Below are 113,670 nucleotides of genomic sequence, written 5' to 3'. Positions count from 1 at the left end.
CAACTACGGCAGACGACTGAAAGCCACACCCGGCACCCCTGGGTGAGCCAACCCTACGAATGGCTCGCTCAGCCCGATCAGCAAGGTAGGGACGACTGAATCCGTTCGGGCGCGCTTCGGCTACTCCACGACGGCCAGCTCACGGGCGGTGTTGTTGAGCCGCCGGCCGCCGTCCTCGGTGACGGCCACGATGTCCTCGATCCGGACGCCGAAGCGGCCCGGGAGGTAGATGCCCGGCTCCACGGAGAAGCACATGCCGGGCACCAGCGGCTGCTCCTCGCCCTCGATCATGTAGGGCGGCTCGTGGGTGGTGACACCGATGCCGTGGCCGGTGCGGTGGATGAACCGGTCGGCGTAGCCGAATTCGGTGATCACCGCGCGGGCGGCCCGGTCGATCTCCTGGCAGGCGACGCCCGGCCGGACGGCGGCACAGCCCGCCTGCTGGGCCTCGCGGACGATGTCGTGGACCCGCTGCTCCTCGGCGGTGGGCTCGCCGACGTGGACCGTACGGGAGGTGTCGGAGCCGTAGCCGTGCTTCAGGCCGCCGAAGTCGAGAACGACCATGTCGCCTCGCTCGATGGTCCGTGCCCCCGCCTCGTGGTGCGGGTTGGCCCCGTTGGGGCCGGAGCCGACGACGGTGAAGTCGACCTGGGAGTGCCCGAACTCCTTCAGCAGCGCGGCCAGATCGGTGGCCACGTCGACCTCGCGGCGGCCGGAGAAACGCACCTTGAGGATCTCCTCGTACGTGGCGTCGGCGGCGGCCCCGGCGGCGGCGAGCCGCTCCAGTTCGGCGGTGTCCTTCACCGCGCGGAGCATCGGGAGCGCCTCGGTGAGCGCGGTGTAGGAGGTGCCGGGCAGCTCCCGCTGGAGGCCGAGCAGATGCATCGCCCAGGCGTTGTCGCTGACGCCGAAGCGGCCCTCGGCTTCCAGCAGCGGGGCGGTCACCGCGTACGGGTCCGTGCCGTCGGTCCAGTCCCGCAGGGTGAGGGCCGGCGCCCCGGTCGCGGCAGCCGCGTCGGGGGCCTCCAGGGTCGGGACCACCAGGACCGGGTCCTGGCCGGCCCGGAGCACGAGGAGCGTGAGGCGTTCGGTGCTCACGGGGCGGTAGCCGGTGAGGTGGACGAGGTCGGGGCCCGGCGCGACGATCACCCCGGCGAGCCCGGCCGCGGCGGCGGACTCGGCGGCCCGTGCCATCCGGGTCCGGTAGTCGTCGGCGGTGAAGGGCGGGGGGACGGACTGCTGGGCGGACGGGCTCGGGCTGGACATCAGGGCCTCCTGGCGGTGCGACACGGCACTCAGCATCCTGCCCGCCCGGCGGGGCGTACGCGACCGGCTTCCCGGCCGCGCTTCGGCGGGCCGTCAGCCGTCGGCCGTCGGCAGCCGCACGATCAGGTCGGCCCGGTCCCGGCCCCGCTCCACCAGTCGGGCGTTCGCCTCGTCGGAGCGGGCCACCCACTCCTCGGCGAAAAGCCGGGGCCTGCCGTGGCGCACGTGGCGGTCGACGAGCCGGCGCACCCGGACGTCCGGGTCGAGGTCCAGGAACCACACCTCGTCCAGCAGCCCGCGCACCGGCGCCCAGGGCCCGTCGTCGAGCAGCAGGTAGTTCCCCTCGGTGACGACGAGCGGGACGTCCGGCGGTACCGGCAGCGCCCCGGCGACCGGCTCCTCCAGGGACCGGTCGAAGGCCGGGGCGTAGACCGTGTGCACCGGGTCCGGGTCACGCAGCCGCCGCAGCAGGGCCGCGTACCCGGCCGCGTCGAAGGTGTCGGGGGCGCCCTTGCGGCCGGCTCGGCCCAGGCGGTCCAGCTCGGCGGCGGCGAGATGGAAGCCGTCCATCGGGACGAGGGCGGCGCGTTTGTCCAGGGCCGCGACCAGCCGCTCCGCCAGGGTGGACTTCCCGGCTCCGGGCGGGCCCACGATCCCGAGGACGCGCCGCCTTCCGGTCTCCGCGAGCGCGCGGGCCCGGTCCGTCAGCGCGGCCAGGCCGCCGGCGCTCGCGCCGTCCACGATGTCCATGCGGTGCATTGTGCGGCGGCGGGGAGCCCCGGCGTTAGTGTTACGTATAACTTCATCGATGGGAGGACTCCCCCGCCATGTCCCGTATCGCCCTGGTCACCCTGGTCGTCCGCGACTACGACGAGGCGGTCGCGTTCTACCGCGACGCGCTCGGCTTCGAGCTGGTGGAGGACACCGACCGGGGCGACGGCACCCGCTGGGTGGTGGTGCGCCCGCGCGGCGCGGCTCCCGGCACGGGGCTGCTGCTGGCCCGCGCGAAGGACGAGGTGCAGGCCTCGGCCGTCGGGGCGCAGACGGGCGGGCGGGTCGGCTTCTTCCTGCACACCGAGGACTTCGCGGCGGACCACGAGCGGATGCGCGCGGCCGGGGTGCGGTTCCTGGAGGAGCCCCGGCACGAGCCGTACGGCTCGGTCGCGGTCTTCGAGGACCTGTACGGCAACCACTGGGACCTGCTGCAGCCGGCCGTCTGACCGGCCCCGCTCAGTACCCGCCCCGGCCCTCCAGGTAGGCCAGCACCGCGAGGACGCGGCGGTGGACGGTGCCGTCGTCCGGCTCCAGGCCGAGCTTGGCGAAGATCGAGCCGATGTGCTTGCTCACCGCCCTTTCGGAGACGGTTAGTTCGGCCGCGATGGTGGCGTTCGCCTTGCCCTGCGCCATGTGTTCCAGGACCTCGCGCTCGCGGGCGGTGAGGCTCTGGAGCGGGCCCGCCGAGGACTTGCGGGTGAGGAGCTGGGAGACGACTTCCGGGTCGAGCGCGGTGCCGCCCGCCGCCACCCGGTCCAGCGCCTCCAGGAACTGCTCGACCCGGCCCACCCGGTCCTTGAGGCGGCGACCAGGGTGCTGCGGTCGGCGGTCGTCCTGGCCGACCGGCAGGCCGGCGAGCCGGCGCTGACCCGGCCGTCCGGACGGTCGGGCAGCGGGTTCGGGCGCCCGGCCCTCGCACCGTCCGAACGGGATGATGCTCAGGTCCGGGCCAGACCCGCTTCCCGTGCGGCCACCGCCTCCATCGCGTCCAGCACCGGCCGGATCAGCGGATGGCCCTCGGCGCCCTGCCGTACGGCCGCGAAGACGCGGCGGGTGGGGGCGCTGCCCTCGACCGGGCGGACGACCACCCCGGTCAGCTCCATCCCGCGCAGGGCGGACCGGGGCACCAGGGCCACTCCGGCGTCCGCCCCGGCCAGGGCGACCACGGCCCGGAAGTCGTCCGACGAGTGTTCGAGGCGGGGGGCGAACCCGGCGAACTCGCAGGCCAGGACCACCACGTCATGGCAGGGGTTGCCCGGGTACGGCCCGATCCACGAGTCCTTCGCGAGGTCGGCGACCGCGACCTGATCCTGGTCCGCGAGGCGGTGGTCCACCGGGAGCACCGCGTCGAACGGCTCCGAGTACAGCGGGACGCGGGTGAGGCGGCGGTCGTCCTCGGCGGGCGCGCCGCGGTATTCGACGGCCACCGCCACATCGACCTGGCGGTCCAGCACCATGGGCACGCTCGCGTCGCCCTCCGCGTCCTGGACCTTGACCCGGATGCCGGGCGCGGTGCGGGCCAGTTCGGTGAGGGCGGGGGCGAGGACGAGGCCGATGCCGGTGGCGAACGCGGCGACCGTGACCGTACCGGCGACGCCCGCGCCGTAGTCGGCGAGCTCCGCCTCGGCCCGCTCCAGCTGGGCCAGGACCACGTTGGTGTGGCTGAGCAGGATCTCCCCGGCGGCGGTGAGCCGGGCGCCGCGCGCCCCGCGTTCGACGAGGCGGTGTCCGGTCTCCTGTTCCAGGGCGGCGAGCTGCTGGGAGACCGCGGAGGGCGTCAGGTACAACGCGGCGGCGGCCGCGGTCACGGTGCGGTGGTCGGCCACCGCACGGAGGATTCGCAGCCGCCGCGCATCGATCATGTGCCCATTGTCCCAGGTCGCGACGAGTGCCCGACCCGGTGAGCGGTTACGCCTCCGCGTCCAGGGCGGCCCGCGCGTCGACGAACGCGTCCACGGCGCGGTTCACGTCGGCCGTGGAGTGCGCGGCGGAGAGCTGGACGCGGATCCGGGCCGCGTCCTGCGGGACGACCGGGTAGGAGAAGCCGATCACGTACACCCCGCGCTCCAGGAGCAGCTCCGCCATCCGGGCCGCCTTGCCCGCGTCGCCGATCATGACGGGGGCGATGGCGTGGTCGCCGGGCAGGAGGTCGAAGCCCTCCTCGGTCATCCGGGTGCGGAAGAGCGCGGTGTTGGCGCCGAGCTGCTCGCGCAGGTCTCCGGCGGACTCCAGCAGGTCGATGACCTTGAGGGAGGCGGCGGCGATGACCGGGGCGAGGGAGTTGGAGAAGAGGTACGGGCGCGAGCGCTGGCGCAGCAGGGCGACGATCTCGGCGCGGGCCGCGACGTAACCGCCGGAGGCTCCGCCCAGCGCCTTGCCGAGGGTTCCGGTGATGATGTCGACCCGGTCCATGACGCCGTGCAGTTCGGGCGTGCCGCGTCCGCCGGGGCCGACGAAGCCGACGGCGTGCGAGTCGTCGACCATGACCATGGCGTCGTAGCGGTCGGCCAGGTCGCAGATCTCCTGGAGCGGTGCGACGTAGCCGTCCATGGAGAAGACGCCGTCGGTGACGATGAGGCGGCGGCGGGCCCCGGACGCCTCCTTGAGCTGCGTCTCCAGGTCGGCCATGTCGCGGTTGGCGTAGCGGTGGCGCTTCGCCTTGGAGAGCCGGATGCCGTCGATGATGGAGGCGTGGTTGAGGGCGTCGGAGATGACGGCGTCCTCGGGGCCGAGCAGCGTCTCGAAGACTCCGCCGTTGGCGTCGAAGCAGGAGGAGTAGAGGATCGTGTCCTCCTGGCCGAGGAAGGCCGAGAGCCGCTGCTCCAGCTCCTTGTGGACCTCCTGGGTGCCGCAGATGAAGCGGACCGAGGCGAGCCCGTAGCCCCAGCGGTCCAGCGCCTCGTGGGCGGCGGCGATGACCTCGGGGTGGTCGGCGAGGCCCAGGTAGTTGTTGGCGCAGAAGTTGAGGACCTCGCCGGCGCGCCCGCCGGAGGTGACGGCCACGGTCGCGGACTGCGGGGTACCGATCACCCGCTCGGGCTTGTGCAGCCCGGCGGCGCGGATCTCGTCGAGGGTGGTGCGCAGATCGTCGCGTACGGAGTCGAACATGCGGATTCCTTATGGGATCAAGAGCGAAGGGCGGTCGGGAGGTCAGACGGTCCAGTCGAGGATGACCTTGCCGCCGAGGCCGCTCGCGGCGTCGTCGAAGGCCGCCTCGAAGTCGCGGAAGCCGTACCGGCCGGTGATCACGGGGGCGAGGTCGAGGCCGCCCTCCAGCAGGACGGACATGGCGTACCAGGTCTCGTACATCTCGCGGCCGTAGATCCCCTTGATGGTGATCATCGAGGTGACGATGCGGGACCAGTCGACGGCGAACTCCTCGGCGGGCAGGCCGAGCATCGCGATCCGGCCGCCGTGCGTCATGTTCGCGACCATGTCGCGCATCGCCTCGGGGCGGCCGGACATCTCCAGGCCGATGTCGAAGCCCTCGCGGAGGCCGAGTTCCCGCTGTCCGTCCGCGATGGTGCGGTCCGCGACGTTGAGGGCGAGGCTGACGCCGACCTTGCGGGCGAGGGCGAGACGCGCCTCGCTGACGTCGGTGATGACGACGTTGCGGGCGCCGGCGTGCCGGGCGACGGCGGCGGCCATGATGCCGATCGGGCCGGCGCCGGTGATCAGGACGTCCTCGCCGACCAGCGGGAAGGACAGCGCGGTGTGCACGGCGTTGCCGAACGGGTCGAAGATCGCGGCGATGTCGAGGTCGACGGGGACCCGGTGCACCCACACGTTGGACGCGGGCAGGACCACGTACTCCGCGAACGCCCCGTCCCGGCCGACGCCGAGGCCGACGGTGGAGCGGCAGAGGTGGCGGCGGCCGGCGAGACAGTTGCGGCACTTGCCGCAGACGAGGTGGCCCTCGCCGCTGACCAGGTCGCCGGCGGCGATGTCCACGACGTCGGAGCCGGTCGCGGCGACCTCGCCGACGAACTCGTGGCCGAGGACCAGCGGGGTGGTGACCGCCTGCTGAGCCCAGCCGTCATAGGCGCGGATGTGCAGGTCGGTACCGCAGATACCGGTGCGCAGGACCTTGATCAGGACGTCGTTGGGGCCGTACTCCGGCTCCGGCACGTCCATCAGCCACAGTCCGGGTTCGGCCTTCTGCTTGACGAGTGCCTTCACGGCTGCGGCTCCCTGACGTCGGTACGCGAGTGGATACCCCGGGCCTCGGGGCATGTCGGAGGAACCCTGCGGCCCGGGGTGGATCTTGGGTGTCAGCCCCCGTGGTGGGGGTTCGGCGGGACGGGACGGAGCATCTCGAAAGGCTCCACGCGCCGTCCCCGGCCGTCATGGAGAAGGCTGCCGTACGGCGGGGTCCCGGGTCCATCGAGGATTTCTTAAGCGCCGCCGCAGGAGATCTTCACGCCTGGCCGTGGCATCACCGGCCGCTGCCGCTCGTCGGCCTTGGCTTCCTCGGCTACAGCTCGCCGTAAGGGCCCAGGAAGCGGGGGCGGCCCTTCTCGATCCGGTAGAGGAAGATCCCGTTCTCGATCCGCACCTGGCGGGTCGAGGTGTGGAAGGCGAGGGTGCGCACGATCCCCCGGTGCTCGGTCCGCACGAGCCGCTGGGCGATGCCGCTGCGCACCTCGCCCGAGGCGCTGGTGGTCCCGGTGGCGCGGGCGATCAGGCCGACCGCGTCGTACGCCTCGGCGGCCCAGGTGGCCGGGGGCGCGCCGAAGCGCTTGCGGTGGGCGGCGGTGAACGCCTTGGCCGCCGGGAGGCCGGCGGGGTCGGCGTACGCCTCGGCGAAGACCCAGCCTTCGGCGGCCTCGCCCGCCCCGTCGAGGAAGGCGGGTCCGAGGGCGGGTCCGGCGGCGACCCGGGTGCCGGTGAATCCCTGGTCCGCCAGTGCGGTGGCCAGGCGGGCGGCGCGGGACGGGTCGCCGCCCCCGAGCACCACCGCGTCCGCCCGGCCGGACACGGCCTTACGGGCGACCGCGCCGAAGCCCGCGTTCCCCCGGGCGAGGGGGTGTTCGAGGAGGGCGGCGCCGGTGAGCGCGGCCTCGCGGAACGTGCCCCCGACCTCCCCCGCGAACCGGGGATCGGCGGCATCCTCGACGAGCAGGATGCGGGTCGCGGGGCGGGTGCGGGTCAGGTAGCTGATGAGGCCGGGCGGGAGCATGCGGTCGAAGGGGCGGATCACGCAGAGGTGGAGGGCGGTGCCGGACTCGGCGGTGCTGGAGCCCGCCGCGACGACGACGGTGGCCAGCCGTGCCGTGCCGTACCGCTGGACGAGGTCCTCGCGCAGCACCTCTCCGGTGGGTCCGAGAACCGCGATGACCGAGGGGTCCGCCGCCAGCCGGCCGGCCGCCCGCAGCGCCGCCGCCGGGTCCCCCGCGTCGTCCTCGGTGCGCAGGGCGAACCGGAACGCCTTGTCGGCGCGGGAGTTGTGGTCGGCGACGGCGAGCTGGGCGCCGCGCTGGTGGGCCAGCCCGGTGGCCCGGCCGGGTCCGCCGAGGTCGGCGTGGAGCCCGATCGTGTACGTGGGCGGCTCCCCCGGTCCCGCCGAGGGTCCGCCCGCCCCCTCGCCGCTCCCCCGCAGGGCGATCCAGGCCGCGGTGGAGCCGCCGGCGAGGACGACGGCCCCGGCCGCCCCCGCGGTCAGCAGCCGCCGGCGGGTGGGACCCGTCGCGCTTCCGCCCTCGGCGGGAGCGAGCGTGACGGGCAGCGGTTCGGGGTCCGGGAGCGCGAGGGCGGCGGCGGACCGCTCGGCGATCAGCGCGGGGAGCCCGGCGGGCATCCGCCAAGGGCCGGGGGTGGTGTCGGGGGCTGCATCAGGAGGGGCACGGAGAGTCTCGCGGGGGTCCGCGAACTCGCGCGGGTCCCTCGCCCGGTCCGGGCCCCGCTCCCCGTCCATCGCCAGGACGTCGCGGACCCGGCTCGCGGTAGGCCGGGCGGCCGGGTCCTTGGTGAGGCAGGCGGTGATCAGGGGCACCAGGCCGGGCGGAACACCGGTCAGGTCCGCCTCCTCGTGGATCGTGCGGTACAGGGCGCCCGCCCCGCTGCCCTCGCCGAACGGCCGCCGGCCGGTCGCCGCGTACACGAGGACGCAGCCGAGCGAGAACACGTCGCACGCCGGACCCAGCGGCCCGGCCGACGCCTGTTCGGGGGCCAGGTAGCCGGGCGTCCCGATCACCGCCCCCGTGGTGGTCAGCGCGGTGGCGCCCTCGTGGCGGGCGATCCCGAAGTCGATGAGGCGGGGGCCGTCGAGGGCGAGGAGCACGTTGCCGGGTTTGACGTCACGGTGGATCAGCCCGGCCTCGTGGACCGCGACGAGGGCCTCGGCGAGCCGGCTCCCGAGCGCCCGGACGGTGGTGGTGGGCAGCGCGCCGCCCGCGCCGACCACCTCGGCCAGCGAGGGCCCGGGGACGAACGCGGTCGCCAGCCACGGCTCGGGGGCCTCGGTGTCCGCGCCGAGCACCGGGACCACCCAGGGGCCCGTGATCAGGGCGGCGGCCTCCGCCTCGCGCCGGAAGCGGGCCCGGAAGCCGGGGTCGGCGGCGTGCTCGGCCCGGATCACCTTGACGGCGGCGAGCGCCCCGCCCGCCGAGCGCGCCAGGTAGACCACGCCCATGCCGCCCGCGCCGAGCCGGACGAGGGTGCGGTACGGGCCGACGGCGCGGGGGTCCTCGGAGGTGAGGGGCCGCACGTCAGCTCTTCGGCTTCGGGGCCGGGCCGAGGTACCGGTGGCGGCCCTCCTCCACCCGGTACAGGTGGGCGTCCTGGCCGACGAGTTGCTGGCGCTTCTCGTCGAACGCGTACGTGCGGGAGACCCCCTCGTACCGGGCGGCGGCGATCGCGGCGGTCAGCCCGGACCGGGTGGGCCGGGTGGACCGGCCGTCGCCGGAGGGTGAGGCGCTCGCCGATGCCCCCTTGGCGGCGGCGACGGCGAGGGTGGCCAGTTCGCGGGCGACGAGCCCCGCCACGTCGTACGCCTCGGCCGACCAGGCGGCGGGCGCGACGCCGAAGCGTTTGCGGTGGGCTGCGGCGAACGTCGCGGCGGCCGGGGCGCTCGCGTCGGTGAACGGGGCGACGAACTCCCAGCCGTCGGCCGCCGCGCCCGCCTGTTCCAGGAACTCCGGCCCCATGACGGTGTGCTGCGCCATGAGCGGTCCGGCGAAGGAGAGGTCGGCCAGGATGCGGGCGACCTGGGAGGCGCCGGCCGCGTCACCGGCGTAGAAGAGGGCATCGCTCCGGTTGGACAGGAGGTCGGTGACGACCGGGTCGAAGACGCGCGTCCCGGCGGGCACCACTCGGGGGTGGGTGGTGCCGGTCGTGAGGTCGGGGGTCAGCAGGTTGGTCGCGTAGCCCGCCTGGTAGGCCGCCTGTCCGCCGGACCGGTCGACCAGGATGCCCAGCCGCTCGACATCGGGGCGCAGCAGGAGGCGGTTGACGATGGGGACGGCGAGCGAGGCGTAGGAGGGGGCGGCCTGGAAGAAGGAGCCGTTGGCCCGTTTCGGGAAGGCGATCTGGAGGGCCGACACCGTCAGGACCGGCAGCACGGCCTCGTCGTACGCGGACAGGGCCGCCCCGGCCGCCTCGTCGCCGGTGGGGCCGATGACCGCGATGACCTCCGGGTCATGGGCGAACTCCTCGGCGACCCGGGCGGAGCGACCGGCGTCGCCCTGGTCGTCGAGGACCTTCACGGCGAGCCGGAAGGGCTGGTCGTCGAGGGAGTTGAAGCGGTCGACGGCGAGCCGGACACCGCGTTCCTGGGCGCGTCCGGCGGCGCTCAGGGGTCCGGTGAGGTCGGCGTGCACACCGATGATCCAGCGGCGTCCGCCGGGCGCTCCGTCCCCGCCGTCGGCGGGTTCGTCGCGGGTGAGGCGTACGGCGGCGAAGGCGCCGGCGCCGAGCGCCACCGCGCCACCGGCCGCGAGCAGCAGGAACCGCCGTCGGCCGGGGGCGGGTTCCGGCGGGCCGGGCTCCTCGGTGACGGTGGCGTCGATACCGGGCAGGGCCAGCAGCGCGGCGGACCGGTCGGCGATGATCCGGACGACGTCCTCGGGCAGCCAGTCTGCGGTGGCCCCGGCCGGTACGTCCTCGGCGATCAGGGTGTCGAGGCCGGCGGCGGCCGGACGCTCACCGGGGTCCTTGGCGAGGCACCGGTCCAGCAGCGCGCGCAGGGGGGCGTCGTCGATGCCGTCGAGGTCGGGGGCGTCGTGCACGGTGCGGTAGAGGACGGCGTCGACCGCGCCGCTACCGAAGGGCGGCCGGCCGGTGGCCGCGTAGGCCAGGAGGCAGCCGAGCGAGAAGACGTCCCCGGCGGGCCCCGCGGTGTTCCCGGACGCCTGCTCGGGCGGGAGGAAGCCGGGGGTGCCGACGACGAGTCCGGTGGCGGTCAGGGCGGTGGCGTCGGCGGCGCGGGCGATCCCGAAGTCGATCAGCCGGGGGCCGCCGGCCGTCAGCAGCACGTTGCCCGGTTTGACGTCGCGGTGCACGAGTCCGGCGGCGTGCACGGCGGCCAGCGCGCGGGCGAGCAGCCGGCCGAGGACGGTGACGCTGCGCACGGGCAGCGGCCCGCGCCGGGCGACGACGTCGAAAAGCGTCGGCCCGGGAACGAACTCCGTTGCCAGCCAAGGACGTTCGGCCTCGGTGTCGGCGCCGGTGACGGGCACGGCCCAGGGGCTGTCGACCCGGCGGGCGGCCTCGGCCTCGCGCCGGAAGCGGGTCCGGAAGTCCTCGTCCCCGGCGTACTCGGGCAGGATCACCTTGATCGCGGCGAGCGCTCCGGCGTCGGTGCGTCCGAGGTAGACGACGCCCATGCCGCCCGCGCCGAGGCGGCCGAGGAGCCGGTGCCCGCCGATCCGGGCGGGGTCGGTGGGTCGCAGGTCGTCCATCGCCCGGCCTCAGCTCTGCTTCTCGACGGCGGATTCCAGCCGGACCAGCATGGCGCTCTGCGCCTGGACGACGAGGTCGTCGATCTCCCGCTCGGTGCGCCCCTTCGCCCCCTTGCCGGTCACGGCGACGGTGAACTGCAGGGTCTGCGCCTGCTGCCAGGAGTAGTGGTGCGGTCCGCCGAGCTCGGAGCTCTGGTACTGCCCCATCTCACTGAGGGAGTCCTCGGAGTCGGTCTGCGTGGCCTCGCCGCCGAGGAGCGCGGCGGCGACCAGGGAGCCGATCAGTTCGCCCTCGCGCAGTTGCTGGGTGGGGCAGCGCATGGACTCCTCGATCGACTCCGCCATCTCCCAGGCGGCGTCCTCGCGGGTGCGGTGCACGGTGACGACGGCGCCGAGGCGCACCGGCCCCTTGCCCTTCTCCGCGGGCACCTCGAACGAGCGGGTGAGGGTGGCCAGGACGCTGTACGCGGGCTTTTGCTGCTGCCAGACGCAGTCCTCGCCGAGCACGGGCCAGGTCGCGGGGTCGCTCTCGTACGGGTTCCGCTTCACCACCCCGGGGCCGAAGCTGTCCGGGCCGGCGATGACGCGGCCGATGAGGTCACGTGCCTCGGCCCGGGTCTTCGGAAGCCGGGCGGGGCCGGGTACGAGTGATTCCTCGGCCGACGTCCCGGCACCGGTGCTGCCGCCGCCGGGTCCCGGGCTCGCGCTTGCCGAAGCGTCCCGCTTCTCCACTTTCCCCGGGTCGTCCGCCGCGCCGGAACAGCCGGCGAGCAGCACGGTCACCAGGGCCAGGGGCAGCGCGTACCGGACCCCTCTTAACGGCACGTAACAGGTCACAGCGTTTCCCCGTTCCTCCTCGACGCCGCGTCGATCATAAGTTCGCCCGGTGTGGCAGGCGGGTGCCGATGAGGGACTGTTACCTCGTCGGGACATGCGCGGCAACGCCTCGCGGGGACGTCGGTCAGGACGGGTCAGGCCGTCTCCGACCGGAACGCGGCGAGGCGTTCGACGAGGGGGAAAGCGATTCCGGGGCCAGCACCTGACGCAGCGTAGGGATGACGTCCCCGTCCTTGATAACGTCGCCCCCGCGGCTGCGTACTTCTCCCCCGACCCAGCCGTACGGGGTGGGCACGGGGACCGGGCGCGGCAGGACGAAGAGGGCCGACAGATGAGCCTTGCACAGGTGCACTACACCTCCGCCGCGCCGGGGGACGAGGGAGCGGCGGGCCGGTTCACGGCGGTCGGTCCCGGGGTGTCGGGGGCCCTGCTGGCGGAGATCGAACCCTTGGTGCGCTACGAGCTTCCCGGGGGCGTTCCCGACCGGCCGACCGACGGCGAACTGCGGTCACTTCCGCAGGCGTTCGGGTACTTCGTGCTGTCCGACGGCAGTCGGCTGGTGGCGCGTTCGGCCCCGGTACGGGACACGGGCGGCGCGGGTTCGGGCGGCGCGGGTTCGGGTGTCCGGTTCCACGCGCACGCGGTACACCTGCCGCCGGGGGTTCCGCTGCCGGGTGACCGGCTGCCGGTCGAGGCGTGGCGCTCGCCGCTCTGGGTGTCGGTGACGCCCGGTGGGGCGATACCGGACCCGCTGACACCGCCGGCGGGCCCGGCGGCGGTGTCCGAGGGCCTGGACGACTTCGCCGTCTCGCGCGGCCCCTGGCTCGCGGCGGTACTGGCGGATCTGCGCCGGGCGAGCGATGCGGAGACGGCCGGCGGGCGGCCGGTGGTGCTGGTGGAGCGGCAGTGCGCGGACGTGGCCCGGTGGCTGGGGCTGGCGTCCGTCACGCTGCCGAGGGAGAGCGCGGAGAGGCTGACGTTCACCACGTACACCCGGCGGCCGGGGAGTTCGGCGTCGCGGGTGGTGGGGGTGCTGCCCGAGGACGCGGCGGCGGCACGAGCGGCGGGCCTGCGGGTGCACGAGTGCGCGGGGCGGGCCCCGGCGGGCGGTACGGAAGACGTATGGGCGACGACGGCCGCCAGGGTCTGGCGGAGCCGGTCGCCGGAGCTGTTCCGGGAGGCGCGCGAACTGCCCGGGGCGCCTTTCGCGGCCGGGCCGTTGGCCGTGGTGGCCCTGTGTGCGGGGATCGCGCTGGGGCCGGACGGGCGTGCGGCGGGTGCCGGCTGGGCCGCCGACCGCCCCTACGCTCTGGACGCGAAGCGCACGGGCCAGCTGGTCGAGGCCCTCACGTCCCCCGGTATCGACGACCGTACGGGCCCCGAATTCGACGCGGCAGGGCGGCTGTTCGGTGCGCTGGAGGGCCGCAGCCCGGCATCGGTGACCGCTCCGCTCGCGGCGATGCTGGTCACGGAGGCGGTACGGGGCGGCAACGGCTCGCTGGAACTGCCGCGCCGGGACGCGTTCGCCGGTCCGGAGGGGGCGGAGGTCGCCGAGCGGCTGGGCCCGGAAATCCTGACCGAACTGGCCGACACGGCCGGATCGCGCTCGGTGTCACGGACCGTGCAACTGCTGCGGGTGGCAAGGCTGCTGGGCGTGAACGGCACGGAGTCGCTGCCGGGGGTCGTGGACCGCCTGGCGCCCGCGCTGCTGGCGGAGGCGGCGGCGCACGAAGGCCCCCCGGGCTTCGCACCGGCCCTGCTGGAGCTGCTGGACGAGCAGTTCGAGGTGCGGACGGCGCTGCTCGGCGCGCTGGACCGGATCGCGCCCGAGGACCCCGGGGCGGTGGCCCGGTTCCTGGAGCGGGTCACACTGCCGTTCACGGGCACGCAGGCGCTGCCGCACCTGCGGATGTGCGCGGAGGTGCCGGAGGCGATGGCGACCCTGGGCGGTGACCGGGCGGCGGTGTGGCACCGGGTGCTGCGGGCGGCCGGCCTGTCCCCCTTCGCCGAGCCGCTGGTGCTGCGGACGGCGGTCGGCCTGGTGTGGGAGGACCGGGCCCCGACGGTCGAGGAGGCCCGCCTCCTGCTGGACGCGGCCACCTCGGACTCGCACCGCGTGGCCGGCACCTGGGCGCGCCTGGTCGACGCGGCGCTCGGAGCGTCCGCCGCCGGCACGTCCGCCACCGGCCCGGACGAGGCGGCCGGACTCGCGCACGACCTCCTGCGCGGCTTCCCCGAGGAGATCGGCGGCCGCGAACGGGCGGGCCTCCTCCTGCTGGACCTCGCCCGCGAACTGCGCACCGGAGCACCGGAGCCCGGCTGGGCGGAGCGGGTCCGCACGCTGTGCGCGCAGGCGGAGCCGGTCGAACCGGCGCTCCGGGAGCGGGCGTACGCAGCCCTGGTCGAACGCCTGCTGGCCCCCGACCGCCCGGGGGCGGAACTGTACGACTTCGTCCACGGCGGCGACGCCGAGCTGATCGCCGCGTACGACCGCGCGGCCCGCACCGCATCGGTGCGGACCCGGCTGCGCACCCAGCCCGCCTACGCGGCGGACTGCTTCACCGTCTGGACAGCCCACCCGCACGCGGGCACGGCCTGGCCCCCGGTGGCCGCCGCCCTCCTCGACGACGTCCTGCGCCCCGCCGTGCGCGGCATGACGGCCGAAGCCGTGGCGGAGGTCGAGGCGACGGTGGGCCGCACGGGCAGCAGCGGCCGGGCGGACGCCTTCCGGGACTGGAACCGGGTCAGCGCCCTGGGCCGGCTGGGCCGCCGGATCGCGGGGCGGGTGCGGCGGGGGTGAGCGGGCGGGGCCGGTCTCAGCCCGGCCCCGCGTGTGTCTCCCCGCAGGAAGCCCGCCCGGTCCGTGCGCCGGTGCCGGGCGGGTAACGTAAAGAGGTACTGATCTGACTCATGGGCCTCCTGGCGGGCTGCGTGAACCCCAGGAGGAACCGCATGACGACCAACCGTGGACGCAAGGACGTCATCCGCGACCGGATGGCCGCGACCGGCGAGTCGTACAACGTCGCCGCCCGCAATCTCAAGGCCATGAAGGACATGGGCGCCACCCGCGAGGCCGTCCTCGTGCAGCGTTGGACGCCCGCCGACTCACTCGACGTGCCGTGTCCGTGCGGCGGGACCTGCGAGCCGGGCGAGACCTGTGACCACTGCCACGCCCGCCACCGCCATGTGAAGCGCTACCCGGGCTCCACCACCGAGGTCGAGACCTGGGCCGACCGCTACGAGTGCACCGGCTGCTCCTCCTCGTACACCCTGACCATTCACCTGGCCGGACGGCCCTGGGGCGTCGCGGAGACCGTCGTCCAGGGCGGGTCGGCCGAGGAGGTCGTGCGGGCCCGGGTCTTCCCCGGCGTGATCCACCCGCTGCTGCGCTCCGAGGCCGCCGAAGGCCCCGACCAGGACTGAGCACGGCGGCGCCGTCGGCGAGGTGGATCACCGACCTGGGCATCCCAGGCCCCGACCGCGGTGCCCTCGGTCGTCGCTTCTCTACGTAACCGAGCTGAGGCTTGTCCCGCGAACTGCCTGGCCATCGAGGAGCCCCTTCCGGGGTGCAGTCCGGGCTGCATGCCGGGATGACGGTGTGGGGCGCGAACACCCCCGAAGCGGTGAAGGGCGTGCATCATCACTTCGGCAGCCCGCACGAAGCGGTCCGCGACGTCCTCACCTTCGTCTCCGGACCTCTCCCTCACCGCCTGGAGGGAAAGGCCTCAGCGCAGTGATCCTGCTATGGCCGGTGTGATCACGGCGTCGGAGCCGTCCTGGACAGTCCCGTCCACCGGGCCCGAAGCCCGCGCTGAATGTTGTCCGGCGCCGGGCGGCCGGGCCGCGAGCGCCGTCCGGATCCGTGAGAGCGCAGCGGTGTAGTCGGCATACATCTGCCTTCGCACATCGAGGTCCTGGCCGGCACGGTCCCTGCGCCACTTGGCCCAATCAGCGAGCAAGGTGGATCCAACCCCGATTGCGGCACCAAGTGCTGTACTGGCCAGCGATATCCACTCCATGACAGGAGAGGCTAGAGCCTTCGCCTGTTCGCCGCTCGGCGATTGCGACGCACGGCTGAAGCCCGTGCAGTTGGCGAGTTGGGGTGCCATGCGTCGTATCTCAGCCGTCGCCCCGCGTCGATGTCCTCGGGGCCACGCGGGTTGACGAACTCGAAGCCGAGCCGCCCGTCCGGCAGGGGCTCGAAGTCCACGGTGAACGAGGCGAACCCGCCCATGCAGCTAGGGCCTGTTGCGAAAGTGGATCTTGGTCGTGGATGATCACGCCCTGTGGGGCGTGGTGATCTGACAAATGGACAGTGGGCCCGGCTTGAGCCGTTGTTGCCGCAGGGCATCAAGCCGAGCCGTCCGCCGGTGTGGACGCGACGGCAGCGGCATGTCGTCGAGTGCGGGATCAACCGCCTCAAGCGCCACCGGGCCGTGGCCACGAGATACGACAAGCTCGCCGTCCGCTACGAGGCGACCGTGTTGGTCGCAGTCCTCAACGAGTGGCTGTGACCAGCACCTTTCCAACAAACCCTAGTCGACCCTGACCACGTACTTGCCCTGCACCCCGCCCGCCTCCAGCGCCCGGTGTGCGGCCGCTGTCTCTTCCAGCGGGAAGACCGTGTCCACCGCCGGCCGCAGCTTCCCCTCTGTCACCTGGCGGGCGAGGTCGTCGAAGAGCGCACGTTCGGGGTTGCCGCTGAAGAAGCGCACCCGGCCGCGTCCGTGGACGGCGCTGGCCGCGATGTAGCCCAGCGAGGCGGCGGGCCGCGTCAGGTCGAAGGCGATGGTGACCATGCGTCCGCCCGGCTTCAGCATCCGCCGTACGGTACGCAGGTCGGTGCCCGCCGTGTCGAGGACCACGTCGAACAGTCCCAGTTCCGCAGGGGACACGGTCCGATGGTCGACGGCGTGGTGGGCACCGAGCGTACGGACGAAGTCGAGGTTGGCAGCGCGGGCCAGGGCCGTGACCTCGGCACCGTACGCCTGTCCCAGCTGGACGGCGGCGTTGCCGACGCCGCCCGCCGCGCCCCGTACAAGCAGCCGTTCGCCGGGGCGCAGTGCGGCCTTGTCGCGGAGGGCCGTGACGGCCGTGGTGGCCACCGGCAGCGCGGCAGCGGCCACGAGGTCCAGTCCGTCCGGGACCCGGCCGAGCCGCTCGGGCCGTACCGTCACGTACTCGGCGGCGCTGCCGAATCCGGAGCTGCGGCCCAGGACGCCCCACACCTGGTCGCCGACCGCTACGCCGGTCGCGCCGGTGCCGAGTGCGGCGATCTCGCCAGTGAAGTCCAGCCCGATGCGCTGCGGGAACTTCCGGCCGGTGATGAGGCGGGCCCGACCGGAACGGGCCGCCAGTTCGCCGCCGTTCACGCTGAACGCGCGCACGCGCACGAGGACCTCGCCGGGTGCCGGTCCGGGACGTGGCACCCGGCCCACATACAGCACCTCGGGGCCGCCGAAGCGGTCGAACAGTACGGCTTTCATCGTGCGGTCGTCCATCGTTGCGTTCTCACCTTCGCCACCAGTGGCCGTGCGGGGGATCGTGGCGCCGAGCGTAGGCTGGCAAGCGGACGAGATCGTCCATTTGACCGGAGGTGAGAGACAGCGGTGGGGGAATCCTCTCGGATCGCGGGGCAGGACAGTCTGCGGGCGGACGCCCGGCGCAACCGGCGGCGCATCCTTTCGGCTGCCCGCGTGGTCTTCGCCGAGCACGGCATCGACGCGCCCATGGCGACCGTGGCCCGGCGGGCTGGGGTCGGCGTGGCGACGCTGTACCGGCGTTTCCCGACGCGGGACGCCCTGGTGCGGGCCGCGTTCGCGCACCAGATGGACACCTGCGCTCGGGCGCTCACCGAGGCGCTGGCCGACCCCGATCCGTGGCAGGGCTTCCAGCGACTGGTCGAGACGGTCTGCGAACTACAACGGGAGGAACGGGGCTTCCCGGCCGCGTTCGTCGCGGCCTTTCCGGACAGCACGCGAGAACACGCGCGGGTACGGGAACAGGCCGAGCGGGACTTCATGACCCTGGTCCGCAGGGCTCAGGCGGCGGGCGTGCTGCGGGCCGACTTCCACCCCTCCGACTTTGCCGTGGCCCTGTTGTCCCACTGCGGTCTGGTCACCGCATTGCCGGATGACCGTGCCGCGTCCCGGCGTCTGGTGGCGTACTTGCTCCAGTCGTTCCGCGCCGAGGCGGCCCACGGAGCGCTGCCAGCGCCGAGCGCACTGTCGCTGCGCAGTCTTCCGCTCGCGGCCCACGGCTCCCAGGGACAGCGGTCCTCCGGAGCCTGATACGAAGCGGCGCCTGCCGCGTGGCCGCCCTTCGGGTGACCGCGCCACTTTCGCAACAGGCCCTAGAGCCGCACGGCGGAGTCGGGGGCGACTGTGGGCACTCGGCGCTGACAGGTTTCTCGGGCTGCGGCCCCGGTGCCGAGGCGGCCTTGAGTCCGGCGGTGGCGGCGAGGCCGGCCACGCACAGTACCGCCCACGCGGCCACCCACGTGCGGCGACCCATCCGTATCGGCCTCGGCATCCAGGCATCCTACGAGCGCCGGGTCGGGCGTGGCGACGGATCGTCACGGAAAGCCGAAGACGCGGGAGGGATCACCTGCCGTGCGACGACCAGCCGTGAGGCGGCAGTACGGCAATGGCCGGGCGGGGCCACCGCGCTGGGCCTGAACGGCTCACGGCGTGCGGAGAACGAGAAGATGCCCGCACAGATCTCCCTGTGCGGGCATCGGTCGGCCCACAGCCGATCGAGGTCAGCTCTCGTCCGGCGCCAGGGTCAGCGAGATCGAGTTGATGCAGTAGCGCTGGTCCGTCGGGGTCGGGTAGCCCTCGCCCTCGAAGACATGGCCCAGGTGCGAGCCGCAGCGGGAGCAGCGCACCTCGGTGCGGACCATCCCGTGGGCGCGGTCCTCGACCAGTTCGACCGCGTCGGTGTCCTTCGGGTCGTAGAAGGACGGCCAGCCGCAGTGGGACTCGAACTTGGTGTCGGAGCGGAACAGCTCCGCCCCGCAGGCCCGGCAGGAGTAGACGCCCGCCGTCCTGGTGTCGGTGTACTCACCTCGGAAGGCGGGTTCGGTGCCGGCCTGGCGCAGCACCGCGTACTCGGCGGGGGACAGCTCCGCCCGCCACTGCTCGTCCGGCTTCTCGACGTCGTACGACACGTCCCGCTCCTCAGCTCGACAGGTGGTCCAGGATGCGCGGGCCGAGGTCGGTGACATCGCCCGCTCCCATGGTGAGAACGAGATCGCCGGGCTTGGCCATTCCCGCGACGGCGGCGGGGACGTCGGCCTGGTCGTGGACGGCGGTGACCTCGGTGCCGGCCTCCTTCGCCGCGTCGATGATCAGGGCGCTGGTGATGCCGGGGATCGGGTCCTCGCGGGCCGGGTAGATGTCCAGGACCACGGAGGCGTCGGCCAGTGCGAGGGCCTGGCCCATCTCGGTGCCCAGCTCCTGCGTACGGGAGAACAGGTGCGGCTGGAAGACGACCAGGATGCGGGCGTCGGCGGCGGCGCCGCGCATGGCCTCCAGGTCGGCGGTCATCTCGGTGGGGTGGTGCGCGTACGAGTCGATGACCTGCACGCCCGCCGCCTCGCCCTTGAGCTGGAGGCGGCGCTTGACCCCGGTGTAGCTGCCGATCGCGGAGGCCAGGTTGTGCGCCGGGATGCCGAGGGCGACCCCGGCGGCGAGGGCGGCGACCGCGTTGTGGGCGTAGTGGCTGCCGGGGACCGAGACGGTGAACGTGAGGAACTTCCCGTTGAGCAGGACCGTGACCTCGCTGGTCAGGCCGCGCGGGGTGACCTTGTGGACGCGTACGTCGGCGTTCTCGGCGGAGCCGTACGTGACGACCTTGAGGTCGGAGAGGTCGCGGACCCGGCGGGTCAGCTCCACCGCGCCGGGCTGGTCGGCGGAGATGACCAGGGTGCCGCCGGGGACGACCTTGCCGACGAACGTCTCGAAGGAGTCGTAGATCTCGTCCATCGAAGCGTAGTTCGCGTGGTGGTCCAGCTCGACGTTGAGGACGATCGCGACCTCGGGGTCGTACTTCTGGAAGCTGCGGTCGCTCTCGTCCGCCTCCGCGACGAAGATGGACCCTTCGCCGTGCGTGGCGTTGGTGCCGGGGCCCTCCAGGTCGCCGCCGATGGCGTACGAGGGGGCGAGACTCAGCGAGGAGAGGGCGACGGCCAGCATCGACGTCGTGGTCGTCTTGCCGTGGGTGCCGGCGACCGCGATGGCGCGCAAACCGTTCATCAGGGAGGCCAGTGCGTCCGAGCGGTGCACCACGGGGATGGACAGCTCGTTCGCCCGGAGCAGCTCCGGGTTGTCGGCGCGGATGGCGCTGGAGACGACCACGCAGGACGCGTCGTCGGCCAGGTGGCCCGCCGCGTGCCCGATGTGCACGGTCGCCCCCAGCGCCCGCAGGGACTCGGCGGTGGCGGACTCCTTCGCGTCGCTGCCCGCCACCTTCGCCCCGCGCTGGGCGAGGATCTTCGCGATGCCCGACATTCCGGCGCCGCCGATGCCGATGAAGTGGGGTCGTTCCATGGCGGCGGGAATGCCGGGTGCCATCTGTGCTCCTGCGTGGTCGCTGCGGTTCGGACGGCGGCCGGGGGCCGACCCGGACCGCGGGGCCAGCCTATTCGCTGTGCGCGAAGAGCTTGAGCACCGGGACGCCCACCTTGTGCCGGGCCCGGGAGGCCCAGTCGCGGTGGAAGAACTCCTCCACGTAGTGCGGGGCGGTCAGGACGATGACCTCGTCCGCGCCCGCCTCCTCGACGACGGCCGTCAGTTTGTCCAGGGGGTGATCTTCGATCACCTGTCCGACCGCTTCGGAGCCCGCCTCGCGCAGGGCCCGGAGGGAGTACTCCAGGCCGATCTGGGCGGTCTCGCGGGCCTCGTCGCCCTCCGGCTCCTCCCCCTCGCGGACCGCTTCCTTCAGTTCCCCCATCGCCACGTCGTCGATCGCGCGCAGCAGGACATCGGCCTGGTCACCGCGCGGCTGCAACAGAACGACGAACGAGATCCGCTCCTCGCCGTGGAGGGTGGTGACGAAGTCCACGTCCTCGGGGGTGAGCGGCTTCTCGATCATCAAAACGCTTGTGAACACGACAGGCGCCCTTCCGCTTCTTCGTCTCGTCGACGACCGGCTCGACCGTCGACGGTCGTTTGCTGAAACCATCCTTCCCCGCGCTTCCACGGGGACTGCAGGGGTAAGTCTGCCCAGCCGGAGCTAAGCGGAACGATAAATTCCGCTAACTGTCGGTCCGACGGTACCGAGTGAAGAGGAACCCGGCCTCTTCCAGCAGGGACGTCAGGGAAAAACGTTCCGGCACGGCGAGCCCGGGGCCGCCCGCGATCCGCTGGGCGTCCCCGGCGGTCAGCATCGGGGACACCGTCAGGCACAGCTCGTCCAGCACATCCGCCGCCACGAACTGGCCGAGCAGCCGGGGCCCGCCCTCGGTGAGCTGCCGCCTCAGCCCTCGGGCGGCCAGCTCGCGCACGGCCCGGGCCGGGTCCACCCGGGTGCCCTCGCCCGCGATCACCACCTCGGCGCCCGCCTGCCGGGCCGCCGTGATCCGGTCCGCGGGGGCCCCGGCGCCGGTCACCACGAGCGTCGGGACGAGCGGCTCGGTGAACAGCGGCAGCGAGAAGTCCAGGTGCATCGAGCCGGTCACCACCGCGACGGCGGGCGCGGGGCCCTGCCCGGCGGCCGCCCGCCGCGCGGCGAACGCCTCCCGGGCGCGGGCCGGACGGTACCCCTCCAGGCGTACGGTCTCGGCCCCGGCGATCACCACGTCGGCCAGGCCCCGCAGGGTGCCGAAGATCCGCATGTCCGCCGCGCAGGAGATGCCCTGCGAACGGCCGTCGTGCTGGGCGGCCCCGTCGAGGGTGGAGACCATGTTGGCTCGCAGCCAGGCGGCCCCGGGCCTCCGGGCCTTCCCGGCGGGGAGGTCCGCGGGGTAGGCGTAGGCCTCCGCCAGCTCGTCGAGGCTCCACTCGCGGTCGGTGAGCGGGCCCGACGGGTCCTCGCCCCCCACAGCGCTCTTTGTCAGGTCCGTCACAGGGAACAGGCTTCGCATGGGTTGCAGTCTGGCACGGGCCTTAGGGTGGAGAGTTGTGTCGTCATCCACCGCGTTTCCGGGGCAGAGCCCCCTTGCCGAAACGGCCCCGCTGTCCCTGTGCGCCCGTGAGCCGCACGTCCCCGCAGACCGTCTGGTCGCCGAGATGGTGCCGCCGCCGCGCTTCGACTCGGTGCGCTTCGACACGTACGTCCCCGATCCGAACCAGCCCAGCCAGAGCGAGGCGGTCACGGTTCTGGCGGGCTTCGCCGCCGGGCTCGGCGGCGCGCACGCGACGGGTCCCGGGCGGCGCAAGTGGTTCAGCAAGAAGCCGGCCGCACCGGCCGGGCCGCGCGGGGTCTATCTGGACGGCGGCTACGGCGTCGGCAAGACCCACCTGCTGGCGTCGCTCTGGCACGCCACGCCCGCCGAGCCGTCGCTGAAGGCGTTCGGCACGTTCGTGGAGCTGACGAACCTCGTCGGCGCGCTGGGCTTCCAGCAGACCGTGCAGACCCTGAGCGGGCACCGGCTGCTGTGCATCGACGAGTTCGAGCTGGACGACCCGGGCGACACCGTGCTCGTCTCCTCGCTGCTCCGTCGGCTCGTGGAGAACGGGGTGGCGCTGGCCGCGACCTCGAACACGCTGCCGGGCAAGCTCGGCGAGGGCCGGTTCGCCGCCGTCGACTTCCTGCGCGAGATCCAGGGCCTGTCCGCGCACTTCCGCCCGCTGCGCATCGACGGCGAGGACTACCGGCACCGCGGTCTGCCCGAGGCCCCGCCGCCGTACGACGACGAGCAGGTCACCCGGGCCGCGTACGCCACGCCGAGCGCGTCCCTCGACGACTTCCCAGGGCTGCTGGAGCACCTGGCCCGGGTCCACCCGAGCCGGTACGGCGCGCTGACCGACGACATCGGCGCGGTCTGCCTGACCGGGGTGACGGCGGTGCCCGACCAGTCGACCGCGCTGCGCCTGGTGGTGCTGGCCGACCGGCTGTACGACCGGGAGGTTCCGGTGCTCGCCTCTGGGCTGCCCTTCGACCGGCTGTTCAGCGACGAGATGCTGAACGGCGGGTACCGGAAGAAGTACTTCCGGGCGATCTCCCGGCTGACGGCGCTGGCGCGTGACGCGAAGGGGCTGGTGGCGCAGTAGGTTCGGGGGCGTAACGCGACGGGGCACGGCGCACGACGGCGCGCCCCGCATATCCCGCACGACCGCATATCCCGTACAACCGCACACCGTTCGAAGGGATTCAGCATGGCTACCACGCGTCAGGCGCACACGAACTGGGAAGGCAACCTGATCGAGGGCAAGGGGGTCGTCACCTTCGACTCCTCCGGCATCGGCGACTACCCCGTCTCCTGGCCCGCCCGCTCGGAGCAGGCGAACGGGAAGACGAGCCCCGAGGAGCTCATCGCCGCCGCCCACTCCAGCTGCTTCTCGATGGCGCTCTCCCACGGCCTCGCGGGCGCCGGCACCCCGCCCACCAAGCTGGAGACGAAGGCCGAGGTCACCTTCCAGCCCGGCACCGGCATCACCGGCATCCACCTCACGGTCGAGGGCACGGTCCCCGGTCTCGACGAGGACACCTTCGTGAAGGCCGCCGAGGACGCCAAGGCGAACTGCCCGGTCAGCCAGGCGCTGACGGGCACGACGATCACCCTGTCGGCCTCGCTGGCCTGAGGTCGCGCGGACGGCTGCTCCCATCGGGGCCGTCCCGGCAGCAACACGGGGCGCGGGGGTACGCATGGTTCCCCCGCGCCTCTGTGCGTGCTACACACGTGCGGGTCACTTCACCTGTCCGCCAGCAGGGAGTCACCTCATGTCAACCGCACCCCGTCCCACCGCCACCCGACGCCAGGTCCTGGCAGGCGGCGGCGCAGCCGCCGCGGTCGCCTTCACGGGAGCCTTCTCCGAACTCTTCGCGGGCACGGCGGCCGCCCGCGGCCACAGCGGCTACGGTCCGCTCGTCCCCGACCCGGACGGTCTGCTCGACCTGCCGAAAGGTTTCCGCTACCGGGTGCTGTCCCGGGAGGGCGAACCGCTGCGCTCCGGCGAGGGGCCGGTCCCCGGCAACCACGACGGGATGGCCGCCCTGCGCGGCCGCAACGGGCGGGTCCACCTCGTCCGCAACCACGAGAACCGGCACACCGCCGAGATCGGCGTACCGACCGTCGAGGGGCTGACCTACGACCCGGCGGCCAAGGGCGGCGTGACGTCCCTGGAGCTGGACGGCCGGAACAAGGTGCTCGGCGAGCGCGTCGCCATCGCAGGTACGGCGGTGAACTGCGCGGGCGGGCCCACCCCGTGGCGCACCTGGCTCACCTGCGAGGAGAACGAGGACAAGGCCGGGACCAACGGCTACACCAAGGACCACGGCTTCATCTTCGAGGTGGACGGCGCCGATCCGCACCGCACCGGGGCCGTCCCGCTGACCGCGATGGGCCGCTTCCAGCACGAGGCGATCGCCGTCGACCCGAAGTCCGGGATCGTGTACGAGACCGAGGACGCGTTCGACAAGCCGTTCGGGCTCTTCTACCGCTTCCTTCCCGAGAAGCCGCTCGGCGGCACCGGTTCGCTCCGGGCGGGCGGCGAGCTGGAGGCGATGCGGGTGCCGGGCGTGCCCGACCTCTCCGCCGTCCGGGAGACCGGCACGAGCTTCGACCGGATCGAGTGGGTCCCCGTACCGGATCCGCTGGCCGCCGAGACCGCGATCCGCTTCCAGGACTTCGGCCCGAAGGGCATCACGCACGCGCAGAAGCTGGAGGGCTGCTACTGGGGCGACTCCTCGGTCTACTTCGTCTCCAGCTTCGCCCGCAGCGACGAGGGCTCGGCGGCCGACCACCACGGCCAGGTGTGGCGCTACGAGCCGAGGAAGCGCCGCCTCACCCTGGTCGTGCTCTTCGGCCCGGACACCGACGTCCAGCTGCCCGGCGAGTCCCCCGACAACATCTGCCTGGCGGCCGACGGCGGGCTGATGGTCTGCGAGGACGGCGGCGGCGCGCAGCACGTGCTCGGGGTGACGCGGCGGGGCGAGGTGTACCCGATGGCGCGCGGGCGGCAGAACATCGGGACGCCCGAGGAGCCGGAGTGGGGCGAGTTCGCCGGGGTCACCTTCTCGCCAGAAGGCTCGACGATGTACGTGAACTGCTACACGCCGGGTACAACGTTCGCCGTGACGGGGCCTTGGTGCTGAAGGGCTGAGCCGGTTGCCCGTGCTCGGGGTGCCGCAAGGCTGAACGGGTGTCCGTATCCCTGGTGGGCGGCCGGGGGGCGGGCACCCGTGCTGCCGGCGGCTCGGGCTTCGGCTTCGGCCTTGAATTCGGCTTCGGCCTGACTTCGACGGAGAGGACGTGCAGTGGCCATCAGTGCGGACAAGGCGCCGACCGGTGCCGGTGCCATCCCGAGGAGCATTCAGCTCCCGGGGATCGTGCTCGGGGTGGGCCTCGGCGGATTCCTGGACGGAATCCTCCTGCACCAGCTCCTCCAGTGGCACCACATGCTGACCAGCACCGACGACGACCGGATCGGGGTGAAGTACTACTCGCCGAACACGGTTTCCGGCCTGGAGATGAACACGGTGTGGGACGGCATCTTCCACACGGTCTGCTGGGTGGCGGTGCTGGTGGGCCTGGGCATCCTCTACTCGCGCGTGACCCATGGCCGACGCCGGGTGTGGACCTCCCGGGTGCTGTGGGGCTGGATCCTGGTGGGCTGGGGCCTGTTCAACCTGGTCGAAGGCGTCCTGGACCACCACGTCCTCGGCATCCACCATGTCCACGGCGGCCCTCACCAGCTCTGGTGGGACCTCGGCTTCCTGCTCCTGGGGCTCCTTTTGGTGATCGGCGGCTACCTTCTGCAGCGCAGCGGCAGTCCGTTCGATCCCAGGAATCCGGAGGCTCCGGACACCGGTGACGCTCCCGGCGTCCCCGACGTTCCCGGGACCGCCGATCGGGGCGGACGTCCGTCCTGATGGGCGGCGGCACACACCACCCGCACGGCGGGGACGCGGGAGGCGGCGGCGTATGGGAGGTGCTGCTGCCCGCCACGGCGGTCGCCCTGCTCGCAGGCGGCTACCTCCTGCTCGCCCACCGGGCCCGCGCCCGCCGCCCCGCCCTGGGGTGGGGCCGGTGGCGGACGGTGAGCTTCCTCGCCGGATGCGCGGTCCTGGCCGCGGCGCTGCTGCCGCCCGTCGCGCCGTTCGCCCATGAGGACTTCCGGGGGCACATGACCCAGCACATGCTCATCGGCATGTACGCGCCGCTCGGCCTGGTGCTGGGCGCCCCCGTCACCCTCCTGCTGCGCACCCTGCCCGTCCCGCGGGCCAGACGCCTGACCGGGCTGTTGCACAGCCGCCCCGTACGTGCGGTGGCCCACCCGGTCCCGGCCCTGGTGCTGAGCACCGGCACGCTGGCGGTGCTGTACTTCACGCCATTGTTCGACGCCACGATGGACCGGCCGTTCCTGCACTGGTTCATGCACGCCCACTTCCTGCTCTCCGGCTGCCTGTTCGCCTGGGTGATCGCGGGCCCGGACCCGGCGCCGTCCCGCCCCGGGGTGCCCGCCCGCCTGGTGGTCCTGGGCGTCGCGGTGGCCGCGCACGCCACGATCTCCCAGTTGATGTACGGCGGTTTCCTCATCGACGTACACGCTCCGATCGCTCAGGTCCGGGGTGGCGCGGAGATCATGTACTACGGCGGGGACATCGCCGAACTGCTGCTGGCTGCGGCCCTCGTCGCGTCCTGGCGGCCGGGGCGCCACCGCCGGCGAGCGGCCGTTCGGCCCGCACCGGTCTCCTGATCAGGAAGCGGAGCGGGGTCGGAGCCTGAGCCGGGCCGGGGCCACCGGGGTGTCCCTCGGAGCGCCGCGGGGAGCCTCCGGTGGTGGAGTCCGATATTTTCCGTTAATGATCAGATCATCACAAGAAATGACCGCTTCAGCCGTTCTGGGAGCCCTGGTGCTCGGCGGCGCCCTGGCCGGGTGCGCAACCCCGGCCCCCTCCCTCAGCGCCACCGCCCCCTCCGCCGCTGCCTCCGCCTCCGCCGGCCCGAAGAAGCCGCCCACCATGGCCCCCGGCCCGGCGGGGCGCACCCCGGTCTTCGAACGGCGGACGACGGGCGGGGGCACGGCAGGCGGCGGCGCGGCGGAGAAGGTCGTCGCGCTCACCTTCGACGCCGACATGACAGCCGATCAGGGCCCCCGGGCGAAGGCGGGCGAGCGCTTCGACAACCAGGAGCTGATCGCGCTGCTGCGGCGGCTGAAGGTGCCCTCGACCGTCTTCATGACCGGCCGCTGGGCGGAGGAGTACCCGGCCCAGGCGAAGGGCATCGGCGCGGACGGCCTGTTCGAGGTCGCCAACCACTCCTACAGCCACTACGCCTTCACCGCCGACTGCTACGGCCTGCCGGTGGTCGCGAAGGACTCCATGGCCCGCGACGTGGAGCGGGCCTTCTCGGCGTTCCGGGCGGCCGGGGTACGGAATGTGGTGCCGTACTTCCGCTTCCCCGGCGGCTGCTACGACGACGCCGCCCTGCGCGCGCTGGCCCCGGCCAACGTGACGGCGGTGCAGTGGGACGTGGTGAGCGGTGACGCGTTCGCGACGGACGCGGGGGCGGTGGCCGAGCAGGTGCTGGACGGGGTGCGGCCGGGATCGCTGGTGGTCATGCACTGCACGAGCAGTGCGGCGCCGGTCACCGGGGAGGCGGTCCGCAGAATCGTTCCGGAGCTGCGCGAGCGCGGCTACCGCTTCGTGAAGGTCTCGGAGCTGATGGAGGGCTGATCGGCGTGGCGCGGGGCCCGGGCGTTCTCCTGCTCCCTGCGGAGCCGCGCGGCCCGGTGGCGGTACCCCAGCACACCGTCCGCCACGGCGTGGGCAAGGCCGACGACATGACGACAACGGCCGGAAGCACAGCGACATCGATGGCCGGCATTACCCATGCCCTCCCCCGATCACCGACGTCCGTTCCTCACGCGGACGGAGTGACGCCGTGCCGAAGTTGCCGGGAGTCGGTGCTGTCCGGCGCCGTCCTGGCCGGATGCGAGGACCCCGGCGGCCCCGGTCACGGTCGGAGCGCCGGGAGGTCGGCCCCGCGCAGCACCCAGGCGCCGCGGAGGCCGTACCGTGACCCACACCCCTGAGGTCCAGGCTCAGTTGGAGGTCTTGTCGGGCCTGGCCTCGCTCGGCCGCACGATGACGAAACCCTCGCCCTGGAGCATCAGCTGGACGGCCTCGCCGGATCCGCCGCGCACCATCGAGCCGACGCTCTGCGAGCGGTTCAGGCTGGTGGTGAGCTGCTGGCTCCAGCCGACGACCGCGTCCGTGTCCACGTACACCGGCTGGGCGGCCGTCACGGGGATCACGATCGGGGTGCCCTCACACATCAGGCCGAGCTTGCCGTAGCCCGTGAAGACGCTGTTGAAGAGGCCGCCGCCGACCATTCCGGCGCCCTTCACGGTCTTGATCTCGTAGGAGAGCGTGGGGTCGAAACAGAGGACGTTGCGGCCGTTGATGGTGATGGAGTCGCCCTGGTCCAGCTCCACGATGAAACAGTTCGCCGCCTCGTGCGCGAACCACGCCTCGCCCTGGCCGCGGACGGCCATCAGCGCGAGGCCCTCGCCGGTGACCGCACGCTTGAGCATCCCGCCGAGGCCCTGGCCCTTGCGCTCGAACTGGAGGTTGCCGCGGAAGGCGATCATCGAGCCCTGCCGGGCGTGCATCTCCCCGTTGACGGCGTACTTGATCGACTTGGAGTTCTGCAGGGTCATGCCGGGGGCGGTGGCCGGCTGGGCCATGTGCTCGCTGGAAAAAAGATCGCTCTTCATGCGGAGCATCCTCACCCGGACCATGTCGTTCCGCCAAGAAGGTGACACGACCGGCCTGGCAGACTGGGACGGTGACCAGCAACGACACCCCGGCCCCCGAGAGCCCGTTCCACCACGGTCCGACCGACCGCGACCAGGCGCAGCAGTTCGTGCTGCCGCTGGTGCTCCACCTGGAGAAGACGGACCCGCCCGCCCGCACCGACGCGCTGCGGACCGCCGCCCGCGCGGTGCTGACGATCCTCTCCGACGAGCGGTCCCTCGGCGACGGCGAGTGGGCCGCGGCGATGCGGGACTGGCAGGACGCCCGGATCCGCAAGGTCGTACGCCGGGCGCGCGGTGCGGAGTGGCGCAAGGCCACGGCGCTGGACGGCATCACGGTCACGGGCGAGGACGGCGCGGAGGTGCGGGTGTTCCCTCCGGTCCCGCTGGACGGCTGGCCCAAGGAGCTGGCCAAGCTCCAGGTGTCGGGCACCGACCTGGAGGACCCCGAGCCGCCCGCCTCCCCCGATCTCTCGGGCCCGGTGCTGTGGCTGAATCCCGAGGTGGACATGTCGGCGGGCAAGACGATGGCCCAGGTCGGCCACGGTGCCCAGCTCGCCTGGTGGGAGCTGTCCGACACCGAGCGCAAGGCCTGGCGCGAGGCCGGGTTCCCGCTCTCCGTCGCCACCCCCGGCGCGGAGCGCTGGCGGGAGCTGACGGTGAGCGGGCTGCCGGTGGTGCGCGACGCGGGGTTCACCGAGATCGCCCCGGGGTCCTGCACGGTGGTCGCCGACCACCCGGCGCTGCGCCGCTGACCGACGGAAACGGAATCTCCAGCGCGGAAGCACGGAAGCAGTGGGAGCACCGCCGAGCAGCTGACCGGAAGCAGCGGAAGCACGGCCGAGCGGCTGACCGGAAGCGTGCCCGAGCGGCATGGCTGAGCATTTCTGCGTCCGACTGCGTATCTCCCGGTACTGCCGTATCGGCATTACCGCCAAGTAGCCTGCACGGCGAGCCGGTTGGCGGTTGATTGACGCCTGTTCGACGCTGTCACGCTTCTGCCCGGGAGACACCTTGTTGCGACGCATCAACGGAACGGCCCTCATCATCGCGGCACTGGTCGCCACGCTCGGCGCGCTCGCGTTCCCCGTCTGGTCCTACGCGGACCGCTCAGGCACCGGCGAGGCGAACCTCAACGCCTCCAGCGTCGCCACCCAGTGGGGGCCGCTCTCCGCGACCGACCGGGACTTCCTGGTCAAGGTGCGGCTCGCCGGACTGTGGGAGCTGCCCGCCGGGCAGCAGGCGATCGAACGGGCGCCCAGCGAGGCGACGAAGGCCGCCGGGGACCACCTGGTCGTCGGGCACGCGGACCTGGACCGGCGGGCCCGGGACGTGGCGGCGAAGCTCGGGGTGGAGCTGCCCAACCAGCCGACCGCCCAGCAGCAGGGGTGGCTGCGGGAGCTGACGGCGGCGAGCGGCGACGATTACGAGCGCAAGTTCGCCAATATCCTGCGGGCCGCCCACGGCAAGGTCTTCGGCCTGATCGCCCAGGTCCGCCACACCACCCGGAACACGCTGATCCGGCAGCTCGCGAGCGACGCGAACCAGACGGTGCTGGACCACATCACCATGCTGGAGGCCACCGGGTTCGTCGACTTCGACGCCCTGGCGCGCGAGGCGGCAAGCGGGTCGACGGCCAGCCCCTCGGGCCCGTCGATGCCCCAGGACGGGCAGGCCCCCCTGGCTCCGGTGCCGGCGACACCGACCGGCGACCAGTCCTTCACCTCGCGCCCGGTGCCGCCCACGATGATGCCGATGCCCTGACGAGGACCACGGTCCCGGAACCTCAGATCCAGCTCTGAACGTCCCCCATGTCGGGTTCATCGCCGCTCGACGGGGCCATGACCCCTGAACACAACGAGGTGAGGGGGACACCATGGAACTGGGCATCGGCATCGGCTGGCGGCCGGAGATCGCGGACGAGGTGGAGGCGCTGGCGGGGATCGACTGGGTCGAGGCGGTCGCGGAGAACCTCTGCGCCGACCACCTCCCGGACTCCCTGGTACGGCTCCGGGAGCGCGGTGTGCGGATCGTGCCGCACGGGGTGGCCCTCGGCCTGGGTGGCGCCGAGCGGCCGGACCCCGTGCGCCTCGCCGCCCTCGCGGCGCGCGCCGAGCTGCTGGGGACGCCGCTGGTGACCGAGCACATCGCGTTCGTACGGGCCGGGGGGCCGCTGACCGCGTCGCCGAGGCTGGAGGCGGGGCACCTGCTGCCGGTGGAGCGCACCTGGGACGCGCTGGACGTGCTGTGCGAGAACGTGCGGATCGCGCAGGACTCGTTGCCGGTTCCGCTCGCCCTGGAGAACATCGCGGCGCTGGTCTCCTGGCCGGGCGAGGAGCTGACCGAGGGGCAGTTCCTGGCGGAGCTGGTCGAGCGGACCGGCGTACGGCTGCTGATCGACGTGGCCAACCTGCACACCAATCACGTCAACCTCGGCCAGGACCCGGCGAAGGCGCTGGACGAGCTGCCGGTGGAGGCCATCGCGTACGTCCATGTGGCGGGCGGGGTCGAGAGGAACGGCGTCTGGCACGACACGCACGCCCACCCGGTGACCGCCCCCGTCCTGGAGGTGCTGGCCGAGCTGCGCTCCCGGGTCGACCCTCCGGGTGTGCTGCTGGAGCGGGACGACGCGTTCCCGCCGGCCGAGGAGCTGGCGGGCGAACTCGACGCGATCCGGGCGACGCTGCGGCGGGCGGCTCCCCCGGCGGACCCGCGTCCCACGGCCCGGGGCGCGGCACACGACGGGGAGGGCGCCGGAGCCCGTGCGCCCGCCGCCCCCGTGCCGGCCGGGATCCGTGACCGTACCGCCGTCGCGCAGACCTCGCTGCTCTCCGCACTGGTGGCGGGGACCCCGGCCCCCGAGGGCTTCGACCCCCGGCGGCTGCGGGTGCAGAGCCGGGCGCTGGCCGCCAAGCGCGCGGACGTCGTCGCCAAGGTCGCGCCGGAGCTGCCGGAGATCCTCGGCGACGGCTACCGTGCCGGGTTCCTCGCGTACGCCGGGGGCCGTCCGATGTCCGGCGGCTACCGGCGCGACGCCCTGGACTTCGCGGAGCACGTGCTCATCGCGGGCGGTCCCGCCGACCCGGCGGCGCGGCGCCGGCTGACGTACTGGTGGCAGGACCGGTCGGGCGCCCGGCCCCCGCGCCGTGCCACCCGGCTGGTCCGGGCGGCCCGTGCCGCCCTCGTGGGAAGGTGATCCGCCATGTACATGTTGGCTCTGCTGGCGACCCTCGTGGTCGCGGTCTCCTCGGTGGCACTCCTCGTCAAGGCCGTGAACGGCCGGGCCCGCCGCCCCCGGCCGGCCCCCGGTCTCGCCCTCCACGACCTGTACGAGGCCGCGTTCCTGAACGGCGGCCCGGCCAGGGTCGTGGACACCGCGCTGGCCGCCCTGCACACGGACGGGCGGCTGGTCGTCGGCGGCCCCGGCATCGTCGCCGTACAGCGGGCGCAGGCGAACGACCCGGTGGAACGCGCGGTGCTCCAGGAGCTGGCCGCCGCGCCGAGCGGCGCCCTGCACGTCCTGCGGGAGGCGGCGATGCGGCACCCGGCGGTCCAGGAGACCGGCGACGGGCTCGCCGCGCGCGGGCTGATCGTGTCTCCCCTGGAGAGCAGGCCGCTGAGGCGGTGGGCGACGATCCAGGGGCTGGCGTGCGTCGCCGCCCTGCCGCTGAGCGTGGTGCTGACCTTCGTCCAGTTCGCCACCGAGGACGGCCCGTTCCCGTTCGTCCTGATGATGCTGCCCCCGATCCTGATCGGCGGATTCAGCGGGCTGATCGTCGCGGCGACCTCCTCCACCCGCATCACGAAGGCGGGCCGCCAGGCCGCCCTGGCGTTCCGGAACACCTACGCGTACGTGGTGACCCCCGCCCATCTGGTCGCCACGCTCGGGCTCCGCGCCCTGCCCGACCCGGTGCTCCAGGCCCAACTGGCCGCCGCGGCACGGCTGAGCCGTCCGCGCGGGCGGTCGTCGGCCCAGGTCACCGGGGGTACGGCGGCGGGAGTCACCGCCGTCGCCGCGACGACTCTCTGGTGCGCCGCCTCCAGCCCCGACGGCTCCAGCTGCGGAGGGTCCAGCGGCGGCTCCGGGTCGGGCTGCGGCGGCGGGTCCGGCTGTTCCTCCGGTTCCGGGTGCGGGGGCGGCAGCGGATCGAGCTGCGGAAGCTCGGGGGGCTCCAGCTGCGGAAGCTCCGGCGGGTCCAGCTGCGGCGGGGGCGGCTCCTGAACTCCCCTCCACAGCAGCCTTCCTGACCGCCCATCGGGGTCAATCCCGGGGACACGCGGGGGCGGTGCTGGACATCACCGCCCGTCCGCCCGACCATCCCTCTCCGCATCCGCAGAGAGGCACCGCGCGTGAGAACAGCTGCGCTGTACACATCGATCGGCTCCCTGGTCCTGTCCGCCCTGGCCGCCGCTCCGGCGGGGGCCTGGGAGCGCCCGGGCTCCGCCGAGGCCCGGGGCACCGCGATCGCCGCCGCCCGTGCCACGGCCGCCGGGATCGACTTCGTCTCCTGTCCAAAGGAGGAGATGCTCCCGGACTCGCTGAAGTGCGGCACGGTGAAGGTGCCCCTCGACTACGCCGAGCCGGACGGGCGGCAGCTCGAACTGACCGTCAGCCGCGCCGGGGCCACCGGTCCGGCCGAGGAGCGACAGGGCGCGTTCGTCTACAACCCGGGCGGCCCCGGCGCGTCCAGCATCACCTTCCCGCTGGCCGGGGAGATGCCGGAGTGGAAGGAGGTCGCCGAGGCGTACGACCTGGTCGGCTACGCCCCGCGCGGGGTGAACGGCTCCTCCGCCCCGCTGACCTGCCAGGACCCCGCCGCGTACACGAAGGGCCCGACGGACGCGCCGACCCACCCGACGCAGGAGTACAAGGAGCGGCGCGTCGCCCGCGCGAAGGCGTACGCGCAGGGGTGCGCGAAGCACGCGGGCGAGACGCTGCGGCACTACACCTCACTGAACAACGCCCGTGACCTGGACGTCCTGCGGGCCGCGCTCGGCGAGCAGCGGCTGACGTTCATGGGGGCCTCCTACGGGACGTACTTCGGCGCGCTGTACGCGACGCTGTTCCCCTCCCACGTACGGCGCATGGTGTTCGACTCGGTGGTCGACCCGGACCCGGAGCAGATCTGGTACCGCTCCAACATGGGCCAGTCGCTGGCGTTCGAGGCGCGCTGGGAGGACTTCCGCCGCTGGGTCGCCCGGCACGACGACGTCTACCGCCTGGGGACCACGCCCGAGTCGGTGCAGCGGCACTACGACGAGGTGCGCGCCGCGCTGGCGGTGGAGCCCGCGGGCGGCACGGTGGGGCCGGGGCAGTTGCACTCGGCGTTCCTGGGGGCCGGCTACTACGACGACTACTGGGCGATGCGGGCGACGGCGCTCTCCGAGTACGTCCGGGGCAACCCGGAGCCGCTGGTCGCGCAGGCCTCGCCGCGCGCGGTGGCCGCCAAGGACAACGAGAACGCCCAGGCGGTGTACACGGCCGTCGAGTGCAACGACGCACCCTGGCCCGAGGACTTCGAGGTCTGGGACCGCGACCACACGGACCTGGCGCGCGTCGCGCCCTTCGAGACCTGGGACAACGCCTTCACGAACCTGCCGTGCGCGTTCTGGCCCGCGCCCCGGCAGCGGCCACTGGAGGTCGGGACGCTGTGGGGCGAGCTGCCGCCGGTGCTGATCCTGGCGGCGGAGCGGGACGCGGCGACCCCGTACGAGGGGGCGCTGGAGCTGCGGAGGCGGCTGCCCGGCTCGTCGCTGGTGACCGAGCGGGACGCCGGTACGCACGGGATCGGCGGGGCCGGGAACACCTGCGTCGATGACCATCTGCGCCGGTACCTGCTGACCGGTGAGGTGCCGGGGCGGGGTGCGGACTGCGCCGCGCACCCGGAGCCGAACCCGGTGTCGCTGGACTGACCGGGTCGGCCGGGATCACGGAGCGGGGGCCGCCGCACCATGACGGTGCGACGGCCCCCGAAGCCGAACCCGGTGTCGCTGGAACGGCGGACGGCACGATCGGTGCCCGGTGCCCGCCCTTCTGATCTTCCGGGTTGGGGTGGTGCGGGACTCGCTGGCTATGCGAGCCCGGCCACCAGGTCTGCGACGCTCTTCCTGCGGCCCGTGTAGAAGGGGACCTCCTCGCGCACGTGGAGACGTGCCTCGGAGGCGCGCAGGTGACGCATCAGGTCGACGATGCGGTACAGCTCGTCCGCCTCGAAGGCGAGGACCCACTCGTAGTCGCCCAGGGAGAACGAGGCGACGGTGTTGGCGCGGACGTCCGGGTAGCCCCGGGCCATCTTGCCGTGGTCCGCGAGCATGCGGCGGCGGTCCTCGTCGGGCAGCAGGTACCAGTCGTAGGACCGGACGAAGGGGTAGACGCTGATGTAGTCGCGCGGCGTCTCGTCGGCGAGGAACGCCGGGACGTGCGACTTGTTGAACTCGGCCGGCCGGTGCAGCGCCATGTTCGACCAGACCGGGTCCAGCGCGCGGCCGAGCTTGGTGCGCCTGAAGAGGTTGTACGCCTCCTGGAGCTCGTCCGAGGTCTCGGCGTGCCACCAGATCATGAGATCGGCGTCGGCCCGCAGACCGGACACGTCGTAGGTGCCGCGGACGGTGATGTCCTTGGCCGCGAGCTGGTCGAACAGCTCCTGGACCTCGTCGGCGTACCCCGCACGGTCCGGCGGGAGAACGTCGCGCAGTTTGAAGACCGACCACAGGGTGTAGCGGATGACCTCGTTGAGGTCCTTGGCCTTCTTGCCGGCGTTCGGACTCTTGCTTGATGTCACAGTCTCAGGGGCACTCATACGGCTATTGTCCCGCCTCGCTCCCCGTGCCCCGAACCAGGGTCGGCGTGGCGATGATCTCTCTCGTGATCTCGTCGGCCGCCCGCTGGGCGCTCGCGATGCAGGCGGGGATGCCGACGCCGTCGTAGGCCGCGCCGCAGACCCGCAGGGCGGGGAGCCCCGCGATCTCGTCGCGGATCCGGGCGACCCGGGTGTGGTGGCCGACCGGGTACTGCGGCAGGCCGCCGATCCAGCGGGTGACCTCGGTGTCGACCGGCCGGGCGGTGAGTCCGGTGGCCGCGGCGAGGTCGCGCAGGGAGACGGCGACGAGTTCCTCGTCCTCGCGGTGCAGATGGTCCTCCTCGCCGTACCGCCCCACGGAGGTGCGCAGGACGAACAGGTCGGGGGCGCTTTCGGCGACCCACTGCCACTTGTTGCTGGAGAACGTGGACGCCTTGATCGTGTGCCCGTCGACCGGTGGTACGAGGAAGCCGGAGCGGCCGCGCAGGGCCTCGTACCGCTCGATGTCGGCCCGCCGGAAGGCCAGGGTGACCAGGGCCATCGAGGCGTACTCGACGCCGGACAGCTCCGCGGAGGCGGCCGGGGACTCGGCGGCCAGCAGGGTGGCGGCGGACCAGGCGGGGGTGGCCAGGACGATGCCGTCGGCGGTGATGGTCCGGGGGTCCGTGCGGACGGCCCAGCCCGTTTCCGTACGGGTCAGGCCCAGGACGGGGGTCTCGGTGAGGATCTCGCCGCCGGCGGCCCGTACGGCGTCGCCGACGGCGTCCGGGAGGGTGCCGACGCCGCCCTCGATGCCCTGGAAGACGGGTCCGGTCTGCTGCCGGGCGGCGGCGCGCTCCTGGATGCGGCGTACGGCCTCCAGCAGCGGGCCGCCCTCCCGCACCGCTTCGAAGAGCTGGGGTACGGCGGCGCGCATCGAGATCCGGTAGGCGTCGCCGGCGTAGACCCCGCCGAGGAGGGGCTCCACCAGCCGGTCGACGACCTCGCGGCCGAGCCGGTCGGCGATGTAAGCGCCGACGGCGACGTCGTCGCCGACGGGGGTCGGGGTGAGGTCGCGCTCCTCGGCGATCCGGGCCAGCCCCTCGGGGGACAGCACCTCGCCGAGCACCGCCGGGTCGCCGGGGATGCCCATGACGTGCCCCTTGGGCATGGGGCGCAGCGCGTCGCGCGTCCACAGCGAGGCGGTGGCGGTGGCGGGCGGCTGAAGGCGGTCGGCGAGGCCGGCCTCGCGGGCCAGGGCGACCGCCTCGGGGCGCCGGGCGAGCATCGACTCAGCTCCCAGGTCGACCTGGACGCCCGCGACCTCGCCGGTCATGAGCTTGCCGCCGAGCCGGTCCGTCGCCTCCAGGAGGGTGACCCGCAGTCCGGTGGCGACCAGGCGGTGGGCGGCCGCCAGGCCGGCGATGCCTCCGCCGATGACGACGACGTGGCCCGGGGGCGTTTCCGCACGCTGTTGAGAGAGCTGCATGGGTCCACTCTCTCAAACCCGTACCGCGTCATGACCGTGACCACTTCGAAACCGCCCCCCGGCAACCGGTCCCGGGGCGGCCGCGTCGAACCGGCACCATCAACCGACGCCCTGGGGGGACCCGTTATGGATACGGACAGCGGAACCGATCGAACCTTCGCCCGCACACGGGCGGCGCTCGTGGCCGGGACGCTCGGCCTCCTGCTCGCCGTCGGCGGCTGCGGGGCGTCGGGCGACGCCTCGGACAGCGGCGCGAAGGCGGCGGACGGGAAGGCCGCCCCGCGTGAGGGGTTCACGGAGGAGGACGCACCCGCGGCCGCCTCCGCCGAGCCGCAGGCGGACGGGAAGGCCTCCGGGAAGAAGGCGCCGCCCGCGCCCGGGACCGCTCATGTCATCCGCACGGCCACCCTGTCCGTCGAGGTGAAGAGCGTGCCGAAGGCCGTCGCCGCCGCGCGCGCCGCCGCCGAGGGCGCGGGCGGCCTGGTGGCGACGGAGAACACCGAGCGGCTCGACGACACCTACGAGACCTCGCACCTGGTGCTGCGGGTGCCGCAGGCCCGGTTCCAGGAGGTGCTGGGGGAACTCTCCGGTTCCGGGAAGCTGCTCTCGCGCACCTCGGACGCGAAGGACGTCACCGACCAGGTGGTCGACGTGGACAGCCGGATCGCCACGCAGCGCGCGAGCGTGACGCGGGTGCGGGAGCTGATGGACAAGGCGGAGAAGATCAGCGATGTGGTCGCCCTGGAGGGCGAGCTGAGCAGCCGTCAGTCCGACCTGGAGTCGCTGCTCGCCCAGCAGGCGAGCCTGAAGGACCGGACCTCGCTGTCGACGATCACCCTGGACCTGACGCCGCCGGACGCCCCGGCCGACGACGGGGAGAAGGAGGACACCGGGTTCCTGGACGCGCTGAGCGGCGGCTGGGACGCGTTCGTGACGATGCTGCGGTGGATCGCGGTGGCGTTCGGAGCCACGTTCCCGTTCCTGCTCACCGTGGCCCTGGCGCTGCTGGTGTGGCGGGTGCTGCGCGCCCGGCGGGCGGCCCGCGAGGTCCCGGCGGCGCCCCGGCCGGAGGCGGAGGGGACTCCGGCGCCCTGAGGTCGCTCCAGCGCCGTAGCGTGGGGCCCTCACTCGGCGAAAGGGGACCCGGCATGGCAGCGGAGCGACTGGTGGTCATCGGCGGTGACGCGGCGGGCATGTCCGCCGCGTCACAGGCGCGCAGGCTGAAGGGGCCGGACGCGCTGGAGATCGTCGCCTTCGAGCGTGGCCACTTCTCCTCGTACTCCGCCTGCGGCATCCCGTACTGGGTGAGCGGCGACGTCGAGGCGCGCGACGACCTGATCGCCCGGACCCCCGAGGAGCACCGGGCGCGGGACATCGATCTGCGGATGCGGACCGAGGTGACCGAGCTCGACGTGGCCGGGCGGCGGGTGAAGGCGCTGGACCGGGAGAGCGGGCAGACGTACTGGACGGGCTTCGACAAGCTGGTGATCGCCACCGGGGCCCGTCCGGTGCGCCCGGCACTGCCCGGGATGGGCGCGGCCGGGGTGCACGGGGTGCAGACCCTGGACGACGGGCAGGCGCTCCTGGACTCGCTGGACGCCCTGGGCTCCGAGGAGACCCGCCGGGCGGTCGTGGTGGGCGCGGGGTACATCGGCGTCGAGATGGCCGAGGCGATGCTCGCGCGGGGCTTCGAGGTGACCGTCCTGAACCGGGGCGAGCAGCCGATGGCGACGCTCGACCCGGACATGGGGCGGCTCGTCCACGACGCGATGGACGGGCTGGGCATCACGACGGTCAACCGGGCCGCCGTCACCAAGATCCTCACCGGTCCGGACGGCCGGGTGAGCGAGGTGGCGACGGACGCGGGGACGTATCCGGCGGACGTGGTGGTCCTCGGCATCGGCGTGGAGCCGGAGACGGCGCTGGCGCGCGAAGCCGGGCTGCCGGTCGGGCCGCACGGCGGGCTGCTGACGGACCTGGCGATGCGGGTCGTCGGCCACGACGACATCTGGGCGGGCGGCGACTGCGTGGAGGTCCTGGACCTGGTGGCGGGCCGCACCCGGCACATCGCGCTGGGCACCCACGCCAACAAGCACGGCCAGGTGATCGGTTCCAACGTCGGGGGCGGTTACGGCACGTTCCCGGGCGTGGTCGGTACGGCGGTGAGCAAGGTCTGCGACCTGGAGATCGCCCGGACCGGGCTGCGGGAGAAGGACGCCCGTGCGGTCGGGCTGCGCTACGTCACGGCGACCATCGAGTCGACGCAGCGGGCGGGTTACTACCCGGGGGCGAAGCCGATGACGGTGAAGATGATCGCGGAGTACCGCACGGGCCGGCTGCTCGGCGTGCAGATCGTCGGCCGCGAGGGGGCGGCGAAGCGGGTGGACGTGGCGGCGGTGGCGCTGACGGCCGGGATGACGGTGGAGCAGATGACGGCGCTCGACCTGGGTTACGCCCCGCCGTTCTCGCCGGTCTGGGACCCGGTGCTGGTCGCCGCGCGCAGGACGGCGGCGGCGGTACGGAACGCGGGGAGCTGACGTCGGGGGCCGGGGCGCTTGTTCGCCCCGGCCGTCCGGTCGCTCAGCGCGCTGTCCGCGTGTGGACGTACTCCACGAGCCGGGTGAGGGCGTCCGGGTCCATGGTCGGCATGACTCCGTGGCCCAGGTTGAAGATGTGGCCCTCGAGCCCTGCGGCGGCGTCCAGCACCTCGCGGGTCTTCTCCTCGACGGCCGGGGTCGGCGCGTACAGCACCGCCGGGTCGAGGTTGCCCTGGAGCGCCTTGCCGGGGCCGACCCGGCGGGCGGCCTCGTCCAGCGGGACGCGCCAGTCGACGCCGACGACGTCCGCGCCTGCCTCGCCCATCAGGCCGAGGAGTTCGCCGGTGCCGACTCCGAAGTGGATGCGGGGGACGCCGTACGGGGCGACGGCGTCGAAGACCTTCGCGGAGGCGGGCAGCACCGCGCGGCGGTAGTCGGCGGGAGCCAGGGCGCCGACCCAGGAGTCGAAGAGCTGGACGGCGGAGGCGCCGGCCTCGATCTGCACCTTGAGGAAGGCGCCGGTGATCTCGGCGAGCCGGTCGACGAGGTCGGCCCAGAGCTGCGGGTCGCCGTACATCATCGCCTTGGTGCGCTCGTGGTTGCGCGAAGGGCCGCCCTCGACGAGGTAGCTGGCCAGGGTGAAGGGGGCCCCGGCGAAGCCGATGAGCGGGGTGGCGCCGAGCTCGGCGGTGAGCATCCCGATGGCCTCGGTGACGTACGGGACGTCCTCGGGCGTGAGGTCGCGCAGCCGGGCCAGGTCGGCGCGGGTGCGGATCGGCTCGGCGATGACCGGGCCGACGCCGGGCTTGATGTCGAGGTCGATGCCGATGGCCTTCAGGGGCACGACGATGTCGCTGAAGTAGATCGCGGCGTCGACCTTGTGGCGGCGTACGGGCTGCAGGGTGATCTCGGCGACCAGCTCCGGCATCATGCAGGAGTCGAGCATCGCGATGCCCTCGCGGACCTTCAGGTACTCGGGCAGCGAGCGTCCCGCCTGGCGCATGAACCAGACCGGCGTGTGGGAGACGGGTTCGCGGCGGCAGGCCCTGAGGAACGCCGAGTCGTGGGTGGCGTGGCGGACCGCGTCGAGGCTGGCGGAGGTCGTCGTCTGCTGGCCCGAAGGGCTGTCGTTGGCACTCACGCACAGAATCTTCGCACGCGGGCCGAAGGAGCCCGGCCCCGCACGGGTGTCTCTCCCTGCGCGAGGCCCGCCTTCCGCCTACTCTTCCCCGCATGGCTCCGGCTCAGGGACAGTTTTCCGATCATTCCGATGGCGTTGAGAGCAAGGACCGTGCGGAGGGTCCTTCCGTGCCGCCCGCGTTCCTGGCGGCGGTCGAAGCGCTGCGCTCCGCGCGCCTCCGCCCGGAGCTGGAGGTGGAGGTGACCCGGCCGCCCCAGCGCCTCGCGCCGCACGCGTACGCCCTGGAGGCGGCGGTGGTGGACGGCGAGGACGATCTCGCGGACGGCAGGCTGGTCCTGCTGCACGATCCGGCGGGGCACGACGCCTGGCAGGGCGCGTTCCGGCTGGTGACGCTGGTGCGGGCGGAGCTGGAGCCGGAGATGGCGGCGGACCCGCTGCTCCCGGAGGTGTGCTGGTCCTGGCTGACGGGTGCGCTGGACGCACGGGGCCTGTCGTACGGAGAGGCCGGCGGAACGGTGACACGCGCCGGATCGCACTACTTCGGTGCGCTGTCCGCGCGCCGTCCGGCGACGCAGATCGAGATCCGCGCCTCGTGGACGCCGCGCGAGGGGCGGGGCGGGTTTCCGGACGCGGCGTCACACCTGATGGCCTGGGGCGATCTGCTGTGCCAGATCGCGGGACTGCCGCCGTCGGATCCGGCGGACGCGGCGGTGGTGACGCTGCCGCAGCGGCGCGGACCGCAGGTTTCATAACATTCCGTCACCCGTATCGCACAAGCACCGGCTCTCTTTTCGTACAATCGATCGCGCGTCCTATTTGCCCGAATTGTTACTCACCAAATCGTGATCTTCTCCTAAAGGAGGACGGCTCCGCTGCCGAAGAGGTCAATGACCCTTCAAGCACGGTTCGCCCCCGGCTTCACCCCCGAGCCGGCCCGTCCCGCCACTCCCCCCAGGAGGCCTGGTGTCCGTTCTCCTTGAGCAGCCCGCAAGCCTGGTCGCCTACCGCCCGAACAAGCCGACGGCCATGGTCGTCGTGGCCGACCCGCGCGTCCGTTCCACCGTCACCCGCCATCTGTGGGCCCTCGGAGTACGTGACGTCATCGAAGCGTCGTCCATCGCGGAGGCACGCCCCCGCGTCGGCAACCCGCGCGACATCTGCATTGCCGACGTCCACCTGCCCGACGGTTCCGGGCTGACCCTGCTGTCCGAGACCCGAGCCGCAGGCTGGCCCAACGGTCTCGCCCTCTCCGCCGCCGACGACATCGGCGCCGTTCGCAACGCCCTCGCGGGCGGCGTGAAGGGCTACGTCGTCACCGGCACCCGAACCAACATCGGTCACCCCACGCGCCCCGGCGTCGCCCCCATCGGCGCCAACGCCGCCCGTATGCACCGCAGGCCTCCCGGTTCCCCGAGCCACCCGGGCGGCTACCGCGAACTGTCCGGACGTGAGGTGGAGGTGCTCCGCCTGGTCGCCGAAGGCCAGTCCAACAAGGCCATCGGCGTCTCGATGGGCCTCTCCGCCCTGACCGTCAAATCCCACCTCGCCCGCATCGCCCGCAAGCTCGGGACCGGAGACCGTGCCGGCATGGTCGCGGTCGCCCTGCGGACGGGCATCATCCACTGACCGCACCCCGCCGGGACGTGCACCGATGCGTCTCCGGCTGGAATACGTGCACGGAGCCCGTCGACGGAACGTTCCGTCGACGGGCTCCGTGCATACACAGATACCCTTGACACGTGACCGACGCCCAAGAGACCGCAGCAGACACTTCACTGCGAACCACCGGGGGCGCTCCCCCGGACGACGTCGCCCCGGCGCCGATCCCCTTGCTCGAACCGCGCGAGGGCATTCCCCCGGTGGTGACGTCCGACGACGCCCTCGCCCGGGTGATCGCGGCCTTCGCCGCGGGCACCGGCCCGGTGGCCGTCGACGCCGAGCGCGCCTCGGGGTATCGCTACGGCCAGCGCGCCTACCTCGTACAGCTGCGCCGCGAGGGCGCGGGCAGCGCCCTGGTCGACCCGGTCGGCTGCCCCGACCTCTCGAGCCTCGGCTCCGCGCTGAGCGGCACCGAGTGGATCCTGCACGCGGCGACCCAGGACCTGCCGTGCCTGCGGGACATAGGCATGACCCCCACCTCGCTGTTCGACACCGAGCTGGCCGGACGCCTCGCGGGCTTCCCGCGTGTCGGCCTCGGCGCGATGGTGGGGAACGTCCTCGGATACGCCCTGGAGAAGGGCCACTCCGCGGTCGACTGGTCCACCCGCCCACTGCCCGAGCCCTGGCTGCGCTACGCCGCGCTCGACGTGGAGCTCCTGATCGACCTGCGCGACGCGCTGGAGGAGGAGCTGGAGCGGCAGGGCAAGCTGGAATGGGCCCGCGAGGAGTTCGACGCCATCGCCTCCGCGCCGCCCGCACCGCCCCGCAAGGACCCCTGGCGGCGCACCTCGGGCATGCACAAGGTGCGCCGCCGCCGTCAGATGGCCGTCGTCCGGGAGCTGTGGACCACCCGTGACCAGGTCGCCCAGCGCCGCGACGTCTCGCCGGGCAAGGTGCTCGGCGACGCCGCGATCGTCGAGGCCGCGCTCGCGCTGCCGGTCGATGTGCAGGCCCTGACCGCGCTGCCGGGATTCGGCCACCGCATGGGCCGCCGTCAGCTGGAGCAGTGGCAGGCGGCGGTGGACCGGGCCAGGGCGCTGCCCGAGTCGGAGCTGCCGCAGCCCGGTCAGCAGCCGGCCGGACCGCCTCCGCCACGCTCCTGGGCCGACAAGGACCCGGCCGCCGCCGCCCGGCTCTCGGCCGCCCGCACCGCCGTCTCCGAGCTGGCAGAACGCCTCCACATGCCCCAGGAGAACCTGATCACCCCGGACACCGTGCGCCGGATCTGCTGGGAGCCGCCGACGCGCCCGACCCCGGGCGCCGTCGAGGACACCCTCGCCGGGTACGGGGCACGGAACTGGCAGATCCAGCAGGTCGCCCCGCTCCTGGTCCGGGCGCTGGACGCCGGCGCCTGATCCGCACGCCGCCCACCCGAACCCCCCGGCCGTCGGCCGGGGGGTTCGACTTCCCGGCGGGAATCACGGAAGCCACAGGGGTTACGGGGGACGGACATGGACACCGCGGCGTACGGCGACTGGATTCGCGCGTTCGAGACCGCGCGGCAGGAACGCGCGGAGCGCGGAGATCCGGACTGGCGGACAGGAGTGCCGCCGCACCCGTCGATCCGGCGCAGTGTGCAGCGGTTCCAGGTCGGCGAGGACGGCGACGGTGCCGAGCTGATCACCAAAGCGGAGGCGGCCGGCGACGCAGAGTACGCGTCGGCGGTACGGATGTTCGTCGCGGAGGAGCGAAATCACGCCAGGTTGCTGGCGCTCCTGCTCTCCTCGGGCGGTGCGCCGGTGATCGCCTCGCACTGGAGCGACCGGATCTTCGTGACGCTGCGCCGGGCGCTGGGGCTCCGCCTCGAACTGCTGGTCCTGATGATCGCGGAGACGGTCGCGCTGCGGTACTACCGGGCCCTGCGGGACGGGGGCGAGGACGCGCTGACGCGGGAGGTGGCGGCGCGGATCCTGGCCGACGAGGAACGGCATGTGCCCTTCCACTGCCACCGGCTGCGCCGGGCGCTGCGCCCGTTGCCGTCGCCGGTGCGGGTGCTGGCCACTTCCGGATGGTGTGCGGCCCTGGCCGTGGCCTCGGCGGTGGTGGCCGTGGACCACGGTCCGGCGCTGCGGCGGCTGGGGGTCGGCCGGAGGCGGTTCGTGGCGGAGGTCGTCCGGTCCTCGGGGCCGATCGCGGCGTCCATGCGGTGAGCGGCGGGGCCGGAACGTAACGTTGAGGCGTCCTGGCGGCCGTCGGACCGGTGTGACCTTCGACGCTCCGGCCGCGGGGGGTGGGCAGTCTGGTTACCCGCAAGTAGCATGATGGCAGGCGGTGCGTCCCCGTGGCGTGCCCCGCAGCAGTGCCATCCCGCACCCTGGAGGAGAGCCACCGTGCCTCGTACCATCCGGGACGTCGTCTTCGTCGACGGCGTCCGCACCCCGTTCGGCAAAGCGGGCCCGAAGGGCATCTACCACGAGACCCGCGCCGACGACCTCGTCGTGAAGGCCATCCGGGAGCTGCTGCGCCGCAACCCGGACCTGGACCCCAAGAAGATCGACGAGGTCGCCATCGCCGCGACCACGCAGATCGGGGACCAGGGCCTCACGCTGGGCCGTACCGCCGGAATCCTGGCCGGTCTGCCGCAGTCCGTCCCCGGCTACTCGATCGACCGCATGTGCGCGGGCGCGCTGACCGCCGTCACCTCGACGGCCGGTTCCATCGCCTTCGGCGCCTACGACGTCGTCGTGGCCGGTGGCGTCGAGCACATGGGCCGCCACCCGATGGGCGAGGGCGTCGACCCGAACCCGCGCTTCGTGTCGGAGAAGCTGGTCGACGAGTCCGCCCTGTTCATGGGCATGACGGCGGAGAACCTGCACGACCGCTACCCCACGATCACCAAGGAGCGCGCCGACGCCTACGCGGTGCGTTCGCAGGAGAAGGCCGCCAAGGCGTACGCCAACGGCAAGATCCAGCAGGACCTCGTACCGGTCTCGGTGCGCCGCACCAACCCCGAAGCCGGTGAGACGGGCTGGGGCCTGGTCACCGCCGACGAGCCGATGCGCCCGGGCACCACCATGGAGTCCCTCGCGGGCCTCAAGACCCCCTTCCGCGCCCACGGCCGCGTGACGGCCGGTAACGCCGCGGGGCTCAACGACGGCGCCACCGCCTCGCTGCTCGCCGCCGAGGACGTCGCCAACGAGCTCGGTCTCCCGGTCAGGATGCGCCTCGTCTCCTACGCCTTCGCGGGCGTCGAGCCGGAGGTCATGGGCTACGGTCCGATCCCGGCGACCGAGAAGGCGCTGGCCCAGGCCGGTCTGGGCATCGAGGACATCGGTCTCTTCGAGATCAACGAGGCGTTCGCCGTGCAGGTGCTCGCCTTCCTCGAGCACTACGGCATCGCCGACGACGACGCCCGGGTCAACCAGTACGGCGGCGCGATCGCCTACGGCCACCCGCTGGCCTCCTCCGGTGTCCGGCTCATGACGCAGCTGGCCCGGCAGTTCGAGGAGCAGCCCGAGGTCCGCTACGGCCTGACCACGATGTGCGTCGGCTTCGGCATGGGCGCCACGGTCGTCTGGGAGAACCCGCACTTCAACGCTGACGGAGGCAACAAGTGAGCTCCACCACTGAGCTTCTGAAGGGTGCGGCCGAGCTGTTCCCCGGCGAGGTCGTCACGCAGGCGCACGTACGGCACCTGGATCTGCCTTACGGCGCCGGGCGGTTCGCGCTGATCACGCTGGACAACGGCCTGGACCACACCAAGCCGACCACCTTCGGACCGCAGTCGCTGGCGAACCTGAACGCCGCCATCGACCAGGTCGAGAAGGAGGCCTCCGAGGGCACCATCACCGGTGCCGGCATCACGGGCAAGCCGTTCATCTTCGCGGTCGGCGCCGACCTCAAGGGCGTCGAGCTGCTGAGCCGTCACGAGGACGCGCTGGCCATCGGCAAGGGCGGCCACGACGTCTTCCGCCGCCTGGCCGGTCTCGCGGTCCCCACCTTCGCGTACTACAACGGCGCGGCCATGGGCGGCGGTGTCGAGGTCGGCCTGCACTGCACCTACCGCACCGTCTCCAAGGCGCTCCCGGCGTTCTCGCTGCCCGAGGTCTTCCTCGGCCTGGTCCCCGGCTGGGGCGGCTGCGCGCTGCTCCCGAACCTGATCGGCGCGGACCGCGCGGTCTCGGTGATCATCGAGAACTCGCTGAACCAGAACCGCCAGCTCAAGGGCAAGCAGGTCTTCGAACTCGGCATCGCGGACGCGCTGTTCGAGGGTGCGGACTTCCTGGAGCAGTCGCTGATCTGGACCGCGAACGTGCTCAAGGGCTCGGTCACGGTCGAGCGCGCCGAGGTCGACCGCGGTGAGGCCTGGGACCAGGCCGTCGCGCGTGGCCGGGCCATCGCCGACTCCAAGGTGCACGGTGCGGCCCCTGCCGCGTACCGCGCGCTGGACATCATCGCGGCGGCGAAGGACGGCGACCTGAGCGCCGGCTTCGACGCCGAGGACCGGGCGCTGGCGGACCTGATCATGGGCGGCGAGCTGCGCAGCGGCATCTACGCCTTCAACCTGGTCCAGAAGCGGGCCAAGCGCCCGGCCGGCGCCCCGGACAAGAACCTGGCCCGCCCGGTCACCAAGGTCGGCGTCGTCGGCGCGGGCCTGATGGCCTCGCAGCTGGCGCTGCTGTTCCTGCGCCGCCTGGAGGTCCCGGTCGTCCTCACGGACATCGACCAGGAGCGCGTCGACAAGGGTGTGGGCTACGTCCACGCCGAGATCGAGAAGCTGCTCGGCAAGGGCCGCATCAACCAGGACAAGGCCAACCGCCTCAAGGGCCTGGTCTCCGGTGTCCTGGACAAGGCCGAGGGCTTCGCGGACGCGGACTTCATCATCGAGGCCGTCTTCGAGGAGATCGGCGTCAAGCAGCAGGTGTTCGCGGAGGTCGAGGCGGTCGCCCCGGCGCACGCGATCCTCGCCACCAACACCTCCTCGCTGTCGGTGACCGAGATGGCGTCGAAGCTGAAGAACCCCGAGCGGGTCGTCGGCTTCCACTTCTTCAACCCGGTCGCGATCCTCCCGCTCCTGGAGATCGTCCGCGGCGAGCAGACCGACGACGCCTCGCTGGCGACGGCGTTCGGTGTGGCCCGCAAGCTGAAGAAGACCGCGGTCCTGGTGAAGGACGCCCCGGCGTTCGTCGTCAACCGCATCCTCACCCGCTTCATGGGCGAGATCCAGAACGTCATCGACGAGGGCACCCCGGTCGAGGTCGCGGAGAAGGCCGTCGAGCCGCTCGGCCTGCCGATGTCCCCGCTGGTGCTCCTGGAGCTGGTCGGCCCGGCCATCGGCCTGCACGTCTCCGAGACCCTGAACCGCGCCTTCCCGGAGCGCTTCACCGTCTCCGAGAACCTCGCGGCGGTCGTGAAGGCCGGCAAGCGCGGCTTCTACCTCTACGACTCCGGTGCGCCGGTCCTCGACCCCGAGGTCGCCGCCCTCCTCAAGCAGGGCGACACCGTCCTCACCGAGGAGCAGACCCGCGACCGCGTGCTCGACGCGGTGGCGCAGGAGATCGGCCTGATGCTGGACGAGGGCGTCGTCGCCGAGGCCCAGGACATCGACCTGTGCCTGATCACCGGTGCGGGCTGGCCGTTCCACCTGGGCGGCATCACGCCGTACCTGGACCGTGAGGGCGTCTCCCAGCGGGTGAACGGCAAGCCGTTCCTCGCACAGGGCGTGGCGAGCGTTCCCGCCTGACCGCTCCGCACGGAACAAACGAGCTCGGGCCGTACAGGACATACTCCCTGTACGGCCCGAGCTCGTATCCGGCCGGATTCACCAGCGGGCGGCTAAGGGGAGATGCTCGCAGCTCGTCGCGCTCAAGCAGTTCCTGGTCGGCGGCACGGTGGACGAGACCGCCCGCTTCGCGCTGCCCCGCGAGCTGGAGAGCGTCCGCGCCCTGGACCATCCCCACATCGTGTCGTTCCGCGGCAGGGTCCACCTGGACGAGCAGTTCTGGTTCGCCTGCGAGTACTGCCCTGGCGGCAGCCTGGAGCGGCTGGCCGCCCGGCACGGGGGCCGGATGCCGCCCTGGCCGGCGCTCCCGGTCGCGCACCAGGTGCTGACCGCACTCGCGTACGCGCACGGAGTGCCGCTGCCCGGGCGCCGCCCCGGCGCACGGACTCGCACACCGGGACGTGAACGTCCGCGAACATCCTGTTCGCGGACCCGGGACCGGGACCGGAGGGGCCGCAGGCCCGCCCTCCGCACCGGCGTGCGGCGGCGTCCAGCGGTTGCCGGAGATCCCGGACCCGCCTCCCGGGCCGATCATGAATCCGTATGCCGTGGACGCGCGCCCGTCTCGGCCCCGAGCGGCCATCCGTCCTCGGTGGATCCCTCAGGAGCGTCCACCGGAACACGCACTCCCGCGATCTGTTGTTCTATAGTGCTCGGTCAGTCGAACACTCACGGACCGGTCACACCCCCCACCCGAGTCCCACGCACTCCCCTGCCCTCCTGGGCGATGAGATGGAGGACTCGAGCACGATGAGCAACGACGAAGCGACGCCAGGCCCCCGCGCCTCCCGACGATCGACCGAACCCCGCAAGCGCCGCCGCGGCCTCAAGATCACCCTCGGTGTCCTGCTCGTCCTGCTGCTCGCCACCGGCGGCACCGTCTACTGGCTCTACAGCCGGCTAGACGGGAACATCAAGGGCGTCGACATCGAGAAGGCGCTCGGCGAGGACCGCCCGGAGAAGCTTCCCACCAGCGGGCAGAACCTGCTGGTCCTCGGCTCGGACTCGCGTGCCGGGGCGGAGAACAGGGAGCTGGGCGGCGGCGGGGCCGTCAGCGGCGCCCGCTCCGACACCGCGATGGTGGTGCACATACCCGAGGGCCGGTCGAAGGCCGTCGCCGTCTCCATCCCGCGCGACACCCTGGTGACCCGGCCCGAGTGCGTCGGGGACGACGGTTCCACGGTGTCGGCCAAGGAGCGCGTCATGTTCAACTCCGTCTACGCGCAGGTCGGTCCGGCCTGTGTGGTGAAGACGGTGGAGAAGATGTCCGGTGTCCGCATCGACCACTACCTGGAGATCGACTTCGCCGGGTTCAAGGACCTGGTCGACGCCATCGGCGGGGTCACCGTCGACGTACCGCAGGACATCGACGACAAGGCGTCGGGGCTGCACCTCACCGCCGGCCCGCAGAAGCTGGACGGCGCCGAGTCCCTGGCGTACGTCCGGACCCGGCACGGCATCGGCGACGGCAGCGACCTCGGCCGCATCGGGCTCCAGCAGCAGTTCCTGCTGGCCCTGCTGAGCGAGGTCAAGTCGCAGGACCTGCTGGGCAGTCCGGCGAGCTCCTACAAGATCGCCGACTCGGCCACCAAGGCGCTCACCACCGACTCCGGGCTCGCCTCGCTCACCTCGCTGGCGGAGTTCGCCCGTTCGATGAACGGCGTCGACCCGGCCTCGATGGAGACGATCATGCTGCCGGTGGCGTACGACAGGATCGACCCGAACCGGGTGATCGCGTCCGAACCGCAGTCGGGTCAGCTGTGGAAGGCGATCCGAGAGGACACCACGATCCCCGAGGAAGCGAAGAGGTCCCCCGCGACCGGGGGCTGACGGACCGTCGTACCGCTCTCCCCGTGACACCCTGCCGGGATGAGCGAGGACGATACGGTGCTGGTGATCGTGGACGCCGCCAATGTGGTCGGTTCCGTGCCCGACGGGTGGTGGCGGGACCGGCGCGGGGCGGCGGTACGGCTGCGGGACTCGTTGGTCCCGTACGCGGCGGCCGGGCTGCCCGGGCTGCCCGGCCCGATCGAGCTGGTGCTCGTCGTCGAAGGGGCCGCCCGGGGCGTCGCGTCGGTGGCCGGGGTCCGGGTCGCACCGGCCCCCGGCAGCGGCGACGACCTGATCGCCGAGCTGGCGGCCGGGGCCTCCCCTGGCCGGGACTGCGTCGTCGTCACCGCCGACCGCGGACTGCGGCAGCGGGTCGAGGCGTACGGGGCCCGGTGCGTGGGACCCCGTACGGTACGGCCGCTGCCGCAGTACGGGGACGAGGAACGCTAGCGCTCCGACCTGGCCATGCGGCTGTGGGAGCGCCCGTACACGAAGTAGATGATCACCCCGAGGACCATCCAGGCGCCGAAGCGCACCCAGGTCTCCACCGGCAGATTGAGCATCAGCCAGACCGAGGCGGCCACCGAGGCGACCGGGAGCACCGGCACCCACGGGGTACGGAACGCACGGGGCAGGTTCGGCTGGGTGCGGCGCAGGACCAGGACGCCGAGGGCGACGATGACGAACGCGAAGAGCGTGCCGATGTTCACCAGGGTGGCGAGCTCCTCGATGCTCGTGAACCCGGCGATGATCGCGATCAGCACGCCGAGCAGGATCGTCGGGCGGTAGGGCGTGCGGAAGCGCGGGTGCGTCTTGGAGAAGAAGCGCGGCAGCAGGCCGTCGCGGCTCATCGCGAAGAAGACCCGGGTCTGGCCGAGCAGCAGGATCATGCAGACCGTGGTGAGACCGACCGCCGCGCCGAAGCTGATCACCCCGGCGTAGAAGGGGTGCCCGGTGGCCTTGAAGGCGTCGGCGAGCGGGGCGCTGACGGAGAGTTCGCTGTAGTGCTGCATGCCGGTGACCACGATCGAGACCGCCACGTAGAGCACCGTGCAGATGATGAGCGAGCCGAGGATGCCGCGCGGCATGTCGCGCTGGGGCAGCTTGGTCTCCTCGGCCGCGGTGGCCACCACGTCGAAGCCGATGAAGGCGAAGAAGACGATGGAGGCGGCGGTGAAGATGCCCATCACGCCGAAGTTCGTGGGTTCGTAGCCGAACAGCAGCTGCACGAGCGGCGCGTCCCAGCCCGAGCCGGCGGGCTGCTTCTCGGCCGGCGGGATGAAGGGCTCGTAGTTCTCGGCCTTGATGAAGAACAGGCCCGCGATGATCACCATGAGGACCACCGCGACCTTGATCGCCACCACGACCGAGGTGACCCGGGCGGACAGCTTCATGCCGACGACGAGGATGACGGTCAGCACCAGCACCAGGGCGAAGGCCAGGACGTCGAAGCCGAATCCCTCCGCCACATCCGGTCCCGAGAGCACTTCGGGCATCGTCCAGTCGACGTTGTCCATCAGTGAGCGGACGTAACCGGACCAGCCGACCGCGACCACCGCGGTGCCCAGCGCGAACTCCAGCACCAGGTCCCAGCCGATGATCCAGGCAACCAGTTCGCCCAGCGCGGCGTACGCGAAGGTGTACGCGGAGCCGGCCACCGGGACGGTGGAGGCGAACTCGGCGTAGCAGAGCGCGGCCAGCGCGCACACGACGCCCGCCACGGCGAAAGCGATGGCCGTGGCGGGGCCCGCCGTCTCCTTGGCGACCTGGCCGGTGAGAACGAAGATGCCGGTGCCGATGATGACGCCGACGCCGAAGACCGTCAGGTCCAGGGCGGAGAGGGACTTCCTGAGCGCGTGTTCCGGCTCCTCGGTGTCGAGGATCGACTGTTCGACGGACTTGGTGCGGAACATGCCGTCTCCGCGGGGTGGTGTGACCTGCGCGCTCACCTGAGATACCTCCACGCGTTCGTTGTGAACGCCATGATGTGGACCGGCCCGCGCATGACCGCGCCATCCGGCCCGTTTCATGCGAACGGGCCGGGAGAACCACCCGTACAGGGGCGGTTCTCCCGGCCCGTCGGCCGTACGGAGAGGTGATCTGTTCGCAGGTCAGTCGCGGGCGGGCTCCACCGCGCGGCTCTCGAAGCGGCCGTCGAGCTTGGCGACCAGGCCGGTGACCTGCCGGGCGATGTCCGGCGCGGTCAGTCCGATCTCGGCCATGACCTCGCCGCGCGAGGCGTGGTCGAGGAAGACCGGCGGGATGCCGAAGTCGCGCAGCGGCAGGTCGACCCCGGCGTCGCGCAGGGCTTGGGCGACGGCGGAGCCGACGCCTCCGGCGCGGCTGTTGTCCTCGACCGTGACGACGACGCGGTGGCGCTCGGCGAGCGGGGCGAGCGCCTCGTCGACGGGCTTGACCCAGCGGGGGTCGACGACGGTGCTGGAGATGCCCTGGGCGTCCAGCAGGTCGGCGATCTCCAGGCACATCGGGGCGAGTGCGCCGACGGAGACGATCAGGACGTCCGGGCGGGCGGCCTTCGGCTCGCGCAGGATGTCCATGCCGCCGGCCCTGCCGACCGCCTTGACCGCCGGGCCGACCGCGCCCTTGGAGAAGCGGACCACGGTGGGCGCGTCGTCGACGGCGACGGCCTCGCGCAGCTGGGCGCGGACCTGGTCGGCGTCGCGCGGGGCGGCGATCCGGAGCGTGGGCACGCACTGGAGGATCGACATGTCCCACATGCCGTTGTGCGAGGCGCCGTCCGTGCCGGTGATGCCGGCCCGGTCCAGGACGAAGGTGACGCCGCACTTGTGCAGGGCGACGTCCATCAGGACCTGGTCGAAGGCGCGGTTGAGGAAGGTGGCGTAGACCGCGAAGACCGGGTGGAGGCCGCCGGTGGCGAGGCCCGCCGCGGAGACCGCGCCGTGCTGCTCGGCGATGCCGACGTCGTAGATCCGGTCCGGGAAGGCGGCCTCGAACTTGCCGAGACCGACGGGCTGGAGCATGGCGGCGGTGATCGCGACGATGTCCTCGCGCTCCTCGCCGAGCTTGACCATCTCCTCGCCGAAGACGGAGGTCCAGTCGAGGCCGGAGGTGGAGATCGGCAGGCCGGTGTCCGGGTGGATCTTGCCCACCGCGTGGAAGCGGTCGGCCTCGTCCTGGAGGGCGGGGGTGTAGCCGCGGCCCTTCTCGGTGAGGCAGTGCACGATGACCGGGCCGCCGAAGCGTTTGGCGCGCTGGAGCGCGGATTCCAGGGCCTCGATGTCGTGGCCGTCGATCGGGCCGACGTACTTCAGGCCGAGGTCCTCGAACATGCCCTGCGGGGCGATGAAGTCCTTGAGGCCCTTCTTGGCGCCGTGCAGGGTCTCGTACAGCGGGCGGCCGACGACGGGCGTGCGCTCCAGGATGTCCTTGCCGCGGGCCAGGAACCGTTCGTAACCGTCGGTCGTGCGGAGCGTGGCGAGGTGGTTGGCCAGTCCGCCGATGGTCGGGGCGTAGGAGCGCTCGTTGTCGTTGACGACGATGACGAGCGGGCGGTCCTTGGCGGCGGCGATGTTGTTCAGCGCCTCCCAGGCCATACCGCCGGTGAGCGCGCCGTCGCCGATGACCGCGACGACGTGGTCGTCCTTCTTCAGGACCTCGTTCGCCTTGGCCAGGCCGTCGGCCCAGCCGAGGACCCCGGAGGCGTGGCTGTTCTCGATGATGTCGTGCTCGGACTCGGCACGGGAGGGGTAGCCGGAGAGGCCGCCCTTGCTCTTGAGCCGGGAGAAGTCCTGGCGGCCGGTGAGCAGCTTGTGGACGTAAGCCTGGTGGCCGGTGTCCCACAGCACCTTGTCCTGGGGCGACTCGAAGACCCGGTGCAGGGCGATGGTGAGCTCGACGACGCCCAGGTTGGGGCCGAGGTGTCCGCCGGTCTTGGACACGGCGTCCACGAGGAAGGTGCGGATCTCCTCCGCGAGCTGGTCCAGCTCACCGAGGCCGAGCCGGTCCAGGTCGCGCGGTCCCTTGATGCGGGTCAGCAGATCCACCCGTGCCTCCTTGCGTTTGAGCTGATCGAGCGTGCCGATCCGATGAGTCTAATGTTCCGATCGCGGCGGCGGGCAGCGGGCGGCCTTGTTCGCACGAGGAATGCCGGACCGGACACGCGCGGGTGCCCGGCACCCCTGGGGGCACCGGGCACCTGGGCGGTTCCGTGGTCAGGCGCGGCCCGCGGTCTTCTGGGTCTTACGGGTGACGGAGTCGATGACGACCGTGGCGAGGAGCACGGCGCCCGTGACCATGTACTGGATGGGCGTGGCGATGCCTTCCAGCGACAGTCCGTACTGGATGGAGACGATCACCATGACGCCGAGCAGGGCGTTCCAGGTGCGGCCGCGGCCGCCGAAGAGGCTGGTGCCGCCGATGACGGCCGCCGCGATGACGTTCATCAGGAGGTCGCCGGTGCCCGAGCCCTGGTTGGCCGCCGCGATCTTGGAGGCCCAGAACAGGCCGCCGATCGCCGCGAAGGTCCCCGCGATGGAGAAGACGGAGACACGGATCGCGGTGACGTTGATACCGGCACGGCGCGAGGCCTCGACGCTGCCGCCGAGCGCGAAGATCTTCCGCCCGTAGGCCGTGCGGCGGAGCAGGAAGTCCGTGCCGACCAGGACGATCAGGAAGAGGACCAGGGCGAGCGGCAGACCGCGGTACTGGTTGAACATGTACGCGGCGGCGAAGGCGAACACCGCGAGGACGGCGGTGCGCACGACGATGTCGGCGATCGGGCGGGCCGGGATACCGGCCGCCTCGCGGCGGCGGGTGTCCAGGAAGGCGGCGGCGAAGTAGCCGACGACCGCGATCGCGGCGAGCCCGTAGGCGGCGGCGACGTCGGTGAAGTAGTACGTGGTCAGCTTGCCGACCACCCCGTCGCCGTCCAGGTTGATCGTGCCGGAGTCGCCGAGCAGCTGGAGCATGAAGCCGAGCCAGAACAGCAGGCCGGCCAGGGTGACGGCGAAGGCGGGCGCCCCGATCCGGGCGAAGAAGAAGCCGTGGATCGCGCCCATCACCGCGCCGCTGACGATGGCGACGGCGATCGCCAGCCATTCGTTCATGCCCTGGGTGACACTGAGCACCGCGACGAGGGCCCCGGAGACACCGGAGACGGAGCCGACCGAGAGGTCGATCTCGCCGAGCAGCAGGACGAAGATGATGCCCACGGCCATCATGCCGGTGGCGACCATCGTGGTGGCGATGTCGCTGATGTTCTTCGCGGAGAGGAACTCGGAGTTCATGCTCTGGAAGACGATGGCGATGATCGCGAGGCCGACGACCACCGGGATCGAGCCCAGGTCACCGCCGCTGATCTTGCGCTTGAACTCGGTGACGTAGCCGGAGAGGCCCTGCTCACGGATGAGCAGGCGGGGGTCGAGGACCGTGGCGGCGCCCTCGGCCGCGTCCGGGTTGCCGACCGGCGGCGCGTCGGACTTGTCCAGCGAGGTGCTGCTCTTGTCCACCGTGTTGGTGGTCTCGTCGGTGGTCACTTGGAAACCTCCGCGTTGCGCGCCGCACGTCGGGTCACGGCGTTGTCCGTGGCGCCCGTGATGGCGGAGATGATCTCTTCCTGGGAGGTGGTCTTCACATCGAAGACACCGTTGTTCCGGCCCAGCCGGAGCACGGCGACCTTGTCGGCGACGGCCTTCACATCGGCCATGTTGTGGCTGATGAGGATGACCGCGTGACCGCGCTCGCGCAGCCGCTCGACGAGGTCGAGGACCTGGGCGGTCTGCTCGACGCCGAGGGCGGCGGTCGGCTCGTCGAGGATGACGAGGCGGGGCTCACCGAGCATCGACCGGGCGATGGCCACGGTCTGGCGCTGGCCGCCGGAGAGCGAGGCGATCGGGATGCGGACGCTCGGGATGCGGATGGAGAGCGTGGACAGCAGCTCGCGTGAGCGGCGCTCCATCTCGACCTCGTCCAGGATGCCGAACCTGCGCAGTTCCCGGCCGAGGTAGAGGTTGCCGACGACATCGATGTTGTCGCACAGCGCGAGGTCCTGATAGACGGTCGCGACGCCGAGGTTCTGGGCGTCGTGGGGCTTCTCGATCTGCACGGCCCTGCCCTCCCACTCGATGACACCGTCATCGATGGGGTGCACTCCGGCGATCGTCTTGACCAGCGTTGATTTGCCGGCGCCGTTGTCGCCCACCAGGGCGACCACCTCGCCGGCGTGGACCTCAAGCTCTACATCGGTGAGTACCTGGACGGCACCGAATCGCTTGGAGACCCCTCGCAACGCCAGCACGGGCGTAGCGGACACATGAACCATCTCCTTCGCCGCCTGACCGGCGGGGATGCCGCACCCGGGGGAAGGCGCGGCGGTGTCGAGCAAAGAGAACAGATGAGGTGTGGGCGTTCCGTCCGGCGCCCCGCCCGGTAGCGGGACGGTTGGTGTGCGGGGCGCCGGACAGGCCTCGTGGCGCGTGCGGGCCGGTGTGCGGCGGTCGCGTGCGCGGTCGGTGGGGCCGCTCGGCCCTCGCGGGGGCGCGGTGGGCGTCACGGCGGGCGGGACCCGGCGGCTCGGGGGCGGGCCGGGTCCCGGGGTGCTACTTCAGGCCGATCTTGTCGCAGGCGGCCTTGTACTTGGCCGAGCAGATCTCGTCCAGCGTCCAGATGCCGTCCTTGATGACGGTGTCCTTGATGTTGTCCTTGGTGAGCGAGACGACCGGGACGAGGACCGTCGGGATGCCCTTCGTGGTGGCGCTGTCGACCTTCGAGGTGGCGATGGAGTCGAGCTTCTCGCCCTTGGCGAGGGCGACGGCCATCTCCGCGGCGACGATGCCTTCCGCGGGGTAGGACTTGTAGACGCTCATGAACTGCTCACCGGAGACGATGCGCTGCACGCCCGCCAGTTCGGCGTCCTGGCCGGTGACCGGCGGGAGCGGCGACAGGCCGGCGCCCTTGAGGGCGGTGATGATGCCGCCCGCCATGCCGTCGTTGGCGGAGTAGACGCCGTCGATCTTGTCCTTGCCGAGCGCGGTGATCGCCGCTTCCATGTTGGCGTTGGCGTTCTCCGGCTTCCACTCCTTGGTGTCGTACTCCTTGCCGTACTTCACCTTGCCGTCGAGGACCGACTTGGCGCCCTTCTTGAAGAGCGCGGCGTTCGGGTCGGTGATCGCGCCGTTCATCATCACGATCGTGCCGCCGTCGGCCTTGTCGCCCAGGGCCTCCAGCAGGGCGGTGCCCTGGGCCCGGCCGACCTCTTCGTTGTCGAAGGAGGTGTACGCGTCGATGGGGCCCTCGGCGAGGCGGTCGAAGGCGACGACGGGGATGCCCTCGTCCTTGGCCTTCTTGACACTGTTCGCGATCGCCTTGGCGTCCACCGCGCCGACGATGAGCGCGTCGACCTTGTTGGTGATCATGGTGTCGACCTGCTGCGACTGCGTGTTCGCATCCTGCTTGGCGTTGGCGTAGACGACCTCCGCCTTGCCGCCGGTGAGCTCGCTGATCTTCTTCTCGATGATCGGCCGGTCGAACTTCTCGTAACGGGCCGTCTGGTTCTCGGGGAGGAGCAGACCTATCTTCAGGTCGTCGCCCTTCTTCTCCGAGCCCTGTTCGGCCTTGTCGCCGGACTCCTTGGCGCTCCCGCAAGCGGCCAGCGAGATCGCCATCGTGGTGGCGGCAACGGCAACGGCGGCACGACGCATACGCGTGTTCATTCTCGAACCTCCCTGACGAGGCCGCGACGTTGCGGCCGAGGTGGCTGGAAGTCAACTCGGCCCCAGCGTCAGCGTCAAGGAGTAAATCCTTAACGAGATGACAACGGTGCCATTCGTTATCTAAGTGAAGGCAGGAGTCGCCGCGGGGAGGGTGCTCTCCAAAAGGGTTGAATCCCCCATCTCGCTCAGCACCAGGGCGAGCGCCCCCAGCACCTCGGCACGGCCGCCGAGCGCGCCGGGCAGCACCGAGAGCTGCCGGGCGGCGCTGGGGATCGCGTAGCGCGACACGGAGTCCCGTATGGGCCCCAGGACCAGCTCCCCGGCCTCCGCCAGCGAGCCTCCGAGCACGACGCGGCTGGGGTTGAGCAGATTGCACAGGTTGGCCACGCCGCTGCCTATGTGGCGGCCCACGTCGCCGATCACCCGGCGGCAGCCCGGATCGCCCTCCCGGGCCAGCTGGACCACCCGCTCCATGGTGAGCCCGGGGCCGTGGCTGGGCTGGAGCAGGGGCAGGACGTAGCGGGCGGCGGTGAAGGTCTCCAGGCAGCCGCGGTTGCCGCAGCGGCAGACGGGGCCCGACTCGTCGAGCGTGATGTGCCCGATCTCGCCGGCCGTGCCTCCCGGGCCGCGGTAGATGTTCCCGTCGATCACCAGACCGGCGCCGACGCCGCTGGCCACCTTGATGTACGCGAGGTCCTTGACACCCCTCCCGCTCCCCCAGACCAGCTCGCCGAGCGCCCCGAGGTTGGCGTCGTTGTCGACGTACACGGGCACGCCGAGGCGGCCGGACAGCTCCTCGCTGGGGTTGATGCCCGTCCAGCCCGGCAGGATCGAGGTGGAGCCCAGCGTGCCGGACTCGACGTCGATGGGGCCCGGCACGCCGAGCCCGATGCCGATCACCTTGTCCGGGCCGATCCCGGTGGCCTCGATCAGCCGCTTGACCAGCACTTCCGCCCGGTCGAAGCCTTCGGCGGACGAGGCGTCGACGTCCAGCGGCTCGGACTCCTCGGCCAGCACCTGGTGGGCGAGGTTGCCGACGGCCACGCGCAGATGCGTATGGCCGAAGTCGACGCCGATGACGATGCCCGCGTCACCGCTGAGCGAGACGCTGCGGGCCCGTCGGCCGCCCGCCGAGGTGGGGGTGACCTCGACCGTCCCGCCGTCCTTCAGCTCGCGGACGATATTGGAGACCGTGGCTGCGGAGAGCCCGGTGCTCCGGGCGATCTCCGCCTGGGTGAGCGATCCCGCCATCCGTACGGCGCGTACGACCCGCTCCAGATTGGCCCTGTGCAGCGATGTCTGCGACCCGGGAGTCTCCATCGACTCATCCACTCCTGCCCTTGGCGGGCGGTCCTGAAGACCGCCCCGGCCGGGGCCGCAGCGATGAGACCCCGGCTTCCTCCAACATGTGAACTCTAAGCTGACCGTTCGGGGGTGCCTCCCGTCAAGACCTGAGCGGGCCGGGGCTCACCCGCACGCAGACGGCCCGGTGCCCCGGCGGAGGATTCCTCCGCCGGGGCACCGGGCCGTTTCCGGGATGTGGCCTACTTCAGGGCGCCCGCCGTCAGGCCGGAGACGACCTGGCGCTGGAAGATGATGTACGCCGCCAGCACGGGCAGCATCGCGATCACCAGGCCGGCGAAGAGGCCGGAGTAGTCGCCCTTGTAGCCCTGGCTGGAGGCCAGCTCCACCAGGCCCTGGGCCAGTACCCGCTTCTCCGGGTCGGTGTTCAGCACCGTCGGCAGCATGTACTGGTTCCACTGCCCCAGGAAGTTGAAGATGCCGACGCTGATCAGGCCGGGCTTGGCCATCGGCAGCATGACCTGGAAGAACGTCCGGGTGTGCGAGGCCCCGTCGATGATCGACGCCTCCGCCACCGAGGTCGGCAGCGTACGGAAGAACGAGGTCAGGAAGAACACGGTGAACGGCAGCGAGTACGCGATGTACACGAGGATCAGGCCGTGGATCGTGTTCAGCAGCCCCATGTTGTCCATGACGTAGAACAACGGGACCAGCGCCAGCATGATCGGGAAGCTCATGCCGCCGACGAACAAGAAGTAAATGAAGCGGTTGCCGGGGAACTCGAAGCGGGCGAGCACATAGGCGGCCATGGAGCCGAGAACCAGGGTGCCGACGAGCGACCCGCCCACCACCAGGATGGTGTTCAGGAAGTACTCGCTCATGTGGGCCTGGCTCCAGGCCCGGCCCCAGCTGTCGAAGTTCAGCGAACTGGGCAGCGACCACGGCGTGTTGAAGATGTCCGAGTCGGTCTTGAACGAGGACATCACCGCCCAGAACAGCGGCAGGACGACCATGATCGCCCACAGCACGAGCATGCCGTGCGAGAAGACGTTGAGGACCTGGCCCTCACTGCTCTTCGCGGGGGCCGACGGGCTCTTGCCCACCGGGCCGGTGCGCTGGGCCGGGACCTTGGCCGCGTCGGCGTCGGAGGGGGGCCCGGAGGGCCCGGAGGGAGGGGTGTCAGTGGTCTTCATCAGAACTCCAGCCGCTCGCGCCGGCCCACCCGCATGACGATGGCGGCGAACGCCAGGGTCACGATGAGCAGGGCGACACCGATCGTGGTCGCGTAGCCCGCCTGTCCGTCACGGAACGCCGACTGGTAGACGTACAGCGGCAGGACGGTGGTCGAGTAGTCGGGCCCACCGGGGCCGACGCTCATGATGTGGACGATGGCGAAGCCCTCGGCGCCGAGCGCCAGGATGCCCATGTAGACCCAGCCGGACTGGACCGTGTCCCACAGCAGGGGCAGCGTGATCCGGAAGAAGGTCGTGAAGCGGCTCGCCCCGTCCAGCAGGGCGGCTTCGTAGAAGTCCTTGGGGATGGAGGCCATGCCCGCGGAGAACAGCACCACGAAGAAGCCGGTCGTGCACCAGACGAGCACCGCCATGATGCACCACAGGGCCAGCTGCGGATCGCCCAGCCAGTCCGGTACGTCGCTGAACCCCACGGCCTTGAGCGTGCCGTTGATCATGCCCTGGGCCGGGTCGAAGGCGAACTGGAACAGGATGGCCACGATCGCGATCGAGAGCACCTGCGGGAAGAAGTACGCGATCTTGTAGAAGCCCGAGCCCCGTACGCCGGTGACGGCGGCGCCCTTGCGGCGCCGACCGCCCACGTTGAGCATGAAGGCGAAGAAGAGCGCGAGCCCCAGCGTCACCAGCGGCAGCAGAACGGCCAGCAGCACACTGTGCTGCAGCGATTTCCAGAAGATGTCGTCGTCGAGCATCTTGGTGTAGTTGTCGAACCCGACCATCTTGAAGTCGGGACTCAGCCCCGTCCAGTCCGTGAACGAGTAGTAGATGGACTGGATGAAGGGCCAGATGACGAAGATGACGTACAACGCCATCGGGACCACCAAGAACCCGACTATGAACCGGTATTTACCGTGTTGCATCGTTACCGACTCCGACCTTCCCCTGCTGCCCGCCGCTGGTGACGCGTGGTCACTGGTGCTTGAAGTGCTTGATGGACTGGTCCTTGGCGGTCGCGTCGGCGAAGGCCTGGATCTTCTTGATGGTCTCGGCGGGCTTGGCGCGGCCTGCCATCATCTCGCCGAGCGCGGCGACACCGATCTGCTCCTTCTGGAGCTTCACGTACCAGTCCTGCAGGCGCGGGTTGACCACGTTGGTGCCGGCCTTCTCCAGTGCGGCGACACCGGACTTCAGGCCGTCGGAGAGCTCGATGCCGTCCGTGCCGCCGTTGAAGGCGGAGAGCGACTTGGTGCTCGTGGTGAAGGACTTGGAGGAGGCCTCGCTGAGCATGATGCGCAGCTGCTCCATGCCGCCCTCGGGGTTCTTCGCCTTGCTCGGGACGATGAACGGCTCGCCGCCGGACGCCCAGAGGGTGCCGAAGGGCATCTTGTCCGAGGAGTCGAGGCTGGAGGGAGCGCCCACGGACAGCTTGAAGTCCTTGGGGATGATCGCCGCTTCCTCGTTCTCGACCCAGGAGCCGTTCGGGATGAACAGCGCCTTGCCGCGGGCCCACGCGCCCTGGGAACCGCGGTGGTCCAGGCCCGGGGTGCCCTCGAGGATGTAGTCCTTGGCGACGAGCTCGTAGTACGCCTCGAAGGCCGCCTTGACCGCGGGGTGCTCCCAGGCCTTCGGCTCCAGGTTGTCGATCGCGTCGAGGACCTCGACGCCGCCGATCTTGGCGATGAAGGGGTACAGCGAGAAGGGGAGGTAGTAGGGGTGCTTGCCGGGGTAGGTCCAGCCGGCGATGCCCTTCTTCTTCGCCTTCGCGCAGAGCGCGAGCATGTCGTCCCAGGTCTCCGGGTACGTGGCGTCGAGCTTCTCCAGCGCGGTCTGCGAGTACCAGACGCCGTAGACCGTGTACGCGTAGTACATGATCCAGACCGGGTCGCCGTCGAACTGGCCCATCTCGACGATGCCCGGCCGCAGGGTGTCGCGGACCTTCTTGGCGGGGTCGTCGATGGAGGGCGCGTCGAGCAGCGGGGTCAGGTCGGTGAGTTGCTTCTTGCCGACCAGGACGCCCATGTCCATCTGCTGGGCGCCGGAGTTGTCGATCAGGTCCGGCGGGGTGCCACCGTTGAACCGCGGCTGAAGAACCGACTGGATCTTCTGCGTCGCGGAGAACTTGACCTTCGCGTCGGGATAGGTCTTCTCGTAGACGGCCTTGGCGTCCTCGGCGTACTTGGTGCCGAAGCCACCGTCGAAGATGACGATCTCCAGCGGTGCGCTGCCGTTGACGGCCAGCGGGTTCTTCTCGGTCTTTTCGCCCTTTTCGACCTTGTCGTCGCTGCCGCTGTCGCCGCTCGCGCAGGCGGACAGGAAGCTCATCGTCGGAACAGCGATCAGGCCGAGTGCGGCAGAACGCTTGATCAGATCGCGACGGCCAAGGCCCTCATTGTTGTGGGCGGAGGTGGATCCCATGCTCAAGTCCTCGCCTTCTCCAGGACTCAGGCGGTGTACCGGTCACCCGTCGAAAATTCGCCTCAGGCGAAGGGTCCCGCCACCGCGGTCAGTTGCGCTTGGGTCGTGCGGATATACAGATGTACCGGACACGCCGGTGCAGTGGGGATTTCGGGTGACCGTACAGCGAGTACGCGCCCGGCGTCCTCGCAACCGTCCCTGCTTCCCCCGTGCGCACGTCCGCGTGAAGCGGCCGTGCGGATGCCGACAGGTATAGTCCACTTGTCGCCGACTGAGCAAGATCGAAAGCAGGTTTGGGCGGCAGTCTTTCCCGAGTTGAGACCTCACGGACACCTCGGCACCCCGCACCCTCCACCCGCGGCGGCTATTTCCCCATTCCGGCCGATTCGCCGGCGGACCCCGCGGCAACACCCTTGACACGTCCCGTCACTTGGATCCCTACTGGACCTTGCATCCCGCCATGACAACGTTGTCCATTGCATTTTCCCGGGGAGGAACGGCTCGGCATGCAGCCACCACGCGGCCTCGACCACGGCTCCGACAAGGCCCCACACGCGGTCCCCCGCCCGGCCCTCCGCCGGAGACGGACCCCCACAGCAGCCGCCCTGGCGGCATCCCTCGCCCTGGTGGTGATCGCCCCCGCGGTCGCCACCGCACAACCCTCCTCGCCGGACCGGAAGCCGTCCGGCGAGCGGACGTTCAGCTCCTCGTTCGAGGCGGACGAGAGGCAGCCGGACTGGCGCGGCACCGTCGAGGAGGGCCCCGACGGCGAGAAGCGCTCCTCCGGCGTCGACGGAGGCTTCTCCTCCGGCATACCGGGCAATGTCACCGACCGGGTGACGGAGCTCCGCGCGAGCGCCGAGAACACCGCCGGCGGCGAGGTCAAGGAGAACCTCGTCGACGTCGAGCCGGGCTCCAAGTGGCTCACCTTCAAGCCCACCGGCTGGGTGGAGTTCGATCTGGAGGAACCCGTCAAGGTCGTGACGTACGCCCTCACTTCGGCCAACGACCACGCCGAGCGCGACCCGAAGGACTGGACGCTCAAGGGCTCGGCGGACGGCAGGGAGTGGACCGACCTCGACACCCGCACCGGCGAGACCTTCGCCAAGCGGCACGAAACCAAGACGTACGACTTCACGGCCGATGCCGCCTACAAGCACTTCCGGCTGGAGATCACGAAGAACAACGGTGCGGCGGGCGTTCTCCAGCTCGCCGACGTTCAGTTCTCGAACGGTGACACCTCCGCGCCGGTGCCCGACGAGATGCGCAGTCAGCCCGACCGTGGCCCCTCCGGATCCCCCACCGCGAAGTCGGGGGCGGGATTCACCGGAAAGAAGGCACTGCGTTACGCGGGTACGCACACACCCGACGGACGCGCCTACTCGTACAACAAGATCTTCGACGTGAACACGGCCGTCACGAAGGACACCGAGCTGTCCTACCTCGTCTACCCGCAGATGGGCGAGACGGACCTTAACTACCCGGCCACCCATGTCGCGGTGGACCTGGCCTTCACCGACGGCACGTACCTGAGCGAGCTGAAGGCCACCGACAGCCACGGCGGGCTGCTGACCCCGCGGGGCCAGGCGGACGCCAAGCGCCTCTACGTCAACCAGTGGAACAAGGTCGCCGCCCGCCTCGGCACGGTCGCCGCGGGCAAGACGGTCGACCGGATCCTGGTGGCGTACGACTCCCCCAAGGGACCGGCGAAGTTCCAGGGCTGGATCGACGACATCACGATCGCCCCGAAGGCCCCCGAGAAGCGCAAGGCGCATCTGTCGGACTACGCGCTGACGACCCGCGGCACGAACTCCAGCGGCGGCTTCTCGCGCGGCAACAACATTCCGGCCACGGCCGTCCCGCACGGCTTCAACTTCTGGACGCCGGTCACCAACGCGGGCACCACCAGCTGGCTGTACGACTACCACCGGGGCAACGACGCGGACAACCTCCCCACGCTCCAGGCCATCTCCGCCAGCCATGAACCGAGCCCCTGGATGGGCGACCGGCAGACCTTCCAGGTGATGCCGTCGGCCGCGAGCGGCACCCCGGACGCGTCCCGGACGGCGCGCGCGCTGCCGTTCCGGCACGAGAACGAGACGGCGACGCCGCACTACTACGGCGTCACGTTCGAGAACGGCCTCAAGGCCGAGGTGACGCCGACGGACCACGCGGCCCGGATGCGGTTCACCTACCCCGGCAAGGACGCGAGCCTGGTCTTCGACAACGTCTCGAACGACGGCGGCATCACCCTGGACCCGGAGAACCGCTCCTTCTCCGGCTACACGGACGTCAGGAGCGGCCTGTCCACCGGCGCGACCCGGATGTTCGTGTACGGCGTCTTCGACGCGCCGGTCACCGACAGCGGCAAGCTGAAGGGCGGCGGAGGCGACGACGTGACCGGCTTCTTCCGCTTCGACGCCGGCAAGGACCGCACGGTGAACCTGCGCCTGGCCACCTCACTGATCGGCGTCGACCAGGCGAAGCAGAACCTGGCCATGGAGATCCCGGAGTCCACCTCCTTCGACCGGGTGCGACGGGGCGCGCGGAGCGCCTGGGACGACGTCCTCGGGACGATCGAGGTCGAGGGCGCGAACGCGGACCAGCTGACGACGCTCTACTCCAGCCTGTACCGGCTCTACCTCTACCCGAACTCCGGCCACGAGAAGGTGAAGGGCGAGAACAAGTACGCCAGCCCCTTCTCCGAGGCGACGGGCGAGAACACCCCGACGCGGACCGGCGCGAAGATCGTCGACGGCAAGGTGTACGTCAACAACGGCTTCTGGGACACCTACCGCACGACCTGGCCCGCCTACTCCTTCTTCTCCCCGAAGAAGGCCGGCGAGCTGGTGGACGGGTTCGTCCAGCACTACAAGGACGGCGGCTGGACCTCGCGCTGGTCCTCCCCCGGCTACGCGGACCTGATGACCGGCACCAGCTCGGATGTGGCGTTCGCCGACGCCTACGTCAAGGGCGTGAAGTTCGACGCCGAGGCGGCGTACGACGCGGCGCTCAAGAACGCCACCGCCGCCCCGCCCTCCTCGGGCGTCGGCCGCAAGGGCCTGGAGACCTCGGTCTTCACCGGCTACGCGAACACCGCCACCCACGAGGGCCTGTCCTGGTCGCTCGAGGGTTACGTCAACGACTACGGCATCGCCCGCATGGGCCAGAAGCTGTACAGGAAGACGAAGAAGGCGCGGTACAAGGAAGAGTCCGAGTACTTCACGAACCGGGCGCAGAAGTACGTCAAGCTCTTCGACGACAAGGCCGGCTTCTTCCAGGGCAAGAAGCCGGGCGGCGACTGGCGCCTGCCCTCCGACGAGTACGACCCCCGTGTCTGGGGCTACGACTACACCGAGACCAACGGCTGGGGCTACGCGTTCACCGCCCCCCAGGACAGCCGGGGCCTGGCCAACCTGTACGGCGGCCGGGCGGGCCTGGCCAAGAAGCTGGACACGTACTTCTCGACGCCGGAGACGGCGGGCCCGGAGTTCGTCGGCAGCTACGGCGGAGTCATCCACGAGATGACCGAGGCGCGTGACGTGAGGATGGGCCAGTACGGCCACAGCAACCAGGTCGCCCACCACGCCACGTACATGTACAACGCGGCCTCGCAGCCGTACAAGACGCAGGAGAAGGTCCGCGAGGTCCTGAGCCGGCTGTACGTCGGCAGCGAGATCGGGCAGGGCATCCACGGCGACGAGGACAACGGCGAGCAGTCGGCCTGGTTCCTCTTCTCCTCGCTCGGCTTCTACCCGCTGGTGATGGGCAGTGGGGAGTACGCGATCGGCTCGCCGCTCTTCAAGAAGGTGACCGTCCGCATGGACAACGGCCGCAAGCTGGTCGTGAAGGCCCCGAAGAACAGCGGGACGAACATCTACGTGCAGGGCGTGAAGGTCAACGGCAAGAAGTGGACCTCCACGGCGCTCCCCCACGACGTGCTGGCCAAGGGCGGCACCCTGGAGTTCGACATGGGCCCGAAGCCCTCGGCGTGGGGCACGGGCAAGGACGCGGCCCCGGTCTCCGTGCAGAAGGACGACAAGGTTCCGACGCCCAGGGACGACGCGCTGAAGGGTGACGGCGCGCTGTTCGACGACACCTCGGCCACCTCGGCGACGGTCGACTCGGTGGAGCTGCCGGTGCCCTCGGCGACGAAGGGGATCCAGTACACGCTGACGTCGGCGGCGGCGGACGAGGCCCCGAAGGGCTGGACGCTCCAGGGTTCGGCGGACGGCGAGAAGTGGACGGACGTCGACCGCCGCTCCGGCCAGTCGTTCGCCTGGGACAGGCAGACCCGGGTCTTCTCGGTGGGGCGGCCCGGCTCGTACACGAAGTACCGGCTGGTGCTGACGGGTTCGGCGACGCTCGCGGAGGTGGAGCTGCTCTCCTGATCCCCACGTGGTGAGCGCAGGCGGCCGGTACCCCCAGGGAGGTGGTGCCGGCCGTGGGCGTTCACTCCGGCTGGAGGCTTTCGGGGAGGGCGACGTTGAGCGCGGCGACGACCGGCCGGCCGTGTTCGGTGCCGAGCCGGGAGACGGCGCCGGTGGCGACCTGGAAGAGCCGTCCCTCGGCCGGGGTCAGGCCGAGGTAGCGGCGCCGTGCCGGATGAGGATCAGCTCGCCCATGCGGGTCCGTTTCGCTCTCTGTGCAGGTGGGGACCGCGGGCTCGGGTCCCCGGCTCACGATCGCACCTGGAGGCGGCGGGAAGTCGGAGGCACGTACGGTAGGGCACCTGCCTGATCCATTTCCCGTGGGGGGACCTCTTGTCCGACGCCTTTCCGCCTCCGCCCCGACCGGAGCCGCAGACACCGCGGCAGCCCGTGTTCACCCAGCCCCCCTCGCCGTGGGCGCCCCCCGCCGCGCCGCCGCGCAAGCAGGGGCGTACGGGCCTGATCGTGACGTTGTCCGTAGTCGGCGGGCTCGTCGTCACCGGTGCGACGGTGGCTCTGGTCCACGCGTTGGTGCAGAAGACCTCGGAGACCATCGCGCGGGCCGAGGACCGGGCGGCTTCGCGGTACGGCGACACGACGGGGCCAGAAGACCCTGAGGGCTGGGAGGAGTTCGAGGAGCTCGAGGACTCCGAGGAGCCGGAGGCCGACGAACCGGCCGCCGAGACGGACGCCACGATCACGACGTGCACGCGGGACTCCCTGGTCAACTGGATGTCCGCCGACGTGAAGATCGTGAACGGTACCGACAGCACCGCGTCCTACCTCGTGTTCGTCTCTTTCGTGGACCGTGACGGTGAGGTGGTGACCGAGGGCCTCGGGGCCACGGAGGACGCTGTCGCCCCCGGCGCGACGGCCACGGTCACGGCCGGGGGCATCGGCGAGGTACCGGCGGGCACGAAGTGCCGGATCGACCGGGTCGTGCGGGGCTCGGCGGCGTCTGGTGCGTGCGATCGCAAGGCGGAGGGTCGCCCCGATACCGGATGTACCGGGGTGATCCCGACAACGCGGCGAGCGTGCGTGCCAGACGCCGCCGAGCAGGCGGGACTTTCGAAACACGCCCTAGCTGCGGATCAGGCTGCGGAGCACGTACTGCAGGATGCCGCCGTTGCGGTAGTAGTCCGCCTCGCCGGGGGTGTCGATGCGGACGACGCCGTCGAACTCCACACCGGTGTCGGTGGTGACCTTGACCGTGCGCGGGGTGGTGCCGTTGTTCAGCTCGGTGACGCCGGTGAAGGAGAAGGTCTCCTCGCCGGTGAGGCCGAGGGTCTCGGCGGTCTGGCCCTCGGGGAACTGCAGCGGGAGGACGCCCATGCCGATGAGGTTCGAGCGGTGGATGCGCTCGTAGGACTCGGCGATGACGGCCTTGACGCCGAGGAGCGCGGTGCCCTTGGCGGCCCAGTCGCGGGACGAGCCGGAGCCGTACTCCTTGCCCGCGAGGATCGCGAGGGGGGTGCCGGCGGCCTGGTAGTTCTGCGAGGCGTCGTAGATGAACGACACCGGGGCGTCGGCCTGGGTGAAGTCGCGCGTGTAGCCGCCCTCGGTGCCCGGCGCGATCTGGTTGCGCAGGCGGATGTTGGCGAACGTGCCGCGGATCATGACCTCGTGGTTACCACGGCGCGAGCCGTAGGAGTTGAAGTCACGGCGCTCGATGCCGTGCTCGCTGAGGTACTTGCCGGCCGGGGTGTCGGCCTTGATGGCGCCGGCCGGGGAGATGTGGTCGGTGGTGACCGAGTCGCCGAGCTTGGCGAGCACCCGGGCGCCGGTGATGTCCTCGACCGGGGACGTCTCCATCGTCATGCCCTCGAAGTACGGGGGCTTGCGCACGTAGGTGGACTCGGAGTCCCACTCGAAGGTGTTGCCGGTCGGGATCGACAGCGCCTGCCACTGGGCGTCGCCCGCGAAGACGTCCTTGTAGGACTTGTTGAACATGTCCTCGCCGATGGCGTTCGCCACGACGTCGTTGACCTCGGCCTCGGTGGGCCAGATGTCGGCCAGGTAGACCGGCTTGCCGTCCTGGTCGACGCCGAGGGCGTCCTTGGTGATGTCGACCTTCATCGAACCGGCGATGGCGTACGCGACGACCAGCGGCGGGGACGCCAGGTAGTTCATCTTGACGTCGGGGTTGATCCGGCCCTCGAAGTTACGGTTGCCGGAGAGCACCGAGGTGACCGCGAGGTCGTTCTCGTTGACCGCCTTGGAGACCTCCTCCGGCAGCGGGCCGGAGTTGCCGATGCAGGTGGTGCAGCCGTAGCCGACGAGGTTGAAGCCGACCTTGTCGAGGTACGGGGTCAGGCCCGCCTTGTCGAAGTAGTCGGTGACGACCTTCGAGCCGGGGGCGAGGGTGGTCTTGACCCACGGCTTGCGGGTCAGGCCCTTCTCGACGGCCTTCTTCGCCACGAGCGCGGCGGCGACCATGACGTAGGGGTTCGAGGTGTTGGTGCAGGAGGTGATCGCGGCGACGGTGACGGCGCCGTGGTCGATCTCGTACGTCGAACCGTCGGGGGCCGTGACCGTGGTCGGCTTCGACGGGACGCCGTTGGAGGAGGCCGGGGAGTCGGAGGCCGGGAAGGACTCCTTGCCCGCCTCCTCGTCGTCGGCGACGTAGTTGCGGACGTCGCGGGCGAACTGCTCCTTGGCGTTCGCGAGGACGATGCGGTCCTGCGGGCGCTTCGGGCCGGCGATGGAGGGGACGACCGTGGCGAGGTCGAGCTCCAGCTTCTCGGAGAAGTCCGGCTCGGCGGCCGGGTCCAGCCAGAGGCCCTGCTCCTTGGCGTACGCCTCGACGAGGGCGACCTGCTGCTCGTCGCGGCCGGTCAGGCGCAGGTACTTCAGCGTCTCGTCGTCGATCGGGAAGATCGCTGCGGTGGAGCCGAACTCCGGCGACATGTTGCCGATGGTGGCGCGGTTGGCGAGCGAGGTGGCGGCGACGCCCTCACCGTAGAACTCGACGAACTTGCCGACGACGCCGTGCTTGCGGAGCATCTCGGTGATGGTCAGCACGAGGTCGGTGGCGGTGGTGCCGGCCGGGAGCTCGCCGGTCAGCTTGAAGCCGACGACGCGCGGGATGAGCATGGAGACCGGCTGGCCGAGCATCGCGGCCTCGGCCTCGATGCCGCCGACGCCCCAGCCCAGCACGCCGAGGCCGTTGACCATGGTGGTGTGCGAGTCGGTGCCGACGAGCGTGTCGGGGTAGGCCTGGCCGCCCCGGACCATGACGGTGCGGGCCAGGTGCTCGATGTTCACCTGGTGGACGATGCCGGTGCCCGGGGGGACGACCTTGAACTCGTCGAAGGCGGTCTGGCCCCAGCGCAGGAACTGGTAGCGCTCCTTGTTACGGCCGTACTCCAGCTCGACGTTCTGGCCGAAGGCCTCCTTGGTGCCGAACTTGTCGGCGATGACGGAGTGGTCGATGACCAGCTCGGCCGGGGCCAGCGGGTTGATCTTCGCCGGGTCGCCGCCCAGCTCCTTCACGGCCTCACGCATGGTGGCGAGGTCCACGACACACGGCACGCCGGTGAAGTCCTGCATGATCACGCGGGCCGGCGTGAACTGGATCTCCTGGCTGGGCTGCGCCTGGGAGTCCCAGCCGCCGATGGCCCGGATGTGGTCGGCGGTGATGTTCGCGCCGTCCTCGGTGCGGAGCAGGTTCTCCAGCAGGATCTTCAGGCTGTACGGGAGGCGCGCGGAGCCCTCTACCTTGTCCAGCTTGAAGATCTCGTACGACTCGTCGCCCACGCGCAGCGTGCTGCGGGCGTCGAAGCTGTTCGCCGACACGACAGTCTCCTTCTTCAATGTGCGCGTATCTCCGCGCCGCGCCTCATTGGCAGTCGGCGCCGCGTTTGCCGTCTACGGCCCCGACCATCCGCTAAAGTAAGGATTAGTTAGGTAACCCTTACCGGGCGGCGGCTGCGGTGCGCCTCGGCAGATATCTCGATGTCGAGATAACTCTAGTACATAGCCGCCGCCCGGTCATGCCCAGGTGCCCCCACAGCATGGGACGCGCCGGTCCGCCGCGATCGCGGAGGGCCTCGCCGGTAGAGTCCGCGTGCGTAGACATCACCGGGGGGATCGATGGCGGCAGCGGACACACCACCGATCGTTTTCGTGCACGGGACACGTTTCAGCGCCGGCCAGTGGAGCACTCAGCTCGCCGCGCTCCGGGCGGAATTCCCGGTGGCCGCCATCGACCTGCCGGGCCACGGCGCGCGCTCGGCCCAGCCCTGGAGCCTGGGCGCCGCGACCGAGGTCATCGCGTCCGCGGTGGACTCACTCGGCCGCGGTCCGGCCCTGGTCGTCGGGCACTCGCTCGGCGGATACGTCGCGCTGGAGTTCGCGCGACGGCGTCCGGAGCACCTGCGCGGACTGGTCCTCGCGGGCGCCGGCGCCTCCACCCGCGGCCCCTGGACGACCCCGTACCGGTGGGTCGCCGGGCTGGTCCCCCGTGTACCGGCGGACCGGCCGGCCCGGTGGAACGACCGGCTCCTGCTGCGTCAGTACCCGCGGGAAGTGGTGGAGGCCACCATCCGGTCCGGCTACGCCTTCCACACCCTGCCCGCCGCCTGGGGCGAGGTGCTGGGCCGCTTCGACGCGCGCGCGATGTGCCATGTGGCGGCTCCGGCACTGATCCTCAACGGCGAGAAGGACAGCGCGTTCCGGTCCGGCGAGGCGGACTTCGCCCGCGCGCACCCGCTCGCGAACTTCGACGCCCCGGACGCCTTCACCGACGCCGTCCGCCGCTTCGCCCTGCAGCTTCCCGTCGCCGGCTGAGGGCGTCCGTGGGATCACTCCGGCGACCTCATGCCCGGGTCAGACCCACCTGCGGCGTCACCACGAACATCATCACTGTCAGTCGAGGCAGAACTCGTTGCCCTCGACGTCCTGCATCACCAGGCAGGACTCGTTCTCCTCGTCCGCGAGCAGCAGCCGTACGCGCACCGCGCCGAGCGGCAGCAGTCGCGCGCACTCGGCCTCGAGCGCGGCGAGGCGCTCATCGCCCACGAGCCCCGTGCCCACCCGCACGCAGAGATGCACACGGTTCTTGACGACCTTGCCCTCGGGAACGCGCTGGAAGTACATCCGCGGACCCACGCCCGAGGGATCCTGGCAGACGGCTCCCGCATCCCGCTTCTCGGGCGGCAACGAGAGTTGGTGATCACCCCACGTGGCGAACCCCTCCGGCGGTGGCGGGAGGACGTACCCCAGCACCTCGCACCAGAACTGGGCGACGCGCGTGGGCGACGCGCAGTCGAAGGTGATCTGGACCTGCTTGACCGACGGCATCGGACCACCCTAGCGGCGCGCCGTTCGCCGGGGAACTGGTTTTTCCTCTCCCGCACCGGCCGGAAAAGGAGGGGCGGGACGCGAAGCGCGCTGAAAGGATGGTGCGCTCCAGGACCGACACAGACCGGAACACGGCAGCAGGCCCCGGGTGGACAGCGCCCCCGGACCGGCCGCCGCGGACCGGCCGCCGCAGCGCACCCCGCTCGGCCTCCCGGCGAACCCGGTACGACCAGCACACCCAGCACGCGCCCCAGCCCCAGGAGACGCACCCACCGTGAGCCGCACCAGCGCCGTTTCGCTGATCCGTTCCCGCACCCTCTCCCACGTGGCCGAGTACGCCTACGCGGCCACGGTGCCCGCCGAGGCACGGCTGATCTTCCTCGCCGGTTCGTGCCCGCTCGACGAGCACGGCGACACCGTGGCCGTCGGGGACTACGCCGGTCAGGCGGCGAAGGCCATGGAGAACCTGCGGACCGCGCTCGCCGACGCGGGCGCTTCGGCCGAGGACGTCATCAGCACGCGGGTCCTCGTGGCATCGGCCCGGCAGGAGGATCTCGTGGCCGCCTGGGAGGTGGTCCGGGACTCCTTCGGCGACCACGACGCGCCCAGCACCCTGATGGGCGTCACCGTGCTCGGCTACAGGGACCAGCTCGTCGAGATCGAAGCCGTGGCCGCCGTCCTCGACGCCCCGGCACCCGGCGGCCCTGCTTGCCCCCCGTCGCCGCAATGACGGGGTGACCCCCTCGCCCCGCAACCTGAGGCGGGTGAGCGATACGCGGGCATGGTCGCCGTCACACGAACCTGCTGGAACCGGCGGTGCCCCTGATGCCCCTGACCGGCCGGAGGGCGGCGGAGCCCGCGACGGAAGCCGCTCGGGGCGATGCGGGCGGGCGGTCACCGCCGACCTGGCCTCGACCGCGGCGCTCTTCGCCGCGTCGGTGACGGTCGCCCACCTCGTCTCCCCCGTCGCGGCCACGTGGCGCCGGCCGGCGCCGGTCCCGGTCGAACCCGCCGTCGCCCACCGGAAACGTGCCACCGCCCGCCGACACGGTAGAGCGACCTGCCGTGCCACCGCCCGCCGACACGGCAGAGCGACCTGAGGACCGGGCCGGGGGGCGCGTCCCGCGGGCCCGTACGGACGCGACCCGCGGGCGCGTACGGAGGGGGGCGCGGCCCCGCGCCCCACACGGACAGGGCGCGCGGCCCCATGCCCGTACGGACGCGCTGACCGCGCCCCTCGCTCCCGCGCGGGCGACGATGGGGAGACCCGGCACACCCGCGGAGCCGGTCCCCACCCGTCACTCGAACGACACACCCCACATCATCCTCATCTCATATCTGAGATAACCTGCCGCCATGTCAGACGACTACCTCGTACGCATCGGCAAGCTCATCCGTGACGCCCGTCAGCACCGGGGCTGGACGCAGACCCAGTTGGCGGAGGCGCTCGCCACGAGCCAGAGCGCCGTCAACCGCATCGAGCGCGGCAACCAGAACATCAGCCTTGAGATGATCGCCCGCATCGGTGAAGCCCTCGACAGCGAGATCGTGTCGCTCGGTTACGCCGGGCCCATGCATCTGCGGGTCGTCGGCGGCCGCCGGCTCTCCGGGGCCATCGACGTCAAGACCAGCAAGAACGCCTGCGTCGCGCTGCTGTGCGCCTCGCTCCTCAACAAGGGCCGTACGATCCTGCGCCGGGTGGCCAGGATCGAGGAGGTGTTCCGGCTCCTGGAGGTGCTCAACTCCATCGGAGTACGCACCCGCTGGGTCAACGACGGCGTGGACCTGGAGATCGTGCCGCCCGCGCAGCTGGACCTGGAGGCGATCGACGCCGACGCCGCGCGCCGCACCCGATCGATCATCATGTTCCTGGGCCCGCTGCTGCACCGGATGGAGCAGTTCACCCTGCCGTACGCGGGCGGCTGCGACCTCGGCACCCGCACCATCGAGCCGCACATGATCGCGCTGCGCCGGTTCGGCCTGGAGATCGCCGCCACGGAAGGCCTGTACCACGCACAGGTGGACCGCTCCGTCTCCCCCGGCCGGCCCATCGTGCTGACCGAGCGCGGCGACACGGTGACCGAGAACGCCCTGCTGGCCGCCGCCCGCCACGACGGCACGACCGTCATCCGCAACGCCTCGTCCAACTACATGGTCCAGGACCTGTGCTTCTTCCTGGAGGCGCTGGGCGTACGGGTCGACGGGGTCGGTACGACGACGCTCACCGTGCACGGGGTCCCGCAGATCGACGTGGACGTCGACTACTCCCCCTCCGAGGACCCGGTCGAGGCGATGAGCCTGCTGGCCGCCGCGGTGGTGACCGAGTCCGAACTCACCATCCGCCGGGTGCCGATCGAGTTCCTGGAGATCGAGCTCGCGGTCCTGGAGGAGATGGGCGTCGACTGCGACCGCACACCGGAGTACGCCGCCGACAACGCGCGCACCCGGCTGGTGGACCTGACGGTACGGCCCTCCAAGCTGGAGGCCCCGATCGACAAGATCCACCCGATGCCGTTCCCCGGCCTCAACATCGACAACGTCCCGTTCTTCGCGGCGATCGCGGCCGCCGCGCACGGTCAGACCCTGATCCACGACTGGGTCTACGACAACCGCGCGATCTACCTCACCGACCTCAACCGCCTCGGCGGCCGCCTCCAACTCCTCGACCCCCACCGGGTCCTGGTCGAGGGTCCGACCCGCTGGCGCGCCGCCGAGATGATGTGCCCGCCAGCGCTGCGGCCCGCCGTGGTGGTGCTGCTGGCCATGATGGCGGCGGAAGGCACCTCCGTACTCCGCAACGTCTATGTGATCAACCGGGGTTACGAGGAGCTGGCCGAGCGGCTCAACTCGGTGGGCGCGCAGATCGAGATCTTCCGGGACATCTGATCGGCGGGGTGTCGTGCCTCTTGAGGGCAAGGGACACAGCACCCCTCAATGCCTTATGAACTGCGGTTATACCCTTTCTCGACCTTCCATTGATCACCGCTGCTTTTCATCACCTTGTGCAACGCGTGTGCAAGATGATCTTGAATAGGTAACGAGGCATCAGAAATATCTGATTACCCGCCAGCCTTCACGGAGAGTGCTCACCAGAGGGACCTCGCAATGCCCGACCACCTCACATCCGCGACTTGTTCTGCAACAAGAGGGAGGGGTGGCTACGCTCGCGGTCAAGGATCGCGCGAACCTCGGAACCGTGAGTTGCCGAACGAGGCGAGAACTGTGGAAATCTGCTTGGCGCGGGTGTACGTCCTGTAGAGCTGTCCGTGACGTCGCCGCCCGTGGCGCGTAGGGGGCAGTAGCGCCAAACCTCAACCCGTCTCCTGGAAGCGATCCAGCCTCTTGCCGACGCGCTCCATCCACCGGCCCCTCCACATCGAGGCTCCGGGTGTCGCCTGCGCGCCTGAATCGCTGGATCTCGAGCCGTACCTTCGCTTCGCACCCTGCGATGGTTCCTAGATGACGAGGAGACCCTGCGCGCCCTCAGCTTCCCCGACCCGCACTACGCCCTCAATCCACCTTCCGCGATCCTCGGCAGGGCGAAGGAGAAGCTGACGGCAGCGAGGGACGCAACCGAGGTGAAGACGCTGGTCACCGTCACGGATCGCCGCATCATCACAGCCAGGACGAACGCGATCCTTGAGCAGGCCGAGATTCGTCAGGAGACCCCGCTCAACCGAGTGCGATACGTCCGAGCAGCGGCCACACAGGACAGAATGGCGCGCTTGGCGATCGACCTCATCACGCGTGGCGTAGAACATGCAGTTGCCTTCCACGCCGACATCGCCAACACTCAAGTGGACTCGCCAGCCGCCGCGATCGCCGAGTCAATGGCGATTCCGAACGTCGAGCGCGATGAGCTTCAACGGCAGCCCTACGCCTCCATCGAGGCAGGCGGGAAGAGCTGACTCACACGCAGGTACGAGGAATGACGGCGCCCCGTAAGCAGGCCGTGGAAGCCGGATTCATCTCGATCAAGCGCCACCGCAGACAAGCAGCTTGATCGATTTGACTATGCGTCACTGTGACTGCCAACCTTCTGCATCCCGGAACAACCGGGAACAACTGGGGGGGTTGGCGATGGGACGTCATTACACCGCGTCGAAGAGCCGTTCGCAGGGGCGGGACGGATGGTCAGTGATCTTCCGGCACCCGAGTCGACTTGATCCGGCGACCGGCAAACAGGGGCGGCGTGTCCGACGAGGACTGGGAACAAGCGTCGACGCGGAAGCCGATGCCCTCGTCGACCAACTGAATCAGATCCTTCAGGACGAAGGGCTGTGGGAGCCGCAGGCCCGGTCTAAAGCAATCGCGCTGTACGACCAGCGGATCGTCGATGTCTTCTACGACGGGCTCGAAGCCACCCGCACAGACTTCAGAGGACTGCGCGAAGAATTTCTGCCTCTGCCGACCCTGGCTGATGGATACCCCCATGTTCTCCTGTTGGGTACGACGGGAGCCGGGAAAACCACGGCGGTGCGGCAACTGCTCGGCACAGATCCCGGCACCGAGCGTTTCCCGTCCACGTCGACAGCGAAAACCACGGTGGCCGATACCGAGATCATCCCGACGGAGGACGGTCCTTACCAGGCTGCGGTCACTTTCGCCGCTCGAGATGAGGTGATCGATCACCTCACGGACAACGTATCCTCCGCCGCATTGGCGATCTTCCAGGGGAAGTCGAACAGCGAAGCGCTGAGGCGACTTCTGGATCACGTGAACCAGCGCTTCCGATTCAGCTACACACTCGGCCGGCCAACGCTGACATCCGATGACGACGACATGCCCGATGACGAGGACGAGACGGACGAGGACACGACTGCGCTCGAAGCCGACGAACTCGCCGCCATCGACAGTGAGGCGACCGCCGCCATGCTCACCACGGCCGTGGCCGAGCTGCGAAGGTTGGTGGCGGAGCAGAAGCAAGGTGCCCTTGCGGACCTGCAGCCGCAGGCGGGTGACGACGAGCGGGTCATCGAGGAACTCCTGGAAGAAGTACTCGACTCCTCGCTCCGCCAGCTGGAGGAGTTCCACACCATCGTCGACAACATGCTCCATGAGATCGAGCTCCGCTTCGCACTCCTCACAGAGGGCGAGCTCCGGCGCACGCGCCAGGGGTGGCCGCTCACCTGGACCCTGTCGACCGAGGACCGTGGCGCGTTCCTCAAGTCGGTCACGTGGCTTTCCAGCAACTACGCTCCGCTCTTCGGCCGGTTGCTCACACCACTCGTCAACGGCATCCGAGTGGGCGGACCTTTTACGTCCTCATGGGCAGAAGCGCCGCAACGGATGGTCCTCATCGACCTGGAGGGTCTGGGGCATACACCGAAGTCGGCGTCCACGCTCTCCACCGATCTGGCCAAGCGGCTCGACGAAGTCGATGCCATCCTCCTGGTGGACAATGCCACCGCTCCCATGCAAGCAGCTCCCGCTGCGGCTTTGAAGACCATCGCCGTTTCGGGTAATACCAGCAAGCTGAGCTTTCTGTTCACGCATTTCGACCGCATGAGAGCCGACAACCTTCCAAGTTTCGCGGACAGGGAGGAGCATGTTCGCGCCTCGGCGGAGAACATGCTCAGCTCCATCGGGGAGGAGCTGGGTACGACAGCAGAGCGGGGAATCCGGCGGCGACTGGAACGGCGCTGCTACTTCGTCGGTGGAATGCACAAGCCACTACGTCCCGTCAGCAACAGCGCCAGACGCACCATCAGTCAGCTCGAGGCGCTGACACGACAACTCGCCGAGGGTGAGGAATCGGTGCCGCTGGGGCCGGCGAAACCGGTCTTCGACCGGATGGATCTGGCCCTCGCCGTGACCAAAGCGGTGAGCACCTACCGTGCCCGATGGCGTGGGCTTCTCGGTCTTGAGTCGAACTCGAAAGAGCATTGGACGCGGATCAAGGCCCTCTCCAGGCGGCTCGGTGAATGGGGGTGGGACGAGTACGACACACTCAAACCTGTCGCTGAACTCCGCAATGAGCTCCAGGTGCAGATCATGTGGCTGCTTGAGCGTCCCGTGCGCTGGGAGGGGGAACCTCCGACCGGCGAGCAGCGGGACGCGATCGTCGAAGAGATCAGCAGCGCCATCACCAGCAAGATCTATGCCTTGACAGAAAAACGCATCAAGACGGACGTTCAGAGTGCCTGGCTGGATGCCTACTGCCAGCAAGGGAAGGGCTCCACCTTCATCCGGGCGGAGATCATCGACTCCGACGTGCTGGAGCGTGGCGCCCCCATCCCCACCGCCACCCCGTCACGCGATGGGAACGGCCTGCTGCATGCCATGTCCGCTCTTGTGGACCAGGTGATCGAGGAACAAGACCTGTTCCACTGGAGCGGTCATCGATCCTGACTCCCCTCCTGGCTCCCACGCAGGCCCGTCCCGGTCAGTTCCGGAACGGGCCTGCGTGCTTCCGCTCGCCAGCCGTGCGGCCCTTGGAGCTTGCCTTGCACCGTCTGGGCGACGAGGTGAACCGCCATCTACTCGACGTCTCCAACCTCGCGACGCGACCTGGGGTCCGGACGCGCATCCAAGTCCTCCGACTGACCACCTCGCCACACAGAAGAAGAAAGCTCGGCTCGCACCACCTTGGGCGCGCCCTCTGCCGTAGACGGGCTCCGTGGCGGGCAAAACCTGCGCCCACCTCGTGGGAGCACCCATCGTGACGTCTGAGCCAGCGAGGTATCGGGCCGCCCCCCGATGAGTATCGTGACAAGCTCCACGCCCCAGGCTCTGGCCCTCAGTACATAGCCGTGGAGACGGCCGAGACCGACCGCCAGCTGACCGGCTCTACCCGCCTGATCTATTCCGAGCCACCTGCCCTTTGTGGGCCGTCCGCGCGCTGAGCGCCAAGGGCGCGGCGATGGGCCGCTGTCCGTCCGTAACGATAGGCGCGACATCACCCCTCCAATGACACCAAGGTCCCCCGCTGCTCGTTCGAAGTCCGATTCTGGACGACGTGCCGCCAGCTCACTGTCCGCCCGTCGCCGTCTTCGTCCCTCCGCCATGCTGGGTCACCCGAGGACGGCATCGCATTCGGACGGCTCCGTGAGTGAACGCCGGATCAGTGGACTTACTCGCCCACACGTACGCCTCGCCGGGCTGAAGCTGCGCCATCTGCTCAGAACGCAGGTTGGCGAAGGCGGTGTTTGCCTTCTGGAGGTGCTTCAACCAGGCCGGCGAGGTGAACTTGTGCAGGATGACGTGGTCGGAGAGTTCGATCAGGGAGATCGGTACAGAGGGCGGGTCCTGGCTGGCGACCAGGATGCTCATTCCCTTGTGGCGCATCTCGCGGACGGTCTCGACCAGACCGGCGACGAGGTCCGGGCTATCGATGTACTTGTGCGCTTCGTCGAAGACGACCAGCTTGTTGAAGTGTTCGTCCCCGCTGCGTGCCTCGGCGAAGAGCTGCATCAGGACGACGAAAAGTCCGAGTGCTTCGTCCTTCTCGATGTACTCGTCGCGGAGGTCAACAATGATCAGTCGGCCGGGTCGAATGAGGCTGGTGAGCCGGGCATTGTCGTCGATGTAGTCCTCGGCGAGGTTGAGCCGCTCCTGGGCCAGTTGCTTGACGTGGTCGGGCATACCGGAATCGGCCACGCCCTGCCGGATGACGCCGAGGTTCAGGTCGTTGCGGTTCGACTTCATGATGCGGGTCAGCTGCCGGATGTACGTTGACTGGTTGCCTACCGCTCCCATGAGGAAGCGCCAGTGCGATGCCTGGAGTTCGGCGGAGGAGAAGGCGAGCGGCTGGACATCGATGCCGGGGAATTCCCGTCGGCGGTCGGCGACCTGGTCGGCGGGGGCGAGCAGCAGCACGTCCGAAAGCGCTTGAGGTTCGGCTCCGTAGCGCTCCTTCAGGACCTGGAGCTGCGCCGGGTCATCATTTGCGCGCGCCATGGAAGTGAACTCCGGAGCGTAGTCCATGGTGCGGCTGTAGTGGAACACCACCGTCGCGAGAGGGCGGGGAAGTTCGTTGACCGACGGAGCGGGCAGTGAGGCCATCTCGATGATGCTGCCCAGGGTGTAGCTCTTGCCTCCGCCTTGGACGCCGAAGAGGCTGATGGTGTGGGTTTCGTCGAGATCGACCGCAACTTTCCGGCCGGCCACTTCGCCGAGTACACCGTGTTGCGGGGAGGGGCGGGTGACGCCGAGGAAGATCTCAGGGAGGCCCTCTGGTGAAGCCGATCCCGGTGTGACAGAGGTGGGCTGGGCATCGATGGTCGGCGACTCGTGGAAGCCCTGGCTTTTAGGGACGGTGCCCGTCCGCAGCGGTTCTCCGGTACCGCCCGGAGGAGGGGCAGCCGATGAGGTTCCTTCCGAAGAGGGAGACACCGGGACCGCCCCCACCGCGTCGGAAGCAGGCATGGTCAAAGTTGCCACGGACTGGGCCGGACCTGTCTCACGGCCCGCACGCTCAGGTGCGGTGAGTGGCGTGGGCTCGTTGCCGTTCGCGACTTCGTCCGTGTCGAGGATGGTCGCTGCCCTGCCCCCGCCGGCCTGCTCGCGGTCTTCCTCCTGGGCATCTTGGGCATCCAGCTCGTCCTGTACGTCAGGTGCCTGGAACTCGGCGTCGGGGAGCCGTGGCACAGCCAACTGCGACAGTGCCAGGGTGGGAGCGGTGGCCGCTCCGTCTTCCTCCTCAACGGCTAGGCCCGTAGGCACGGTTACACCCGGCCGAACAGTGGGAATCGCGTTGATCAGCTCAGTGATCAGATCGCTGCCGATGCGGTGGAACTCCACCTCGTCGTCGAGTTCGCGGTCGGTTCCCTCGCGGGCGAGGTCGAAGACCAGGCCGCTGCGGGTGAAGTGGAGGGCGTAGCCGTCGTCGAGGTTGTCGAGCAGGGCGTGGGCCGCCGCCTTGGGGGCGTGCCCCATGGTCCCGTGGCGTGCCGCCCGCTCCAGGTAGAAGCGGAGCAGGGAGCCGAGGGCCAGGTTCTTGACCGGCCGGTCCACCCGGTCTGGGGTGCTGTGGGCCGGATCGAAGGACTCGGTGAGGACGGTCTGGCTCCGTCCCAGCTGCTGAGTGACCTTGGCCTTGAGCCGCTGGTAGGCGCCGATGTCGTCGAGCGCGGTGTAGCACTTGACCTCGACGAGGCGGCAGGTGATGGTCCGGGTCCGCGCGTCGAGGTGGAACAGGGCGAGGTCGCTGCGCTGGAAGGAGAGGGCGTCGCCGAGTTCCTGGGCCTGACGGCGGACTTCGGCGTACAGCTCGGGGTGGGCGTCCAGGGGGACGACGATCTGGTTGCGCAGTGCGTCCTGGTAGTCCAGGTAGAGGCGGGCCAGGGCCAGGCCGAGCACTTCAGTGCGCTGGGTGGGGGCGGTTGAGGCCAGCTTGAAGGCGAGGTTGCCGGAGAGCAGGCGCAGTTGCTCGAAGAAGGTGTTGAGGTGGCGCTGTTCGACGTCGAGCCCGTGCTGCTGGGCGGTCGGTCCGAGCAGGGTGCGCAGTTCGTCGACCGAGTTCGAGCTGACCATGATCTGGTGGCCGAGGCCGCTGTCCAGCGAGGGCGCGTAGTCGATGACGTACTCGGGTCGGTCGTGTTGTCCGGCGTGGTCGAAGTACTCCAGGCCCAGGGCCCTGTCGATGGTGACGACCCAGTCGCTGACCTGGTGGGCCTGGTAGAGCAGGGCCCGGTCGGTGTTGTCGAGGGAAAGAACGGTGCACGGCACATGGCGTGGCGCCTGTCCCGCGGTGGCGACGTTGGCCGCGGCACCGGCGAGGAGTCCGGGCAGCCGGCTCAGGAGCGTGGCAAGGTCCTCCGCGTCCTCGGCGGGCAGGGCGGTGCCGTGGCGTGGCATGGTCCGCCACACGATCTGCTGCTCGTTTTCCTCGTACGTGGAGGACGTCGGCTGTACCAGGCCGTGGACCGGGGCGTGCGCAATGTCGTGGCGTATGACGGAACCGTGCTGTTCCCCGCCGAAGGCGTCGATGAGCACGGTCAGATGGGCGTCGAACTCGGCTCCGGGTTCGCTGAACTCCTCCACTGAGCGGACGGAGTAGACAAGTTTCGCGCTCCGGGTGCCTTCCGCGGCGTGCAGGAACGCCTCCGCCGCGGTGGAGGTGAACTGGCTCTGCGTGCTGATCAGTTCACCCAGCGCCGCACCAGACTCGGGGGCTTCCGGGTCGGACACGCACAGGCGAATGTCGTAGGTGAGGTCCCGGGTGGAGGTACGGCGCTGCAGTTCGAGGAGGGCGTCGGCGACGATCTCCGCGCGGCCTGCGTTGACGACGTTCATGACCAGGGTGCGGACGTACGGGTGGAGGCGTAGGTACCGCTCGATCCGGTCGGCGATCGCCGTACCGGACAACGCGCCTGCAGCGCGAGGGCCGGCGGCCGGGAGGTGCAGCGCTGTGGTGAGCCGGCCCAGCAGGCCACGAGGGTCGGCGGTCTCGCTGGGCAGGTAGGCGGCCCAGTACGGGGTGAGGTTGTCCGCAGCTGTCATGAGTCGGCCGTCCTGGCGCGGGACGGCGAACGGGAAGCCCAAGGGCGAGAGGGCTTGGAGGAAGGAGTCGCGGGCGGCGATGACCCGTCGCTTGTCCTCGCCGACGAGGCGCGCGGCCCAGTCCCGGCCTAGGGCCGACCAGGTCGCCAGCCAGAGTGCGCGGAGGGGGTGCGTCGGGGAAATGAGCAGGACGGTGTCGCGCCCGCCGAGACCGTCGGTGAGGGTGACGGCCGCGCAGTCGGTCTGCTGGATGCGGGCCAGCCCCACCAGCGCGGCGCCCCGGGCGCCCTCACCGGCCCGCTCCGCCTGAAGCGACTGGGCTTCCACCAGTTCCGCGTACGCCTCGGTGTAGGCGACCAATTCGTCGCGGATCACCTCGAAGTCGACAGCTTCGCTGACCAGGAGCTGATCGGGATCGACCACGTCTCCCGCCTGGCCGCACAGGGCGGCGAAATAGTCGTAACGCGTAGCGAGGTAGCGGTCGTAGGCCTCGGCAGCCCGCCCGGTCAGGGCGAGGGACAAGTCCTCCTCGGGGCCAACGGGGGTCTCGCTGGTGCCGTCGGGGCGCAGTACGAGCCGACGCAGGGAGGTGTCCTGGGGGCGGGCGAGTAGGTCCTGCTGGAGTTGTACGAGCTGCGGGGAGAGCCGGATCTCTGCGCTTCCCGCCGTGTGGATGCGGGCGTTGAGGACGCGCAGGGGGCTGCGCGCTGAAGCGATCTTCCAGCGGACGTCCGTCAGGTTCACACGGGCCGGATCGTCCCTGGCAGCCAGCGCGTCGAACTGCAGTGAGCGCAGCGCCTGGATGATGCCGTCGTAGCGCCCGGCGCTGCGCTCCGGCGGCTCCTCGGCCTCTCCCTCGGGGACGACGTAGAAGCGTTCGCTCTCGCCGCCGGGCAGGCCGTGCGCACCAGGGGCGATATCGAGAGCGTCACCGGCGGCGTCGAGCGGGGTGATTCTGAGGTAGTGCCACCCTTCCTCCCAGTCGATCTTGTTCAGCCGGCGCAACGGTGCCTTGTAATCGGGCTTGGCTCGGGTCCCCTTGGTGACGTGGGCAATTCGGCCGATCGGCCCGCCGCTCTCCGAGACGATCTCCACGCGGAAGCGGTCGAGACCCTCCACCTTGAGCGGGGACGGTTCGATGGTGAACCGGGGTGCCAGATCGCGGACGCCCTTGTCCCCGGCGAGCAGGTAGGGCTGCCCCACAATGGCTTCGAGTGCTGGGTGGGCCTGTAGCTCCTCGGCGTTGTCGCCGGCGGCGGGCAGACCGAGTTCGCGTACCTCGATGGAGACGGTGGCGCGACGCCGCTCATCGACGCGCCAGTTACCGAAGGAGAGCGACCAGTTCTCCCGGTCGACGACGATACGGCGGGTCCATGTCGCCGGGTCCTCCAGGCCGCATCGGGTGGCGAATCCCGCTAGCCTGCCGGCGAAGTCCGCGTCGGTCAGACCCAAATCGAGGACGCGCTGGCGCTCCGAGCGGCTGGAGGTGGCAAGTTTGCCGACCAGCTTGCGGTTCCGCTCGGCCCGATCCTTGACGAGCGACGGGTCGGTGTACAGCTCGAAGTCGGGCACCAGGCCGAAGTGGTAGACAGCAGCCCCCGCGACCTGGGTGCGGTAGTCGTTGGTCCGGAGCGTCAGCAGGTACAGGGCGATGGCACGGTCGCCCGTCCGGTGTCCGGGCTGGTCACGGAGTACGGCGAGCAGCTCGTCGACGCCGGGCCGCAGCCGCTCCGGTACCTGATCGAGAAGGTGGTCGGCCAGCTGCGCGTACGCGTCGCTGAGGGGTACTTCCTCGAAGGTCGCGATACCGAAGGAGTCCTCGGCACTGACCCGCGTGCCCGGGGGAACGAAGACGAGGAGTGGTCCGGGCAGGCTGTTCCCGTTCCCGTCGTCACCTTCGGTGCGGTTGCGGAGCTCGACCAGTTTGGTGCTGGTGACGACGGTGTCGTGGTGCGGCTGTCCGGGAGCGAGGTCGTCGGCGGTGCCCAGGACACAGACAGTGGCGGCCGGCCCGAGTGCCCCCCGGAGCCGACGGACCAGCGCGGCCGCCAGTTCGGGCTCCACCTCGGTGACCCGCATGCAGTGCCCGGCGCCCCGCTCGCCGACCAGCTTGGCCAGGCGCGGCACGAGGACGCCTTCGAGGGCTTCGCGGAGGTCCTTCGCGGTGGGCTCCGCCAGGCCGTTGCTGGTGCTGGCGCTGCTCATCAGGCCGTCGCCCCCGTTGTCGCGGCCCCGATGACGTACCGGGGAGTGATGGTCTGCGTCAGATAGGCATCCGACATGTCCTGGTAGTAGCCGATCTCGCGCAGCCGATTGAGGAAGGCCGCCGCGTTGGCCCGCAGTGCTGCCTGGTCGTCCAGGTGGGCGCCGGAGAAACCGTCGCCGTCCGGCAGCTGGTCGATGTGGAGTCCGTACCGTTCGCGCAGCAGAGTGAGGAACTCGTCCACGCGCATGGGGGCGGTACGCAGATTGCCGCTGTCGTCGTCGCCCTCCCTCAGGAGCGACACCTGAAGGAGCACTTCGAGCAGGCGCGCGTCCAGGACAAATCGCCGGACGGCGCTGTCGCGTCTGCCGCGCGGTTGGGCGAGCAGGGCACCGGGCCGGTGCTTGAGCAACATCGAGTCGAGGCAGTCGATGAAGTAGCTGCGGTGGTAGCTGCCCTTGTAGTGCATCAGCATCTCGATGTACTCGTCGAAGGCGTTGAGCCCGAGCTGGGTGATCTGCTTCAGCTCCGGGGGAAGGTCCTTCTCCTCGTCCCGTACGCGGGTGGCGCGCTGCAGGAAGAACGCCTCGCGTTCCTTGGGATGGGTGGAGAGCCGCCTTAGGACTTCGACCGGAGTGAAGTAGCTCCGGCCGACGGGCGAGGCCAGCTTCTGGCTCTTGACGAGGTCCTCGGAGAACTCGTCGAGCTTCTTGATCTGATAGGTCGCCTGGATGAACCGCGTGATCCGCCCGTACCAAATGCCGGCGCTGCGCTCGGCGAGCGCAGCCGCCGGGGTGCCGGGCACGCCCTCGACGTCGACGAAGAGCCGGACGCTGTGCGGGCAGCGGTCCGCCGTCGGCGTGCCCTGGTGCCCCGTCCGGCAGGTGGCGGGCGCCGATCCGGCCTCGATCACGGCGGGCAGCAGCTTGATCATCCGCAGGTGGTAGAGGGCCAGGTGAAAAGCGAAGAGGATCTTCAGGTAGTCCACGAGGACGGTCCGGGGCATGTGTTCCTGGTGGTAAAGCAGCCGCAGAACGTCCCGGCACAGCTGGCGGGCCGGTTCGGCGCACAGGGCGGGGTAGGGGGTGCGGGGGCGGGTGGTGTCGGGCCGGTCCCGCATCTGTCCGCCCGCCTGTCCCACCAGGTGGAGCAGCGCCTGGGTCTCCACGTCGGTGTCCGCCCCCGGGGTGATCTCCGCGGTGGCGCGGTCGACGTCGGAAAAGAAGAACTCGCGGAGCTGGTCCAGGGCTCCCTCCTCGGTGGCGAGCATCTCGTACAGCTGCTCGTCGGCCCCGTACGGGCGGGACTTTCGCTTGTTGCGGAACCGGTGGGTGAGACCGTGCAGCGGCCTGGGGCCAGCCACCGCCTCGGTGGCCTTGCCCCGGTTGACCATGTCGAGGAGATGGGTGGAGGCCCACCGGGTGGTGGTCTCCCGGTCGAAACCGTCGAAGACTTCCGGGTGGTCCAGGAACAGCTTGACAAAGACGTCGACCTTGAGCTCGTTGGAGCGGTTGATCTTGCTGGGCATGCCCTGGTGCCACAGGCGCGCAAGCAGCCCGGTCAGGACACGGTCCATGTCCAGCGTCTTGTAGTCGAGCCGGCTGATGCCGGGGTGGTGGAACGTCCCCAGGGAACCGCTCAGCGCCATATCGTCTCCTCCGCCCTCGCGACGTCCCCTTCAATGCCGGCCGCGGTGCCCACGACAGCCGGACCGTCACCGTCCGCACCACTGTGGTCGTCGCCGGACCGTGCTGTCAGTTCTTCCATGTGCAGGACGGAGTCCTCGGTGCGGTGGATCCGCCGCAGGTCGTGTCCGTGTGCGGTGAGCAGGATCTCCTGGTACGGCACGGCCGCCAGCCGGTTCTTGAACACGGCGAGGGCGAGCTGCTGCCCTTGCAAGTCGGTCACGGACGGCCGGTAGCCGCGCTCGAACCGCTGGAAAAGCTCGAACAGGTCGAGCCGAATGTCGAGTTCGGCCGTGCCGCCCTGGCTGCCGGCCGGATCCCGGTAGCTCAGCCGCAGCGAGGTGCGCCCCGACTCGATGTACGGGGAGGCCGCCGCGTTACCTGGTTCGAGCCGGAACCCTTCTGCGGGGAAGCGGCGGAAGGTACGGATGGTGCCGCCGGGTACGTCGCGCACCTTCAGCGCGAGAGCGTCGCCGATCCGCTCCGGGGCCACGAGTCCCTCACCACGGTTGAGCGCCCGCAGGATCCGGTCCCGCTCCTTGGTGCCCGTCTGCGTTGCGCGGGACAACAGCGCCATGAAGTGCAGCACCGATGGATACGACAGCATCCGCTCCGCACGGTCCTCGTCGTGGAGTTCGAAGTAGAGCAAGCGGCGGGCAGCGTCCACGTAATGACGGTGGGCAGCGGTCTGGGAGACGCGTTCGGCGACCGACCGGCCGAGCTGCTCGAACGCGCCGCGCAGCAGTACGCGATCGCGGTCGCCGCGCCCGTCGACCGCGACCAGCGCCCGGTCCTCCAGGAGCCCGGCGTAGTCCAGACGACGGTCGAGCTGCGGTTGCGGGACCGCCGCCACATCGGCCTCGCGCAGCAGGGTCAGCAGTCGGTCCCGCTCGCGCGGACTGCCGTCGGCGGCGGCCGGGGCGCCGAGGTGGGAGGAGAAGTAGAAGCTGTCCAGGATCTCCTGACTGGAACCGACCGCGTACAGCTGGTGGATCTCGGCGCAGTCGCGGCCTGAGGTGAGGGTGTAGGCGAGCGCGGAGCGTAGGTCGCGCAGGGTGATGTGGAGTCTGCCGCGCAGCTGGGTCACCTCGTAGAGGCGGCGCAGCCGCCGCGCGGTCTGGGGGCCCGCGGCGGGGTGCTGAAAAGTCTGGGCGTTGTGCCGGGCATAGCAGGTGGCGGCCAGGTCACAGCGCTCGCAGCCCTCCCAGAACCGATCGTGCGTCATCCGGTCGAGCATGCGCTCCAGGAGCGATTCGCCGTCCTGCGGTTCGCCGTCGGCGTCGAGGGGACGAGCCGCGACATCACGTGCGTTGAGGTTCACGACGGCGACGGCCTGCCCGGTGTCACGGCCCGCCAGGCCGAGGTTGGCCACCTTGGCGAGGTGCGGGAAGCGGTCGTGGTGGTGGCTGAGGAAGTCGACCAGACGGCCCTCATTAATGGCGATCAGCCGGGTTTCCCCCGCGACCTGCCATGCCGATGCGTCGGCCCCGGCGAAGGGTGCGAAGAACTCGTCCAGTACGTCGTCGCCGCTGACCTCACCCTCGTCCTGGCTGCCATCGTGGTTGGTGCGGAACCGGTGCCCGGCCAGGGTGAAGTCGCTGCCGTTCGCCCGGCGGGAACCGAACTCGGCACCGAGCTCGCCCGCCTGGTGTTCGAACCGCTCCAGGAAGGCCGTCTTGCCATCGCCCGCGTTACCGGTCACCACAACCAGCGCGTGTCGGCCTTCCCGCAGTGCGGGCACGAGCTCCCGGTCCAGGGCCGTCTCGACGTAGACGGACATCGTGTGCGGATCGAGGCCGCGGGTGCCGCGGTTGCTGCGGCGGCTCTGGCTGTACAGCGTCTGCAGGTGTGCCACGAACGGATTGGAGTTCGGCTCGGGCTCTTGCGGCTCCTGACCGACACTGGGGGCAGCCGGTGGCGCCGGCGGCGGCTGAGACCGCTCGGACGACCGTGACACGGCTGGTAGAAGCGGTGTAGGGGCGACGCGTGCGGATTCCAGCGCCTCCAACGCGCGCAGCAGCTCCTCGGCGGTGGAGAACCGGTCCGCCCGGTACGGGGAGATCGCGCGCAGCATGATCTCGGCGAAACCGGGCGCCAGATCGCCGAAACCGCTGTACGCGGTGCGCGGGTCCACCGGCGGCACACCGGGCGAGGGCCGTCCGACGCCCTCCCACGGATACTGCCCGCCGGTCAGCGCCTCGTACAGCGTGACACCGAGGCCGAACAGGTCCCGGTCGGTGTAGCCAGAAGCGTCGGCGGGCACCTGGTCCAGGTCCGGCGGGCTGTAGCGGGGGCTGGTGTAGCTGTGCCCCTCGGAGGAGTCGGAGGTCTTCGAGATCCCGAAGTCGATGAGCTTGACGCCGTCGTCGGTCCACAGCAGGTTGCTCGGCTTGATGTCGCAGTGCCACACCCCGCGATCATGGATGTGGCGCAGCCCGCGCGCGGTGTCAATCGCGAGCCGCAGCACGTCCGCCGCGCCCATCCGGCCGCCACGGATCACCTCGGCGACGTCCTTGCCGTCGACGAACTCGAAGACCAAGTACGGGTACTCGTCCGGTGGCATCAACCGGTCCGCGTCCACCATCGACACCACATTGGGGTGCGGGGCGTTCTGCAGCCGGTCCAGGACGCCCGCCTCGCGGCGCAGCCGCTCCAGGACAGAGTCCCGGTCCCGGAGGACCAGCTTCACCGCCCTGTCGACACTCCTGATCGTGTCGTACACCCGATAGGCCACACCGAACGAGCCTGGGCGGCCGAGACGATGACGCACCAGATACTTCGTACCGAGCTGGTGGTCGGCCGGCAGATCACGGAAGAACTCCGGGCCCCGCGCACCGTCCTGCACGGGCTGCCCGGCGGAGAGCGCAGGAGGAGCCGGGGGAACTGCGACCGAGGAGCCGATACGCCGGGCGGGAGCCCTTCGCGCTCCCATCACCAGGTCGAGGCGGCGCAGTGCCTCCACGGCGGTCGGCCGGTCGTCCGGACCCGTCGCGCACAACTTCTGCAGCCAGTGGGCCAGTTCGACACGGACCTCGGCAGCTTCGAGGGCCTGCGCCGGGAGCTGCCCTGCCGCGTCAGCCTGCTCGGTGGCGGAGGTGAACGGCAGCTCGCCGGTAAGGAGCTGGAACCCGAGGACACCGACCGCATAGATGTCCGCCTTCATGCCCATCGCCGCCGGGTCGGCATGGCACTCGGGCGCCAGATACGCACGGTCGGCGACCTGGTACGCCTCCCGCATCACCGTGTGGGCACGGCGCTGCGCGGTCTTCGCGTACTCGAAACCGGTCAGCGTCGCCCGGCCGTCCTGTGCGATAAGCACGGTGGACGGGTTCAGCTCGCGGTGCGCGATCAGGCGGCTGTGCGCGTGGGCCAGGCCCATCAGCATGTGCCGGATCGTTCGCAGCTTCGCGTCGGCGGTCAGCGGGTCTGCGGCCCCGTTCAGGTGCAGGGCGAGGGCGTGCCCCGGAACGTCGTCGTAAACGGTGACGAAGGAGTCCTTGTCCTCGTCGGCGAAGAAGTCCCGCACCCCGACGATGTTCGGGTGCGAGGGCAACTTGCCGAGCGCCTCGTACGCGATGCCGATCCGCTTCTGCTGCTGGAGCCGCTCGGTCTCCGGCGCGTACGGATCGGCCCTGCGGACGGAGAGCCGGACCGTGCCCGACCCCTGTACCGCAAGGGCGTTCTTCGCCCGGTACTCGCGGTGGACGTCATCGCCCTCCTCCGGGCCCGTCTCGCTCAGCCGCTCGACCACTTCCCAGCTGCCGAACCGCAGGGGGCCCGACGGCGGCCGGGACGAACCCTGCACCGCACGCACGATCAGCTCGTGGTGCGCGGAGACGTCCGTGTCGAAGCGGTTGGTTGAGGTCGGTACGCGGCTCACGTCCGCGAGCCGGCCGATCAGGTCCCGGAGAGTGACGGTGTCACGGGCGTCGTTCTGGCGGGGCGTCCGGTCAACGAGCAGGGCGTCGGGTGCGGGCAGGACGACCAGCGCATCGGTGTAGAGCCGGGACAATGGACGGTGAGCCGTCTCCAGGAGCGTCTTCAGTTGCTTAGCGTGCCCGCGGAGCTTCGGTAGCGGTGAGCGAAACGGCGCCCGGTGAGAGGGCTGCCAGCGGCCGCCGTCGACCTCGATGCGGCCTCGGGTGCCCTTGACGTCGATGACGTACACGGCGTGCCCGGTGACCACGACGAGGTCGACCTCGAACAGTTCGTTCCGGTTGTGCGGAATCTCGACGGAGTGCAGGACCGTCCAGTCGTCGGGGGCGTGATCACGCAGGTGCGCGATCACCCTCCGCTCGGCATCGTTGACGGCCTCCCCAACAGCAACGATCCTGGCACCCATTAGCCGACGGCCTCCTCGATGGCGGTGTTGAGCAGCGCGAGGGCCCGGTCTTCTAGGACGTCGGCTTGGTCGCGGCATTTGTAGGCGTGGCGGACGGTGGCGGCGATGCGGGCCCGGGCGGCGGGGGGCGCGAGAGGGACGGGAATCTCGTTACGGAGGTGCTCGTGGATGTCCTGCTGCTTACCGCCCGCGCTCAGAGAGCGGAGCAGGCGGAAGGCCGCCTCGGAGCGGAAGAAGGCAAAGAGGTAGGCACCGGAGATCTCGGGATCGCCACTGACGACGCGGAGGAAGTGCTGGGTGTATACGTACTTGAGCCAGCGGCCAGTTACGAGCAGCGGCCGACAGAAAACTTCGTTCTCACCCAGAGTGCCTTGTGCGGCGATCATGATCGTTTCGTCGCTCGCGAAAATGCCAACAGGAGCGTGAGCAGCGCTGATCCAGCGCCCTTCGGGGCGCAACCAGAAGCCTTGCCGCTGTCCGATGAGTTGGACGCCGTGCTCAGGGTTACTTTCGACCCTGGCAAACCGGGTCCCAGATCCAAGCTGCCCGCCGGAACAGATGTCACCAAGCCTGGCATTCGGCGCGAGTGCTAGCTTCTCTGCCAACTGGCGAGCCCTAGGGGCAAAATTCAGCGCACGGAGAGACGTCGCCCCCACGCTCGGAACCTCGAACCCGAGGTCCCGCTCCTGCTGATGCCAGCGGACATCGATTAGCTCGGGCAGATCCACGCTCGTGAAGAAGTCCTCCGTCGCACTGACCAAGGATGACTGGAACTCAGCACGCAGCCGCGCACACTCCTCCACCAGGTCGTGGATCCGGCCTTCGAGCTCCGCGCCCAATCGTGGCACCGGCAGCCCCGCGATGTGATGTGGCTCGATGTGCTTCACGGCCGAGCCGTACACCGACCCCCGCACGAGCGACTCACCGAACTTGCTGAGCAGGAAGGCGTACAGATAGCCGGACTTGATCTTCTCCGGATCGGGCTCGACCTTGACAATATCCTCCGAGGCCCAGTAATCACCCATGTCGGGTCGGACGTACGCCCGCCTTCCTGCGTTAAATCCCGAGCGCGAGATCAAGGTCATTCCAGGCTTGAGCTGGAGATACGACAGGGCCGGCGATTCCGCATCCGACTTACGCAGCCGGGGCAGCCCGGTCAAATCGGCCGCCATCATGTCCTTGGTGCCGATGAACGGCACGCTGTGCTCAGGATCGGTAATGAAAACCCGCCGGAACATGGGCCCGCTGAAAATTCCGCCCTTGTGCCCCGCCGTCAGACTCGCCAGCGGCTCCGTCCTCGGCAGCTGCTCCAGCAGCTTCCTCGTCTTCATCGACCCCGCCACATACGGCGAGGCATCGAGCCGAAGCCCTTGATCCGCAAACCAGTTGGACTTCACCGGGTTGGACAGCTCGGCGACCTTCACGCCTCTGCCCCCGTTCCCGCGGCCCCTGCCGTACGCGGATCCACACCCGGCACCGGATACTTGGCCCGGAACTCCCGGTACTTCTCCGCGATCACCGGCAGGTCGTTGTCGATGACCTTCTTGCTTCGGGTCAGCGGCCGTGTCACTTCCTTGCCTCGGATGCGGAGCCGCTCCATGACGACCTCTGTCTCCACCACGATCTCCCCGTTGGGCTCACGCTTGTAGAGGTCATTGCCGCGTCGGTCGAAGCCGACCTTCTCCGCAACAGCCATGAAGACGGGATACGCCCTCTCCGTACCGAGGTCGTGGTTCTGGATCTCCTGCCGGGTCTTCCGCTTCAGGAAGAGGAGCGTGGTGAGGATGTTGACGTTGGCGTCGACGACGAACGTCTCCACCGGCAGCTCCACGCTTGCGAGTACCCAGCAGTTCCGCAGGATGTACCGGCGGATCGCCTCGTCGGTCGGCCCTGGGTTCGACAGGATGCCGTTCGGCAGGACGATGCCGATCCGCCCGCCTGGCTTGACCCACTCGATGGCGCGCTGGATGAACAGCTGCTCCGGCGCCATGCTCGACGGCACGCTGGTTGTGCTCGCCTCGACCGCGCCAGTCTCCTTGTTACGGCCCCATGACCGAGCGATCCCGTTACGGAACGAGCCGAGCACCGACTCATCGCTGACCGGGATGTCCGCGCCGAAGGGCGGGTTGGTCAGGAGCACGTCCACGGTGGGCTTATCGAGCGGGATCCTCTTCTTTGCCGCCTCCACACCCGGGAGGTGTCCCTGCGGGAAGGCGAGCGAGTCCATGTGGAAGACGTTCCCCGTGGTCTGCGCAAGCGTCATGATCGCCATGGTCGTCGCACGCACCAGGAACGGGTCGAAGTCGGAGCCGAACAGGTGCTCGTCAGCGAACTCCTTGAGCTTGTCGCCGTACCGCTCCCGCTCCTCCTCCGTGTCCGGGAAGCCGAGCGTGTCGGCCTCCCTCTTCCAGGTCTGATGCAGGTGCTTGAGGGTGGCCTGGAGGAAACCGCCAGTGCCGCATGTCGGGTCGAGGACGGTCTCGTCCTCCTTCGGGTCGAGCATCTCGACCATCAGGTTTACCGCGCCGCGCGGGGTGAAGTACTGGCCGCGGTCGCCGCGCAGGTTGGTGCCGACGAGTTCCTGATAGGCGATGCCCTTGGCGTCGACGTCCGTGCCGATCAGGTCGTACGGGGCGAGTTCGCTGACGATGAAGGCGAGCGCCCGGTCGGAGAGAGTGATCTCGTCCGTGGGCTTGAAGACGTCCTTGTACTCGGTCTTGACGTCCTCGAAGAGCCCCTTGACGCGCCTACTGATGGCTGCCCGGCCGTTCGCGTCGAACATCTCCTTCAGACCGGTGCGGAACCGGCCGTGCACGGAACCGTGGCTGACCCGCTCGTCGTACATCTTGGCGAAGAGCAGGTAGAGGAACTGCCAGAAGGCGGCGTCCTTCGGCATGCCCTCGTTGCCGTGGATGTAGTTGTGGCAGCGCCGGAAGGCGATCTTGAGCATCTCAGGGTCGGCCTGACGCAGCCGCTGGTGCGAGGCGACGGTGCGGCTGCCAAGGGTGCCGTCGGCGACCTCCCAGTCGCTGCGGTCCTCGAAGTCGGCGCCGAAGTCGTCGGCCACCTTCTTGAGGAAGAAGAAGTCGACACCGTCGGTCCACATGCCGTCCGCGCACTGCAGGCGGTCCTCGTTGCCCATCAGCTCCTGGAGCTCTTCCAGGTCCTTCCGGGCCTGGTCGGGCTCGCGGAGCTTGACGACGTTCTTCCCGCGCTTGGGCTCCTGCTTGCAGATCACGACCCGCCGCAGGTTCGCCGTGGTGTGCAGGGTGCCGGACTCGAAGATCGCGATGTCGGCCTTTTTGCTCCGCTTCCGCTTGGCCCCCTCCTCACTGACCGTGACGGAGAAGTCGCGCTCCATGTCGCCGGGGTCGATGCCATGCTCGTGCACCAGGGCGCGGGCGATCCGCTGCCGGACCTTCTCCTTCTCCGTCTCCTTGATCGCTTCGCCCGAGATGTAGTCGACGACCTGGCCCTCCTTGAGGGCCGTGACCTTGGGCTCGGAGCCCTCCGTGGCAGGCTCCGCACCGTCCTCGGGCTGCTGCGGGATGTCCAGGTCCAAGGTCAGTTCTTCCATCGGCGTGCTGCTACTTCCTGTGCTTGTGGTGCGGCTAGGGGCCTGCACCCTGGGGTGGGCCGTGTGTGTGCGGCCGTCACAGCCGCCCCCTGTGATCCTACGGCCACAGGGGGCGGCTCCGAAGGCGTATTCCGCCAGGCTGGAGGGTGCGCAGCTCCGTGTCCCCGGACCCTACAAGGGGGCACGGACAACCCCAGGGCGGAAGCGGGCAACGGAACCGAGAAGGGACGCTCCAGCCTGTTATTCCCTGCCTCCGCTTACGCCTCCTCGTTGCCCTCCCGCAGCCGCACCGCCAGCGCCAGCTCGTCCAGCGACCCCTGCCCAGGCACGAACCACCGGATCGTGCCCTGCGCCGCGCTGTCCACCCCGGACGCCTCGAAGCGCATCTTCCGCGCGAGGCCACTGGGCGAGTACCAAGCATCGTCGGCGTGCCACTGCAAAGGGGTACGCCCCGCCTCGTTGCTCCACGTCGCCTGAGCCCGCCGCGGGTCCGCCGCCAGCCACTCAGTCATCTCGCGGCGCTCCGGCTTGCTGTACGGGCGGAACTCCAGAACCGCGCCCTCCTCGACCTCGCCGGCGGCGACCAGGGTCGTCACGGCATTCGCCCTTCGCCCCCTGGCCTCAGCCGTAGCTACTCGGTTGTCCTCGTCGAGCGCCGGAGCCTCTTCCTCGGAGTCGAGCCTGCGCAGGGCCGCGCGTACCACTCGCTCGATCCGTTCGGTGTTCCGGACGGCGGCGATGATGTGGCTGGACGTGCCGTACTCGTTGTTAATCGCGTCGAGAACCCAGGACAGGGAGTCACGGACCGCATCCGGCACCTTGGCGAGTTCCGCCGCCCAGTCGCACTCCGGGTCCTCGATGGCCCGGGTGTCCAGCCGGCGGTAGACGATGTGGGTGACCAGGAGATCGCCGTAGAAGGCCGCCGCGTCAGCACGCCAAACCAGCCCTTCGCGGAGGGACTGCAACTGCGCCCGGACCTCGCGAAGGAGCTCGACGCTGCGCCAGACCTTGAATACGTTCGGTTCGGAGCCGAAGGTCTCCTGGTAGTTGTGGTCCTCCCAAAGGCCGGCAAGATTGTCGTCGCGCTTGGCCACGGCCGCGAGCCGGGCATTCGGGCTGACGGCAGCGAGCGCCTCGGCGGCCTCGGTGATGGAGCAGCCGTGCGCCGAGTCGGGCACCGTCTCGCCACGCTTCGTGACGTAGCTGCGCTTGAGGAGCCTGGCAAAGTCCTCGCGGAGCGTAATTTGGCCGGGGTCGAGGGACTTGAAGTCTCGGTCCTCAATCGGGTTCTGCGTGTTCGTGGTAGTGGTCACCTGGTCGCCGAAGCCGGGCGGGCAGTCTTCCAGGGAGATCAGGCGCACAAGAACCCGCCCGTCCTGCGCCGCGCCCGTATCCTCGGTGAATGCCCGGTAGATGGCACTCACCGTCTGCGCGCCGTTGACCACGCTGACGCCGGACAGCTGGAAGTTACCCACTTTGCCGGGCAGTGCCCGGCCGATCGGCTGGATCGACTCGCACAGCATGGTGATGCCGTTGCTGAAGTACCAGAAGTGCTCGGGCTCTTCCCGCAGGGTCTCCCTGATCTTGGAGTTCACATCGCTCTCGTCGAGAGAGTCACGGATATTCCGGGCGAAAAGGCCGCGCCGGTGCTCCTCATAGAGATCCGCTAGGTCGGGGACCGTCATGGTTCCGTACATCGCCTTGTACGGCGTCGACTCCTGGCCGAAGCACTCCAACTGCACCTTGGTGTCGATCTTCGGTGCGGCGGACTCGCCGAGAATCGCGCGATGGAAGTCGCGCAGGTCGAGGATCTTCACTTCGACCATGTCGCGGACGACCTGGTTCTGCTCGTCCTGCTTCATCTTGATCAGGTCGCGCACGCCGTCGCTGAGCGGCGCCTCGCGCATCAGGGCGAGCACCAAGGTGATCTTCGGAGTGCCGGATTCGTAGGCCCGCTCGATGTCCGGGACGAACGGCTGGAAGCGGCGGTTGAACCGGCCGAAGTTCCGGTCGAGCATCAGGTCCAGGCCGTGGAACATCTTGTGCACCTCGGCCTCGCCGAAGCCTCCCTTGTTCTGGTCGCTCCACTTCGCCTGCACCAGACAGATCCGGGAGCGCGTGGTCCCTAAGTCCACGGCGATCGAATCGAGGCCCTGGTCGTCCTGCCCGTCGAAGACTCGTACGGCGGCGACCCGGTCGCTGCACGGGTGCTCGATCTGCGCAGCGAGCGCGGCCAGACCGCGACTCAGGAACGCCTGATGGAGCTTGTCCCCCGACATACGCGCCTGGTCCGACATGTCGATGAGGCCGGTGAAACGGTCCTCGATCGCCTTGCGGACGTACCCCACGTGCAGTTTGCTCACGATCCACCCCTGTCGATCCCTCAGATCGTCAACACCCTATCGGGGACGAGTCCTTGAACTTGACTAAGTCAGGGATCTTGGTGCCCGCTCAGAACAGTTCCAGGTCCTCGCCGCTGGTGTCCACCATGACTGGCCGGAATTGGGCGGGGAGGCCGTCCAGGCGGTCCGGGCCGGCCGCAGCGGCCACGGCGGGGGCCGTCTCAGCCAACCAGGCACGGAACCGCTCGGCGGCTTCGCGGTAGGGGGCTCGCGCCAGGACACGGTGCTCGTCGGAGGGGCAGAAGTCGACGGCGACAGTGAGCAGGTAGGAACCGGGCACGTTGTAGCTTCCCGTCCGGGACACGCGCAGGGCACCGCAGGGCTTGCGCCCGCGGGGGCGCGGTGGGTCGGGCGCAGCGGTCGGCAGCCGTCGGGACGGCACTGTCGGCCGTCAGACCGACCCACAGAGCATCCGCAGCAACCAAGGGGATCAGGCCGCCCGTGCGGCCGAGCATGAGGCGCTCCGACATACTGACAGGCTAACGGCCGACAACGGAGCCCGTAGGCGATCGATCCTCACGCGCTACGTCCGGGAAGGCCGCCAGAACCGTTCGGCTTGGGTAGAAGATACTACTGGTTGAATGCGCCTGTGCTGGAGAACCAGAAGCGTCGGCGCTCCGCCGGCCCCGCGTCGGCTTCCCCGGGAGGTAGAGCCCACCACTGCTCACTACGCAGTGTCCGAGCAGCCGACTTCGAAGTGCAACGGCACAGCACGGCTGACAGTTCACGGAGTCGGGACGGTCCGCGCTGTTGGGAGTTCCCACAGGCGCAGCCCTCTCTCCGCGTCAGGTCCCCTCTTGTCCCGGGAATACTTCGCCGCTCGCTGCGATTGACGTCGGGTTAGCGCAACGCGACGGGGGCTCCTGTGACTGATTTGAAGTTGTTTCGACGTGCCGCAGACGGCCGGGACGTCGAAGTGCAAGGTTCGACCGTAGCTCTGGAGGTAGAACTGCAGCGGCGGGTTGAGGCGGGGATGGCGTCAATGCTCGGTATCCGCTTCCTGGCCTCGGAGTACCCGACGGGACCGTGGCACCGGGGCAGGATCGACACTCTAGGGCTGGACGAGAACAACGTCCCCGTGCTGGTCGAGTTCAAGAAGGGCTCCGACAGCGGGGTGCTGTCGCAGGCTGTCTCCTACTTGTCCTGGCTGGACTCGGCGCACCACGAGTTCGAGGCGCTTGTCCGGAGGGTGCTCGGCCCGGAGGCCGCCGAGTCGATCGACTGGCGTCGACCGCGGATGGTCTGCATCGCGGCCAGCTTCTCCCATCACGATCGCGTGGCCGTGCAGCGACTGCCCGAGCGGATCGACCTGGTGCGCTACCGCGTCTTCGACGGCGGCCTGCTGAGCCTGCTGCTCGTCGACTCCTCGCCCGGCTCCCCGAACCCCGCTGCGTCCCGGCGGCACCGGGAGCGGGACGCCGCAGTCGTCAGCGCGCCGACGGTGCCGGCCGGTCCAGCGCCGGGAAGTGCCGGCCTCGTCCCGGAGTGCCTGCGGGACCTGTACACGGAGCTGGACGACGCCCTAACGGCATGGGGCGAGGTAGAGGTGGCAGCCCTGCGGCACTACATCGCCTACCGGCGGCTGGTGAACGTGGCATCGGTGCTGTTCCGTCCGAGGCACGAGGCGATCCTGGTCTACCTCAGACTCGACCCGGGCTCGGTCGTGCTGGAGGAGGGCTTCTCCCGGGATATGCGCGGCATCGGGCACCTGGGCACCGGGGACGTGGAGGTGCGCCTCGCGTCGGCGGACGACCTGGAGAGGGCAACGCCGTTGATCCGGAGTGCGTTCGAGGCGGCCTGACGTGACGAGAAGGGCGGCTGGAGCATCGGTTCTCGATGCTCCAGCCGCCCTTCGGCGTTTGCGGCCCGCCGGCCCCGGGCTCTCTCGCCTCCCATGATCATGCCTCCGGTCCGGCCAGGGCGACGTCGTCCTGCGTCAGCTCGGCGCGGAGCCGCTGCTCGGCCACGTCGGCGTAGTGCGCGGACAGCTCGACGCCCACGAAACGACGCCCTTCGCGCAGGGCCGCGACGCCCGTGGATCCGCTGCCGGTGAACGGGTCGAGGACGACGCCTCCCTCCGGGCAGATCTGTACGAGCTGCTGCATGACCTCGACCGGCTTCTGGGTGATGTGCACCCTGCCCTTGCGGGGCTGGGACGCGATGAAGTGGCCAGGCAGGTACAGGTCCCGGCCCTTGGCCAGGCTGCCCTTGACCCCCCAGGTGATGAATTCGGCGGACTGCTTGAACCCACCCTTGCGGGGCCGGCTGGCGGGCTTGATCCACGGGATGGTGCCGCTCCAGGTCCACCCCGCCATCTGCAGGGCGTCGGACGTCGTCGGTTCCTGGCGCCAGTCCGAGAAGACGATGGCGACCGCGTGCTCGGTCGATGCCCGGTATGCCTCGGTCAGCAGCTCGGTCAGCCAGGAACGGTACGAGCGCTGATCGCGGTTCTCGCCGGGGAAGCTGGCGAGGTCGTGTGCCGAGTTGCTGGTGACGTACTTGGCTCGCGCCGTACGACCGGTGCGCTCGGAGCTGGTTCGGCCACCGCTGTTGTACGGGGGGTCGGTGATGACGGCGTCGACGCTCTCGTCCGGGAGGGTCTTCATCACGGTGAGGGCGTCGCCTCGGTGCAGCGTGTAGCTCATGTGGAGGGCCTCTTTCAGGGCATGGCAGGGCTGTTCCCGCTCCGGGCCGTGCTGAACGGCGTGCATCTCGGGCGGGGTTGTGCCGGAGGTTAGCCGTGATCTCCGGCCGGGCCCAACGAGGTGTGCCGGCTGCGGCCCCGAGTCCGGGAGTCGTTTGGTGCGGCCGGATTCCCGGTCTACTGTCTCGCCGTGTCACCGGGACGAAGCATCGCTTCACCCCGGCTGACCTGTGTCTATCCGTGTTGTCTCGTCCAATTGAGCACTCCGGTCCGACACGCTCCCTCTTCGTTCCACGCGCCGTCAGGAGGCCAGGTGTACCGCCTGAGATTACGAGCGCGGCCGGTTGCCGCGCTTGACCGGAGACCGGTGTCCGGGAGCTACCAACTCCCCTGACCCGGGCCCGCCCTGAGAGGCGGACGCACATCGGCGCGGTGCCGACGGCTTTGCACGAGAGGTCGGCACCGCGCCTCCTACGAACATGAGGAGCCGCTGCGATGCAGCATGCCTTGATACGCCCGCACCCCTCCCCGCCAGCGCCGTACGGCGTACCCCGCCACCCTGCTGCCCGGCGGTCGCGATGAAGAAGGCCCTCGGAGCCGTCGCCGGTCTCTGCGCCGCCGGATCCATGCTGGCCCTCCCGCTTCTCGGCTACGCGGCCAGCAACGCTTCGGCGGCAACCTGCCCCGTCGGCGGTGAGCAGTCGGTGGACAGTGCGGCCGTCGCCAAGCAGGTGAAAGCGATTCTGGACGGGGGCGAAGACGACTCGGTGTCCGTGCCGGGCCTGGACGCGCCCGCCGAGCAGATCCCCAACGCCAAGACCATCCAGGCCACCGGCGTCGCGATGAACGTCCCTCCCCGGGGCCAGGTCGTTGCCCTGGCCACCGCTCTGCAGGAGAGCGGCCTGCGGAACTTGAACTACGGCGACCGTGACTCGTTGGGGCTTTTCCAGCAGCGCCCGTCCCAGGGCTGGGGCTCGGCGACCGAGGTCCTCGACCCGGTCCACGCGAGCACCAAGTTCTACGAGGGGCTCAAGAGGGTCTCGGGCTGGGAGTCCCTGTCCGTGACCCAGGCCGCCCAGGAAGTGCAGCTGAGCGGTTACCCCGAGGCGTACGCGAAGTGGGAGCCGCTGGCGACTGCTCTGCAGCGCGCGATCGAGCCGCTGCTCACGAAAGGCGACGCCGCGTCGGCCGCTCCCTCCGGCCCCGGAGGAGTTCCGGCCGCTGCGGGGGGCTGTACGACCGGTGCGGACGGGACCGACTTCGGCACCATCCCACCCGGATCAGTTCCCGACGAGTACCAGATCCCGGCGGACGCTCCGGCCAAGGTCCAGACAGCGATCCGCTGGGCTCTGGGCCAGCTCGACACCCCGTACCAGTGGGGAGGGAGCTGCGCCGACTCACACGGCAAGGACCCGATGGGCCGGTGCGACTGCTCGTCCCTGATGCAGGGCGCCTACAAGGCCGCCGGGGTCTCGCTCACGCGGACGACCTACACGCAGGTCAAGGAAGGCAAGCCGGTAGCGGTCGGCTCCGTACGGGCGGGGGACCTCCTGTTCACCGAGGGGTCCGCCGCCACGCCGGAGCACGTCGGCATGGCGATTGGCCACGGGCTGATCGTGCACGCGCCGAAGACCGGTGACGTCGTGCGCATCACGACCCTCGCCTCCTGGAAGCCGCAGATCCTCGCGGCCCGCCACGTCGTCTGACCCAGCCTCTCCCTCCCTCTTCTTCTCCTCTCGCGTCGTCGCTCCACCTCGCGGGCTTCGGCGTGCACTAAATCGAACTGGAGTTCGCTATGTATCTGGCCGACAAGGTCATCCAGCTCGCCTACGACCCCGGCATCAAGCCGAACGAGGGCGGACTTCCCGGCCTGTCTGTACTTAAGCAGGTGATGGGCTCCATCAACTTGTTCGGGCTCGTGGCCATCGTCGGCGCGCTCGCCGTCAGCGCGGGCGTATGGGCCTGGGGCCATCACAGCGGTGGACACCAGGCGGAGGCGAACGGGAAGAAGGGCGTGCTGGTCAGCTCTGGAGCGGCCCTCCTGTTGGGGGCGGCGAATGGGATCGTTGCCTTCTTCAGCACGTTGGGAACGCAGGTCCGCTGATGCCTGCCCACTCCTCGAACCCCGGCGGCGCATCTCGCGTGCGCCGCCGGGCGCTGCTCGGCACCGCCGTCCTGGTGGTGCTCGTCGCCCTCGCCGGCCTGCTCGCCTTCCTCACGCGCGACACCAGGGCCCCCTCCACGCCCGCCCCACACAGCAGTTCGGCGACACCGCGTCCTTCCGGCGCGGCGCCGTCGGCATCGCCGCCTCCGCAGGAGAATCACCGGGCTCTGCCTCGCCCGCCGAAGACGCACGACCCGATCGTCTACGGGAAGGCGGCGGCAGCGGCGCTGTGGTCGTACGACACCCGGGCCTACTCCCAGCAGGCGCTGCTGTCCGCGCTGCGCGGGTGGATGACCGGAGAGAAGAAGTACGTCGACACGGCCTCGGTCGCCAAGCTCGTCCCGTCGCCCGCGCTCTGGAAACAGATGGCGGACAACCGTCAGCGCGCCAAGGGGGTCGTGAACGAAGGGCACTTCCCCGACTCGTTCACCCGGGCTCTCCAGGACGACCCCGGAGCGATCACCCAGACCTACCTGTACGCCGTGACGGTCTCCGGCAAGCAGTCGATCGCGTGGAAGGGCTCCCCGGCCGGAGGAGCGGAGAGCCGCGTCACCACCCTCGCGGTCCAGTGCCGCCCCTCCTCTCCCTGCACGCTGGCCGGTGTTCTGCCGGCCGTCGCGCCCTAACCCCACCCTCAGAAAGGAGGTATCGCCATGGGAGTCTGCGACTTTCCGCTGATGGACAAGGTCTGCGGAGCCGTTGATTTCGCCAGCAACCCGGCCGGGGCCGTCACCGACGGCATCGGGGCGTGGATCGCGAAGTCCGCGGGCGAACTCGCGGCGAGCGCTGCGGATCTCGCCGCCGACGCCGTGAACTCGACCACCGCGATCGATCTCAACGCGCAGTGGTTCAGGACCAACTACGAGCTGCTGCTTCCGATCGGCCTCGCGCTCACCGTCGGCTTCTTCTGCATCGCCTTGGTGTCCGCCGCCTGGAGGCGGGACGAGCGCGCGCTGGCGCAAGCTGCGGTCGGCACGATGACCGGGGTCCTGTTCAGCTTCTGCGCCGTCGCCTTCACCTCCGTCGCGATCACGGTCGTCGACGTGCTGTCCGACGGCCTGTTCCAAGCCGCGAACACCTCGGTGGACGACGCCATCCGCCGCATCATCAACGTGCAGCAACTCGGAGCGATGTACGGCCTGGGCTGGGGCGTCCCGTCCTTGGTCGCCTTCGGCTGTGCCATCGGCGCGTTCATGTACTGGTGCGTCATGGTCGCGCGGAAGGTCGGCGTGCTCATCCTCGTCTCCCTGGCCGTCTTCGCCGGGGCGGGCGGCGGCTGGGAGGTCGCGAAGCGCTGGCGTCGCGGCTGGATCGAAGCCACCGCAACGCTCGTCGTCTCCAAGCTCCTGATGACCGTCGTCTTCCTCATCGGCGTCTCGGCAATGGGCAAGGCCGACTCCCAGGACGGCATGGCAGCACTCTCCGACGCACTGGCCGGACTCGTCGTCATGATCTTGGTGTTGCTCTGCCCCTACGCGACGTACAAGTTCATTCACTGGGCCAGCGACGGCGGCGGCAACGACGATCTGCACCGCACCGGCGTCGCCGGAGTGGCGGTTGCCGCAGGCGCCGCGAAGACGGCCGGCACCCTCGCGATGCAGGCCGGCACCGGCACCCCCGCCCCGCAGGGGCCCAGCGAGGTTCCCGGCGCGGGGAGCGACGGTGTCACCTCCGGCATCAACCCCACCGGCGGGAATCTGAGCAAGGAGGGCATCGACTCCGGACCGCCGAAGGCCCGGACGAACTTCCGGTTCGGCGAAGACCCGGACGCCTCCGGTGACAAGGGTCGGGCCCTCATCCAGCGGCCCGGCATCCCTCCGCTGATCAACCGGCCCGGCGGCACGGAAGCCGCCGAAGGCGAGGGCGGCTCCGCAGCCCAGCCCGCTGCGGTGTCGATTCCGGGCGGGAGGATGCCGCGCGTCGGCTCGGCATCACCGGGTGGTCCCGCGTCTCCGCCGCCGACCGGCGCCGGTCCGTCGCCCACCGGGTCCGAGACGAACTGGGTCTTCCCGACCCGTCCGCCGTCCGGATCCTGACCCACCACGAGTGCGGGGGCGGGCTGCCACCCAGCAGTCCGCCCCCGCCTCCCCCGATCACCGACGAAGGAGCCCTGCCATGTCCTCCAGAAGAGCGCCGCGCCCTCCGCCCTGTCGCACTCGCACCCACTGTCTGGACCCGCCATGTCTGCCCGATCCCAGGCCGAATCCGCCACGGCCACCGTCAAGTTCCCGCACCGCAGTCGCCGAGGCGTGCTGCTCGGCCTGACCGTCCCCCAGCTCATCGTCGCCGGGTTCACCGGGCTGCTGCTGCTCGCCGTGATCATGACCCGTGGCGTCGTCGGCGCGCTCCAACTCATCCCGCTGTGGAGCGCCATCGCCCTGCTCGTCTTCGTTCGCAACCGCGGACGGTCCCTGGCCGACTGGACTCCGATCGTCCTCCGGTACGCGTTGCGCCGGATGCGGGGCCAGTTGATCTGGCTCGCCCGCCCGTCCCGACGTCCCGTACGCGAGGGGCACCTCAATCTGCCGGGCACCTCCGCCAGCCTGCGTGTCGTCACCGCGCCCGACCGGCGGTACGGCGCCGTGCACGACCCCCACACCGGTTCGCTGACCGCCGTCGTCAAGGTCTCTTCCCGCGCCTACGCGCTCCTGGACCCGGGCACGCAGAACGCGAACGTCGCCGGGTGGGGCCGGGCGCTCGCCGCGCTGGCCCGTACCGGCCACGTCGCCCGCATCCAGGTCGTCGAGCGTACGGTCCCCGACAGCGGCGACGCCCTTCGCCGGTACTGGGAGGAACACGGCCGGCCCGACACTCCGCTCGCGGGCGCGCTCTACACCGAGCTGATCCAGAGCGCGGGCCCCGCCGCCGCGCCGCACGAGGCGTACGTCGCCATCAGCCTGGACGCCAAGGCCGCCCAGCGGCTGATCAACCGGGCAGGCGGCGGCCTCACCGGCAGCTTCAGCGTCCTGGCCCAGCTGACCTCGACCTTCGAACAGGCCGCCCGGACCGCCGGGCTCAACCCCACCGGCTGGCTCACAGCCCGCGAGATAGCGGCTGTCGTGCGCACGGCGTACGACCCCAAGGCCCTGCCCGCGCTGGACCGCTGGTCCGCCTCCGGCCGGCCCGAGGCCGAGCCCGCCGCCGCCGGACCCGTCGTGGTCGTGGAGAAGGGCGACCACATCGTCTCCGACTCCGCATTCCACTCCACCTACTGGGTGGAGAACTGGCCTCGCACCACGGTCGGCGCCGGATTCCTGCACCAGCTCCTGTTCACGGCGGGCGTGCGCCGCACCCTCTCGCTCGCCTACGAGCCGGTGAGCGTGGACGCCGCCCTGCGCGATATCCAGCGAAAGAAGGCGAGCGTGGTCGCGGACGCCGCCGAGCGCGCGCGGCGTGGCCAGGTGGAATCCGAGGCGGACGCGATCGAGTACCAGGACATCCAGGCGCGTGAGCGTCAGCTCATCGCTGGTCACGCGGATGTGGCCCTGACGGGTCTGCTGACCGTCTCCGCCGACTCCGAAGAGGAGCTGCGAACCGACTGCGCGGTGGTGGAGACCGCGGCGGTCGGCGCCGGACTCGACCTGCGTCCGCTCACCTGGCAGCAGGCCAGCGCCTTCACCGCTGCTGCGATGCCGCTCGCGCTCGCGGCCTGACGCCCGCGCCTCCCCGCGTCCGGAAAGAGCACCCTCATGTCCCGTAACCCTGCCCCGCCTGCGCAGGACTTCGTACCCTTCGCGACCGCCGCGCTCGACTTCCACCGAGCGCTCAACCTCCCCGCCGGCCCGCTCGTCGCGTCCCGGGACGAGCTGGACGCCCTGCACGCCCACCTCGTCTCCCTGCACGGGCTGCTCGACGCGCACACCTCACGCACCGGTCCCCTCGTACCGGTCGCAGGCGATCACCTCCACGGTGCGCGCACCCGCATCTGGCAGGCCGCCGACCACATCCACAGCGCCTACCACGCTTCACCCCAGCCCGGCTCCGGCGACCTTCCCGCCCGGGAAGCGTGCCGCCCCGGACTGCCCGAAGGCGCTCCGGAACTCACCATCTGCCAGCGCCACCAGCGCACCGCCCGCCTGGTACGGCGCCACTCCACCCCCGCCGACCTGCGCGCGCCGTTCACCGGCCAGATCCACCACTGACCACTCACCCCCCGGAGAAACGTTCATGCCCAGGACCCGCGCCAGCGCCTCCCACCTGTTCGTCCCCCGCAAGGCATCCCGCGCCCAACAGCGCGCGGCCCGCGCCGGTTTCGCCGCCGCCCGCCGCCAGGCACAGCTGGCCGGGGCACCACCCAAGCACCGCAAGGAGGCCGCCCTCGACCCGGAGCTGCGACCGGTCTACCCGGCGTCGGGGCGACCCGGCCCCGCCTCGGCGCGCGGCAGCAAGCTTCGGCTGCCCGCTCACCGGATGACGACCGCCACGGTCAGCGGCGCTTACCCGTTCTTGGCCGAGGGCGGCCTCGGCTCGTCCGGGATCTTCATCGGCAGGGACGTGCACGCGGAGGCCGCCTTCTGCTACGACCCGTTCGCTCTGTACAACAGCGGGCGGATCGAGGGCTTCACCAACCCCAACGCGGTGCTCGCGGGAATCATCGGCATGGGGAAGTCGGCGCTGGCGAAGTCCATCGCGACGCGGGCCATCGCCCACGGGTACAAGATCTATGTGCCCAGCGACCCGAAGGGTGAATGGTCGAACGTGGCACAGGCTCTCGGCGGCCACACCATCGCGCTGGGACCGGGGCTCCCCGGGCGTCTCAACCCTCTGGACGCCCCGGCGCGACCCACGTCGGTGACCGAAGAGGACTGGTCCGCCGAAGTACGCAAACGGCGTCTCGCGCTGCTGGCCAGTCTCGCCCGCACCGTGCTGAACCGCGATCTGCTCCCGATGGAGCACACGGCCCTGGACCTCGGCCTGGACCTGGTCGTCGCCGAGGCCACGAATCGCGGCACGGTGCCGCTCCTCGGCGACATCGCCGATGTCATGGGCTCGCCGGACCGCCTCGACCGCGGCTTCGGCCGCCCGGCCGGAGGAATGGGCCACGCAGCTCAGGACCTTGCCCACGCCCTGCGTCGGCTCGTGCACGGCGATCTCAGCGGGATGTTCGACGCCCCCTCGACCGTCGCCTTCGACCCGACGACGCCGATGCTGTCGATCGACCTCTCCCGGCTCGGTAACTCAGGCGACGACACCGGCCTGGTTCTGGCGATGACCTGCGCCAGCGCCTGGATGGAGTCCGCTCTCGCAGACCCCGACGGCGGACGACGCTGGGTGATCTACGACGAAGGATGGCGCGTCCTGAAACACATCGCGCTGCTGGAACGGATGCAGAGCCAGTGGAAGCTCAGCCGAGGGCTCGGCATCGCGAACCTGCTGGTCATCCACAGGCTTTCCGACCTGCTCAGCGCGGGCGACGCAGGATCGCGCGGCCGGGTGCTGGCCGAGGGGCTCCTCGCCGACTGCAGCACACGCATCATCTACCGGCAGGAGAGCGACCAACTTGCCGCAGCAGCAGCCCTGTTGGGACTCACCGGAGTAGAAACCCAGGCCGTCTCCGCCCTCACCAAGGGCAGGGGCCTGTGGAAGGTCGCCGGACGGAGCTTCGTCACCCAACACCTCCTCCACCCTTCCGAACGCGAACTCTTCGACACTGACGCACGCATGTCGGGCTAGCTCAACCGCCGCTGCGCGCAGCCGAGTTGACGGCCCCTGCGGGTTGCCGGCCTCCCGAGGCGAGCTACACCCCAGCGGCGATCCTCAGGGGCGGCGAACCGCCGGTCGACTGGAGTGACCGGCCCACCCCACCCAGCTGCCGCGCCGGCGCCCGCGTTCAGACGCGGTTCCGCCGGCCCGCAGAGGAACACGTCTGCACCCACCGCCAACCCCCTTCGCCGCCGTATTCGCGGTAGCACCGCCACAGGAACCAAGAACAAGGACTCAACGTGCCCACTTCGTCCAGCTCTCCCTCACCCAACGAAGACCGGCCACCGGCAGGCAACGACCACATCGCGTGGCGGCAACACGTCCCAGCACTGGCCTCCGCTTCCGCCGGCATCAAGCAGGCAGAAGACGCCTGGGACGCCGTCTCGGACTACTTCTGCGACCACGACGGTTGGCCCGTGGACGAGAAGGGCTACGCGGACGGCAAGGTCGTACGCGACGCCCAAGCGTGGAAACACGTCGAGGTCTTCCTCGCTCACGGTCCCGAGGTACTGGCCGGGGTCCGCGCCGCCACCACCGGCGCCGACTACCTCGGGGGGCCAATCAGCGAGGACCTCCGTCGCCTGAGCAGCATCGACGCCGCCCTGAAACGAGCCGGACAGATCCAGCGCGAGTGGGACGACGTCATAACGATCATGGACGGCTCCCTCCCCGGCACCCGGGCGCTCTACGAGGGCCGGGCCCAGGAGATCCGAAACGCCGAGGGCTGGCACGACGCGCACGAGCTGTCGCTCCACGGCCCGGCGCTGGTACGGGCCGCTGCATACGTGACCGCTCGGCCGGAACCCGAGCAGCCCTCGCAGACCGAGCGGGCGCGAGTGGCTCTCAAGCGATCCGCCTCCGGCACCAGCACAGCTCCACCAACCCCGCCCCCTGTACCTCCGGCGTCGCCGACGCCGCCCCATCGGTCCCGCTGACGCCACTACCACCGCATTCCGGCTCAGCCAAACCTGCCGATCTCCGGATCCTCATAACACCGGTACCCATACACGCGCCCCTCACGTTGACCCGTGTCGTCGACCATGGGGCGCTCGGCCACGGAGACCACCAATGCCCCCCGACCAGCCCCTGGTTACCCTCCAACGGGAGGGCGCGCGTATCACCGCGCGTACAAGCGGGCCCGTTGCCTCACGGGCGCCGGACAGCGATCCGGAGCACGAACGCGGGTACGGGCACCTCACCTCCCCCCTTCGGCAACGCGGCCTGGTCTGCACCGTCGAGTACGGCCTCAGCGACTACTTCGTCCACGCCTCGCTTCCCGACGGCAGCAATGTGATCATCTCGCCGCCACAGGAACCGTCCAGCGAGCACCCACCGGGGTACCCCGAGAGCTGGCTCGTCACCCGCCACCGAAGCGCTGAGCCGGCGGTCTACGAAGTGATCTACGACTCGGAGCCGGATGGCCCCCATGCCCGGCACGGCGGCGACGTCACACGGTTGATGGCTGCCGTCGACAGCCGTCTGGATCAGCTCGGCGTACCTCCACGACCGGGGCCGAAACGGTTCGCTCACGACATCGCCACCGACGCGGTACTCCACCGCGCGGGCTTCGTCCCCGCCGTCGAGTTCGGCGGTGGGCACTACCACCGGCTGCCCTCGGCCATGACCGACCCGGATGAGCAGCGGCTGGTGGTGACCCGGGCCTTCGACATGCTGCGGGCCGACGGCTTCGATGTCTCGTGCGACCCTGACCTGCTGGAACACGACGCGCCTCCCTTCCTGATCCCGGAGACGAGCCTCGGCGACCGCCTCGGGTTTCTGGCCAAACACATCAAGGCGTCGACGCATACGCGCGACATGGTCGCCAACCTGAGCGAAGTGACCGCCCCGGGCGACGGCGTTCTTCACCAGGTTGTGGAGATCCTCGACACGACGGCCGAGTGGTGGGAAGGGTTCGGCGAACCGGCCGATCACCGCTACGCGCAGCGTCTGCGTTCCATCGCTGAGAGCCTCGACTCCTACGCGATCGAGCTGCGCGCGATACGCGGCGATCTGGCCGACCGCCATGCCGTGCACCCCGGGAAGGCCCGGAGCCGTACGAACCAGGTCGCTGCTTCGACGCCTGCGCCACCACGGGTACGTGCTGCTCTCGCGCCCTCGCCGACGGCTGCGCAGCGCCGCGCTGCCTCGGCGCTTCCTGCCACGGCGGCCGTCCGCCCCGCACCTTCGGCCCGCCCCTCGTCCGCCCCCGGTCGCTGACCACTTTCCTCTCGGAGTCCTCCGTGCCTCGTACCACCAGAACCATCCCGGCCCTGGCCCCTGCCCTGCACGCCCACACCGGATGGATCAGCCATGCCCACCCATTACCCATCACTTCCCGATGTCGCCTTCGGCCACCACCCTGACCACGGAATAGTCGCCGCGAACCCAAAGCAACTCGTCTCCACCGCATGGATGTTGGCGCGGTTCGACTTCCACCCCCTACCGGACCAGCCGACACTGTACGCACTGGCCGATCAGAAACGTGATGGACCGGGCCGTACCTCCCGGGCAGTCGCGCTACTGCGCGAGGCCGGCTACCAGGTCGACGTGGACGCCGCGTACGACCCCTCGCTGGCCTCCCGTGCGCATCCCACCCGTGACCAGGCCCCGCGCGCAGATCCCGAGGTGGCGTTCGCCGAGCATCCGCAGCTCGGCATCGTCGCGGCTACCAGCGACCACTCCTCGGCGCTCGGCGGTCAGCTCATCCTGGAGGAGAACGGCTGGCGGCTGGACCCGAATCTGGACATCTACACGCTGCCCGTCACCGCCGACCGCACCGAGTCCGTGCAGAAGGTCGCCAGTGCCACGGTGGCGATGCAGCGGTCCGGTCTCCAGGTCGCTGTGCATCCCCGCCTCGCCCGCGACGCGGCACTGCGCCGCGCTCCCGCGCCCACGAGCGCCGAGCGTCTCCTCCCCGGTCAGGACGCCGTCCCCAACAACTCTCGCAACGCCGCCGCGCTCGCAGCGAGCCCAGCGCGCTCGGGCCTCCGGGACAAGGCGCCGACTCCTGCCGCCGCTGCCTCCGGGGCTTCGGGGCGACCCGTGGACCCGCGCATCGCGTTCTCCCGAAGTCGATAACACACCTTCTGTAAGGAGCAGTTCTCATGGCTGTGAAGACCATCTGGCCCATCACGCACTCGTGCGGCCACCACGACGAGCGCGACCTGTCCGGCCGGGCGGCCGATCGCCGCGCGGGCTTCGCCGAATGGCTCGCCAAGCAGGAGTGCACGGACTGCTGGCGGGCCGCCAAGGAGGGGGACGAGCAGGACAAGGCGGCCTGGCTGGAAGCCAAGCGAGCGGAAGAGCAGGCCGAATCGGAAGCCTGGTCGGAGCAGTACCGGATGCCTCCGCTGGAGGGCACCGACCGGGCCGTCGCCTGGGGCATGCGCTGTCGTCACCAGATCCTGGCCGCTGCCTATACCGCCCTGGTCCTCGAAGGGGAGACCGATGAGACGGAGTGGGAGGCGATCGAGGAGGCCGCGCGCTTCGTTACTCGCGCCGGTTGGTGGATCGACCAGCGCTCCTCCGGACCCGGAGACCTCGCCGAGCTGCTCCAGGCCGCCACCGAGGCCGACCGGCCGACGGAGAACCCTCACTTCTGACGGTCCGACACCACGCCTCGACACGTCTCAGCGATAGCGGGGCACACCCGAACGAGTCGCCTCACATGGCCTCGATGCCTCGGGAAGGTCGGTGGCATCTACCAGCGAACTCCGGCCGGTCCAAATCGCGGATTCTGCGGATTCTCTTCGCTTGACGGCCCGAAAGTCCGGCTCGTGTCCACTACTCCTCCGAGGTAGACGCCGTGATCGCTCACCTGCAGCGTGCCAGTAACACCGTGGGGCTGCTCTCGTACCTGTACGGTCCCGGCGAACGTGGCGACCACGTCAGCCCTCGACTGATCGCGGGCGAAGGTCACGGAGCCCCGATCGAACTACTCGCCGAGCCCGACTCGCTGCCCTACTTGGCGCACGCCCTCGACGCACCCGTCGAACGGCTCGGTACGCGTGCACCCGCGCAGCCGACATGGGTCTGCTCGGTCCGTTCCGACCCTCGGCAGCCGGATCTCACCGATTCGCAGTGGGCCGCTGTCGCCCGGCGCTTGGTGGACGCCACCGGGATCGCCCCGGAAGGTGATCCGGACGCTTGCCGGTGGATCGCCGTACGTAACCGGCCACGGCAGGTGCACGTCGTGGCCACCATCGCTCGCGAGGACGGAAGCCTCTACAACGCCTATCGCGTCGCCTTCCGCCTGCAATCCGAGTGCCATCTTCTCGCCGCCGAGCTGGGCCACCTGCCCATCGCTCCGCAATCGACGCCCCGCACCCAGGAGACCCGCATGCCTTCTCCCTCCATCACCATCACCGCCGAGCCCAGCGGCAGCGTCTCGGCCAAGGGGGCCAGCGACGACCTGTCCGCCACGCTCCTCAAGCACGCCGGCTTCCAGCAGATCGACGACTGGTACGGCCGACGTCATCGCCTCCCCACCACCACTCCGGCCGATGACCGGGCGGCCATCGCCACCCACGCTGCCGAGATGCTCCGCGCCGCTCGCTACGGTGTCAACCTCGACCCCACCCTTGACACCACCACCACGGCGTTCACCTCGGCGAATCCGCTCGGGCCCTACGCCGCCGGAGCGGAACTCCTCCGGCTCACCGAACAGATCAGGTCTGCCGAGACCGGCGCCGACCTGAAGCAGGCTCTCGACCACCTCCTTGATCCCGAGCACGGCGCGCTGGAGCGCATCCGGGAGGCGCTGGAGGCGGCAGGCGAGCAGATCACCGATCTCGACGATGAGGCGTTCCAGCTCGCCGACCGGTTCGGCTTCGCCGAGGACTTCGTCCACTCGGCTATGTCGGAACTCGTTGATTCGGAAGACGAGTTGCTCGGTGTCGGCCGTGCGCATCAGCCCTCGGACCAGGCGCAGACGCGCTCTCGATGGCTACCCCAATTCCGAGGCGCCGCCCTCGCCGCTTCGCCTGCAGCGGTCAAGGCTCAGGTCTCCTCGTCTCCCGACTCTCGGTCGACGCAGCCCAGCGCGGCCGGCCTCCCGCCGCGCGCCCCAGGCCCCCGACTGTGACTCAGGTCGTCCTGGCCGCCGCCAGCCGTCGACCCGTCGCGCGCCCGCAGTCGAATCGGCCGTCCATGACCACTACCCGGGAGGGCAACATGCCCGAGCACTACTCCAGCATCGGCGAGGCCGTCGGCGCTGCCATGCAGCACAACATCCGGCTCGCCCAGCGCAGCGAGGCACTCGGCTCCGACAGCCCACTGCAGGCCCGGCACCTGCCCAGCGCCTCCGCCGACCCGTACTCCGTCCGCGGAATGATCGGTCGCCTCCACGAGGACGCCACGCCCGATGAAGTGGCCGGGATCATCGAGGAGGTCAATGGCGCGCTGGTCGGGGCTCCGCCCGAACTGACCGAACTCGTCGCCGCTGCCGCCGACTGGACCCGTGGTCGCCTGGAGTTTCCCGCCGACCCCGAGGTCTATTACCCCACTTGGGAGACCTGGAAGGCACTGGCCGCCGCCCACGAGATGCTCCATGACGTCCACGAGGAGTTGGCGGTCGCTGCGGACGGGGTCGCCGCGTGCTCGGCCCAGCGGGCAGACCTCCGGCATCACGAGAAGGTCCGCACCCTGCGGAGCCGGGAACTGTTCGACGACGTCTTCGGTGCCGGCTCGGTCGCCCCGGACCTGGTCGCTCGCACCACCGAGGGGAATCTCGATCCCGAGGTCCGGCGGCAGGCAGTCGCTCTCCAGGTCTCGCCCGTCGCGGCCAAGGCCGGCGTCGAGACCAGTGCCCCGGCGCCCGCCACGCCGCCCCCGCCCACGGCACGGCCTGCCAGCCACCAGCGCTGAAACGTTCCCTTCCGACCGTCAAGGAGCAGACCCGTGAACGACACGAGAGCCGAGCGCGCCCCGCCATCGCCCGCTCGCACACCCAAGGAACCACCGTGCCCCCACGTACCAGTGCACCCTCGACCACCACCGGGTCGGACGCGCTCCTCTACCTCCTCTTCGGCGTCCTCGGCGCCGCCATATCCTTCGGCTCCCTCGCCTGGCTGACCGGCAACGTCACGAACTCCGTTGTCGGTAGCGGACCGTGGACCCCGTTCCGCGCGACGGACGCCCTGCTGCACCCCGAGATGCTGTGGCCGACCCTGAGCACCACAGCGCTGCTGGTCGGCGCCCGCATCGTCCCCGGCCTGATCACTCTGGCCCTGGCCACCACCGGCCTCGTGCTGTGGATGCGCTGGCGCTCCGGCTCCAAGACCGGCCTCGCCCGGAAGGGCGAGCTGGCACCGCTGCTGGACAA

The 113,670-nt window shown here is 70.5% G+C and carries 82 protein-coding genes and 4 pseudogenes (1 of these 86 only partly in view); 48 read left to right on the top strand and 38 right to left on the bottom strand.

Annotated features, from left to right (window positions below; all coding sequences use genetic code 11):
• Window positions 1–120 precede the first annotated feature (120 nt).
• Window positions 121–1,266 (bottom strand): aminopeptidase P family protein, encoded by a 1,146-nt coding sequence (locus IG90_RS0105300; RefSeq protein ID WP_030578273.1) that lies wholly within the window; start codon window positions 1,264–1,266, stop codon window positions 121–123.
• 93 nt (window positions 1,267–1,359) lie between these two features.
• Window positions 1,360–2,025, bottom strand: coding sequence for a nucleoside/nucleotide kinase family protein (locus IG90_RS0105295; RefSeq protein WP_051859987.1), 666 nt, complete (start codon window positions 2,023–2,025; stop codon window positions 1,360–1,362).
• Between the two features lie 68 nt (window positions 2,026–2,093).
• Here IG90_RS0105295 and IG90_RS0105290 point away from each other — a divergent pair, with 68 nt between their 5' ends.
• Window positions 2,094–2,486, top strand: a complete 393-nt coding sequence (locus tag IG90_RS0105290) for a VOC family protein (protein ID WP_030578266.1) — start codon at window positions 2,094–2,096, stop codon at window positions 2,484–2,486.
• Window positions 2,487–2,496: 10 nt separating this feature from the next.
• On the opposite strand, the pseudogene IG90_RS0105285 reads toward IG90_RS0105290, so the two are convergent.
• The 7 genes and pseudogenes from IG90_RS0105285 to IG90_RS0105255 all read right to left on the bottom strand — a co-directional run.
• Window positions 2,497–2,850, bottom strand: a pseudogene (locus IG90_RS0105285) (helix-turn-helix transcriptional regulator); the annotation flags it as partial.
• Window positions 2,851–2,978: 128 nt separating this feature from the next.
• Window positions 2,979–3,902 carry a LysR family transcriptional regulator gene (locus IG90_RS0105280; protein ID WP_030578260.1) on the bottom strand — a complete coding sequence of 308 codons (924 nt, stop codon included), beginning with the start codon at window positions 3,900–3,902 and terminating at the stop codon, window positions 2,979–2,981.
• Window positions 3,903–3,948: 46 nt separating this feature from the next.
• A complete protein-coding gene (locus tag IG90_RS0105275) occupies window positions 3,949–5,148 on the bottom strand; it encodes a glycine C-acetyltransferase (RefSeq protein WP_030578257.1) in 1,200 nt (399 codons plus the stop codon).
• Between the two features lie 42 nt (window positions 5,149–5,190).
• Entirely contained in the window at window positions 5,191–6,219 is a 1,029-nt protein-coding gene (gene tdh / locus IG90_RS0105270) for an L-threonine 3-dehydrogenase (RefSeq protein ID WP_030578254.1), read from the bottom strand.
• A gap of 295 nt (window positions 6,220–6,514) precedes the next feature.
• Window positions 6,515–8,746, bottom strand: coding sequence for a bifunctional serine/threonine-protein kinase/ABC transporter substrate-binding protein (locus tag IG90_RS0105265; protein WP_030578251.1), 2,232 nt, complete (start codon window positions 8,744–8,746; stop codon window positions 6,515–6,517).
• 1 nt (window position 8,747) lies between these two features.
• Entirely contained in the window at window positions 8,748–10,937 is a 2,190-nt protein-coding gene (locus IG90_RS0105260) for a bifunctional serine/threonine-protein kinase/ABC transporter substrate-binding protein (RefSeq protein WP_030578248.1), read from the bottom strand.
• A gap of 9 nt (window positions 10,938–10,946) precedes the next feature.
• A complete protein-coding gene (locus IG90_RS0105255; protein WP_233435903.1) occupies window positions 10,947–11,774 on the bottom strand; it encodes a hypothetical protein in 828 nt (275 codons plus the stop codon).
• Between the two features lie 331 nt (window positions 11,775–12,105).
• Here IG90_RS0105255 and IG90_RS0105250 point away from each other — a divergent pair, with 331 nt between their 5' ends.
• From IG90_RS0105250 to IG90_RS45565, 3 genes and pseudogenes are all read left to right on the top strand, one after another.
• Complete coding sequence (locus IG90_RS0105250; protein WP_078585189.1) at window positions 12,106–14,574, top strand: GTPase-associated protein 1-related protein; 2,469 nt, start codon at window positions 12,106–12,108, stop codon at window positions 14,572–14,574.
• A gap of 152 nt (window positions 14,575–14,726) precedes the next feature.
• On the top strand, window positions 14,727–15,197 hold the full coding sequence (locus tag IG90_RS0105245) for a hypothetical protein (protein WP_030578238.1): 471 nt from the start codon (window positions 14,727–14,729) through the stop codon (window positions 15,195–15,197).
• Between the two features lie 923 nt (window positions 15,198–16,120).
• A pseudogene (locus IG90_RS45565) lies at window positions 16,121–16,288 on the top strand (IS5 family transposase); the annotation flags it as partial.
• A 21-nt stretch (window positions 16,289–16,309) separates the two neighbouring features.
• Here the strand turns inward: IG90_RS45565 and IG90_RS0105230 are convergent.
• A complete protein-coding gene (locus tag IG90_RS0105230) occupies window positions 16,310–17,275 on the bottom strand; it encodes an NAD(P)-dependent alcohol dehydrogenase (protein WP_030578233.1) in 966 nt (321 codons plus the stop codon).
• A gap of 108 nt (window positions 17,276–17,383) precedes the next feature.
• On the opposite strand from IG90_RS0105230, the gene IG90_RS0105225 reads away from it, so the two are divergent.
• Window positions 17,384–18,064: a TetR/AcrR family transcriptional regulator gene (locus IG90_RS0105225; RefSeq protein WP_030578230.1), complete on the top strand. Its 681-nt coding sequence runs from the start codon at window positions 17,384–17,386 to the stop codon at window positions 18,062–18,064.
• A 470-nt stretch (window positions 18,065–18,534) separates the two neighbouring features.
• Here the strand turns inward: IG90_RS0105225 and msrB are convergent, their stop codons facing one another.
• The 4 genes from msrB to IG90_RS0105205 form a co-directional block, all read right to left on the bottom strand.
• Window positions 18,535–18,942 carry a peptide-methionine (R)-S-oxide reductase MsrB gene (gene msrB, locus IG90_RS0105220; protein WP_030578228.1) on the bottom strand — a complete coding sequence of 136 codons (408 nt, stop codon included), beginning with the start codon at window positions 18,940–18,942 and terminating at the stop codon, window positions 18,535–18,537.
• 10 nt (window positions 18,943–18,952) lie between these two features.
• Window positions 18,953–20,347 (bottom strand): UDP-N-acetylmuramate--L-alanine ligase, encoded by a 1,395-nt coding sequence (gene murC / locus IG90_RS0105215; protein ID WP_030578226.1) that lies wholly within the window; start codon window positions 20,345–20,347, stop codon window positions 18,953–18,955.
• Window positions 20,348–20,414: 67 nt separating this feature from the next.
• The gene (locus tag IG90_RS0105210; protein ID WP_030578223.1) at window positions 20,415–20,867 is read right to left on the bottom strand and encodes a hypothetical protein; all 453 of its coding nucleotides are present in this window, start codon (window positions 20,865–20,867) and stop codon (window positions 20,415–20,417) included.
• A 163-nt stretch (window positions 20,868–21,030) separates the two neighbouring features.
• Window positions 21,031–21,858: a pyrimidine reductase family protein gene (locus tag IG90_RS0105205; RefSeq protein ID WP_030578220.1), complete on the bottom strand. Its 828-nt coding sequence runs from the start codon at window positions 21,856–21,858 to the stop codon at window positions 21,031–21,033.
• Window positions 21,859–21,895: 37 nt separating this feature from the next.
• Here IG90_RS0105205 and zapE point away from each other — a divergent pair, with 37 nt between their 5' ends.
• From zapE to IG90_RS0105175, 6 genes are all read left to right on the top strand, one after another.
• Window positions 21,896–22,987, top strand: coding sequence for a cell division protein ZapE (gene zapE, locus IG90_RS0105200; RefSeq protein WP_030578216.1), 1,092 nt, complete (start codon window positions 21,896–21,898; stop codon window positions 22,985–22,987).
• A gap of 105 nt (window positions 22,988–23,092) precedes the next feature.
• Window positions 23,093–23,518: an OsmC family protein gene (locus tag IG90_RS0105195; protein WP_030578213.1), complete on the top strand. Its 426-nt coding sequence runs from the start codon at window positions 23,093–23,095 to the stop codon at window positions 23,516–23,518.
• 139 nt (window positions 23,519–23,657) lie between these two features.
• Window positions 23,658–25,031: an alkaline phosphatase PhoX gene (locus IG90_RS0105190; RefSeq protein WP_030578211.1), complete on the top strand. Its 1,374-nt coding sequence runs from the start codon at window positions 23,658–23,660 to the stop codon at window positions 25,029–25,031.
• 168 nt (window positions 25,032–25,199) lie between these two features.
• Window positions 25,200–25,808, top strand: coding sequence for a DUF2243 domain-containing protein (locus IG90_RS0105185; protein WP_051859994.1), 609 nt, complete (start codon window positions 25,200–25,202; stop codon window positions 25,806–25,808).
• Entirely contained in the window at window positions 25,808–26,635 is an 828-nt protein-coding gene (locus IG90_RS0105180; protein ID WP_030578208.1) for a cytochrome c oxidase assembly protein, read from the top strand. Before IG90_RS0105185 ends, IG90_RS0105180 begins: the two co-directional genes overlap by 1 nt.
• A gap of 127 nt (window positions 26,636–26,762) precedes the next feature.
• The gene (locus IG90_RS0105175; RefSeq protein ID WP_030578206.1) at window positions 26,763–27,614 is read left to right on the top strand and encodes a polysaccharide deacetylase family protein; all 852 of its coding nucleotides are present in this window, start codon (window positions 26,763–26,765) and stop codon (window positions 27,612–27,614) included.
• A 368-nt stretch (window positions 27,615–27,982) separates the two neighbouring features.
• Here IG90_RS0105175 and IG90_RS0105170 read toward each other — a convergent pair whose 3' ends face one another.
• Complete coding sequence (locus tag IG90_RS0105170) at window positions 27,983–28,657, bottom strand: AIM24 family protein (RefSeq protein ID WP_030578204.1); 675 nt, start codon at window positions 28,655–28,657, stop codon at window positions 27,983–27,985.
• A gap of 71 nt (window positions 28,658–28,728) precedes the next feature.
• Here IG90_RS0105170 and IG90_RS0105165 point away from each other — a divergent pair, with 71 nt between their 5' ends.
• The 5 genes from IG90_RS0105165 (at window position 28,729) to IG90_RS0105145 (ending at window position 34,609) form a co-directional block, all read left to right on the top strand.
• Window positions 28,729–29,451, top strand: coding sequence for a peptidyl-tRNA hydrolase (locus IG90_RS0105165; RefSeq protein ID WP_030578202.1), 723 nt, complete (start codon window positions 28,729–28,731; stop codon window positions 29,449–29,451).
• Between the two features lie 262 nt (window positions 29,452–29,713).
• Complete coding sequence (locus IG90_RS0105160) at window positions 29,714–30,460, top strand: DUF4142 domain-containing protein (protein WP_030578200.1); 747 nt, start codon at window positions 29,714–29,716, stop codon at window positions 30,458–30,460.
• 112 nt (window positions 30,461–30,572) lie between these two features.
• Entirely contained in the window at window positions 30,573–31,892 is a 1,320-nt protein-coding gene (locus tag IG90_RS0105155; protein ID WP_030578197.1) for an MbnB/TglH/ChrH family RiPP precursor modification enzyme, read from the top strand.
• A gap of 6 nt (window positions 31,893–31,898) precedes the next feature.
• On the top strand, window positions 31,899–32,918 hold the full coding sequence (locus tag IG90_RS0105150) for a TIGR04222 domain-containing membrane protein (RefSeq protein WP_030578194.1): 1,020 nt from the start codon (window positions 31,899–31,901) through the stop codon (window positions 32,916–32,918).
• Window positions 32,919–33,046: 128 nt separating this feature from the next.
• Window positions 33,047–34,609 carry an alpha/beta hydrolase gene (locus IG90_RS0105145; protein WP_030578191.1) on the top strand — a complete coding sequence of 521 codons (1,563 nt, stop codon included), beginning with the start codon at window positions 33,047–33,049 and terminating at the stop codon, window positions 34,607–34,609.
• A gap of 158 nt (window positions 34,610–34,767) precedes the next feature.
• On the opposite strand, the gene hemQ is transcribed toward IG90_RS0105145, so the two are convergent.
• Together hemQ and hemG are read right to left on the bottom strand one after the other, a co-directional pair.
• Complete coding sequence (hemQ, locus tag IG90_RS0105140) at window positions 34,768–35,496, bottom strand: hydrogen peroxide-dependent heme synthase (RefSeq protein WP_030578188.1); 729 nt, start codon at window positions 35,494–35,496, stop codon at window positions 34,768–34,770.
• Window positions 35,497–35,500: 4 nt separating this feature from the next.
• Window positions 35,501–36,964, bottom strand: a complete 1,464-nt coding sequence (gene hemG / locus IG90_RS0105135; RefSeq protein WP_030578185.1) for a protoporphyrinogen oxidase — start codon at window positions 36,962–36,964, stop codon at window positions 35,501–35,503.
• 126 nt (window positions 36,965–37,090) lie between these two features.
• Here hemG and IG90_RS0105130 point away from each other — a divergent pair, with 126 nt between their 5' ends.
• Window positions 37,091–38,059, top strand: a complete 969-nt coding sequence (locus tag IG90_RS0105130) for a DUF4349 domain-containing protein (protein WP_030578180.1) — start codon at window positions 37,091–37,093, stop codon at window positions 38,057–38,059.
• 53 nt (window positions 38,060–38,112) lie between these two features.
• Window positions 38,113–39,501, top strand: coding sequence for an FAD-dependent oxidoreductase (locus tag IG90_RS0105125; RefSeq protein WP_030578178.1), 1,389 nt, complete (start codon window positions 38,113–38,115; stop codon window positions 39,499–39,501).
• A 43-nt stretch (window positions 39,502–39,544) separates the two neighbouring features.
• Here IG90_RS0105125 and hemE read toward each other — a convergent pair whose 3' ends face one another.
• Entirely contained in the window at window positions 39,545–40,642 is a 1,098-nt protein-coding gene (hemE, locus tag IG90_RS0105120) for a uroporphyrinogen decarboxylase (RefSeq protein WP_030578175.1), read from the bottom strand.
• A gap of 92 nt (window positions 40,643–40,734) precedes the next feature.
• Between hemE and IG90_RS0105115 the strand changes: the two genes are divergently transcribed.
• The 9 genes from IG90_RS0105115 to IG90_RS0105080 all read left to right on the top strand — a co-directional run bounded on the left by IG90_RS0105115 (window position 40,735) and on the right by IG90_RS0105080 (window position 50,303).
• Window positions 40,735–41,394 carry a DUF3000 domain-containing protein gene (locus tag IG90_RS0105115; protein WP_030578171.1) on the top strand — a complete coding sequence of 220 codons (660 nt, stop codon included), beginning with the start codon at window positions 40,735–40,737 and terminating at the stop codon, window positions 41,392–41,394.
• A gap of 211 nt (window positions 41,395–41,605) precedes the next feature.
• Window positions 41,606–42,268, top strand: coding sequence for a response regulator transcription factor (locus tag IG90_RS0105110; RefSeq protein ID WP_003965521.1), 663 nt, complete (start codon window positions 41,606–41,608; stop codon window positions 42,266–42,268).
• A 113-nt stretch (window positions 42,269–42,381) separates the two neighbouring features.
• Window positions 42,382–43,656, top strand: coding sequence for an HRDC domain-containing protein (locus IG90_RS0105105; protein WP_030578168.1), 1,275 nt, complete (start codon window positions 42,382–42,384; stop codon window positions 43,654–43,656).
• 96 nt (window positions 43,657–43,752) lie between these two features.
• Entirely contained in the window at window positions 43,753–44,451 is a 699-nt protein-coding gene (locus tag IG90_RS0105100) for a ferritin-like domain-containing protein (protein WP_030578165.1), read from the top strand.
• A gap of 180 nt (window positions 44,452–44,631) precedes the next feature.
• Window positions 44,632–45,858: a thiolase family protein gene (locus IG90_RS0105095; RefSeq protein WP_030578162.1), complete on the top strand. Its 1,227-nt coding sequence runs from the start codon at window positions 44,632–44,634 to the stop codon at window positions 45,856–45,858.
• Window positions 45,855–47,984, top strand: a complete 2,130-nt coding sequence (locus IG90_RS0105090) for a 3-hydroxyacyl-CoA dehydrogenase NAD-binding domain-containing protein (RefSeq protein WP_030578160.1) — start codon at window positions 45,855–45,857, stop codon at window positions 47,982–47,984. The genes IG90_RS0105095 and IG90_RS0105090 overlap by 4 nt, the downstream gene beginning before the upstream one ends.
• Window positions 47,985–48,024: 40 nt before the next feature.
• Window positions 48,025–48,777, top strand: a complete 753-nt coding sequence (locus IG90_RS47030; RefSeq protein WP_411572613.1) for a protein kinase domain-containing protein — start codon at window positions 48,025–48,027, stop codon at window positions 48,775–48,777.
• The gene (locus IG90_RS0105085; RefSeq protein ID WP_030578157.1) at window positions 48,774–49,853 is read left to right on the top strand and encodes an LCP family protein; all 1,080 of its coding nucleotides are present in this window, start codon (window positions 48,774–48,776) and stop codon (window positions 49,851–49,853) included. The genes IG90_RS47030 and IG90_RS0105085 overlap by 4 nt, the downstream gene beginning before the upstream one ends.
• 39 nt (window positions 49,854–49,892) lie before the next feature.
• Window positions 49,893–50,303, top strand: a complete 411-nt coding sequence (locus IG90_RS0105080; RefSeq protein WP_030578154.1) for an NYN domain-containing protein — start codon at window positions 49,893–49,895, stop codon at window positions 50,301–50,303.
• Here the strand turns inward: IG90_RS0105080 and IG90_RS0105075 are convergent.
• The 9 genes from IG90_RS0105075 to ngcE form a co-directional block, all read right to left on the bottom strand.
• Window positions 50,300–51,766 (bottom strand): amino acid permease, encoded by a 1,467-nt coding sequence (locus IG90_RS0105075; protein WP_030578151.1) that lies wholly within the window; start codon window positions 51,764–51,766, stop codon window positions 50,300–50,302. The genes IG90_RS0105080 and IG90_RS0105075 overlap by 4 nt on opposite strands.
• A gap of 198 nt (window positions 51,767–51,964) precedes the next feature.
• Window positions 51,965–53,878: a 1-deoxy-D-xylulose-5-phosphate synthase gene (gene dxs / locus IG90_RS0105070; RefSeq protein WP_030578148.1), complete on the bottom strand. Its 1,914-nt coding sequence runs from the start codon at window positions 53,876–53,878 to the stop codon at window positions 51,965–51,967.
• Window positions 53,879–54,046: 168 nt separating this feature from the next.
• Complete coding sequence (locus IG90_RS0105065; protein WP_030578146.1) at window positions 54,047–55,369, bottom strand: sugar ABC transporter permease; 1,323 nt, start codon at window positions 55,367–55,369, stop codon at window positions 54,047–54,049.
• Entirely contained in the window at window positions 55,366–56,154 is a 789-nt protein-coding gene (locus IG90_RS0105060; protein ID WP_030578143.1) for an ATP-binding cassette domain-containing protein, read from the bottom strand. The genes IG90_RS0105065 and IG90_RS0105060 overlap by 4 nt, the downstream gene beginning before the upstream one ends.
• A 277-nt stretch (window positions 56,155–56,431) precedes the next feature.
• Window positions 56,432–57,544, bottom strand: a complete 1,113-nt coding sequence (locus IG90_RS0105055; protein WP_030578140.1) for a sugar ABC transporter substrate-binding protein — start codon at window positions 57,542–57,544, stop codon at window positions 56,432–56,434.
• 120 nt (window positions 57,545–57,664) lie between these two features.
• Complete coding sequence (locus IG90_RS0105050) at window positions 57,665–58,864, bottom strand: ROK family transcriptional regulator (protein ID WP_030578137.1); 1,200 nt, start codon at window positions 58,862–58,864, stop codon at window positions 57,665–57,667.
• A gap of 224 nt (window positions 58,865–59,088) precedes the next feature.
• Window positions 59,089–60,039, bottom strand: coding sequence for a carbohydrate ABC transporter permease (locus IG90_RS0105045; protein ID WP_030578134.1), 951 nt, complete (start codon window positions 60,037–60,039; stop codon window positions 59,089–59,091).
• A complete protein-coding gene (locus tag IG90_RS0105040; protein ID WP_030578131.1) occupies window positions 60,039–60,959 on the bottom strand; it encodes a carbohydrate ABC transporter permease in 921 nt (306 codons plus the stop codon). The genes IG90_RS0105045 and IG90_RS0105040 overlap by 1 nt, the downstream gene beginning before the upstream one ends.
• A gap of 49 nt (window positions 60,960–61,008) precedes the next feature.
• Complete coding sequence (gene ngcE, locus IG90_RS0105035) at window positions 61,009–62,454, bottom strand: N-acetylglucosamine/diacetylchitobiose ABC transporter substrate-binding protein (protein ID WP_030578128.1); 1,446 nt, start codon at window positions 62,452–62,454, stop codon at window positions 61,009–61,011.
• A 506-nt stretch (window positions 62,455–62,960) separates the two neighbouring features.
• Here ngcE and IG90_RS0105030 point away from each other — a divergent pair.
• Window positions 62,961–66,845, top strand: a complete 3,885-nt coding sequence (locus tag IG90_RS0105030) for a GH92 family glycosyl hydrolase (RefSeq protein WP_030578125.1) — start codon at window positions 62,961–62,963, stop codon at window positions 66,843–66,845.
• Between the two features lie 61 nt (window positions 66,846–66,906).
• On the opposite strand, the pseudogene IG90_RS41510 reads toward IG90_RS0105030, so the two are convergent.
• Window positions 66,907–67,047 (bottom strand): annotated as a pseudogene (locus IG90_RS41510) (histidine phosphatase family protein); the annotation flags it as partial.
• A 917-nt stretch (window positions 67,048–67,964) separates the two neighbouring features.
• Window positions 67,965–70,679: an aconitate hydratase AcnA gene (gene acnA / locus IG90_RS0105020; RefSeq protein WP_030578119.1), complete on the bottom strand. Its 2,715-nt coding sequence runs from the start codon at window positions 70,677–70,679 to the stop codon at window positions 67,965–67,967.
• Between the two features lie 297 nt (window positions 70,680–70,976).
• Between acnA and IG90_RS0105015 the strand changes: the two genes are divergently transcribed.
• Window positions 70,977–71,672 (top strand): alpha/beta fold hydrolase, encoded by a 696-nt coding sequence (locus IG90_RS0105015; protein WP_030578116.1) that lies wholly within the window; start codon window positions 70,977–70,979, stop codon window positions 71,670–71,672.
• 78 nt (window positions 71,673–71,750) lie between these two features.
• Here IG90_RS0105015 and IG90_RS0105010 read toward each other — a convergent pair whose 3' ends face one another.
• Window positions 71,751–72,185: a VOC family protein gene (locus tag IG90_RS0105010; protein ID WP_030578114.1), complete on the bottom strand. Its 435-nt coding sequence runs from the start codon at window positions 72,183–72,185 to the stop codon at window positions 71,751–71,753.
• A 274-nt stretch (window positions 72,186–72,459) separates the two neighbouring features.
• Between IG90_RS0105010 and IG90_RS0105005 the strand changes: the two genes are divergently transcribed.
• The 4 genes from IG90_RS0105005 to IG90_RS0104990 all read left to right on the top strand — a co-directional run bounded on the left by IG90_RS0105005 (window position 72,460) and on the right by IG90_RS0104990 (window position 78,536).
• The gene (locus tag IG90_RS0105005; RefSeq protein WP_030578111.1) at window positions 72,460–72,915 is read left to right on the top strand and encodes a RidA family protein; all 456 of its coding nucleotides are present in this window, start codon (window positions 72,460–72,462) and stop codon (window positions 72,913–72,915) included.
• 626 nt (window positions 72,916–73,541) lie between these two features.
• Window positions 73,542–75,071, top strand: coding sequence for a helix-turn-helix domain-containing protein (locus tag IG90_RS0105000; RefSeq protein WP_030578109.1), 1,530 nt, complete (start codon window positions 73,542–73,544; stop codon window positions 75,069–75,071).
• Window positions 75,072–75,763: 692 nt separating this feature from the next.
• Window positions 75,764–76,093: a hypothetical protein gene (locus IG90_RS0104995; RefSeq protein ID WP_030578106.1), complete on the top strand. Its 330-nt coding sequence runs from the start codon at window positions 75,764–75,766 to the stop codon at window positions 76,091–76,093.
• Between the two features lie 229 nt (window positions 76,094–76,322).
• On the top strand, window positions 76,323–78,536 hold the full coding sequence (locus IG90_RS0104990) for a hypothetical protein (RefSeq protein ID WP_233435902.1): 2,214 nt from the start codon (window positions 76,323–76,325) through the stop codon (window positions 78,534–78,536).
• Between the two features lie 618 nt (window positions 78,537–79,154).
• Here IG90_RS0104990 and mads8 read toward each other — a convergent pair.
• The 7 genes from mads8 to IG90_RS0104955 all read right to left on the bottom strand — a co-directional run bounded on the left by mads8 (window position 79,155) and on the right by IG90_RS0104955 (window position 97,141).
• Window positions 79,155–84,833: a methylation-associated defense system ATP-binding protein MAD8 gene (mads8, locus tag IG90_RS45560; protein ID WP_051859985.1), complete on the bottom strand. Its 5,679-nt coding sequence runs from the start codon at window positions 84,831–84,833 to the stop codon at window positions 79,155–79,157.
• On the bottom strand, window positions 84,833–86,479 hold the full coding sequence (gene mads7 / locus IG90_RS0104980) for a methylation-associated defense system protein MAD7 (RefSeq protein ID WP_030578097.1): 1,647 nt from the start codon (window positions 86,477–86,479) through the stop codon (window positions 84,833–84,835). The genes mads8 and mads7 overlap by 1 nt, the downstream gene beginning before the upstream one ends.
• Window positions 86,470–90,858, bottom strand: coding sequence for a methylation-associated defense system protein kinase MAD6 (mads6, locus tag IG90_RS0104975; RefSeq protein WP_030578094.1), 4,389 nt, complete (start codon window positions 90,856–90,858; stop codon window positions 86,470–86,472). Before mads6 ends, mads7 begins: the two co-directional genes overlap by 10 nt.
• Entirely contained in the window at window positions 90,858–92,282 is a 1,425-nt protein-coding gene (mads5, locus tag IG90_RS0104970; protein WP_030578092.1) for a methylation-associated defense system restriction endonuclease subunit S MAD5, read from the bottom strand. The genes mads6 and mads5 overlap by 1 nt, the downstream gene beginning before the upstream one ends.
• The gene (gene mads2 / locus IG90_RS0104965) at window positions 92,279–94,435 is read right to left on the bottom strand and encodes a methylation-associated defense system DNA methyltransferase MAD2 (protein ID WP_030578089.1); all 2,157 of its coding nucleotides are present in this window, start codon (window positions 94,433–94,435) and stop codon (window positions 92,279–92,281) included. Before mads2 ends, mads5 begins: the two co-directional genes overlap by 4 nt.
• A gap of 257 nt (window positions 94,436–94,692) precedes the next feature.
• Entirely contained in the window at window positions 94,693–96,798 is a 2,106-nt protein-coding gene (locus tag IG90_RS0104960; protein ID WP_233435901.1) for an AIPR family protein, read from the bottom strand.
• A gap of 88 nt (window positions 96,799–96,886) precedes the next feature.
• Window positions 96,887–97,141 carry a hypothetical protein gene (locus tag IG90_RS0104955; protein ID WP_030578083.1) on the bottom strand — a complete coding sequence of 85 codons (255 nt, stop codon included), beginning with the start codon at window positions 97,139–97,141 and terminating at the stop codon, window positions 96,887–96,889.
• Window positions 97,142–97,819: 678 nt separating this feature from the next.
• Here IG90_RS0104955 and IG90_RS0104950 point away from each other — a divergent pair.
• Window positions 97,820–98,638: a DUF5655 domain-containing protein gene (locus IG90_RS0104950; protein ID WP_411572610.1), complete on the top strand. Its 819-nt coding sequence runs from the start codon at window positions 97,820–97,822 to the stop codon at window positions 98,636–98,638.
• A 97-nt stretch (window positions 98,639–98,735) separates the two neighbouring features.
• Here the strand turns inward: IG90_RS0104950 and IG90_RS0104945 are convergent, their stop codons facing one another.
• A complete protein-coding gene (locus IG90_RS0104945) occupies window positions 98,736–99,482 on the bottom strand; it encodes a DNA-methyltransferase (RefSeq protein ID WP_030578076.1) in 747 nt (248 codons plus the stop codon).
• A gap of 625 nt (window positions 99,483–100,107) precedes the next feature.
• On the opposite strand from IG90_RS0104945, the gene IG90_RS0104940 reads away from it, so the two are divergent.
• The 14 genes and pseudogenes from IG90_RS0104940 to IG90_RS0104865 form a co-directional block, all read left to right on the top strand.
• On the top strand, window positions 100,108–101,187 hold the full coding sequence (locus tag IG90_RS0104940) for a C40 family peptidase (protein ID WP_425338021.1): 1,080 nt from the start codon (window positions 100,108–100,110) through the stop codon (window positions 101,185–101,187).
• 89 nt (window positions 101,188–101,276) lie between these two features.
• Entirely contained in the window at window positions 101,277–101,585 is a 309-nt protein-coding gene (locus IG90_RS0104935) for a DUF6112 family protein (RefSeq protein ID WP_030578070.1), read from the top strand.
• The gene (locus tag IG90_RS0104930) at window positions 101,585–102,271 is read left to right on the top strand and encodes a hypothetical protein (protein ID WP_030578067.1); all 687 of its coding nucleotides are present in this window, start codon (window positions 101,585–101,587) and stop codon (window positions 102,269–102,271) included. Before IG90_RS0104935 ends, IG90_RS0104930 begins: the two co-directional genes overlap by 1 nt.
• A gap of 27 nt (window positions 102,272–102,298) precedes the next feature.
• Window positions 102,299–103,681: an SCO6881 family protein gene (locus IG90_RS0104925; protein ID WP_030578064.1), complete on the top strand. Its 1,383-nt coding sequence runs from the start codon at window positions 102,299–102,301 to the stop codon at window positions 103,679–103,681.
• A gap of 144 nt (window positions 103,682–103,825) precedes the next feature.
• Window positions 103,826–105,298: an SCO6880 family protein gene (locus IG90_RS0104920; protein WP_030578061.1), complete on the top strand. Its 1,473-nt coding sequence runs from the start codon at window positions 103,826–103,828 to the stop codon at window positions 105,296–105,298.
• Window positions 105,299–105,334: 36 nt separating this feature from the next.
• Window positions 105,335–105,787 carry a DUF6238 family protein gene (locus tag IG90_RS0104915; protein WP_030578059.1) on the top strand — a complete coding sequence of 151 codons (453 nt, stop codon included), beginning with the start codon at window positions 105,335–105,337 and terminating at the stop codon, window positions 105,785–105,787.
• Window positions 105,788–105,812: 25 nt separating this feature from the next.
• Window positions 105,813–107,318: an ATP-binding protein gene (locus IG90_RS0104910; RefSeq protein ID WP_030578057.1), complete on the top strand. Its 1,506-nt coding sequence runs from the start codon at window positions 105,813–105,815 to the stop codon at window positions 107,316–107,318.
• 332 nt (window positions 107,319–107,650) lie between these two features.
• A complete protein-coding gene (locus tag IG90_RS0104905; RefSeq protein WP_033893704.1) occupies window positions 107,651–108,283 on the top strand; it encodes a hypothetical protein in 633 nt (210 codons plus the stop codon).
• A 133-nt stretch (window positions 108,284–108,416) separates the two neighbouring features.
• A complete protein-coding gene (locus tag IG90_RS45555) occupies window positions 108,417–109,565 on the top strand; it encodes a hypothetical protein (protein ID WP_051859983.1) in 1,149 nt (382 codons plus the stop codon).
• Between the two features lie 93 nt (window positions 109,566–109,658).
• Window positions 109,659–110,426: a hypothetical protein gene (locus IG90_RS0104890; protein ID WP_030578048.1), complete on the top strand. Its 768-nt coding sequence runs from the start codon at window positions 109,659–109,661 to the stop codon at window positions 110,424–110,426.
• Between the two features lie 26 nt (window positions 110,427–110,452).
• Window positions 110,453–110,950: a hypothetical protein gene (locus tag IG90_RS0104885; protein WP_030578046.1), complete on the top strand. Its 498-nt coding sequence runs from the start codon at window positions 110,453–110,455 to the stop codon at window positions 110,948–110,950.
• A gap of 203 nt (window positions 110,951–111,153) precedes the next feature.
• Complete coding sequence (locus IG90_RS45550) at window positions 111,154–112,431, top strand: hypothetical protein (protein ID WP_233435900.1); 1,278 nt, start codon at window positions 111,154–111,156, stop codon at window positions 112,429–112,431.
• Window positions 112,432–112,496: 65 nt separating this feature from the next.
• Complete coding sequence (locus IG90_RS0104875) at window positions 112,497–113,213, top strand: hypothetical protein (protein WP_233435899.1); 717 nt, start codon at window positions 112,497–112,499, stop codon at window positions 113,211–113,213.
• 95 nt (window positions 113,214–113,308) lie between these two features.
• Window positions 113,309–113,670: pseudogene (locus tag IG90_RS0104865) on the top strand (type IV secretory system conjugative DNA transfer family protein); it runs 1,424 nt beyond the window's last position.

The organism is Streptomyces anulatus (genome assembly GCF_000721175.1).
Classification (GTDB): domain Bacteria; phylum Actinomycetota; class Actinomycetes; order Streptomycetales; family Streptomycetaceae; genus Streptomyces; species Streptomyces anulatus_C.
This window is presented reverse-complemented; position numbering and strand designations above follow the sequence as displayed.

What these genes read in the sequence shown, in the direction of transcription:
- hemQ (WP_030578188.1), bottom strand. Translation starts at nt 35,496, where the DNA reads ATGAGTGCCCCTGAGACTGTGACATCAAGCAAGAGTCCGAACGCCGGC.
- IG90_RS0105000 (WP_030578109.1), top strand. Translation starts at nt 73,542, where the DNA reads ATGTCAGACGACTACCTCGTACGCATCGGCAAGCTCATCCGTGACGCC.
- IG90_RS0105300 (WP_030578273.1), bottom strand. Translation starts at nt 1,266, where the DNA reads ATGTCCAGCCCGAGCCCGTCCGCCCAGCAGTCCGTCCCCCCGCCCTTC.
- IG90_RS0104885 (WP_030578046.1), top strand. Translation starts at nt 110,453, where the DNA reads ATGGCTGTGAAGACCATCTGGCCCATCACGCACTCGTGCGGCCACCAC.
- IG90_RS0105060 (WP_030578143.1), bottom strand. Translation starts at nt 56,154, where the DNA reads ATGGTTCATGTGTCCGCTACGCCCGTGCTGGCGTTGCGAGGGGTCTCC.
- IG90_RS0104945 (WP_030578076.1), bottom strand. Translation starts at nt 99,482, where the DNA reads ATGAGCTACACGCTGCACCGAGGCGACGCCCTCACCGTGATGAAGACC.
- IG90_RS0105245 (WP_030578238.1), top strand. Translation starts at nt 14,727, where the DNA reads ATGACGACCAACCGTGGACGCAAGGACGTCATCCGCGACCGGATGGCC.
- IG90_RS0105205 (WP_030578220.1), bottom strand. Translation starts at nt 21,858, where the DNA reads ATGCGAAGCCTGTTCCCTGTGACGGACCTGACAAAGAGCGCTGTGGGG.
- hemG (WP_030578185.1), bottom strand. Translation starts at nt 36,964, where the DNA reads ATGCAGCTCTCTCAACAGCGTGCGGAAACGCCCCCGGGCCACGTCGTC.
- IG90_RS0105195 (WP_030578213.1), top strand. Translation starts at nt 23,093, where the DNA reads ATGGCTACCACGCGTCAGGCGCACACGAACTGGGAAGGCAACCTGATC.
- IG90_RS0105295 (WP_051859987.1), bottom strand. Translation starts at nt 2,025, where the DNA reads ATGCACCGCATGGACATCGTGGACGGCGCGAGCGCCGGCGGCCTGGCC.
- IG90_RS0105170 (WP_030578204.1), bottom strand. Translation starts at nt 28,657, where the DNA reads ATGAAGAGCGATCTTTTTTCCAGCGAGCACATGGCCCAGCCGGCCACC.
- IG90_RS0104950 (WP_411572610.1), top strand. Translation starts at nt 97,820, where the DNA reads ATGCTCGGTATCCGCTTCCTGGCCTCGGAGTACCCGACGGGACCGTGG.
- IG90_RS0104915 (WP_030578059.1), top strand. Translation starts at nt 105,335, where the DNA reads ATGTCCCGTAACCCTGCCCCGCCTGCGCAGGACTTCGTACCCTTCGCG.
- IG90_RS0104890 (WP_030578048.1), top strand. Translation starts at nt 109,659, where the DNA reads ATGCCCACCCATTACCCATCACTTCCCGATGTCGCCTTCGGCCACCAC.
- IG90_RS0105250 (WP_078585189.1), top strand. Translation starts at nt 12,106, where the DNA reads ATGAGCCTTGCACAGGTGCACTACACCTCCGCCGCGCCGGGGGACGAG.
- IG90_RS0105190 (WP_030578211.1), top strand. Translation starts at nt 23,658, where the DNA reads ATGTCAACCGCACCCCGTCCCACCGCCACCCGACGCCAGGTCCTGGCA.
- IG90_RS0105280 (WP_030578260.1), bottom strand. Translation starts at nt 3,902, where the DNA reads ATGATCGATGCGCGGCGGCTGCGAATCCTCCGTGCGGTGGCCGACCAC.
- IG90_RS0105085 (WP_030578157.1), top strand. Translation starts at nt 48,774, where the DNA reads ATGAGCAACGACGAAGCGACGCCAGGCCCCCGCGCCTCCCGACGATCG.
- IG90_RS0105015 (WP_030578116.1), top strand. Translation starts at nt 70,977, where the DNA reads ATGGCGGCAGCGGACACACCACCGATCGTTTTCGTGCACGGGACACGT.
- IG90_RS0105230 (WP_030578233.1), bottom strand. Translation starts at nt 17,275, where the DNA reads ATGGACGACCGCACGATGAAAGCCGTACTGTTCGACCGCTTCGGCGGC.
- IG90_RS0105180 (WP_030578208.1), top strand. Translation starts at nt 25,808, where the DNA reads ATGGGCGGCGGCACACACCACCCGCACGGCGGGGACGCGGGAGGCGGC.
- IG90_RS45555 (WP_051859983.1), top strand. Translation starts at nt 108,417, where the DNA reads ATGCCCCCCGACCAGCCCCTGGTTACCCTCCAACGGGAGGGCGCGCGT.
- IG90_RS0104940 (WP_425338021.1), top strand. Translation starts at nt 100,108, where the DNA reads ATGCTGGCCCTCCCGCTTCTCGGCTACGCGGCCAGCAACGCTTCGGCG.
- IG90_RS0105040 (WP_030578131.1), bottom strand. Translation starts at nt 60,959, where the DNA reads ATGCAACACGGTAAATACCGGTTCATAGTCGGGTTCTTGGTGGTCCCG.
- IG90_RS0104935 (WP_030578070.1), top strand. Translation starts at nt 101,277, where the DNA reads ATGTATCTGGCCGACAAGGTCATCCAGCTCGCCTACGACCCCGGCATC.
- IG90_RS0105080 (WP_030578154.1), top strand. Translation starts at nt 49,893, where the DNA reads ATGAGCGAGGACGATACGGTGCTGGTGATCGTGGACGCCGCCAATGTG.
- IG90_RS0105155 (WP_030578197.1), top strand. Translation starts at nt 30,573, where the DNA reads ATGGAACTGGGCATCGGCATCGGCTGGCGGCCGGAGATCGCGGACGAG.
- IG90_RS0104920 (WP_030578061.1), top strand. Translation starts at nt 103,826, where the DNA reads ATGTCTGCCCGATCCCAGGCCGAATCCGCCACGGCCACCGTCAAGTTC.
- IG90_RS0105050 (WP_030578137.1), bottom strand. Translation starts at nt 58,864, where the DNA reads ATGGAGACTCCCGGGTCGCAGACATCGCTGCACAGGGCCAATCTGGAG.
- IG90_RS0105100 (WP_030578165.1), top strand. Translation starts at nt 43,753, where the DNA reads ATGGACACCGCGGCGTACGGCGACTGGATTCGCGCGTTCGAGACCGCG.
- murC (WP_030578226.1), bottom strand. Translation starts at nt 20,347, where the DNA reads ATGGCACCCGGCATTCCCGCCGCCATGGAACGACCCCACTTCATCGGC.
- IG90_RS0104875 (WP_233435899.1), top strand. Translation starts at nt 112,497, where the DNA reads ATGACCACTACCCGGGAGGGCAACATGCCCGAGCACTACTCCAGCATC.
- IG90_RS0105210 (WP_030578223.1), bottom strand. Translation starts at nt 20,867, where the DNA reads ATGATCGAGAAGCCGCTCACCCCCGAGGACGTGGACTTCGTCACCACC.
- IG90_RS0105045 (WP_030578134.1), bottom strand. Translation starts at nt 60,039, where the DNA reads ATGAAGACCACTGACACCCCTCCCTCCGGGCCCTCCGGGCCCCCCTCC.
- IG90_RS0104925 (WP_030578064.1), top strand. Translation starts at nt 102,299, where the DNA reads ATGGGAGTCTGCGACTTTCCGCTGATGGACAAGGTCTGCGGAGCCGTT.
- IG90_RS0104910 (WP_030578057.1), top strand. Translation starts at nt 105,813, where the DNA reads ATGCCCAGGACCCGCGCCAGCGCCTCCCACCTGTTCGTCCCCCGCAAG.
- mads7 (WP_030578097.1), bottom strand. Translation starts at nt 86,479, where the DNA reads ATGGCGCTGAGCGGTTCCCTGGGGACGTTCCACCACCCCGGCATCAGC.
- ngcE (WP_030578128.1), bottom strand. Translation starts at nt 62,454, where the DNA reads ATGGGATCCACCTCCGCCCACAACAATGAGGGCCTTGGCCGTCGCGAT.
- IG90_RS0105010 (WP_030578114.1), bottom strand. Translation starts at nt 72,185, where the DNA reads ATGCCGTCGGTCAAGCAGGTCCAGATCACCTTCGACTGCGCGTCGCCC.
- mads6 (WP_030578094.1), bottom strand. Translation starts at nt 90,858, where the DNA reads ATGGGTGCCAGGATCGTTGCTGTTGGGGAGGCCGTCAACGATGCCGAG.
- IG90_RS0105130 (WP_030578180.1), top strand. Translation starts at nt 37,091, where the DNA reads ATGGATACGGACAGCGGAACCGATCGAACCTTCGCCCGCACACGGGCG.
- IG90_RS0105150 (WP_030578194.1), top strand. Translation starts at nt 31,899, where the DNA reads ATGTACATGTTGGCTCTGCTGGCGACCCTCGTGGTCGCGGTCTCCTCG.
- mads2 (WP_030578089.1), bottom strand. Translation starts at nt 94,435, where the DNA reads ATGGAAGAACTGACCTTGGACCTGGACATCCCGCAGCAGCCCGAGGAC.
- mads8 (WP_051859985.1), bottom strand. Translation starts at nt 84,833, where the DNA reads ATGAGCAGCGCCAGCACCAGCAACGGCCTGGCGGAGCCCACCGCGAAG.
- IG90_RS0105260 (WP_030578248.1), bottom strand. Translation starts at nt 10,937, where the DNA reads ATGGACGACCTGCGACCCACCGACCCCGCCCGGATCGGCGGGCACCGG.
- IG90_RS0104930 (WP_030578067.1), top strand. Translation starts at nt 101,585, where the DNA reads ATGCCTGCCCACTCCTCGAACCCCGGCGGCGCATCTCGCGTGCGCCGC.
- IG90_RS0105125 (WP_030578178.1), top strand. Translation starts at nt 38,113, where the DNA reads ATGGCAGCGGAGCGACTGGTGGTCATCGGCGGTGACGCGGCGGGCATG.
- IG90_RS0105075 (WP_030578151.1), bottom strand. Translation starts at nt 51,766, where the DNA reads ATGTTCCGCACCAAGTCCGTCGAACAGTCGATCCTCGACACCGAGGAG.
- IG90_RS0105275 (WP_030578257.1), bottom strand. Translation starts at nt 5,148, where the DNA reads ATGTTCGACTCCGTACGCGACGATCTGCGCACCACCCTCGACGAGATC.
- IG90_RS0105290 (WP_030578266.1), top strand. Translation starts at nt 2,094, where the DNA reads ATGTCCCGTATCGCCCTGGTCACCCTGGTCGTCCGCGACTACGACGAG.
- IG90_RS0105030 (WP_030578125.1), top strand. Translation starts at nt 62,961, where the DNA reads ATGCAGCCACCACGCGGCCTCGACCACGGCTCCGACAAGGCCCCACAC.
- IG90_RS0105175 (WP_030578206.1), top strand. Translation starts at nt 26,763, where the DNA reads ATGACCGCTTCAGCCGTTCTGGGAGCCCTGGTGCTCGGCGGCGCCCTG.
- IG90_RS0105055 (WP_030578140.1), bottom strand. Translation starts at nt 57,544, where the DNA reads ATGAACACGCGTATGCGTCGTGCCGCCGTTGCCGTTGCCGCCACCACG.
- IG90_RS0105115 (WP_030578171.1), top strand. Translation starts at nt 40,735, where the DNA reads ATGGCTCCGGCTCAGGGACAGTTTTCCGATCATTCCGATGGCGTTGAG.